Source organism: Pseudomonas sp. GM24 (assembly GCF_000282235.1).
GTDB lineage: Bacteria > Pseudomonadota > Gammaproteobacteria > Pseudomonadales > Pseudomonadaceae > Aquipseudomonas.
Window position 1 is genome coordinate 1 of sequence record NZ_AKJR01000392.1, and the last position, 80,957, is coordinate 80,957.

The 80,957-nt window shown below is 60.3% G+C and carries 62 protein-coding genes and 3 pseudogenes; 35 read left to right on the plus strand and 30 right to left on the minus strand.

All coding sequences use genetic code 11. The features are described 5' to 3' along the window. The 3 genes from PMI23_RS28565 to PMI23_RS28575 form a co-directional block, all read left to right on the plus strand. On the plus strand, positions 1 to 11,536 hold an 11,536-nt coding region (locus PMI23_RS28565; RefSeq protein WP_042705069.1), incomplete at its 5' end, for a non-ribosomal peptide synthetase. Positions 11,537 to 11,602: 66 nt separating this feature from the next. Beyond that, positions 11,603 to 12,751, plus strand: a complete 1,149-nt coding sequence (gene macA, locus PMI23_RS28570; RefSeq protein WP_007915987.1) for a macrolide transporter subunit MacA — start codon at positions 11,603 to 11,605, stop codon at positions 12,749 to 12,751. 2 nt (positions 12,752 to 12,753) lie between these two features. Next, the gene (locus PMI23_RS28575) at positions 12,754 to 14,712 is read left to right on the plus strand and encodes a MacB family efflux pump subunit (RefSeq protein WP_007915988.1); all 1,959 of its coding nucleotides are present in this window, start codon (positions 12,754 to 12,756) and stop codon (positions 14,710 to 14,712) included. A 190-nt stretch (positions 14,713 to 14,902) separates the two neighbouring features. Here the strand turns inward: PMI23_RS28575 and PMI23_RS28585 are convergent, their stop codons facing one another. Further along, a complete protein-coding gene (locus PMI23_RS28585) occupies positions 14,903 to 15,649 on the minus strand; it encodes a response regulator transcription factor (RefSeq protein WP_007915994.1) in 747 nt (248 codons plus the stop codon). A 320-nt stretch (positions 15,650 to 15,969) separates the two neighbouring features. On the opposite strand from PMI23_RS28585, the pseudogene ycaC (PMI23_RS28590) reads away from it, so the two are divergent. Further along, a pseudogene (gene ycaC / locus PMI23_RS28590) lies at positions 15,970 to 16,603 on the plus strand (isochorismate family cysteine hydrolase YcaC). An 87-nt stretch (positions 16,604 to 16,690) separates the two neighbouring features. On the opposite strand, the gene PMI23_RS28595 reads toward ycaC (PMI23_RS28590), so the two are convergent. Both PMI23_RS28595 and PMI23_RS28600 read right to left on the minus strand, forming a co-directional pair. Beyond that, complete coding sequence (locus PMI23_RS28595) at positions 16,691 to 17,713, minus strand: alpha/beta hydrolase (RefSeq protein WP_007915996.1); 1,023 nt, start codon at positions 17,711 to 17,713, stop codon at positions 16,691 to 16,693. A gap of 210 nt (positions 17,714 to 17,923) precedes the next feature. Then, positions 17,924 to 19,180: an MFS transporter gene (locus PMI23_RS28600; protein ID WP_007915997.1), complete on the minus strand. Its 1,257-nt coding sequence runs from the start codon at positions 19,178 to 19,180 to the stop codon at positions 17,924 to 17,926. A 265-nt stretch (positions 19,181 to 19,445) separates the two neighbouring features. On the opposite strand from PMI23_RS28600, the gene PMI23_RS28605 reads away from it, so the two are divergent. Further along, positions 19,446 to 20,993, plus strand: coding sequence for a sensor domain-containing diguanylate cyclase (locus PMI23_RS28605; RefSeq protein WP_007915998.1), 1,548 nt, complete (start codon positions 19,446 to 19,448; stop codon positions 20,991 to 20,993). Here PMI23_RS28605 and PMI23_RS28610 read toward each other — a convergent pair. The 4 genes from PMI23_RS28610 to PMI23_RS28625 form a co-directional block, all read right to left on the minus strand. After that, complete coding sequence (locus PMI23_RS28610; protein ID WP_007915999.1) at positions 20,955 to 23,417, minus strand: PAS domain-containing protein; 2,463 nt, start codon at positions 23,415 to 23,417, stop codon at positions 20,955 to 20,957. The two genes, PMI23_RS28605 and PMI23_RS28610, sit on opposite strands and share 39 nt — an antisense overlap. Before the next feature lie 128 nt (positions 23,418 to 23,545). Then, positions 23,546 to 25,084, minus strand: coding sequence for a cryptochrome/photolyase family protein (locus tag PMI23_RS28615; protein WP_007916000.1), 1,539 nt, complete (start codon positions 25,082 to 25,084; stop codon positions 23,546 to 23,548). A gap of 294 nt (positions 25,085 to 25,378) precedes the next feature. Continuing rightward, positions 25,379 to 26,503, minus strand: coding sequence for an alkene reductase (locus PMI23_RS28620; RefSeq protein WP_007916001.1), 1,125 nt, complete (start codon positions 26,501 to 26,503; stop codon positions 25,379 to 25,381). Positions 26,504 to 26,608: 105 nt separating this feature from the next. Next, complete coding sequence (locus PMI23_RS28625) at positions 26,609 to 27,286, minus strand: type 1 glutamine amidotransferase domain-containing protein (protein WP_007916002.1); 678 nt, start codon at positions 27,284 to 27,286, stop codon at positions 26,609 to 26,611. Between the two features lie 212 nt (positions 27,287 to 27,498). Here PMI23_RS28625 and PMI23_RS28630 point away from each other — a divergent pair, with 212 nt between their 5' ends. Further along, the gene (locus tag PMI23_RS28630; RefSeq protein ID WP_007916004.1) at positions 27,499 to 28,083 is read left to right on the plus strand and encodes a TetR/AcrR family transcriptional regulator; all 585 of its coding nucleotides are present in this window, start codon (positions 27,499 to 27,501) and stop codon (positions 28,081 to 28,083) included. Between the two features lie 167 nt (positions 28,084 to 28,250). Continuing rightward, positions 28,251 to 30,377 carry a TonB-dependent siderophore receptor gene (locus tag PMI23_RS28635; protein ID WP_007916006.1) on the plus strand — a complete coding sequence of 709 codons (2,127 nt, stop codon included), beginning with the start codon at positions 28,251 to 28,253 and terminating at the stop codon, positions 30,375 to 30,377. Between the two features lie 638 nt (positions 30,378 to 31,015). On the opposite strand, the gene PMI23_RS28640 is transcribed toward PMI23_RS28635, so the two are convergent. The 3 genes and pseudogenes from PMI23_RS28640 to PMI23_RS28645 all read right to left on the minus strand — a co-directional run bounded on the left by PMI23_RS28640 (position 31,016) and on the right by PMI23_RS28645 (position 32,998). Further along, positions 31,016 to 32,014 (minus strand): NADP-dependent oxidoreductase, encoded by a 999-nt coding sequence (locus PMI23_RS28640; protein WP_007916007.1) that lies wholly within the window; start codon positions 32,012 to 32,014, stop codon positions 31,016 to 31,018. 58 nt (positions 32,015 to 32,072) lie between these two features. Next, positions 32,073 to 32,210 (minus strand): annotated as a pseudogene (locus PMI23_RS29935) (alpha/beta fold hydrolase); the annotation flags it as partial. A gap of 5 nt (positions 32,211 to 32,215) precedes the next feature. Beyond that, a complete protein-coding gene (locus PMI23_RS28645; protein ID WP_007916009.1) occupies positions 32,216 to 32,998 on the minus strand; it encodes an SDR family NAD(P)-dependent oxidoreductase in 783 nt (260 codons plus the stop codon). A gap of 216 nt (positions 32,999 to 33,214) precedes the next feature. On the opposite strand from PMI23_RS28645, the gene PMI23_RS28650 reads away from it, so the two are divergent. Further along, positions 33,215 to 33,811: a TetR family transcriptional regulator gene (locus PMI23_RS28650; RefSeq protein WP_007916010.1), complete on the plus strand. Its 597-nt coding sequence runs from the start codon at positions 33,215 to 33,217 to the stop codon at positions 33,809 to 33,811. A gap of 128 nt (positions 33,812 to 33,939) precedes the next feature. Next, a complete protein-coding gene (gene ycaC, locus PMI23_RS28655; RefSeq protein ID WP_007916011.1) occupies positions 33,940 to 34,572 on the plus strand; it encodes an isochorismate family cysteine hydrolase YcaC in 633 nt (210 codons plus the stop codon). A gap of 82 nt (positions 34,573 to 34,654) precedes the next feature. Here ycaC (PMI23_RS28655) and PMI23_RS28660 read toward each other — a convergent pair whose 3' ends face one another. Genes PMI23_RS28660 through PMI23_RS28670 form a run of 3 tightly spaced genes read right to left on the minus strand, consistent with a single transcriptional unit; the run spans position 34,655 to position 38,198 of the window. After that, positions 34,655 to 35,893 carry a nucleoside permease gene (locus tag PMI23_RS28660; protein WP_007916013.1) on the minus strand — a complete coding sequence of 413 codons (1,239 nt, stop codon included), beginning with the start codon at positions 35,891 to 35,893 and terminating at the stop codon, positions 34,655 to 34,657. A 42-nt stretch (positions 35,894 to 35,935) separates the two neighbouring features. Beyond that, a complete protein-coding gene (locus PMI23_RS28665) occupies positions 35,936 to 37,018 on the minus strand; it encodes a sugar phosphate isomerase/epimerase family protein (RefSeq protein WP_007916014.1) in 1,083 nt (360 codons plus the stop codon). Beyond that, on the minus strand, positions 37,008 to 38,198 hold the full coding sequence (locus PMI23_RS28670; protein WP_007916017.1) for a Gfo/Idh/MocA family protein: 1,191 nt from the start codon (positions 38,196 to 38,198) through the stop codon (positions 37,008 to 37,010). The genes PMI23_RS28665 and PMI23_RS28670 overlap by 11 nt, the downstream gene beginning before the upstream one ends. 177 nt (positions 38,199 to 38,375) lie before the next feature. On the opposite strand from PMI23_RS28670, the gene PMI23_RS28675 reads away from it, so the two are divergent. Beyond that, positions 38,376 to 39,386, plus strand: coding sequence for a LacI family DNA-binding transcriptional regulator (locus tag PMI23_RS28675; protein ID WP_007916019.1), 1,011 nt, complete (start codon positions 38,376 to 38,378; stop codon positions 39,384 to 39,386). 189 nt (positions 39,387 to 39,575) lie between these two features. Further along, a pseudogene (gene ycaC, locus PMI23_RS28680) lies at positions 39,576 to 40,229 on the plus strand (isochorismate family cysteine hydrolase YcaC). A 102-nt stretch (positions 40,230 to 40,331) separates the two neighbouring features. Here the strand turns inward: ycaC (PMI23_RS28680) and PMI23_RS28685 are convergent. The 8 genes from PMI23_RS28685 to PMI23_RS28720 all read right to left on the minus strand — a co-directional run bounded on the left by PMI23_RS28685 (position 40,332) and on the right by PMI23_RS28720 (position 46,161). Then, positions 40,332 to 41,069: a Fic family protein gene (locus tag PMI23_RS28685; protein WP_007916020.1), complete on the minus strand. Its 738-nt coding sequence runs from the start codon at positions 41,067 to 41,069 to the stop codon at positions 40,332 to 40,334. Continuing rightward, entirely contained in the window at positions 41,066 to 41,329 is a 264-nt protein-coding gene (locus PMI23_RS28690) for a hypothetical protein (RefSeq protein WP_007916021.1), read from the minus strand. Before PMI23_RS28690 ends, PMI23_RS28685 begins: the two co-directional genes overlap by 4 nt. 136 nt (positions 41,330 to 41,465) lie before the next feature. Beyond that, complete coding sequence (locus tag PMI23_RS28695; protein ID WP_007916022.1) at positions 41,466 to 42,389, minus strand: LysR family transcriptional regulator; 924 nt, start codon at positions 42,387 to 42,389, stop codon at positions 41,466 to 41,468. A gap of 93 nt (positions 42,390 to 42,482) precedes the next feature. Then, positions 42,483 to 43,193, minus strand: a complete 711-nt coding sequence (locus PMI23_RS28700; RefSeq protein WP_007916024.1) for an SDR family NAD(P)-dependent oxidoreductase — start codon at positions 43,191 to 43,193, stop codon at positions 42,483 to 42,485. Between the two features lie 49 nt (positions 43,194 to 43,242). Next, a complete protein-coding gene (locus PMI23_RS28705) occupies positions 43,243 to 43,899 on the minus strand; it encodes a DsbA family oxidoreductase (protein ID WP_007916026.1) in 657 nt (218 codons plus the stop codon). Next, on the minus strand, positions 43,896 to 44,111 hold the full coding sequence (locus PMI23_RS28710) for a tautomerase family protein (RefSeq protein ID WP_007916028.1): 216 nt from the start codon (positions 44,109 to 44,111) through the stop codon (positions 43,896 to 43,898). The genes PMI23_RS28705 and PMI23_RS28710 overlap by 4 nt, the downstream gene beginning before the upstream one ends. Positions 44,112 to 44,292: 181 nt before the next feature. Continuing rightward, positions 44,293 to 44,988 (minus strand): tRNA (adenine(22)-N(1))-methyltransferase, encoded by a 696-nt coding sequence (locus PMI23_RS28715; RefSeq protein WP_338010059.1) that lies wholly within the window; start codon positions 44,986 to 44,988, stop codon positions 44,293 to 44,295. Positions 44,989 to 45,111: 123 nt separating this feature from the next. Then, entirely contained in the window at positions 45,112 to 46,161 is a 1,050-nt protein-coding gene (locus PMI23_RS28720) for an NAD(P)-dependent alcohol dehydrogenase (protein ID WP_007916032.1), read from the minus strand. 188 nt (positions 46,162 to 46,349) lie between these two features. On the opposite strand from PMI23_RS28720, the gene PMI23_RS28725 reads away from it, so the two are divergent. The 3 genes from PMI23_RS28725 (at position 46,350) to PMI23_RS28735 (ending at position 47,885) form a co-directional block, all read left to right on the plus strand. Beyond that, positions 46,350 to 47,276, plus strand: a complete 927-nt coding sequence (locus PMI23_RS28725; protein WP_007916034.1) for a Gfo/Idh/MocA family protein — start codon at positions 46,350 to 46,352, stop codon at positions 47,274 to 47,276. Between the two features lie 167 nt (positions 47,277 to 47,443). Continuing rightward, positions 47,444 to 47,644: a hypothetical protein gene (locus PMI23_RS28730; protein WP_007916036.1), complete on the plus strand. Its 201-nt coding sequence runs from the start codon at positions 47,444 to 47,446 to the stop codon at positions 47,642 to 47,644. A 28-nt stretch (positions 47,645 to 47,672) separates the two neighbouring features. Then, on the plus strand, positions 47,673 to 47,885 hold the full coding sequence (locus PMI23_RS28735; RefSeq protein ID WP_007916042.1) for a DUF2945 domain-containing protein: 213 nt from the start codon (positions 47,673 to 47,675) through the stop codon (positions 47,883 to 47,885). Between the two features lie 5 nt (positions 47,886 to 47,890). Here the strand turns inward: PMI23_RS28735 and PMI23_RS28740 are convergent, their stop codons facing one another. The 7 genes from PMI23_RS28740 to PMI23_RS28770 form a co-directional block, all read right to left on the minus strand. Next, a complete protein-coding gene (locus PMI23_RS28740; RefSeq protein WP_007916044.1) occupies positions 47,891 to 48,829 on the minus strand; it encodes an AraC family transcriptional regulator in 939 nt (312 codons plus the stop codon). An 11-nt stretch (positions 48,830 to 48,840) separates the two neighbouring features. Then, positions 48,841 to 49,674, minus strand: coding sequence for an oxidoreductase (locus PMI23_RS28745; protein ID WP_007916046.1), 834 nt, complete (start codon positions 49,672 to 49,674; stop codon positions 48,841 to 48,843). A 171-nt stretch (positions 49,675 to 49,845) separates the two neighbouring features. Further along, positions 49,846 to 51,108, minus strand: a complete 1,263-nt coding sequence (locus tag PMI23_RS28750; RefSeq protein WP_007916048.1) for an NAD(P)/FAD-dependent oxidoreductase — start codon at positions 51,106 to 51,108, stop codon at positions 49,846 to 49,848. Further along, positions 51,098 to 52,690 carry an aldehyde dehydrogenase (NADP(+)) gene (locus tag PMI23_RS28755; protein ID WP_007916050.1) on the minus strand — a complete coding sequence of 531 codons (1,593 nt, stop codon included), beginning with the start codon at positions 52,688 to 52,690 and terminating at the stop codon, positions 51,098 to 51,100. Before PMI23_RS28755 ends, PMI23_RS28750 begins: the two co-directional genes overlap by 11 nt. 70 nt (positions 52,691 to 52,760) lie before the next feature. Continuing rightward, entirely contained in the window at positions 52,761 to 53,708 is a 948-nt protein-coding gene (locus PMI23_RS28760) for a dihydrodipicolinate synthase family protein (RefSeq protein WP_007916052.1), read from the minus strand. 55 nt (positions 53,709 to 53,763) lie between these two features. Next, positions 53,764 to 54,690 carry a 4-hydroxyproline epimerase gene (locus PMI23_RS28765; RefSeq protein ID WP_007916054.1) on the minus strand — a complete coding sequence of 309 codons (927 nt, stop codon included), beginning with the start codon at positions 54,688 to 54,690 and terminating at the stop codon, positions 53,764 to 53,766. Between the two features lie 22 nt (positions 54,691 to 54,712). Beyond that, entirely contained in the window at positions 54,713 to 56,338 is a 1,626-nt protein-coding gene (locus PMI23_RS28770) for an APC family permease (RefSeq protein ID WP_007916055.1), read from the minus strand. A gap of 231 nt (positions 56,339 to 56,569) precedes the next feature. Between PMI23_RS28770 and PMI23_RS28775 the strand changes: the two genes are divergently transcribed. Beyond that, a complete protein-coding gene (locus PMI23_RS28775; protein WP_007916056.1) occupies positions 56,570 to 57,340 on the plus strand; it encodes an AraC family transcriptional regulator in 771 nt (256 codons plus the stop codon). A 112-nt stretch (positions 57,341 to 57,452) separates the two neighbouring features. On the opposite strand, the gene PMI23_RS28780 is transcribed toward PMI23_RS28775, so the two are convergent. After that, complete coding sequence (locus tag PMI23_RS28780) at positions 57,453 to 58,049, minus strand: LysE family translocator (protein ID WP_007916057.1); 597 nt, start codon at positions 58,047 to 58,049, stop codon at positions 57,453 to 57,455. A 54-nt stretch (positions 58,050 to 58,103) separates the two neighbouring features. Continuing rightward, entirely contained in the window at positions 58,104 to 58,940 is an 837-nt protein-coding gene (locus tag PMI23_RS28785; RefSeq protein ID WP_007916059.1) for an AraC family transcriptional regulator, read from the minus strand. 137 nt (positions 58,941 to 59,077) lie between these two features. On the opposite strand from PMI23_RS28785, the gene PMI23_RS28790 reads away from it, so the two are divergent. The 20 genes from PMI23_RS28790 (at position 59,078) to PMI23_RS28885 (ending at position 80,934) form a co-directional block, all read left to right on the plus strand. Continuing rightward, complete coding sequence (locus PMI23_RS28790) at positions 59,078 to 59,353, plus strand: hypothetical protein (protein WP_007916062.1); 276 nt, start codon at positions 59,078 to 59,080, stop codon at positions 59,351 to 59,353. 67 nt (positions 59,354 to 59,420) lie between these two features. Further along, positions 59,421 to 60,344, plus strand: a complete 924-nt coding sequence (locus tag PMI23_RS28795) for a bifunctional helix-turn-helix transcriptional regulator/GNAT family N-acetyltransferase (RefSeq protein ID WP_007916064.1) — start codon at positions 59,421 to 59,423, stop codon at positions 60,342 to 60,344. A gap of 882 nt (positions 60,345 to 61,226) precedes the next feature. Then, a complete protein-coding gene (locus tag PMI23_RS28800) occupies positions 61,227 to 62,183 on the plus strand; it encodes an AraC family transcriptional regulator (protein WP_007916065.1) in 957 nt (318 codons plus the stop codon). 151 nt (positions 62,184 to 62,334) lie between these two features. Beyond that, positions 62,335 to 63,690, plus strand: coding sequence for a benzoate 1,2-dioxygenase large subunit (benA, locus tag PMI23_RS28805; RefSeq protein ID WP_007916066.1), 1,356 nt, complete (start codon positions 62,335 to 62,337; stop codon positions 63,688 to 63,690). Next, on the plus strand, positions 63,690 to 64,178 hold the full coding sequence (gene benB, locus PMI23_RS28810; protein WP_007916068.1) for a benzoate 1,2-dioxygenase small subunit: 489 nt from the start codon (positions 63,690 to 63,692) through the stop codon (positions 64,176 to 64,178). The genes benA and benB overlap by 1 nt, the downstream gene beginning before the upstream one ends. 20 nt (positions 64,179 to 64,198) lie before the next feature. Next, positions 64,199 to 65,212: a benzoate 1,2-dioxygenase electron transfer component BenC gene (gene benC, locus PMI23_RS28815; RefSeq protein WP_007916070.1), complete on the plus strand. Its 1,014-nt coding sequence runs from the start codon at positions 64,199 to 64,201 to the stop codon at positions 65,210 to 65,212. Between the two features lie 20 nt (positions 65,213 to 65,232). Further along, on the plus strand, positions 65,233 to 65,994 hold the full coding sequence (locus PMI23_RS28820) for a 1,6-dihydroxycyclohexa-2,4-diene-1-carboxylate dehydrogenase (RefSeq protein WP_007916073.1): 762 nt from the start codon (positions 65,233 to 65,235) through the stop codon (positions 65,992 to 65,994). Between the two features lie 22 nt (positions 65,995 to 66,016). Then, positions 66,017 to 67,138 carry a muconate cycloisomerase family protein gene (locus PMI23_RS28825; protein ID WP_007916074.1) on the plus strand — a complete coding sequence of 374 codons (1,122 nt, stop codon included), beginning with the start codon at positions 66,017 to 66,019 and terminating at the stop codon, positions 67,136 to 67,138. A gap of 15 nt (positions 67,139 to 67,153) precedes the next feature. Continuing rightward, on the plus strand, positions 67,154 to 67,444 hold the full coding sequence (catC, locus tag PMI23_RS28830; protein ID WP_007916075.1) for a muconolactone Delta-isomerase: 291 nt from the start codon (positions 67,154 to 67,156) through the stop codon (positions 67,442 to 67,444). A gap of 182 nt (positions 67,445 to 67,626) precedes the next feature. Then, positions 67,627 to 68,544, plus strand: a complete 918-nt coding sequence (gene catA, locus PMI23_RS28835) for a catechol 1,2-dioxygenase (protein ID WP_007916076.1) — start codon at positions 67,627 to 67,629, stop codon at positions 68,542 to 68,544. Positions 68,545 to 68,903: 359 nt separating this feature from the next. Continuing rightward, positions 68,904 to 69,950: an isopenicillin N synthase family dioxygenase gene (locus PMI23_RS28840; protein WP_007916077.1), complete on the plus strand. Its 1,047-nt coding sequence runs from the start codon at positions 68,904 to 68,906 to the stop codon at positions 69,948 to 69,950. A 27-nt stretch (positions 69,951 to 69,977) separates the two neighbouring features. Continuing rightward, a complete protein-coding gene (locus PMI23_RS28845) occupies positions 69,978 to 70,787 on the plus strand; it encodes a MetQ/NlpA family ABC transporter substrate-binding protein (RefSeq protein ID WP_007916079.1) in 810 nt (269 codons plus the stop codon). Beyond that, the gene (locus PMI23_RS28850; RefSeq protein ID WP_007916081.1) at positions 70,784 to 71,584 is read left to right on the plus strand and encodes a methionine ABC transporter ATP-binding protein; all 801 of its coding nucleotides are present in this window, start codon (positions 70,784 to 70,786) and stop codon (positions 71,582 to 71,584) included. Before PMI23_RS28845 ends, PMI23_RS28850 begins: the two co-directional genes overlap by 4 nt. Then, positions 71,581 to 72,252: a methionine ABC transporter permease gene (locus tag PMI23_RS28855; RefSeq protein WP_007950374.1), complete on the plus strand. Its 672-nt coding sequence runs from the start codon at positions 71,581 to 71,583 to the stop codon at positions 72,250 to 72,252. Before PMI23_RS28850 ends, PMI23_RS28855 begins: the two co-directional genes overlap by 4 nt. Positions 72,253 to 72,260: 8 nt before the next feature. Further along, positions 72,261 to 73,817, plus strand: a complete 1,557-nt coding sequence (locus PMI23_RS28860) for a sugar ABC transporter ATP-binding protein (protein WP_007916087.1) — start codon at positions 72,261 to 72,263, stop codon at positions 73,815 to 73,817. Beyond that, positions 73,810 to 74,835, plus strand: a complete 1,026-nt coding sequence (locus PMI23_RS28865; protein WP_007916088.1) for an ABC transporter permease — start codon at positions 73,810 to 73,812, stop codon at positions 74,833 to 74,835. The genes PMI23_RS28860 and PMI23_RS28865 overlap by 8 nt, the downstream gene beginning before the upstream one ends. 23 nt (positions 74,836 to 74,858) lie before the next feature. Further along, a complete protein-coding gene (locus PMI23_RS28870) occupies positions 74,859 to 75,914 on the plus strand; it encodes a substrate-binding domain-containing protein (protein ID WP_007916089.1) in 1,056 nt (351 codons plus the stop codon). 148 nt (positions 75,915 to 76,062) lie between these two features. Next, on the plus strand, positions 76,063 to 76,728 hold the full coding sequence (locus tag PMI23_RS28875) for a sulfite oxidase-like oxidoreductase (RefSeq protein WP_007916090.1): 666 nt from the start codon (positions 76,063 to 76,065) through the stop codon (positions 76,726 to 76,728). A gap of 428 nt (positions 76,729 to 77,156) precedes the next feature. Next, positions 77,157 to 79,544 (plus strand): TonB-dependent receptor plug domain-containing protein, encoded by a 2,388-nt coding sequence (locus PMI23_RS28880; protein ID WP_007916091.1) that lies wholly within the window; start codon positions 77,157 to 77,159, stop codon positions 79,542 to 79,544. Then, positions 79,534 to 80,934 (plus strand): APC family permease, encoded by a 1,401-nt coding sequence (locus tag PMI23_RS28885; protein WP_007916092.1) that lies wholly within the window; start codon positions 79,534 to 79,536, stop codon positions 80,932 to 80,934. Before PMI23_RS28880 ends, PMI23_RS28885 begins: the two co-directional genes overlap by 11 nt. The last annotated feature ends 23 nt before the right edge of the window (positions 80,935 to 80,957 follow it).

Consider the following 80,957-nt stretch of genomic DNA (forward strand, 5'->3'; position numbering starts at 1 on the left):
GCTGCTGACCCGCGAGTACGAAGCCCCGGTCGGTGAAGTCGAAACCGTCATTGCCGGTATCTGGGCCGAGTTGCTGAAAGTCGAGCGAGTAGGGCGCTTTGATCACTTCTTCGAACTGGGCGGCCATTCATTGCTGGCGGTCAATCTGGTTGCGCGCATGCGCCGGGCCGGGCTGTCGGCGGACATTCGCGTGCTGTTCGGCCAACCGACGCTGGCCGCACTGGCGGCGGCAGTAGGCGGGGAACCCGCAGCAGCGGTGCCGGCAAATCTGATTCCAGCCGATTGCCCGCGCATCACGCCCGAACTGCTGCCACTGGTGACGCTGGATCAAGCAACGATCGACCGCATCGTCGCGAGTGTCCCCGGCGGTGCGCGCAATGTTCAAGACATCTACCCGCTGGCACCTTTGCAGACCGGCATTCTGTTCCATCATCTTTCGGCTGCGCAGGGTGATCCGTATGTGCTGCAGGCGCAGTTTGCCTTTGCTGACGAGCAGCGTTTACAGGTATTCACCGAGGCACTGCAACGGGTGATCGAGCGTCATGACATTCTGCGCACCTCGCTGTTCTGGGAGGGTCTGGAAGAGCCGGTGCAAGTGGTCTGGCGTGAGGCTTCGCTGAGCTGTGAGGCCTTGCAGCTGGACGCCGAAGCGGGCGATGCGCTGAGCCAGTTGCACAGACGCTTCACCATCGATAACTACCGCATGCCCGTCACCGAGGCGCCGCTGATGCGCGTGGTGTACAGCCGTGATGCCGTCAATCAACGGGTGGTGGCGTTGTTGTTGTTCCATCATTTGGTCATGGATCACGTGGCGCTCGAGGTGTTGCAGCACGAGATGCAGGCGTTTCTGCTGGGCAACGCCGGGCAACTGAGCGAGCCAGTGCCGTATCGCAACTACGTGGCGCACACCCGCGCCGGGCTGAGCGCGCAAGAGCACGAAAGCTTCTTCCGCGAAATGCTCGGCGCGATCGATGAGCCGACCTTGCCCTATGGTCAGAATCTGGCCCATGACGGTCCCGCGCAGGAAGCGCAGTTGACGCTGGAAAACACACTCAGCCACAGCGTAAGGCAACAGGCGCGGCGCTTGGGTGTCAGCGCCGCCAGCCTGATGCACCTCGCCTGGGCGCAGGTGCTGGGGCAATTGTCCGGGCGCGACGCCGTGGTTTTTGGCACGGTTTTGCTTGGCAGATTGCAGGGCGGCGAAGGAGCGGAGCGGGCGCTGGGTGTGTTCATCAACACCTTGCCGCTGTGCATCGAGCTCAATGCGCACAGCGTTAAAGGGGCGGCGCTGGCGACCCATCAACGCTTGAGTCAGTTGCTTGCTCACGAGCACGCGCAACTGGCGCAGGTGCAGCAGTGCAGCGCGATGCCGGCGGGTACGCCGCTGTTCAGCACGCTGCTCAACTATCGTCACAGCGCCCCGGTCGGGCCGATATCCGCCGAGGTGCAAGCGGCGTGGCACGGGATGCAATTGCTCGATGCCGAGGAACACACCAACTATCGCCTGACCCTCAGCGTTGACGATCTTGGCGAAGATTTCGGCTTGAAGGTATTGGCCGGGGCTGGGATTGATGCACAGCGAATCTGCGGGTACATGCAGGGTGCATTGATGACTTTGCTGAACGCGCTGGAGCACACGCCGCACGCGGGGTTTGATCGGTTGTCGGTAGTCAGCGCCGAAGAACGTCATCAGTTACTGGTCGAGTTCAACGCCACACAACGCGAGTATCCGCAGGCGCTAACAGTGCACGCGTTGTTTGAGGGGCAAGTGGCGGCGCAACCGCAAGCGGTGGCCGCGGTGCACGGTGAGCAATCGTTGAGTTACTTTGAACTCAATGCGCAGGCCAACCGTCTGGCCCATCAGTTGATCGCGCAAGGCGTCCAGCCGGGCGACCACGTGGCTATATTGTTGCCACGTTCGCTGACGCTGCTGGTCGCACAACTGGCAATCGCCAAGTGCGCGGCGGCCTATGTGCCGCTGGACATCCATGCGCCGAGCGAGCGGCAGTCGTTCATGGTCGATGACTGCCAGGCTGTGGCACTGTTGACCTTGAGCGGTGAAGTCATCGACTACGCCGTCCGGCGCATCGATCTGGATACGTTGTCGCTGGATGAGCAATCAACGCAAAACCCGAACCTTTCGCAAACCTCGGAATCGCTGGCGTACATCATGTACACCTCCGGTTCCACGGGCACACCGAAAGGCGTGATGGTGCCGCACCGAGGCATCGGCCGGTTGGTGATCAACAACGGTTATGCCGATTTCAACCCGCAGGATCGGGTGGTGTTTGCCTCCAATCCAGCGTTCGACGCCAGCACCATGGACATCTGGGGGCCATTGCTCAATGGCGGTCGCGTCGTGGTCATCGACCATCAGACGCTGCTCGACCCGAACGCTTTCGGCCGTGAATTGAGTGCTCGCGGGGCGACGATCCTGTTCGTCACCACCGCGCTGTTCAACCAGTACGTGCAACTGATTCCGCAGGCGCTCAAAGGCTTGCGTATGCTGTTGTGTGGCGGCGAGCGGGGCGATCCAGCGGCGTTCCGGCAGTTACTGGCAGAGGCGCCAGCGCTGCGTATCGTGCACTGCTACGGTCCGACCGAAACCACTACATACGCGACCACCTTCGAGGTGCGCGAAGTCTCGGAAAACGCCGAGAGCGTGCCGATTGGCGGGCCGATCGGCAACACGCAGGTTTACCTGTTGGATGCCCATCAACAACCGGTGCCGATGGGCGTGACCGGTGAGTTGTATATCGGCGGTGAGGGTGTGGCGCTGGGCTATCTGAACCGGCCGGATCTGACTGCCGAGAAATTCCTTCGCGATCCATTCAGCGATAAACCCGGCGCGCTTCTGTACCGTACGGGCGACCTCGCGCGTTGGCTGGCGCCGGGGCAACTCGATTGCATCGGACGGAACGACGATCAGGTGAAGATTCGCGGCTTCCGTATCGAGCTGGGCGAAATCGAAAACCACCTGCTCAGCTGTGCCGGGGTCAAGGAAGCGGTTGTGCTGGCTCGCCAGGACAGTCAACAAACTACGCGTCTGGTGGCGTATTACACCGCTCACGCTGAACAGCTGGACAGCGCCGGGCTACACAAGCAGTTGCAAGCACGACTGCCGGAATACATGGTGCCGTCAGCGTGGGTGCAACTGGATAGGTTGCCGCTGAACAACAATGGCAAGGTTGATCGCAAAGCCTTGCCCAAGCCTGACGACGCTACGTTACTCAGCCGCGAATACACAGCACCACAAGGTGAGCTGGAAACCGCACTGGCGCAGATCTGGGCCGAAGTGCTGCAAGTCGAGCAGGTCGGCCGTCACGATCATTTCTTCGAACTCGGCGGTCATTCGCTGTTGGCGATGCGCATGGTTTCGCTGATCCGTCAGCGCCTCGGCGTCGAACTGGCGCTGAGTGATCTGTTTGCCGATGCGCAATTGAGTGCGGTTGCTGAAGTATTGAGCCGCGCCGGGCGCAGCGCGCTAGCGGACATTGTGCCTGCACCGCGTGATCGACCGCTGCCGATGTCCTTTGCCCAGCAACGTCTGTGGTTCCTCGCGCAAATGGCCGGTGGCAACTCGGCGTACAACATTCCTCTCGGCCTGCGCCTGCGCGGTCACCTCGACGACGACGCCCTGCAAGCGGCGCTGGCACGGATTGTCGCTCGTCACGAAACCCTGCGCAGCCGTTTCATCCGCCTCGACGACACTGCGCAGGTATCGATTGCCCCGGTCGACAGCGGTTTGCTTTTGCGCGTGGACGACCTGCGCCAAGCCTTGCAAGCCGAGCTCACCTTGCAGGGATTGATGGCGCAGGAAGCCTCGACAGCGTTTGATCTGCAGAATGATTCGCTGATTCGTGGGCGACTGGTGCGCTTGGCCGACGATCATCATGTGCTGTTGCTGACCGTGCACCACATCGTCGCCGATGGCTGGTCGATGGGCGTGCTGACGGCTGAGTTGATGGCGTTGTATCAAGCGTTCAGCCAGGGTCAGCCTGATCCGCTGCCAGCGCTGACGCTGCAATATGGCGACTACGCCGTGTGGCAGCGCCGCTGGCTCAGCGAGGAGGTGCTGCGGCGGCAAAGCGAGTACTGGCAGCAAACCCTCGACGGTGCGCCGGCCGTGTTGACGCTGCCCACCGATCGCCCGCGTCCGGCACAACAGGATTACACCGGCGGCAACGTCGACGTGCTGCTGGACCCGCGCCTGAGCGCGGGGCTCAAGGCCTTGAGCCAACGTCACGGCGTGACCCTGTTCATGACCATGATGAGCGCCTGGGCGCTGCTGATGAGTCGTCTGTCCGGGCAAACCGATGTGGTGATCGGTACGCCGGTGGCCAATCGCACTCGCACAGAAGTCGAAGGCCTGATTGGCATGTTCGTCAATACGCTGGCCTTGCGCATCGACACCTCGGGCGCGGTGAACGTCGAAGCGCTACTGGCGCGGGTCAAGGCGCAGACACTGGCGGCGCAGGCGCATCAGGATCTGCCGTTCGAGCAAGTGGTGGAAATCGCCCGGCCGCTGCGCAGCCTGGCGCACAGCCCGCTGTTCCAGACCACGCTGAACTGGGACAGCAGCGTCGGCCCGCAACTGGCGTTGGCTGATCTGACGCTGGAGGGCGTGGCCGGGCCGGGCGATGTCGCCAAGTTTGACCTGACGCTGACACTGGGCGAGGTCAATGGAGCGATTCGCGGCACGCTGAACTACGCCACGGCGCTGTTCGATGCGCTGACGATCAAGCGTTATATCGGCTACTTCGAACGTCTGCTCGAAGCGATGATTGGCGGTGAGCAAACGGTACTGGAACAGGTACCGTTGCTGGCGGCGGATGAGCGCCAGCGTTTGCTGTACGACTTCAACGCCACGGTGCGTGACTACCCGCAAACACTGACCGTGCACGGGATTTTCCAGCAGCAGGCGGCGGCGCATCCCAAAGCGGTGGCGGCGGTGCATGGCGCGCATTCGCTGAGTTACTTTGAGCTGAATGCCCAAGCCAACCGCCTGGCCCATCATCTGATCGCCCACGGCGTGCAGCCGGGCGATCACGTGGCGATCCTGCTGCCACGTTCGCTGGAGTTGCTGGTCGCGCAACTGGCCATTGCCAAATGCGCGGCGGCCTACGTGCCGCTGGACATCAACGCACCGAGCGAGCGCCAGGCGTTCATGGTTGAGGATTGCCGAGCGGTGGCGCTGTTGACCCTCAGCAGCGAAGTCATCGACTACACCGCACCGCGCATCGATCTGGACACGCTGACCCTCAACGGCCAGCCGACGCACAACCCCAACCTGGTGCAGTCCTCCGAAATGCTGGCGTACATCATGTACACCTCCGGCTCGACCGGCACGCCGAAAGGGGTGATGGTGCCGCACCGGGGCATCGGCCGCTTGGTGCTCAACAACGGTTATGCCGATTTCAATGCGCAGGATCGTGTGGTCTTCGCCTCGAACCCGGCGTTCGATGCGAGCACCATGGACATCTGGGGGCCGCTGCTCAATGGCGGTCGCGTGGTGATCATCGACCATCAAACGCTGCTTGATCCGAATGCCTTCGGCCGTGAACTGAGTGCCAGTGGCGCGACGATCCTGTTCGTCACCACCGCGCTGTTCAACCAATACGTGCAACTGATCCCGCAGGCGCTCAAGGGCCTGCGGATGCTGCTGTGCGGCGGTGAGCGTGGCGATCCGGCGGCGTTCCGGCGACTGCTGGCCGAGGCCCCGGCATTGCGCATCGTGCATTGCTACGGCCCGACCGAAACCACCACGTACGCCACGACATTCGAAGTGCGTGAAGTGGCGGAAAACGCCGAGAGCGTGCCGATTGGCGGACCGATCGGCAACACGCAGGTGTACGTGCTCGACGCGTATCAGCAACCGGTGCCGATGGGCGTGACCGGCGAGCTGTACATCGGCGGGCAGGGCGTGGCGCTGGGTTACCTGAACCGGCCGGATCTGACCGCCGAGAAATTCCTCCGCGATCCGTTCAGCGAGACGCCGGGCGCGTTGCTTTATCGCACCGGTGACCTCGCGCGCTGGCTGGCGCCGGGACAACTCGATTGCATCGGCCGCAACGATGATCAGGTGAAGATTCGTGGTTTCCGCATCGAGCTGGGAGAAATCGAGAGTCGCCTGCTGAACTGCGCGGGGATCAGGGAAGCCGTGGTGCTGGCGCGCCGCGACGGCCAGGACGCCACGCGTCTGGTGGCGTATTACACGGCACACGATGGCGTCTTGGACAGCGCTGAACTGCACGCTCAGTTGCACGCACGCCTGCCGGAATACATGGTGCCCACCGCGTGGGTGCAACTCGATGTGTTACCACTGAATAACAACGGCAAGGTTGACCGCAAGGCACTGCCGGCACCGACCCAGGAGGCGCTGCTCAGTCGGGTCTACGAGGCGCCGGCCAATCCACTGGAAATCAGCCTCGCACAGGTCTGGGCCGAGGTGTTGCAGGTCGAACAGGTCGGCCGTCACGACAACTTCTTCGAACTCGGCACCTTCTTCGAACTCGGCGGCCATTCATTGCTGGCCATGCGCATGCTCTCCCAGGTGCGCCAGCAATTGGGCGTGGAGCTGGCGCTGGCTGATCTGTTTGCCAATCCGGAATTGGCGGCGGTCGCCAACGTATTGAGTCAGGCCGAACGCAGCAGCTTGCCGCCGATTCTGCCGGCGCCGCGCGATCAGGCGCTGCCGCTGTCGTTCGCCCAGCAACGCTTGTGGTTCCTCGCGCAGATGGGCGGCGGTAATACCGCTTACAACATTCCCTTGGGCCTGCATTTGCGTGGACGACTCGACGCAGAGGCGCTGCACCGGGCATTGGCGCGGATCGTCGCGCGTCACGAAAGCCTGCGCAGTCGATTCGCGCAATTGAACGACGAAGCACAGGTGCTGATTGCCCCGGTCGACAGTGGCCTGTCGCTGATTGAGGAGGATTGGCGACAACAGCCGCAGACCGACGAGGCCTTGCGTGCGCTGATCGAAACTGAAGCGCGCGGACCGTTCAATTTGCAGGACGGTCCGTTGATTCGCGGACGGTTGCTGCGTCTGGCCGATGAGCACCATGTGCTGTTGTTGACGATGCACCACATCATCTCCGACGGCTGGTCGATGGGCGTGCTGACCCGTGAATTGATGGCGCTGTATCAGGCGTTCAGTCACGGCGAGGACGATCCGCTGCCGCCGCTGGCCTTGCAATACGCCGACTACGCGGTGTGGCAGCGGCGCTGGCTCAGCGGCGAGGTGCTGCAGCGTCAAAGCGACTATTGGCAGCAGACCTTGGCCGGCGCTCCGGCGTTGCTGAGCCTGCCGACGGACCGTCCGCGTCCGGCGCAACAGGATCACCACGGCGGCAGTGTCGAGATCGTGCTGGACGAGCAGACCAGCGCCGGCCTGAAGGCGTTGTGTCAGCGTCATGCCGTGACACCGTACATGGTGCTCATGAGCGCCTGGGCAATGTTGCTCGCGCGCCTGTCCGGGCAGTCCGATGTGGTCATTGGCTCGCCGGTAGCCAACCGTACCCGCGCCGAGATCGAAGGGCTGATCGGCATGTTCGTCAACACCTTGGCGCTGCGCATCGATACCTCGGGCGATCTGACCGGTGCGGCGCTGCTGGCGCGGGTCAAGGTGCAGACTCTGGCCGCGCAGGCGCATCAGGATCTGCCGTTCGAACACGTGGTGGAAATCACCCGACCGCTGCGCAGCCTTTCCCACACACCGTTGTTCCAGACCCTGGTGTGCTGGGACAGCAGCGTGGCGCCCGCCCTGGCACTGGACGGTCTCACGCTGGAAGGCGTGGCCGGGGAAAATCACTTTGTGAAGTTCGACCTGTCGCTGAGCCTCGGTGAGAACCCGCAAGGCATCCGTGGCGCGCTGCGCTACGCCACGGCGTTGTTCGATGAGTCGACCGTGCGGCGTTTTGTCGGTTACTTGCAGCGCTTGCTGGCGGCGCTGGTCAGTGATGATCAGGCGCTGTTGGCGCAGGTCAACCTGCTTGCGCCGGAAGAGCAGCAGCGCTTGCTCGGCGATTTCAACGCAACGGCGGTTGATTGCCCGGTCGAGCAACCGATCCAGAGCCTGTTTGAAGCACAGGTACGTCGTCAGCCGGACGCCATCGCCGTGCAGTCGGGCGAACACAGCCTGACGTATCGCGAGCTGAACACGCGTGCCAACCGTCTTGCGCACCATTTGCGCGAGCAGGGCGTGGGGCCGGATGCGCGAGTGGCGCTGTGTGTAGAGCGTGGGCTTGATCTGGTGGTGGGGTTGCTCGGCATTCTCAAGGCCGGTGGTGCTTATGTGCCGCTGGATCCGGCTTATCCGGCGGAGCGCCTGGACTTTATGCTCAGGGACTGCGCGCCGGTGGCGGTGCTGGTGCAGACGGCCACCCGTGCGCTGTTTGCCGGGACCGACGTGGCCGTGATCGACTTTGACCAATGCAGCTGGCACGAGCAAGCGGAGAGCAATCCGCAGGTGCCCGGCCTGACCCCTGCGAATCTGGCGTACATGATCTACACCTCGGGTTCGACCGGCACACCGAAAGGCGTAATGCTCGAGCATCGCGGCCTGTGCAATCTGGTGCATTGGGGCTCGCAGATTTGCCCGCCGAGCACGGACGGCGCGCTGTTGCAAAAAGCGCCGTTCAGTTTCGATGGTTCGGTGTGGGAGTTCTTCTGGCCGCTGACCGCCGGTGTGCGTCTGGTGCTGGCACGGCCGGGCGGCCATCGGGAACCGGCGTATCTGGCGCAAGTGATTCGTCAGCAACGTGTGACGGTGGTCAAGTTTGTGCCGGCGCTGTTGCAGCAGTTTGTTGAACTGCAGGATGTCAGTGAATGCACCAGCCTCACCGATGTGTTCTGCGGTGGCGGCGAACTCACCGCGGCGCTGGCCGCTGCTGTGCGCCAGCACCTGCCGTGGGTGCGCCTGCATAACGTGTATGGCCCGACCGAAGCCACGGTTGACAGCACGGCGTGGACCCTGGAACCGCACATGCCGGTGCCAACGTCTGAATTGCCGATCGGCAAAGCCATCTGCAACACGCGTCTGTATGTACTCGATGCCCATGACCAACCGGTGCCGCTCGGCGTCATTGGCCAGTTGCACATCGGCGGCATCGGCGTGGCGCGCGGTTACATGGGGCTGCCGCAGATGCAGGCCGAGCGCTTTATCGACAGTCCGTTTGTGGCCGGTGATCGCCTGTACCGCACCGGCGATCTGGTGCGATACCGCGCTGACGGCAACCTCGAATTCCTCGGGCGCGACGACTTCCAGGTCAAGCTGCATGGCTTGCGTCTGGAACTCGGTGAAATCGAAGCGCGGTTGATCCAGCACCCGGATGTGCGCGAGGTGGTCGTGCTGATGCGCGACGAGCGTCTGGTCGCGTATTTCACGGTGCGCGAGGGCAGTGCAGCGCCCACGATCGACACGCTGCGCGCGTTCATCCTCGAACAATTACCCGAGTACATGGTGCCGGGCGCGTTTGTTGCGCTCGACGTTTTACCGTTGAGTCCCAACGGCAAGATCGACCGTCAGGCGCTGCCGGCACCGGGCATCGACGCGGTGCTCAGCCGCCACTACGAAGCGCCGCAAGGCGAGGTCGAAAGCTTGCTCGCGCAGGTCTGGGGTGAAGTGCTGAATGTCGAGCGGGTCGGACGTCACGACAACTTCTTTGAGTTGGGCGGGCATTCGCTGTTGGCGATTCGTCTGGTCAACCTGCTGCAACGTGCGGGGCAGCAGGTGACGCTGGCGCAGTTGTTCCAGCGGCCGAGTGTCGAGTCGCTGGCGGCGCTGCTCAGTCAGCACCATGCCGTGCCCGCACAGCCGGAAGGACTGGTCGTGGTGCGACCGGGCGAAGGCGGCAATGCGCTGTTCCTGATCCATGAATTCAGCGGTCGGGACGTGTATTTCCCGGCATTGGGCCTGCATATCGAGGGCGAGTTTCCGATTTACGGTTTGCCCGGTGTGCCGCTGGGGCAGCCGCAACTGCGTACCCTTGAATGCATGGCCGCGCGGATGGTCGGGATCATCCGCTCGGTGCAGCCGCATGGGCCGTATCGTCTGGCCGGGTGGTCGTTTGGCGGCTTGCTGGCGTATGAAATCGCCCAGCAATTGCTCGGTCTCGATGAGGCGGTAGCGTTTGTCGGCCTGCTCGATACCTACGCGCCACATCCGGCCAGTCAGGATAAAACCCGCTGGAGCGGCGCGCATCGCGACAAGCGTCAATTGCTTGAACACTGCCGCGCGCGTTCGCAGATGCGTGGAGAAGAAGGGCTGCCAGCGATGGCTGAGGTCGAGCGGCTGGAGGCTGAAGTCGAGCTCATCGCCTTCGATGAACTGTTCCAGCGCTGCTGCGAACAGCAATTGCCTGACCCGGAACTGGCCGCACTGAGCGCAGCGGATGCCTGGAGTTACTTTGATCGTGAGGCCGCTCATGGCCTGGCGCTGGCGCATTACCGGGTCAGCCCGGCCAGCCAGCCGGTGCACTTGTTCCGCGCTCAGGCACTGATGCCGGGGCAGGCACAGCCGAGTCCGAGCCGTGGCTGGGAGAACAAGGTCGGTACAGGTTTGCTGCGCTGCATCGATGTGCCAGGGGATCACCGCAGCATGATGAAAAACCCGGATGTCCAGGCACTCGGCCAGGCCTTGAGTCAGGCCATGGCCGCTGCGCAGGCCCCGCAACCACAGGCTTATCAACCCGTGTTGACGATCCAGAGCGGGCACGCCGGGCATGCGCCGATCTTTTGCGTGCCGGGGGCGGGCGACAGTGTCACCGGGTTCATTCACCTCACCGAAGCCTTAGGCCCGGAATGGCCGATCTTTGGTCTGCAACCGCGCGGGCTCGATGGCAGCGGCGTGCCGCACAGTCAGGTGGAAGCGGCGGCGAGGTGTTATCTGCAAGCCGTCGAGCAGTTGTATCCGCAAGGTCCGGTGCACTTGATCGGCCATTCGTTCGGCGGTTGGGTCGCGCATGCCATGGCCGCGCAGTTGCAGGCGACCGGGCGTGAGGTAGCGTCGTTGACCCTGATCGACAGCGAAGCCCCCGGTGGCAATGGCACGGCGGGCAAACCGTATACGACTACCGCCGCGCTGGAACGCTTGATCGAGACGCTGCAACTGTCCAGCGGCAAGTCGTTGGGCATCGATCCGCTGGCGTTCGCCGAGGCTGACGACACCACGCAAATGCGCCTGTTGCACGAGGGCATGGTGCGCGCCGGTGTGTTGTCTGCGCGTTCGTCAGCGCAGGCCATGCACGGCCCGGTGCGCACCTTCGCCACAGCCTTGCGCACGGTCTATCAACCGCAACTGGCCTACAGCGGGCCGGTGCGGCTGGCGCTGGTCGATGACCCGACGCTGGATGCGTGGGGCAATCAGCGCGAGCAAGCGGCGATGGTCGAAGGCTGGCAGCGTCAGGTGACGGATCTGGCGGTGTGGTACGGGCCGGGCAACCACTTCACGATTCTCAAGGCGCCCAACGTCTTCAGTCTCGCGGCGTGGTGGCATGACGGCCTGAAAGTGCCGGCCGGCCAAGTGGTTTCCTGATTGTTGTTTATCTACCAGAGCCCGGCCGCTGGCCGGGCTCACCCCTGAACGGACTTGTGGTCATTTATGGAAAAGTCGAAGTTGCGCAAAGTCGGTATGGGTCTGGCGCTAGTGGCAGTAGCGGGATTGGCGTTCTACGCGGTGCAAGCACCGGCCGAGGCGCCGCAATACCTGACCGCGCCTGTGGAGCGCGGTGATATTGAAAACGCGGTGCTGGCCACCGGGTTGCTCGAAGGCATCAAACAAGTGGACGTCGGTGCGCAGGTGTCCGGGCAATTGAAGTCGCTCAAGGTCAAGGTTGGCGACAAGGTAAAGAAGGGGCAGTGGCTGGCGGAAATCGATCCGCTGGTGCTGCAGAACACCCTGCGTCAGGCCCAGGTCGATGAGGAGAACCTGCAAGCGCAGAAACGCGCCACTCAGGCTCAACTGAGGCAGACCAAAGCGATTTACGAGCGCTACAAGAACCTGCAGGACGACGCGTCGATCTCGCGCCAGGATTTCGAAAATGCCGAGTCGAACTATCAGGTACAACAGGCCAACCTGATGTCGCTGGACGCGCAGATCAAAAGTGCGCACATCCAGATCGACACGGCCAAGGTCAATCTGGCGTATACGCGGATTGTCGCGCCGATCGATGGCGATGTGGTCGGCGTGGTCACTCAGGAAGGCCAGACGGTGATCGCCAGCCAACTGGCGCCGGTCCTGCTGAAACTGGCGGATCTGGACACCATGACGGTCAAGGCGCAGGTGTCCGAAGCCGATGTGATTCACATTGCCCCGGGGCAGGAGGTGTATTTCACCATTCTCGGTGAGGACAAACGCTACTACGCGAAACTGCGCGGCACCGACCCGGCGCCGCAGAACTTTCTTGAAACACCGCCCGCCGGCACGCCAAAGCAAAGCAGCGCGGTGTTCTACAACGCCTTGTTCGAGGTGCCGAACCCCGACCATCGTTTGCGCATATCGATGACCGCGCAGGTGCGCATTATCCTCGACACCGCCAAGGCTGTGCTGACCGTGCCGGTCGCGGCGCTTGGCCCGCGCAACGCCGATGGCAGTTTTCCGGTACGGGTGCTCGACGCCAAGGGCCACGCGCAATCGCGCAATGTGCAAACCGGGATCAACAACAACGTCAAAGTGCAGATCAATGCCGGGCTGGCGGAAGGCGATCGCGTAGTCATCGGTGATCCGCTGACGAATGTGGCGGGGGCCTGAGCATGACCGAGCCACTGCTACAGCTCACCGGTATCACCCGCAGTTTCACCGCCGGTGACCGCGAATTTCTCGCGCTGAACAACATCAATCTGACGATCAATGCCGGGGAAATGGTCGCGATCATTGGCGCCTCGGGCTCGGGCAAATCGACCCTGATGAACATCCTCGGTTGCCTCGATTACGCCACTGCCGGCAGCTACAAGATCAACGGCCAGGAAACCCGCGATCTGGACAACCAGGCCCTGGCCGAGCTGCGCCGCGACTACTTCGGTTTCATCTTCCAGCGCTACCACTTGCTGCCGCATTTGAGCGCGATGCACAACGTCGAGATGCCGGCGATTTACGCCGGGACGCCGCAGCTTCAGCGCCACGCCCGCGCCCGCGAGTTGTTGGCGCGACTGGGTCTGGAAGGGCATTTGACGCATCGGCCGAGCCAGCTCTCCGGCGGTCAGCAGCAGCGGGTGAGTATCGCCCGCGCCTTGATGAATGGCGGCGAGGTGATCCTCGCCGATGAGCCGACCGGCGCACTCGACACGGCCAGCGGCAAGGAGGTCATGCGCATCCTGCTGGAGCTGCACGCGGCGGGGCATACGGTGATTCTGGTGACCCACGACCCGAAAGTCGCCGCCAACGCCGAGCGCATCATCGAAGTCAGCGACGGCGAAATCCTCAGCGACCGCACCAACGAGCGCGACACCACGCACCTGCTCAGCGAAGAACCGGTGGCACCGAAAGCGGCTGCGTCACGGCGCCTGGTCGCCAGCCTCGGGCTGTTCAAAGAAGCGTTCGCCATGGCCTGGGTGGCGTTGATTTCCCATCGCATGCGCACCTTGCTGACCATGCTCGGCATCGTCATCGGCATTACTTCCGTGGTGTCGATCTCGGCGGTCGGCGAGGGCGCGAAGAACTACGTGCTCAAGGACATCGCCGCCATCGGCAGCAACACCATTGATGTCTATCCCGGCAGCAGTTACGGCGACAAACGTGCAGCGGCCATCGAAACCCTGACGCCGGCCGATGTCACCGCGCTGAATCAGCTGTATTACGTCGACAGCGCCACGCCAATGATCGGCCGCAGCCTATTGCTGCGCTATCGCAATATCGACCTCGACGCCCAAGTCAACGGCGTCAGCGATCAGTACTTCAAGGTGCGCGGGATCAAAATGGCTGCGGGCATCCCGTTCAGCGAAAGCGATGCGCGGCGCCAGGCGCAGGTGGTGGTCATCGATCACAACACCCGCCAGCGTTTGTTCGGGCAAGACGTGGATCCGTTGGGGCAGGTGATCCTGATCGGCAACCTGCCGTGCACGGTGATCGGCGTGGCCGCGCAGGATAAAAGCCTGTTCGCCTCGGGCAAGACCCTGAATGTCTGGGTGCCTTATGAAACGGCGGCCGGGCGGGTATTGGGCCAGCGTTATCTGGACAGCATCAGCGTGCGCATGAAGGACGGCCAGCCGAGCAAAGTCGTGGAAGAACACGTCACCCAACTGCTGCTGCAACGCCACGGTACCAAGGATTTCTTCACCAACAACCTCGACAGCGTCTTGCAGACCGTGCAGAAAACCAGCCGTTCGCTGGCATTGCTACTGTCGCTGATTGCAGTGATTTCCCTGGTGGTCGGCGGTATCGGGGTGATGAATATCATGCTGGTATCGGTGACCGAGCGGACTCGCGAGATTGGTATTCGCATGGCGGTGGGGGCGCGGCAGTCGGACATTCGTCAGCAGTTTCTGGTGGAGGCGGTGATGGTGTGTCTGTTGGGCGGGGCCATTGGGATTTCCCTGTCGTATGCGATCGGGCATCTGTTTTCGGTGTTTATCAAGGAATGGGAGATGGTGTTTTCGCTGGCGTCGGTGCTGACGGCGGTGGTGTGCTCGACGTTGATCGGGATTGTGTTCGGGTTTGTGCCGGCGCGGAATGCTTCGCGGCTTGATCCGATTGAGGCGTTGGCGCGGGATTAAAAGCGAACCCTCTCCCAGAGGGAGAGGGGACTGACCGCGGTGTTCTTTCGAGGTGCGCCGACCTGGAATATCGCGTCGAACTCAGGCTCGAAAACTACACAAATCTGCTCCCTTTCCCCCTCGCCCCCTTGGGGGAGAGGGCTGGGGTGAGGGGGTAGCGATCCAGAGCCGTGCACAAAACCCACGTTTATCACGCCGCACTCGATCCCAACGCCTCCAACGGCGAATACATCCAGCGCATCAACGAATGCCGCCCGCTGATGCCCAATTTGATCGCCGCGCGTTTCAGATAGCTCTCCACGGTGTTGACCTTCAACGCCAACTGCTCGGCCAGTTCCGGCGCCGTGCGGCCGGCGAGCAGGCCGACGCACACTTCGGTTTCGCGATTCGACAGGCTCAGCCCCAGTTGCTCCAGGCGCTCGTCAAAGCGCAGGCGCAAGGTTTCCAGGCCGCTGCCTTCGGCTGTTTCGGACGGGGTTTGCGGTTCAAGGGTGGCCGGTTGCAGGGCGTTGATGTGTTTTTCCACCATCGGCAGCAGTACCGGGGAGATGTCCTGCAACAGGCTGCGCTCATGCGCGGAAAAGCGCTGCGACTCGCCGTTGCGGTATACCGAAATCACGTAGCGGTAGCCATCCTTGCGCCGGGTCAGGTGCAGTTGCGAGGCGTCCGCGCTGGTCGCAGCCGGCGGATTCTGTAAGTGGTGGGCCGCCGCACTGTGTTCGGAAAACACCGTTTCGGCGAGCAGGGCCGGCTCTTTCAGTGGCTCCGGCTCACTGCGGCTCGACGCGCGGCTCACCGGTTCGACACGCATCTGCCGGATGTGCGTGGCGTCTACCGCCAGTTGCGTCAGGATCAGGTCATGCAGCATGCGCGGAAAGTGCCGGCTGCCGGTGCTGGCGATGACCTTGCCGATGTGGGGGAACAAGTGTGAATTCATATGCGTGTCATCCCTGAGAGGCGTTAATTCAAAAACGTCTGCAGCACTGTCGACGATCTCCTTGGTCGACGAAATACCGCAGACTTGGATCCTATCCTAGTACAACGTTTGAGCTTCTGTTTAATGAAGGTGTTATTAGCTAATAACCCTGATTTTGCTGGATTCAATGCGGGAGCGAAGAGAACACCGTCGCTGAATTGTCCTTTTCAGGTTGACGGTGAAACGCGTTTGAACCGATTTATCCCCTTTCGATGCGTCAGTAACCTGTACACAACTTGAACGCAACAACAACTTTCCAACATTGAAAAGGGACGCCCATCATGACCACTCCAACCTACAACCGCCTGAACAAAGACGACGCTATCGTGCTGCTGGTCGACCACCAGACCGGCCTGATTTCTCTGGTGCAGGACTTCTCGCCCAACGAATTCAAGAACAACGTGCTGGCCCTGGCCGATCTGGCCAAGTTCTTCGAACTGCCGACCATCCTCACCACCAGTTTCGAACAAGGCCCGAACGGCCCGCTGGTGCCGGGAATTGAAAGAGATGTTCCCGGATGCGCCGTACATCGCTCGCCCAGGTCAGATCAACGCCTGGGACAACGAAGACTTCGTCAAAGCGATCAAGGCCACCGGGCGCAAGCAGATCATCATTGCCGGTGTGGTCACGGATGTCTGCGTAGCGTTCCCGACCTTGTCGGCGCTGGCAGAAGGGTTTGAGGTGTTTGTGGTCACCGACGCTTCCGGCACCTTCAACACCACCGTGCAACAAGCGGCGTGGAGTCGCATGACCCAGGCCGGTGCACAGATGATGAACTGGTTCTCGGTGGCCTGTGAGCTGCACCGCGACTGGCGCAACGACATTGAAGGCTTGGGCAATCTGCTGTCGCAGCGCATCCCCAACTACCGCAACCTGATGAACAGCTACTCGGCGCTGACCGCACAGCAGAAGTAAGCCGACGTGCTGCAAACGAAAAGCCTGCCCTGAAAAGCAGGCTTTGTCGTGTCTGCACTTTAAAGCGCTGGCAGCGTTGCGATGGGGTTACTTCAGGTTATGGCTGAAGAACTCGGTCAATTTGGCGAAGGGAATCAGGTTGATCCGGTCGTACAAGTCGACATGGCCGGCCCCTGGAATGATCAGCAGCTCTTTGGGTTCGGCCGCGCGCTGGTACGCGTCTTCACTGAACTCGCGGGAGTGCGCCTGAGCACCGGCGATGAACAGCAGCGGGCGCGGGGAGATGCTCTCGATGTCATTGAACGGGTAGAAGTTCATGAACTTCACATTGCTGATCAGCGTCGGCATGGTGGTGGTCTGCGGCGAAGCATCGGCCGGGGTGACCTGGCCACGCGGGGTGCGGTAGAAATCGTAGAACTCGTCCCCCACGGCATTACCGGTGAGTTTGAGCGGTGTGCCGCCGGTGTAGCGGACCGGGCCGCCCCAGGACTGCGCGTCACGCTGCAGCGCCGCCTGTTCAATGATCGATTGGCGTTGCGCTGGCGTGAGCGAATGTTTGAGGCCGTTGCGGTTGGCAGCACCCATGTCGTACATGCTGACGGTGGCAATCGCCTTCAAACGTGGGTCGATCTTGGCGGCGCTGATGGCGAAACTGCCGCTGCCGCAAATACCGATAACACCTATACGTTCGCGATCGACCAGTGAGCGAGTGCCGAGAAAGTCCACCGCCGCGCTGAAGTCTTCGGCATAAATGTCCGGCGCAACCGACTGGCGTGGCAGGCCTTCGCTTTCGCCCCAGAAGGACAAGTCGAACGACAGCGTGACGAAACCCTGTTCCGCCATTTTGGTCGCGTAGAGATTGGCGCTTTGCTCTTTCACTGCGCCCATCGGGTGGCCGACGATGATCGCGGCATTTTTTGACTGTGGGTCAAGGTTCTTCAGGCTGAACAGATTGCCAGCGACCTTCATTCCGTACTGGTTCTTGAAGGTGACCTTTTCCACGGTCACTTTATCGCTGGTGTAGAAGTTGTCTGCGCCGTTCGACATATCGGCTCCCATGGCTGAAAAAGTACTGAAGAGCAGCCCGAAGGCCAAGCAAAAACCTTTCACTGGAATGTCCTTGCGATTGAGGGTTTATTCGTCTGAGCCTGTGCACGAACATTCTCTCGATCAGCGCCTCGGCGCCGAAGTGCATTCCTCTGGATTGCTTGCCTGATCCACTGAATCTGGATTTTTAACGCCACGCGCATCCGCCGCGGCCGTTTGGCGCGGCGCGCAGAGTAGATATGGCGGCGATGAGAGGGCGGGATGGGATATGGATTACGCAGAGGATTCAGTGCTGGCCTCGACCAATCCGCTTTCAGCCTGACGACCGCTGCGCTGGGTTTCCGGAACCCCGACCCCAAGCAACACAACTGCTACTGCCGCAATAGCGGCCAGGGTCAGAAACGCCGCGCTGTAACCAGCCTCCTGCACAACGAACCCGGCGAGGCCGTTGCTCAACGCCGCGCCCAGCCCGAAGACCGTGGTCAGTGCGCCAAGGCTAATGTTGAAGTGCCCGGTGCCCTGCGTGAGGTCTTTGACCATGATCGGAAACAAAGCGCCGAACAGACCCGCGCCGACGCCGTCGAGCATCTGCACAGCGACCAGCCAATAAGCATCGTCCGACAGCGTATAGAGCACACCGCGCAATGGCAGGATCAGAAAACCGGCTAGCAGCAGCGGTTTGCGTCCCCACAGGTCGGCTTTCGCCCCGACCAGTAATGCCGCCGGCACCATCACCAGTTGCGCCGCGACGATGCAGGCCGAGGTCAGCGGCGTGGCCATCTGCAGATTGGCTTGCGCGAGTTTTTGACTCACCAACGGCAACATCGCCGCATTGGCGAGATGGAACAGTGCACAGCAAATGGCGAACAGCAACAGCGGCCGGTTGCTCAGCAGCACCGACAAACCGGAAGGCTGACGATGCCCAGCGTCGGCCGGATCCAGTCCGCGGGCCAGATCATGGTCGATGGCTGCTGGCGAAACGCAGGCGATGGCAATGACACTGGCCAGGGCCATGGCCGCCATTAGATAAAACACCGCCACCGGGCCGAACAGATACGCGAACACCCCGGCCAGCAGGGCGGCGCAGGCATTGCCGGCATGATTGAAGGTTTCGTTGCGCCCGGTTCGCCGCGTGAACGCTCGTGGCCCGGTCATGCCCAGGGTAATTGCGCAAATGGCCGGGGCGAATATAGAAGCGGCCATCGCACTCAGGGTTTGCGTCAACGCCACCCACGTGAAGGACGTCACGAACGGCAGCAGCAGGCAACTGCCGGTCACCAGCAGCGCGGCGATCGCAATCAACGCACGTTTGCGCCGGCTGTTGTCGACCCAGGCGCCGGCCGGCGTCTGGGTGATCAGTGCAGCGACCCCAGCAATGGTCATCACCAGGCCAATGCTGGCCGGCTCCCAGTGATGCACCGCCAGTAAGTAAATGGCCAGATAGGGGCCGAGACCGTCGCGCACGTCGGCGAGGAAAAAATTCAGGCTGTCCAGTGACAGGTTGTTGCGGCGATCGAGGTCAGCGGCCACGGCGGTGTCTTCAATGTTAGAGGTTTGCGGATGGATTCAACCTCAGCAAGCCTAATGACCTGCGGCCGTGAATATAAGTTGCAAGCTGCTGCCGTGTCGTTGCGAAACAACGCCTAAGGCCTGAAAACGACGTTCCGTCATACGGTTGCTGCACGTTCGACGCGCTACTTGTATCCTTTCGCCGGTCGAGGACATACGACCGCTGTTATTGCCTTGAATCAGTAACGGCCGGAACCGGAAACCGGACTTTCCATTAGGTACTTTCGTGAAGCGTGATACCCACCTCGTCATTCTCTTGTTGCTGGTCATCGGCTGCTCCCTGGCGTCGCTGACCATCTGGAAAGTGCTGTCTTCGCGCGATCGCGCGCTGGAGGAAGTCAACGTGCACGGGTTGAACCTGACCCAGGCACTCGAGACCTATTCCGAAGGCATTGTCCGGCAAAGTTCGCTGCTGTTGCTCGGGCTGGTCGAGCGCCTGGAAACCGAGGGCAGTGGCCCCGCGCAGATCCAGCGCCTGAGTGCGCTGGTCAACCGCCAGCAACCGCTGATGCCACAGCTGAGCGGTATCACTATCTATGACCGCGATGGTCATTGGCTGATGTCGTCGAACCGACCGATTCCGGTGGGTGCCAGCAGCGTTGATCGAGCCTACTTCATTCATCATCGCGACGATCCGAGCCGCGAACCCTTTATCGGGCCTCCGATCCGCAGCCGTTCCAATCAGGAATGGGTGATCACCGTCAGCCGCCGTTTCAATGATGATCGCGGCGAGTTTGCCGGGGTCGTGGCCGTGACCCTTGGCGTGGAAAACTTTCTGCGTCTGTTCGGCAAACTCGACATCGGCCAGGACGGGGCCATCGGCCTGTCCTATACCGACGGTACGTTGCTGGTGCGCTATCCCTTCCGCGAGCAGGACATGGGCCGCAACTTTTCCAAGTCGCCGATCTACGCCAAATACCTGGTCGATCAATCGGTCGGCACCGCCTCTTATACCTCCAGCCTGGATGGCGTCGAACGCCTCTACGCCTTCCGCAAAAGTGAAAAATTGCCCCTGATCACCACGGTCGCCATCGGCAAGCGTGAAGCCCTCGCGGCCTGGCGAACCGAGGCTCTGCTGTCGGCGGTGGTGGTGGCGGGGCTGTTGGGGCTTACCGGTCTGATTGGCTGGTGCTTGATTCTCGATATCCGGCGCCGGACCCAGGTGGAAGGCGAACTGCGCATCGCTCAGCAGCAATTGCTCGGCTCGAACCGACAGTTGGAGTTGTTGGCCATGAAAGATGCGCTGACCGGTTTGGCGAATCGGCGTTGCTTTGATCAGACCCTGGCCACAGAGGCGCGGCGGGCACAGCGCGACGGCTCGTCGCTGGCCTTGTTGATGATCGATATCGACTATTTCAAGCGCTTCAATGATGCGCTCGGGCACGTTGCCGGCGACGCCTGTCTGCAAGCCGTCGCCAGGGTGCTGGATGAATGTGTGCGGCGACCGTCAGACCTGGTCGCGCGCTACGGCGGCGAGGAGTTCGCGGTCATCATGCCCGCCACCGACATCGACGGTGCCGCCGTGGTAGCGCAGTTGATCATTGAGCGTTTACAGCAAGCAAACATTGCTCACCCCTCCAGTCCCGTGGCCCGCGTGAGCCTGAGCATCGGCATCGCCGCCGCGCGCGCTTCACGCCTGGACCCTGCGCACGGTTTGATCGAGTCAGCCGATCAGGCGCTGTATCAAGCGAAAACCGCGGGGCGCAACCGGTTCATGGCATCCCGAGCGCAGCGCTTACTCGACGTCGATGGACAGCAGGCCACTGACGCGTGACACCAGCGTGTCGACGACAAAGGGTTTGGTCAGTACCTGCATGCCCGGGCCGAGTTGACCGTTGCCGATCACTGAGCTTTCCGCATATCCGGTGATAAACAACGTCTTCAGTTTCGGCCTGATCTGCCTGCCTGCATCGGCCATTTGTCGGCCGTTCATGCCGCCGGGCAAGCCGACATCGGTGATGAGCAAATCGATGTGCGCGCTGGAGCGCAATACTTCCAGGCCCTCAACGCTGTCGCACGCTTCGAGCAGGTTGTAGCCAAGGTCGTTCAGCACGTCTTTGAGCAGCGTGCGAACGGTGGGCTCGTCGTCGACAATCAGGATGGTCTCGCCGGCCTTGGTTTGAGGCGTTGCCAAGCTTTGCGCGTCATCGTGATTGCGCTGCGTTTCGCCGAGGTAGCGCGGCAGGTAAACGCACATGGTGGTGCCTTGACCCACGGTCGATTGCACCCGCACCTGTCCGCCAGATTGCTTGGTGAAACCGTAGATCATCGACAGCCCCAGCCCCGTGCCCTGGCCCAGCGGTTTGGTGGTGAAAAACGGGTCGAAGGCCTTGGCCATCACTTCTGCACTCATACCGGTTCCGGTGTCGGCGACAGACAGGCACAAGTATTGCCCTTCGGGCATTTCCCTTACGCGCGCCGCTTCAGCATCCAGGGTGCGATTGGCGGTTTCGACGGTGATGCTGCCGCCGTCGGGCATCGCGTCGCGAGCGTTGATGCACAGGTTGAGCAGGGCGTTTTCCAGTTGACTGGCATCGACCAGCGCCGGCCACAGGTCGGCGGCGACGACCGTCTTCAGGCGAATGCTCGGGCCAACGGTGCGCTGGATCAGTTCGGTCATGCCGGCAATCAGCGCGTTGACTTCCGTTGGCCGGGGATCGAGTGTCTGCCGCCTGGAGAAGGCCAGCAGGCGATGGGTCAGGGCCGTTGCGCGTTTGGCGGCGTCTTGTGCAATCAGCATGTATTTGTCGATGTCGCTCAGACGCCCTTGGGCGATGCGTTTGTCCATCAGCTCAAGGGATGCGCAGATACCCGCCAGCAGGTTGTTGAAGTCATGCGCCAGACCGCCGGTGAGTTGCCCGACCGCTTCCATTTTCTGCGATTGCCGCAGCTTCTCCTCGGCCTGCATCAGCTCTGCGGTGCGCGCCGAGACCCGTTGTTCCAGTGTGTCATTGAGGGCCTTTAACGCAGCGGTGACCCGGTCGCGCTCGGCTTCGACGTTGCGCCGGTCTTCGACATCGATGAGCACGCCGGGAAAGCGCAAAGGCGTGCCGTCTTCGGCGCACTCGACGCGGCCGTTGGCTTCAATCCAGGTGTATTTGCCATCCGCGCCGCGCACTCGGTACTGGTGCGAATAGGCCCCGCCGCGGGCTTTGACTTCGTTGATGGCGGTTATCAGTCCCTCCCGGTCGTCCGGGTGAACGGTCATCACTACTTGTTCCAGGCTCAGACCGTCGAGCCCCCAGGCGGGGTCGAGGTCGAACACCCGCGCGAAGGCTTCATCGACGCTGAAGCGATCGCTGGGCAGGTGCCAATGCCAGGTACCGATAATGGCGCCAGCGGCGAGGGCCAGTTGCACGCGTTCGACGTTCTCCCGAGCGACCGCCTCGCTGATGCGCAAACGCTCCTGCGCGTCGCGGCGCTCGGTGACATCGCTGAAGAAGATCGCGATCTGCCGATCGGCCGGGTCGCCGACGCGCACGGCACGCACATCGAACCAGCGTTCGAAGGTATTGGCGTAGTTCTCGAAGTTTGCCGGCTCGCCGGTCTTGGCCACATGGCCGTAGGTTTCGAACCAGAACTTCTCCAGGTTGGGCGCAAACTCGGTGACCCATTTGCCCCGCAGGTTGACCCCCGCCTGACGCTCGAACGCCGGGTTGGCCTCGACAAAGCAATAGTCGATCGGGTGGTCGTCGGCGTCGAATTTGACTTTGACGATGGCGAACGCGGCTTCGATGGTTTCCAGAATGGTGCTGAAACGTTCTTCGCTACGACGCAATGCCGTTTCGGCACTGCGCGAGCGGGTCAGGTCGAGCATCGCCCCGATCATGCGTTCGGCCTGGCCATCGGCATTGCGAATCAGGTGCCCGCGATCCAGCACTTCGGCGTACGAACCATCGTGGCAGAGGAAGCGGTACTCAGCGCTCCAGGTCGTCCCGGAGCCGTCAATCGCCGAGCGAATCGAGGTCGTCACGCGTGCGCGATCCTGCGTGTGAATCTGCGCAAACCGCCAGTCACACGTCGGCTCGATGGCTGCTGACGCGTAGCCATACGCCTGTTGCAGCGAGTCGTTCCAGATGACCTGATTGGTTTTCAGATCCCAGTCCCAGACGGCGTCGCAGGTCGCTTTGACGGCCAGGCGCAGGCGCGTGACTTCGGACTCAAGCTCCTCGCGAGTAAGCTGTTTCAGGGTATCCACTCCTCATGCCTTTATTGTTGCTCTGCGTTTAATTGGCGTGTTTCAAGCCATCGACTTTGCAAGCTTTGTGAGCCATTGACTCGGGGTGTCACGTTTAAGTTGCACGCGAGCCAAGGGGGCACGCGTTTTCATAGCGATTCGCCGCGATCCAGTCTGTCGAGCAAGCTCTGCCCGCGCTGCCACAAGGCCTGCTGCTTTTCCGGCGGCATGCGGTCGAGGTTTTTGTACATCATGCCCATGCGCTGATTGCCGCGCAGAAGGTCGCCGTGGCGCATCAGAAAATGCCAGTACAACGCGTTGAACGGGCACGCGTTGTCAGCCGTGGTTTCGCGCACCGAGTAGGCACAGTCGCGACAGTAGTCGGACATCCGGTTGATGTACTGGCCGCTGGCGCAATAAGGCTTGGAGCCGAGGTAACCGCCATCGGCGTGCATGACCATGCCGAGGGTGTTGGGCAGCTCGACCCAGTCGAACGCGTCCATGTAAATGGCCAGATACCATTCACAGATCTGGCTCGGCGCGATACCGGCGAGCAGGGCGAAATTGCCCGTCACCATCAGGCGCTGAATGTGATGGGCGTAGGCGTGTTTGAGGCTTTGGCCGATGGCCTGGCGCATGCAGTTCATCTGCGTTGCGCCGGTCCAGTAAAACTCTGGCAACCGCCGCGTATTACCGAAGGCATTGCCCTCGGCGTACTTCGGCATGTGCAGCCAGTAAACGCCACGGACGTATTCGCGCCAGCCGATCAGTTGGCGAATGAAACCTTCGGCGGAGTTCAGGGCAATGCTGCCGGACCAGTAGGCAGACTCCACATCACTGCAGAGTTGGCGCAGGTCCAGCAAGCCAATATTGAGCGCAGCGCTGATGCGGGCATGGAACAGAAACGGCTCGTTGCTGGCCATGGCGTCCTGATAATCGCCGAAGCCCGCCAGACCATAGTCGAGAAAGTAGGCCCACAATGCCTGGGCGTCGGCGTGCGTCACCGGATAGTTGAAATCGTCCAGGCTGCCGTAGTGACTGGCGAAGCGATCCTTGACCAGTGCGAGGACATCGAGGGTGATTGCATCGTTGGTAAAACCCGTCGGGTAGGGCGCCTTGACGGTTTTCGGCAGGGCTTTGCGATTGTCGGCATCAAAGTTCCACGCGCCGCCGACGGGCGTGCCATCGCCATTGAGCAACAGGCGACTTTTGCGGCGCATCTCGCGGTAGAAAAATTCCATGCGCAGTTGCTTTTTGTCTGCGGCCCACGCGCGGAATTCGTCGCGGCTGCACAGGAACCGGTTGTCCGCATGCCAGTGGATCGGCAAGCCACAATCCTTCAGTGATTGCTCCAGACGCCAGTCGCCGCATTCGGTCAGGTGCAATTCGTTGGCCTGCAGCAGTGTCTGCCAGCGCTTTAACTCGCCGGGCACCGAGCCGCTGTTTTGCGGGTCGTCGAGGGTCACGTAATGCACACGGATGCCCTGATCTTTCAGGGCTTTAGCGAAGTGACGCATGGCGCTGAAGATCAGCGCGATCTTCTGCGGATGATGGGCAACATGGGTGGCTTCCTCCATGACCTCGACCAGCAGCACACGATCCTGTTCGCGATCCAGACCTGCCAATGAAGCCAGATCAAACGATAACTGGTCACCCAGAACGAGGCACAGCCGATGGGTTTTGTTCATTTCACGGATTCAGCGTAGTGAGCAGCGAGCTGCCGAATGGACGTTTACATGTTAAGTCCAGATAGTTGTACAGATTGTAGTCTGTGTATAGGTTTTTGTGCGGTGAGTATTCACATCTCCTGTGGGAGCGAGCCTGCTCGCGAAGGCGTCGTCTCGCGAAGGCGTCGTCACATTCAACATTGTGAGTGACTGACCCGCCGCTTTCGCGAGCAGGCTCGCTCCCACTAGGGCTTGCACTCCGACTCGGATAAACGCTCCCGATATTTCGCGAGCGTTTACTGTGTCTTGAAAGGCTTAGGCGGGATAAACGGGGTAGTCGATATAGCCCTCGGCGTTGCCGCCATACACCGTTGCGGGGTTCAGTGCATTCAACGGCCAGTCATTGGCAATGCGCGCCGGCAGATCGGGGTTGGCCATGAACGGGCGGCCAAAAGCGACCAAGTCTGCCAGCCCGGAATCGAGCAGTTGCGCGCCGGATTCTGCGGTGTAGCGCCCGGCATAAATGATCGCGCCGCTGAAGGTGTCGCGCACGGCCTGACGAAACGTGAGGGGCATCGCCGGCGCGTTGTCCCAGTCGGCTTCGGCGATGGACAGATAGGCGATGCCCACGTCCTGCAGCACTTTGATCGCCTCGATGTAAGTGGTGTGCGGATCCTCTTCGACCATGCCCAAATAGGTCCGCGCTTCATCGGTGGTGGTGAACAGCGGCGCAAACCGCACGCCGACTTTTTCCTTGCCGATGCACTCGGCGACACCGGCGACCACTTCCTTGAGAAAGCGCAGACGATTGTGCAACGAACCACCGTACTGATCGTTGCGCAAATTGCTGTGGGCGGAGATGAACTGGTTCACCAGATACCCGTTGGCGCAGTGCAATTCGATGCCGTCGAAACCGGCGTCCATGGCGTTGCGCGCCGCCTGGATGTACAGCTGAACCAACTCCTGAACTTCATCGGTGCTCAGCGCACGAGGTGCCGACGGCGGAACCAGTTCACCGGCACCGGGCGCAGTTTCGATAAACACGCTGACCCGATCGGTAGCCACGGCAGAGGCAGAAACCGGCGCCGCGCCGTCGGGCTGCAGTGCGGTGTGGGAGACGCGGCCGACGTGCCACAACTGGGCGAAAATCACCCCGTCCACGGCATGCACCGCCTCGGTGACTTTGCGCCATCCGGCGATTTGCTCAGGCGTATGAATGCCCGGCGTCCACGCATAACCCTGGCCACGGGGTTCGATCTGCGTGCCTTCGGTGACCAGCAAACCGGCGCCGGCACGTTGTTGGTAATACTCGGCCATCAACTCATTGGCGATGTTGCCCGGTTGGGTGCTGCGCTGGCGGGTGAGAGGCGGCAGGACGATACGGTTTTTCAGGGTGTGGTTGCCGAGTTTGGCGGGTGTGAAGAACGTGCTGCTATTCATGGATTACCTTGTCTTGGTGTTTATTAGACCAGTCGACTATTGATTGGGTGAAAAAATAACGCCGAGCATGACGCACTCGGCGTTAGGAAGGTTGGAAGCGAAGTTTTAGCCCAGCATCTTCAGCAGTTTTTCAGCGACAGCGGCGGAGCTGGCTGGATTCTGGCCGGTGACCAGTTGCCCGTCGGCGACCACATGAACCTGCCAGTCAGCGACTTTCGAATAATGGCCGCCGAGGCGCTGGAACTCGTCCTCGATCAGGAACGGCACCACATCCGTCAGGCCAACGGCCGCTTCTTCGGCATTGGTGAAACCGGTGACCTGGCGGTGCTGCACCAGCGGTTTGCCGTCAGCGGTGAGGGCGTGACGCAACACACCCGGTGCATGGCAGACAAAACCGTGGGGTTTGTTGGCGCGGTCGAAGGCTTCGATCAATGCGATCGACTGCTTGTCTTCGGCCAGGTCCCACAGTGGGCCGTGACCGCCCGGATAAAACACGGCATCGAAATCATTGGCGCTGACGTCAGCCAGACGTCCGGTGTTTGCCAGTGCCTGTTGCGCGGCAGAGTCTTTGCGGAAGCGATCGGTCTCGGCCGTCTGGGCATCAGGCTCATCGCTTTTCGGGTCCAGCGGCGGCTGGCCACCGGCGGGCGAGACCAGAGTGACCTCGGCGCCGGCGTCCTTGAAGGCATAGTAGGGCGCGGCGAACTCTTCCAGCCAGAAACCGGTTTTCTTGCCGGTGTCGCCGAGTTGATCGTGGGAAGTCAAAACCATCAGGATTTTCATAGAGCACCTTGAGTCGATCAGGTGTCTTCGATTGAGCGAAGGATTCGCACATCGGCCACACCGGTCAGAAAACGTTTGTCGGGGCGCAGCATAGATTCCAATTAGACCAGTCGTCTAGTAATTTTTTATCCTGCGGTTTTTCATCGACAGGTGTGGCAAACTTCCGTTCCTCCCAATATACGACTGGTCTATTGCCTGGTAACTTGCGCCCCATGAAAGCGACCTACGACGACACCCGCCAACACTTGCTCGACACCGGCCACCGGATGATGGCCGAGAAGGGCTTCACCAGTGTCGGCCTCAACGAAATCCTGCAAACCGCCGGTGTGCCCAAGGGTTCGTTCTATCACTACTTCAAATCCAAAGAGTTGTACGGCCAGGCGTTGCTCGCGGATTATTTCGTCGGCTACCTCGCCGACATGGAACGCCGCCTGACGCTGCCGGGGCTGAGCGCCTATGAGCGGCTGATGGATTACTGGCAGGGCTGGCAGAACCGCTGCACCCTCGAAGGGCATGGCGATGAGTGTTTGGTAGTCAAGCTCAGCGCCGAAGTCGCCGATTTGTCGGAGTCGATGCGCCTGACCTTGCGCGATGGCGCCGAGCAAGTGGTGGCTCGCATTGCCCTGTGCATCGAGCAGGGCCAGGCTGAAAAATGCCTGCCCGCAGGCGACGCCCGGCATCTGGCGGAAACCCTTTATCAGCTGTGGTTGGGCGCCAGTCTGCTGAACAAATTGCAGCGTACCGGGCAGTCGCTGGAGACATCGATGGCGATGACGAAACAGCTTTTGCACGTTTGACCAAGGTTTTTTGTGCGATGCAATGCATGACACGCGTACTGGCACGCGGTCGGCTCAAACATACGAATGGGAATAAGTTTCAATAACGGAACGCTTGGTATACCATCCGCGGCGCTTTGCTGGCGGTTTTACCCCTCGTTCTGGCCTATTCGTAAGGTTTTCATTTCATGCGTCGTACTCTGCTTTCAATTTGCGTGCTGCAGGCGTTGTCTTCTTCCTCATGGGCCGAACAGGCCGATTCAACATCCTCAGCGCTAGAGCTGGAGGCGACCGATGTGGTCGGCACGGCGGATTACGAGCGGGCCGACGGCCCGGTGCAGGGTTACCGCGCCACACGTTCTGCCAGTGCCACCCGTACCGACACCTCGATCCATGAAACCCCGCAATCGATCAGCGTAGTGACCAAGGATGCGGTCGAAGACCTCGGCGCCACGCGTCTGCAAGATGCACTGGACTACGCCGGTGGCGTCGGCCGGGCGAACAATTTCGGCGGGCAGGGGCTGACCACATTCACCGTGCGCGGTTTCACCACCGGCGAGTTCTACCGCAACGGCTTCCCGATCAATCGCGGCTATCCGAACATGCCCGACGCCAACACCATCGAGCGTCTGGAAGTGCTGCGCGGGCCGGCGACGATGCTGTACGGCCGTGGCGATCCCGGCGGCACCTTCAACGTTGTTTCCAAGCAGCCGTTGGCTGAGCGCACGGTCACCTTGGGCAGTCAGTTGAATGATCAAGGCATGAAGCGCGGCACCCTGGACGCCTCCGGCCCACTGGACGAAGAAGGGCGCCTGGCCTATCGACTGAACGTCGTGGGTGAGGGCGGCGATACCTTTCGCGATCACGTCGAAACCGAGCGCTACGGCATCACGCCAGTGCTGACCTGGCAGGCCAGCGATGCCACCCGAGTGATCTTCGAGGGTGATTTCATGCGCAATAATCATCCACTGGATCGCGGCGTAACGCGTTACGCCAAACAGATCGGCACCGCCTCGCGCGACACGTTTTTCGGCGAGAAAGACGCCGGCAAATTGCACAACGACAACAACATGGCGCAGCTGCGATTCGAACATCTGCTCAATGATGACTGGACGCTGGGCGGTGGTTTTCAGTGGCTCGACGGCTCGCTTGAGGGCAATGCGATCGAAGCCAACGGCATTGCTGATGACGGTCGAACCCTGGGGCGCAATTTCAACTACCGCAAACTGGAGTGGACCGACAAGGACACCCAGCTCAATCTGACCGGGCATTTCAGTACCGGCGGCTTGCAGCACACCTTGCTGACCGGCATCGAATACGAAGATTACGACTACAAGTCGATCATTCAGCGCTCCAGCGGCGCGGTCGGCGCCTACCCGATCGACATCTTCGATCCGGTTTACGGTCAGCCGCGCCCGGCATTGACCCGCACCCCGACCCACGACAAGGAAAACCTCAAGACCTACGCCGCATTCGTCCAGGATCAGGTGGCGTTGACCGAGCGTCTGAAGGTGCTGGCCGGGGCGCGTTTTGAGCGTTTCGAACACGACTATGAAACCTACGTACCAGGCGGTAAAAACTGGCAGGCCAGCGACAACGCGGTGACCCCGCGCCTCGGCGTCACCTACGATCTGACTGAGACGCTGGCGGTCTATGCCGACACCGCGCGCTCGTTCAAGCCCAATACCGGCGCGAGCCGCGTGGGCGGAGGCTTTGCACCGGAGAAAGGCAAGTCCTACGAAATGGGCGTCAAGTGGGAAGCGCTGGATCATCAGTTGAGCGTCGACGCGGCGATCTATCAGATCGAAAAGCGCAACGTGCTGACTACCGACCCGGTGGACGCGACCTTCAGTGTGGCGGCCGGGGAAGTACGCAGCCGTGGTTTCGACCTGAATGTCGCCGGCAACCTGACTCCTGAATGGCGCGTCATCGGCGGCTACGCCTACGTGGATGCCGAAGTGACCAAAGACAATGTGATCCGTTCGGGCACGCGACTGATGAACATTCCGCAAACTAGCTTCAGCCTGCTCAACGTCTACGAATTTCAGGACGGCACGCTTAAAGGCCTGGGCCTGGGTACCGGACTCAAGTACGTCGACGAACGCGCCGGGCAAACCGCCAATACTGCGTTCTCGATGGACAGCTACACCGTTGTCGATTTGCTCGGCTTTTATAAGGTCAACGAGAAGGTGCGGCTCAATCTTGACGTGAAGAATCTGTTTGACCGGGATTATGAAGAGGGCGCGTTTGGTAATGTCTACGCCTATCCGGGCGCGCCGCGAACGGTGCAGGTTGGGATTTCCTACACCTTGTAAGCCGAGCTCGACGCTGCAACGGCTGCCCCTCATCCCAGCCCTCTCCCGGGGGAGAGGGAGCCGACCGAGGTGTCTTGCGCTATGCATCGACCTGACAGATCGCGTCGATTACGGGGCCATCCGCAATGCTTGGTGGTATTGGATTCACAGCCGTTATTGCACGTCGGCGCTCATCGCCAATATTCCCCAATCGGTTCCCTCTCCTTGGGGGAGAGGGAGCCTATGCATCGCGTCGATGATGGGTTCATCCGCAATGCTTGGCGATATTGGATTCACAGGCGCTATTGCACGTCGGCTTTCATCGCCAATATCCCCCAATCGGTTCCCTCTCCTGGGGGAGAGGGCTAGGGTGAGGGCAGCTGTTTCGGCCCTCGCCACTTAGCCAGTGACACTACCTTCCGGTGTTTTTCCAGCAAACTCATGCGCGTTGAACACTTAGGGCTCAAGCATCAAGGGCCGCCATACGATCGGAGCAACTCCAAGTATCGCGTTGTGCTGCTTGGGGTCGGGCGTCTCGTGGTTCGCAGATTCAGGTGAGTGTTTGTTCTCCGTGTCTTGCGGTTCGTCGGCGGGGGGCTTTTCGGTGTCGCAGGCAACGTTATCCATGGGTCTTTCGCCAGATGATTACAGGCAGGCAACTATTTGATCTGCACGATTACCTTGCCTTTCGCACGGCCCTGTTCGACGTAAGTCAGGGCTTGGCCCGCTGACTCGAAGGCGAAGGTGCGGTCAAGCACGGGCCTTATTTCACCGGCTTCAATCAGCGTGGTGATTTCCTGCAGTTGTGTACCGCTCGCCCGCATGAACAGGAAGCTGTAACGGGCATCCTGCTTGCGCGCCTTGCGCCGAATACTCAGGCTCAACAAGCGCATGACTTGCCGCAGCGGCCAGGCCAGGCCCTGCGCCTTGGCGAACTCGGCAGTTGGCGGGCCTGATATGGAAATCAGCTGACCACCCGGTTTGAGTACCTTGAGCGAGTTTTCCAGAACGTCGGAGCCGAGGCTGTTCAGCACCACGTCGTAGTCGCGCAATTCGCGCTCGAAGTGCTGCTGTTTGTAATCAATCACCACGTCTGCGCCCAACGCTTTAACCCATTTGACATTCGCGGTGCTGGTGGTGGTCGCGACAACAGCGCCGAGGTGCTTGGCCAGTTGAATGGCGATTGTTCCGACACCGCCGGAACCGGCGTGAATCAAGACCTTCTGACCCTTTTGCAAACGGGCGATGTCGACCAGCGCTTGCCAGGCTGTCAGAGCAACCAAAGGAATGCCGGCGGCTTGTTCCATGCTGAGGTTGGCGGGCTTTAACGCCACGGCGTTTTGGTCGACGGCGATTCGCTCGGCGAACGTGCCGATTCGCTGTTCGGGCACGCGCGCATACACCGCGTCGCCGGGCTTGAAACCCTTGACCGCTGCGCCAACCTCAATCACCACGCCGGCACAATCGTTGCCCAGCACCAAGGGCAATGAGTACGGCAGAATCAGTTTGAATTCGCCGCTGCGAATCTTTGAATCCAGCACATTGACGCTGGCCGCATGTACATCAATCAGCACGTCATGGGCGCCGGGTACAGGCTCGGAGACATCGCCCATACGCCCGTTCTGCTTGCCGTAGCGATCGATAAAATAAGCTTTCATGGTGGGGACGGCTCTCACTGTTTCGGGAAGGGCTGCATTGCCTGAGCGGATTGCCTCAGTGGTCGAGTACCGCGCCCCAATGATTGAGCAGGATCAGCGGCTCCGCCGATTTCGGCCCGAGGTCTCGATAGGCGAAGGCCGTGCCGCCAACCAAAATCGATTGGTTGGCGGCGTTGACGAAAAGCGTCTGCGCCATTGCACTCACGCCAGATAGCGCTGGGCGACCGCCGACTGGCGAATCTGCGCCAGCAGGCCCTGCCGCGCGGTTTGCAAGGCATCCCAGCGCTCACCTTCATGCAGCGGCGGAATGGTCACCGGCTCGCGACGATCGAAACCGACCAGCGCCGCATCGACCAGATCGGTGACCTCCATGATCTCGCTCAAGGTGTTGATGTCGATGCCCGCGCGATCCCAGATCTCGGTACGCGTCGCGGCCGGCAGCACGGCTTGCACGTAGACGCCCAGTGGCGACAGTTCCAGGCTCAGCCCCTGAGACAGGAACAGGACAAACGCCTTGGTCGCGCCGTAGACCGACATGCCGAACTCCGGGGCCAGACCGACCACCGAGCCGATGTTGATAATCGCGCCGTCACCGGCCTTCGCCAGACGGGGAGCGATGGCACTGGAGAGCCGCACCAGTGCCGTGGTGTTGAGGGCGACCAGATTGGCCACTTTGTCGGTGCTCTGCTCGATGAAGTTGCCGGACTGCGCGGCGCCCGCGTTATTGACGAGGATGCCAATGCGCGCATCGTCGCGCAGGCGCGTTTCGACGGTGTGCAGATCGCTGAGTTGGGTCAGGTCGGCCTGAAGCACATCCACGGCGACGCTGTGTTCGCTACGCAGCTTCGCGGCGAGTGTTTCCAGACGCACAAGGTCGCGGGCGACCAGCACCAGATCATGTCCGCGTTGAGCGAAACGTTCGGCGTAAACCGCGCCAATGCCGGTAGAGGCGCCAGTGATGAGAACAGCAGGGCGGGTAGTCATGGGATCATCTCTTTTTCAAAAAATCGATTAGGGTTGATGCAGGAGGCAGAAATTACGGCGGAGTTCAACCTACTGAGCAACAGCGCTTTGTGTCTGTGTGTGCAGCCGTAACCTCTGCATTTAGGATGATGATCGAAATCTAAACTGTCAACGATTTTGATTATGGCCGACATCTATGTATCATCGGCGCATGATTTTTCAGCGGAGGTATTGCACGTGAGAGTCACCAAAGCCCAGGCGCAGGCAAACCGCGAGCACATCGTCGAGACCGCTTCGGTGTTGTTTCGTGAGCGAGGTTTTGACGGTGTCGGCGTCGCGGATCTCATGGCGGCGGCCGGATTCACCCACGGCGGTTTCTACAAACACTTTGGCTCGAAGGCCGACCTGATGTCCGAAGCCTCGGCCAACAGCCTTGCGCGCTCGTTGGCCAGTGCCGAAATGGTCGATGTTCAAGGCTTCATCGACGCTTATGTGTCGAAAGACCATCGGGACGGGCGGGGCAGTGGCTGCACCATGGCGGCGCTGTGCGGCGACGCCGCGCGCCAGTCTGACGACGTGAAAAAGGCGTTTGCCGACGGCATCGAGCGCACGCTGCAGACGCTCGGTGACAAGTACCCGACAGGGCCAGACGCGGCGCCTGACGCGGGGCGAGTGAAAATGATCGACATGCTGGCGCGGGCGGTGGGCGCGATTGTTCTGTCGCGTGCCTGCCCGGATGACTCAGCGCTGGCCGATGAAATACTTGCGGTATGCCACGCTGAAATGACCGCGTCATTGCTGATATCTGCCGACAGTGCAGAAGTGGCTGGTTGATCGGTATTGTCCTTTTTGAGTTGACGGTGAAACGCTTTTCAGCCGATTTATCCCGTCCCTGTGCGTCAGTAATCTGTACCCAACTTGAACGCAACAACAACTTCAAAAACTCAAAAGGGACGCAGACCATGACCACTCCAACCTACAACCGCCTCAACAAAGACGACGCCATCGTGTTGCTGGTCGACCACCAGACCGGCCTGATTTCTCTGGTGCAGGACTTCTCGCCCAACGAATTCAAGAATAACGTGCTGGCCCTGGCCGATCTGGCCAAGTTCTTCGAACTGCCGACCATCCTCACCACCAGTTTCGAACAAGGCCCGAACGGCCCGCTGGTGCCGGAACTGAAAGAGATGTTCCCGGACGCGCCGTACATCGCTCGTCCAGGTCAGATCAACGCCTGGGACAACGAAGACTTCGTCAAAGCGATCAAAGCCACCGGGCGCAAGCAGATCATCATTGCCGGTGTAGTAACGGATGTCTGCGTAGCGTTCCCGACCTTATCGGCGCTGGCGGAAGGGTTTGATGTGTTTGTGGTGACTGATGCGTCCGGCACCTTCAACACCACCGTGCAACAAGCCGCGTGGAGCCGCATGACTCAAGCCGGTGCGCAGATGATGAACTGGTTCTCGGTGGCCTGTGAGCTGCACCGCGACTGGCGCAACGACATTGAAGGCTTGGGCAATCTGCTGTCGCAACGGATCCCGAACTATCGCAACCTGATGAACAGCTATTCAGCGCTGACGGCCCAACAGAAGTAAGCCGACGCGATTCAAACGAAAGCCTGCCCTGAAAAGCAGGCTTTTTGTGTTTTCTGCCGCTGCACCTATCAGAACGGCGTTTTTAGACGGTCGACGGCATCCCCTCCTTTTCGCCGACACGGCCTTTGAACGCCAGTGCGAAACACAGCAGAACCACCACCGAAAATCCTGCCGGAAACAGCCATATACTTCTCCAGTCGTGGCCGTTTTGCGCGGTGAAGTGGTCAGTGATCTGACCCGCCACCCAGAATCCGATCAGCATGCCCACACCGTAAGTGGCCAAGGTGATCAGGCCTTGAGCTGAGCTACGAAAGCGCTCGGGCGCTTTGGCATCGGTGTAGATCTGCCCACAGACGAAGAAAAAGTCATAACACACACCGTGCAGAGCAATACCGATCAGCAGCATAAACGTCTGGTCACCATTGTTGCCGTAGGCGAACAACACATAGCGCAAGGCCCAGGCAAGCATCCCGACCAGTAAGGCAATCTTGATGCCGAAACGCTGGATGAACAGCGGTAGCAGCAGCATGAACAACACTTCGGAGACCTGACCCAGAGCCATCTTCGCGGTGGGATTGGTGACACCGATTTCGGCCAGGAACGGATTGGCATTCTGGTAATAAAACGCCAGAGGAATGCAAATCAGGATGGACGCGAGAAAGAACACCAGATAGCTGCGATCCTTGAGCAAGCCCAATGCGTCCACCCCCAGCATCTGCTTGATGCCTGGCGAATCGCCCGTCGACTTCAGCGGCGCCGTGTTCGGCAGGCTGAAACAGTAGAGGCCCAACACCAGCGAGGCCACGGCAGACATCAGGAACGTGTTGCGCAAACCGCCCGCAGCAATCGCCTGTTGAGCGTCCCAGGCAAAGCCGAAACTGATCACGATGCCGGCGACGATCCAGCCAACGGTGCCCCATACGCGGATGCGGGAAAACTCCCGGGCCGGGTCTTTGATCTGTCGGAAGGCTACGGCGTTGACCAAGGCCAGCGTTGGCATGTAGACCAGCATGTACGCCAGTACGTAGGGATAAAACGCACTGAAATCAGGCGCGCGATAAAGCTGAAAGAGCAGCACCGCGCCCAGCAGGTGCAACACCGCCAAGATGCGTTCGGCATTGAAAAAACGATCAGCAATCAGACCAACGAAAAACGGCGCAATGATCGCGCCCCACGACTGCGTGGAAAAAGCCATACCCACCTGGCCGCCGCTTGCTGCCAGTGTCGTGGTGAGAAAGGTGCCGAGGGTGACAAACCAGCCACCCCAGATAAAAAACTGCAGAAACATCATGACGCTGAGTCGCGCATTCATTACGTTCATTTCAATCACCGTATTATTTTTATGTCGGTAACAGCGTGGTAATCAGCGTTCGCCAAGGCCCAGCAGACGCCGGTTGGATTGCTCGTCAGCGCTCACACTGGCGAAATCGTCGAATGCCTTGCGGGTTCGGGTGATCATGTGTCGTTCGATGAAGGCCGCCCCTTCGGCAGCGCCTTGTGCCGCGTCTTTCAAGCAGCATTCCCACTCCAGCACGGCCCAGCCGTTGAAGTCGTATTGAGTCAGTTTGCTGAAGATCGCCTTGAAGTCGATCTGGCCATCGCCCAGTGAACGAAACCGACCCGGACGATCAACCCAACCCTGATAGCCGCCGTATACACCGGACCGAGCGCTGGCGTGGAACTCCGCGTCCTTGACGTGGAACATGCGGATGCGCGCGTGGTAGCGATCGATGAAGCCCAGGTAGTCCATTTGCTGCAGCAACAGATGGCTCGGGTCATACAAAATTGCCGCGCGCGGATGATGATTCACCGCTTCGAGGAATCGCTCGAAAGAGGCGCCATCGTGCAGGTCTTCGCCGGGGTGGATCTCGTAACAGAGGTCCACCCCGGCCTCATCGAAGCACTCGAGGATCGGCAACCAGCGTTTCGCCAACTCGGCAAAGCCCTGTTCCACCAGACCGGCAGGACGTTGCGGCCACGGGTAGACGTACGGCCAGAGCAGGGCGCCGGAAAAGGTTGCGTGGGCGGTCAACCCCAAGCGCTGACTGGCGCGCGCCGCCAGTTTCAACTGGTTGATCGCCCATTCGGTGCGTGCTTGCGGATTGCCACGCAGTGCTGCCGGGGCGAAGTCATCGAAGAGTGAGTCGAACGCTGGATGCACCGCGACCAGTTGGCCCTGCAGGTGCGTCGACAGCTCGCTGATCACCACGCCAGCCTTGGCGCATATGGCGATGAGTTCGTCGCAGTAATCCTGACTCTCGGCGGCGCGTTCCAGGTCGATGAAGCGCGTGCCGAGGGTCGGCAATTGAATGGCTTTGTAGCCTTGAGACGCGGCCCATTGCGCGATGTTGGCCAAGGTATCGAAAGGCGCTTCGTCGGCGATGAATTGGGCGAGAAAGATGCCGGGGCCGCGCATCCCGATCGGGGGCTGTTGATCAACGCTCATCGGCGGGTGCTCCATTGGCAAGGTCGGGTATTTGAGTCCATTTGGCTTCTCCACGATGGTTGGCGATGGCAGTCTCGATAAAGGCCATACCGCGCAGCCCGGTGGCAATGCCTGGAACGCCGGGTGCGTCAGGGCCGCTCGCACCTTGGAAAATGGCCTGCGCGAGATCACCGTAGAGATTGGCCATGGCCTCGAGGTAGCCTTCCGGGTGTCCGGCGGGCAAGCGCATGCGCCGCGTGGCGTTTGCGCACAGCCAAGGTTGACCAAGGCCCGAGCGCAGCACGCGCATCGGCTCATTCAAGGGGCGATGGATCAGACTGGCGGGCTCTTCCTGACGCCATTCCAGCCCGCCCTTGTCGCCATACAGACGAATCTTCAGCGGGTTCTCTTCGCCGGCGCACACTTGGCTGGCGATCAATACGCCGCTGGCGCCGTCGGCCATTTTGAACAGCATCGAGGCGTCGTCATCCAGTTGGCGACTGCTCAAATGTGACCCGAGCATCGCGCTGATGAACTGGATGGGTTGACCGGCGACAAACTCCGCGAGGGAAAACGCGTGCGTGCCGATGTCACCGATGCAGCCACCGATGCCGGATTGTTCAGGATTGTCGCGCCAGCCCGCCTGTTTGTTGCCTTGTCCAGCCACATCGCTGCTGAGCCAGCCTTGCGGGTATTCGACGAGGACTTTGCGCAGACGCCCGATTTCACCGTTGGCGACCATCTCGCGTGCCTGCCAGACCATCGCATACCCCAGGTAGGTATGTGCCAAGGCGTAGATCCGCTGGCTGTTGTTGACCACGCGGGCCAAGTCCTGCACTTGCGCCAGATTGAGCGCTGCAGGCTTTTCACTGAACACATGGAAACCCGCACTCAGTGCTGCACTGGCGATAGGGGCGTGCAGGTGATTGGGCGTGACGATCACCAGCAGTTCCATGCGCTGATCGGCCGGCAGTGCATGTTCGGCGGCCAGCATGTCTTGCCAGGCGTCATAGCAGCGTTGTGCGGGAAGGCCCAAGGCCTCGCCACTGCGTCGATTGTTGTTGGCGTCGCGGCTGAACGCACCGCAGACCAGTTCGAAGCGTCCATCGAGGCCGGCAGCTTGCCGGTGTGCCTGGGCGATGAAGGCGCCTTCACCGCCACCGACGAAGCCCATTCTTATTTTGCGACCTGCAGCAATCATGGCAATTGTCTCAGTGGATACATGCGGAACTTTGATGATGTAACCGGTTACATCGTCGGCGAAATCTAGGCCTGAAATCAGCGAGTGTCAAACCGTGTCTGACGAATGCCAACGTTTCGGCCCGTGACGCTGTGCGGTAAGCTCGACGGCCGATTTGATTGAAAGAGCGAGGCAGTCTTGTCCAATATCCGCGAAGTGGCACGGCTGGCGGGTGTCTCGGTGGCAACGGTGTCGAGAACATTGAAGTCCCCCGAGCGGGTGCTGCCCGATACCCGCGAACGGGTCATGGCCGCCGTCCAGCAAACCGGCTATCGACCGAATTTGATGGCGGTACAGTTTCGCTCGCGCAGAACGGGAAACCTGGTGATTCTGGTCCCGACCATTGCCAACACCTTTTTCGCCAGAGTGATCAGCGGCGCACAAAAAGCCGCGCAGGCCGCCGGATACCGGTTGCTGTTGTGCGACACCCAGGGCCAGGAATCGCTTGAGCGACAGTTCGCCCATCTGGTGTACGCCCATCAAGCCGATGGCGTCATTCAGTTGCGTGCCTATGATCCATTCGATGAATCCGCCGCCGAGCCGTTACTGACCCCGATCGTCAATGCCTGCGAAGTCATCCGGCATGGGCGGCACCCGACCATCAGTCTGGATAACATTGCGGCGGCCAAAGCCATGACCGAGCACCTGATCGCGATGGGGCATCAGCGCATCGGACTGATCAAAGGACCCAAAGGCAGCCCGCTCACGCGTGATCGTCTGGCGGGGTATGAAGCGGCCCTGCGCGATGCCGGTCTCGCGCTCGATCACACGCTTATCTGTCACGGCGATTTCACGCTCGACGCGGGCTATTCGGGTGCCGGCAAACTACTCGCGCTCGACAGCCGACCGAGCGCGCTGTTTTGTGAAAATGACGAAATGGCCATCGGCGCGCTCAAGCGAATCAAAGAGCAGGGGCTGGGTGTGCCGGAGGATATTTCTCTCGCCGGATTCGACGATATTCCAATGGCCGCGTACTGCGATCCACCGCTGACGACCATTGCCCAGCCCGCCGAAATGTTCGGCGAGAAAGCCGTGGAAATGCTGATTGCGCTGATCGAGAAACAGCCGTTGCCGCAACGGCATGTGGTATTGCCGTTCGCGTTGACGCGGCGTGACAGCACGGCGCGGGGACCTGCAGCTGATAAATGACCTCGTGACTGCTCCGCGCAGGTTTGTCAGTGGTGTCAGTTTTTCAGACTCACCGGCAGCCGGAAAATTGTCCCTTTTGAGTTGACGGTGAAACGCTTTTCAGCCGATTTATCCCGTCCCTGTGCGTCAGTAATCTGTACCCAACTTGAACGCAACAACAAATTCAAAAACTCAAAAGGGAAGCAGACCATGACCACTCCAACCTACAACCGCCTGAACAAAGACGACGCCATCGTGCTGCTGGTTGATGCTGCTGGTTGATCACCAGACCACCAGACCGGCCTGATTTCTCTGGTGCAGGACTTCTCGCCGAACGAGTTCAAAAACAACGTGCTGGCCCTGGCCGATCTGGCCAAGTTCTTCGAACTGCCAACCATCCTCACCACCAGTTTCGAACAAGGCCCGAACGGCCCGTTGGTGCCAGAGTTGAAAGAGATGTTCCCGGATGCGCCGTACATCGCTCGTCCTGGTCAGATCAACGCGTGGGACAACGAAGATTTTGTGAAGGCGATCAAAGCTACCGGTCGCAAGCAAATCATCATTGCTGGTGTGGTCACTGACGTGTGTGTAGCGTTCCCGACCTTGTCGGCGCTGGCGGAAGGGTTTGAGGTGTTTGTGGTGACTGACGCCTCCGGCACCTTCAACACCACTGTGCAGCAGGCTGCATGGAGCCGCATGACTCAGGCCGGCGCGCAAATGATGAACTGGTTCTCGGTGGCGTGTGAGCTGCACCGCGACTGGCGCAACGATATTGAAGGGCTGGGTAACTTGCTGTCGCAGCGGATCCCTAACTACCGCAACCTGATGAACAGCTACTCGGCGCTGACGGCTCAGCAGAAGTAAGCCTGCGTGCTGCGGACGAAAAGCCTGCCCTGAAAAGCAGGCTTTTTGTTCATCGCGAAGTCAGACCCCGGAATTCAACAGCGACACCACGGGGAGCGCGGATCATTCAAGAGGCGTTGCTCGATACGCTTTATAAAGTCGCTGAACCTCGGGATCATCCAGGCTTTCATACGTAATCCCTTCCTTGTCCAGTCCATCCAGACCCTTTATTCCGCCAATCATTGCCGGCCATTCATCGCGACTGGAAATATCGATGACGAAGGGGACCAGATAACCATCCAGATGACCTGCGAAAGGCTCTCGAATTTCGTCGGCGAGTGCTCGCAGGTAGTCGTCTTTGTTGGTTTTTGACCAGTCAATGGCGAACCGGGTCCGATAGCACAACTCCATGTAGATGAGCAGGATTGTGCGGCCATTGCCATCCAGAAACGGGTGGGCGGACGCCAACTGGCCCATTACTTCGCCGGGGCGCTGACGAAAACGTTTTTTGTTTGCTGCGAGTTCGAAGGCGTATTCGACGGATCTTTTGATCAAGTCAGGACGTTCGAATATCGTGTGATGCGGATCATCTTTCGACCCTTTGAATACTGCGAGGTGGGGGACCAGTTCATTTCTGTCTTTTCCTGCCCACGGATAAAAACCGGAGAACAGGATTTCGTGGGTCTTGAGGACCGCTTTGTAGTCGATGGGTTTTTTCTTGGCGAGATAAGCAAGGGCATCTTCGATACTGGCTTCGAAGGAGAGGTGCTCAGACTCTTTGACTTCAAGAGGGTCTTTCAGTTTGAGCGAGTTTTGAAGATAGCCTTCAGTCTCGAAATCGCCGAAGGGGTCAAAATTCATGCGCTAAGCTGCCTCTTGCAACGCCTTTTCTCTTGGAGGTAGCGTCCTTGAAGGGCCATGATTTCTGCTTTGTTCAGAACACCTTTACGCTTGAGATTGACGAGCAATTGCTCAATGCCATCCAGCTCGACAGCATCACCTGCAAGGCGAGTAATGGTCGCGGCCATGCAGCTCATGCTGTCACGTTCAGCGGTAACCTTATGCTTTTGGGCGAGTTTGCGGACTTCGTTCGCAACGCCGCCAGTGGCTGGACTAGTCATTTGAAACCCTCGTTTTCTCCCTCAGAGCATAGCATGGCGCTGGCTCTGTAAATTTTCCAGCAGCTTCCGGCTGTCAGCACGAACATTTCGGGTTGACTGCGAAATGCCTTTCAACCGATTCATTCCTTGTTCAGCGTTACACCTGCGCCCACTCATCACGAAACTGCAACAGAAAGTCGACAAACGCCCTGACCCGTTGCGGCACATACCGCCCGTGCGGGTAGAGCAAGGTGTAAGGTCGCGAGCGCCCGGCGTACGGCTTAAGTACCTCGACCAAGCTGCCGTCCGCCAGCTCCTTTTCGACAATGAACTTGTACGTCTGGAAGACCCCGGCACCATGTCTGGCCAGGGTGACACCGCCGAGCACGTCATCGGAGCAGGAGTAACCGCCGTCGGAAATCACTTCGCGATCGTGGCCATTTTCCTGGAACAGCCAGGAGATCCGCCGCCCGCTGCTCGGCAGTTCGAACTGAATACATTCGTGTTGCACCAGATCCTCAAGCGTCTTCGGTGTGCCAGCCTTTTTCAGATAGTCGGGGGAGGCGACCACCACCAGTTTTGCATCCTCCAGCAGCCGCGCAACCATGGTCGAATCCGGTTGCGCGCGGACGCGGATCGCCAGGTCGTAGCCTTCGCCGACGAAGTCGATATTGCGGTTGCCCAAGTGGATGTCGACGGTGACGTCAGGGTAGAGCGCGCGGAATTTTGGCAGCAGCGGCAGAATGCGGTGGTGCCCGTAAGTGGTGGGCAGGCTGATGCGCAACAACCCTGAGGGTGACGTCTGTGCGCCCATGACTTCTTGTTGCGCTTCGACCAGTTGCGTCAGCGCCTGGCTGCACTGGACGAAAAAGTTTCTGCCCGCTTCGGTCAAGCGAATGCTGCGGGTAGTTCGGGCAAACAAGCGTGAACCCAATCTTTTTTCGAGGCGAAGAATCGACCGGCTCACCGCGGCCGGCGTCACACCCGCAAGCTGGGCGGCGGCGGTGAAGCTGCCGGCTTCAGCGGCGAGGCAAAAGAGTTCGATGCTGCCTAACTGCAAGTCTTCAAAGTGGCGCTTCATGGAATAAGCCTGAGGATCAACTGACGGTTCATTCTCAGGTTTATCTCATGAAGCGGCACCGCCGGTACACACCGGCAGTGCCGTGGGGAGGTGTCAATGGCCAGCGCTTTGACCACCGTCGACATGGAGGATTTCGCCGGTCACGAACTTCGCACTGTCCAGGTAAAGGATCGCTTGCACGATGTCGTCGATCTCACCCATATGCCCAACCGGGTGCAGGCTACCGAGGGCGGCGTGAGTCTCTTCGCCGTGCATCGGTGTCTTGATGATGCCGGGCGACACCGCGTTGACCCGAATGCCGCGCTTGGCGTACTCGATGGCCAGGGATTTGGTCGCCGCGTTGATGCCACCTTTGGTCAGCGACGCGAGCACCGACGGTACGCCGTCAATCGCGTGGTCGACCAAACTGGTGGTGACGCTGACGATGTGGCCGCTGGCGTTTTTCTCCATTTCGGCAATGGCCAATTGCGAGATGTGGAAGAAGCCGCTCATGTTGGTCGCCACCACTTGTGCGTAGTCTTCCTTGCTGTATTCGGTGAAAGGCTTGGCGACGAATATCCCGGCGTTATTGACCAGCGTGTCGATGCGCCCGAAACGAGCAACGGCTTCGCGAATCACACGTTCGGCGGTCAGCGGGTCGGCGATGTCACCGGCGACGGCGAGAACATCCGCGTCAGTGGACGGTTTGATCGAACGGGAGGTGGCGACAACCTGATAGCCGCGTTCACGGAAACCCTTGACCAGGCCTGCGCCAATGCCTTGCGAAGCGCCTGTGATCACTACAACTTTCTTGGACGTGTTCATGATGTTTCCTCATGCAATCTGGATGATTTGAATAAACGGATTTCGGAGGTCAGGCGTGAGCCGCAACCTGTGCTGCCTGACGTAACGCTTGCTCGTAATAAGCGACGGACTGGGAACCGGGGATGACCTGTTTGTCATCAAGGACCATGGCCGGAACCGAATCGATGCCGCGTTGCTGGTAAAACTGTTCAAGTTCGCGCACGACCTGGCTGAACTCAGCGTTGGCCAGAACCTCTTGCGCACGCTGACTGTCGAGCCCGACTGCGCCTGCCAGCATCACCAGCGTGGCGTGGTCATTCGGGTTCTTGCCGTCAGTGAAGTAGGCCTTGAGCAAGGCTTGCTTCAACTCACGCTGACGTCCTTGTGTGGCGGCCCAGAACAGCAGTCGATGGGCATCGAAGGTGTTGTGGAAATGGCTGCGTTTTTCCAGGTCGAAGTGAAAACCGATCTGCTCGCCGCGTTCGATGATCATCGCGTTGCGATCCGCCACTTGCTCAGCGCTGCGCCCGTATTTGCGCATCATGTGCTCGATGGCGTGTTCACCTTCGGCGGGCATGTAGGGGTTCAGTTCGAACGGTTTGTAGGTCAGCTCCACATCGACTTCGCCCGCCAGATTCCGGATCGCTTGCTCCAGAGCGGTGACGCCCAATGCGCACCAGGGGCAAACGACATCCGAGACGAAATCGATTTTCACTGCCCGGCTCATGACTGCGAGTCCGCCAACTGTTGGCGATATTCGGTGGTGGTGATGCCGGCATAACCCCAGTTATCGGTGTCGACTTCCTCGATCACGATGTGGGTGAGTTTCGGGTCCTTGTGCAGCACCCGCTCCATCGTTTCGGTGATCTCCTTGATGACCTGGGCTTTCTGTTCCCGGGTCACGCCGTCACGGGTGATGCGTACGCTGATGAAAGGCATTTGGGGTATCTCCAGTCGCTGGCCCGTCGGAGTGATGGGCGGCTGTTGGAGAGGACTTTAAGAGGAGGGCGGGAGTTGATAAATGGGGTTTGAGGTACATCATTTGTGATGTGGTGTATCAAATTAGGGCGCGCGAGCAGTCATCCTGTGCCCGCGCTGTCTCAGTGCGAAACGCTGGCGCTCAGGCCAGCAGCTCGGTAATCCAGCGTGTCTGTTGTTTGAGGTCTTGCAGCTTTTGTTCTGGCAGGCTTTGTTGCGCATGGGCGAGCTGGCTGAGCGTCTTCTGCTTATGGTGAAGTTTGTGCTGCCATTTGCGCAAAAACTCGGGGCTACGGGCCTGCATCTGCAAGGGGCCGAAGTACAGTTCCTGGTCGGTATAGGTCACCGGTTCAGCGCGTTCGGCCACGATGATTTCGTAGTCGAAGCGGTTTTCCCGCAGAAGCTCTTCGCTGAGGATGCGGTAGCCGTTTTCCATCAGCCACTGGCGCAGCGGTTCTTCGCCACCGTTGGGTTGCAGGATCAGACGTTCCTGGCCATTGAGGTGGGCCTTGCCGCTGTCGAGGATGTCGCGGATGGTTTCACCGCCCATGCCGCAGATCGTGATGGCGGTGATGCCGTCGTCAGGTTTAATTGCTGCCAGACCATCGGCCCTGCGCACACAGATGTGCTGCTGCAAATCGTTTTCGCGCACAGTGCGTTCGGCCGCGTGGAACGGCGTCGCCGCAACCTCGCCAGCCACCGCCGCAGTGATCAAGCCTCGGCGCATCAGCGCCACCGGCAGATAGCCGTGATCCGAGCCGATATCGGCCAGCCGCGCCCCGGCCGGCACGTGGGCAGCCACGCGCTCAAGGCGCATGGACAATGTCTGTTCGTTCAACGGCAACCCCTTGATGGCAGGCAAAGGGGTGCGACTCTGGCGAGCAACGCCGGGCCTGTCAAATCCCGGCGACGGAATTCAATGGCCCACTGGCCGCGCTGAACGGCCAATGGACGCTGAGGCTTAGCCCGCCAACGTCGCGTTGTCGATCACGAAACGATACTTCACGTCACCCTTGAGCATGCGCTCGTAGGCGTCGTTGATCTGGTCGGCGCGGATCAGTTCGATGTCGGAGACGATGCCGTGCTCGGCGCAGAAATCCAGCATTTCCTGGGTTTCAGGGATGCCGCCGATCATCGAGCCGGCAATCGTGCGGCGTTTCATGATCAGGTTGAACACGTTCGGCGACGGGTGCGAAGTGGCTGGCGCACCGACCAGCGTCAACGCACCATCACGCTTGAGCAGCACGAGGAATGCATCGAGATCGTGCGGCGCGGCGACGGTGTTGAGGATCAGGTCGAAACTCTTGGCGTGGGCGGCCATTTCTTCGGCATTGCGCGACACCACCACTTCATCGGCGCCCAGCGCTTTCGCCGCTTCGCGTTTGGATTCAGAGGTGGTGAACGCCACCACGTGGGCGCCCAAGGCGTGGGCCAGTTTGATGCCCATGTGGCCGAGGCCACCAATGCCAACTACACCGACTTTTTTGCCGGGACCGGCGTTCCAGTGGCGCAGCGGCGAGTAAGTGGTGATGCCGGCACACAGCAGCGGCGCGACGGCAGCCAGTTGCGCTTCGGGATGGCGAATACGCAGGACGTAGCGTTCATGCACGACGATGTTTTGCGAATAACCGCCCAGCGTCCAGCCCGGTGCGTCCGGGGTCGGGAAGTTGTAGGTGCCGATCATGCCGTCGCAATAGTTTTCCAGCCCGGTTTCGCAGTCATCGCAATGTTTGCAGCTGTCGACGATGCAACCGACGCCGACCAGATCACCGACCTTGTAGTCCGCGACATGCGCGCCGACGGCCGAAACGCGACCGACGATTTCGTGCCCCGGTACGCACGGGAATTGCGTGCCGGCCCATTCCGCGCGCACCTGGTGCAGATCCGAATGGCAGATGCCACAAAAGGCGATATCGATCTGCACATCATGGGCGGCCGGCGCGCGGCGGTTGATCTGCATTGGCTCAAGGGGTTTGTCGCCCGCGTGGGCACCGTAGGCTTGTACAAGCATGGGAACATCCTCGATCGGTTTGTCGTAAGGCATTGTTTCTGTTCCCGCGCTGCGGGCACTAGCGCATTCCTGTGCAATCCTTGCCTGATCCTGTGCGTTGTTGTGACATTGCGCGGACAGACGCTCGTGGCGTTTGCAGGTAATCTCCCGGTTCACTGACGACAACAAAATCAAAACAGGAGTCATTGATGCAACCAATCCGTCTCGGTCTGGTGGGCTACGGCAAGATTGCCCAGGATCAACACGTCCCGGCAATCCTCGCCAATCCCGCCTTCCACTTGGTCTCCGTCGCTACCCAAGGCAAGCCTTGCGCAGGCGTGGAAAACTTCCAATCCTTAAGTGAATTGCTGGAAAACGGCCCGTCGGTGGATGCGATTGCCTTTTGCACACCGCCGCAAGGGCGTTTCGCCCTGGTGCAGCAAGCACTGGCCGCCGGCAAACACGTACTGGTGGAAAAGCCGCCGTGTGCCACCTTGGGCGAAGCGCTGGCCTTGGTCGATCAGGCTGCCGAGCAGGGCGTCAGTGCTTTGTTTGCCTGGCATTCACGCTACGCACCCGGCATCGAAGCCGCCCGCGACTGGCTCGCTTCGCGCACCCTGCAAAGCGTGCAGATCGACTGGAAAGAAGACGTGCGCAAATGGCACCCCGGTCAGGCCTGGATCTGGCAACCCGGCGGCCTCGGCGTGTTCGACCCGGGCATCAATGCCTTATCGATCGTCACCCATCTGCTGAAGCTGCCGCTGTTTGTCGAATCCGCTGAACTGCGTGTACCGAACAACTGCCAGTCGCCGATTGCCGCGTCGATCCAAATGTCTGACGCCCGCCGCCTCGATGTGCGTGCGGAGTTTGATTTTGACCATGGGCACGATGAGCTGTGGAGTATTGAGGTTCGCTGCGCCGAAGGTGTGTTGCGCCTGGATAACGGCGGCGCGTTGTTGAGCATTGACGGTGTGCGCCAGGCTGTGTCGGAGGAGGGTGAGTACGCGGCGGTTTATCGGCATTTTCAGCAGTTGATTGGCGACAAGGCCAGTGACCTGGATGTGCAGCCGTTGCGGTTGGTGGCGGACAGTTTTTTTGTCGGCAGTCGGGTGTTGGTTGAGGCGTTTTACGATTAGCCTTCGGCTGGCCCGGCACGGTTATTTTAATCGCCAAGCGAGAGCCTGCCCTGAACGGCAGGCTTTTACGTTAGAGCACCGTTCGTCCAGTGCCCGGCACTTGCGCTGTGCCGTTGCATCTCACGTTTAAGCGCGGATATCCCGCGTACAAGAACGGAGAAACAAGCATGGACATCGATGAAAATGCACCGGGCAACCGGTCACAGCAAGACGTGACACGCACGACGGACAATGAGACGGGGCATGATCCGAAACGCAACCCGGCCGAGGTTCCGTTGCCCGCCGATGAAGAGTCGCCGGTCGATGAAGACATGACGGATGTGGCGGCCAACAACTCGGTGTCGAGCGAGCATCCTGGGTCGCAATGACCGGATTGAATCAGTGTGGGGACAGACCATGAGCACGCCATTCAAGGTCGGCGACGCGGTTCACTGGAACAGCGAGGCCGGGGAGATTCGCGGCAAGGTTGTCAAGGTGCACACCCGGGATGTCGAGTTCATGGGCCGCCATCGGCCTGCTTCAAAGGACGAGCCGCAGTACCAAGTCAAAAGTGACAAGACCGGGCATCTGGCGATGCACCACGGCGCGGCACTTCATCCCGCGAAGTGACCGGTCTAGTGCGACGAAACAAACTCGGAAGGCGTTGTCGGCGGCGGCAATGAGTACGTCGCCTTCATCCATTCAACCTCCGCTTGGGGTGTCCGGCCGAAAAACCGTTTGAACTCGCGACTGAATTGCGAGGCGCTTTCATAACCCACGTCAAACGCTGCTGCCGATGCGCTCATGGCTTGGCGCAGCATCAGCAGCCGCGCCTGATGCAGGCGTGTCGACTTCAGGTATTGCATCGGCGAGGTATCGGTCACGCTGCGAAAGTGCAGGTGAAAACTCGCTACGCTCATGCTCGCTTCGCGGGCCAATTGCTCGACGTCGAGGCGCTGCTGATAACAGCTGTGAATCTTGCGGATCGCCCGGCTCACCTTGCCGAAATGCCCGCGACGATGCAGCGCGGCACGCATTGATCCACCTTGCTCGCCCGTGAGAATGCGGTAATAGATCTCACGCACCAGCGCCGGCCCGAGAATTTTCGCTTCACTGGCGACGCTCATCGCCTCGAGAAAACGCAAGGTCGTGGTGCGCAGCGCGTCGTCCATCGGCGAGGCATACATGCCCTTCGGCTCAGCATCGCTGACGCCATGTACCTCATCGACTTGCAACATCAACTCGCTGGCCAACTGAAAGTCCAGTTGCATGTAAATCGCGAGCATCGGCTCGGCTGCCGTGGCGTCGGTCTCCATGGTGAAGGGGATGGGCACGGACACCACCAGATAATGCTGCGCGTCATAGACGTAGGTGTCCTCACCCAGATAACCGCGCTTGCGACCTTGGCAGAGGATGACAATGCCGGGGTCGTACAACACTGGTGTGCGGGTCAGTGGGCGATTCGAGCGCAGGAAGCGTACATCATCGAGCACGCTGAGGTTGTAGCCCTCGACCGGTGCGAGGACTTCCATCAGTTGCACCATGCGCGCGGTGCTGCCATCGGCCGGCGTCATTGTTTTCTCTCTCAGTGATCGGTGGAGCAACTCAGCGCTTGCCATTGATCAATCTCGTCGAGCGCCTGTTGCAGGCGGTCACGCACCAGCCCCAACGCATCACTGCCGAGTAACAAATGGGCGGGAGGCTCGGGGCAATCGATGATCTGCAGCATCGCTTGCGCAGCCTTTTGCGGGTCGCCGAGCTGCTTGCCGCTTTTTGCTTCCCGGGCTTGGCGGATCGGGTCGAAACTGGCGTCGTAGTCGGCAATGCTGCGCGCGGTGCGTTGCATCGAACGGCCGGCCCAGTCAGTGCGAAACGAGCCAGGCGCCACCGCCGTGACGAAGACATTGAAGGGCCGCAGCTCTTTGCTCAGGGTATCGGAGATCCCTTCAAGCGCAAATTTGCTGCCGCAGTAATAGGCGATGCCGGGCATCGTGATGGTGCCGCCCATGGAAGTGATGTTGAGGATGCGGCCGGCGCGACGCTGGCGGAAGTAGGGCAGGAAGGCCTTGGTCACGGCGACCGCGCCGAACACATTGACGTCGAACTGACGGCGCATGTCCTCCAGCGGAGATTCTTCAAAAATACCTTCGTGACCGTAACCGGCGTTGTTGATCAGCACGTCGACGGGACCGTGAGTGGCTTCCACTTGCGCAACGACGCTGTCGATCCGCTCAAAATCAGTGACGTCCAGCAGCACCCCGTAAGCGTTGTCCGGGGACAGCGCCTGGAAGTTTTTCAGGTCGGATTCATTGCGCACAGTGCCGATCACGCGGTGGCCGTTGGCAATGGCTTCCTTGGCCAGTGCATGGCCGAAACCGCTGCTGACGCCGGTGATGAACAGGGTTTTGCTTGGTTTCATGACGGTCTCCAATGACTCGGGTGTGACGTCATGGTAGCCATCACCCAAGCGCTCACCTATGCCGGTTTGTCTTGGAGCCTTGCCTATTCCTATCAGGCGCTCGTGATGTTCAGAAAAAACGGTGGCTGCCGGCTAAGCACGCTCACCGTCGATCTTGCTGTTCTGTGGCCGTCAGAAACGTGCCAGTCGATAGGGCGTGCCACTTGGCAAAGCCGTTGCCGGGATTGCATCTGCGCGCGTCATCCTCACCACCATCTCCGCCGTCACCGCCGCCTGTGTCAGCCCCAGATGCTGGTGCCCAAACGCAAGCAACACCTTGCCCCCACAGACCTGATCAATCACCGGCAACGAATCCGGCAACGATGGCCTAAAGCCCATCCACGGCGTCGCTGCTTCAGCACTCAGATCCTGGCGAAACAAGCCCTGACTCAACCGATGCAACTGCCATGCGCGTTCCATGCTCGGTGGCTTCTCCAGACCGGCGAACTCGACGGTGCCGGCCAAGCGCAAGCCTTCGGACATCGGCGTCATGATGAACTTGCGTTCCAGCGAGGTGACGGGGAAGGGCAGTCGATCATGTTCCTGCGGCAGCATCAGGTGGTAACCGCGCTCGGTGTCCAGCGGTACTTTTTTGCCGGTGAGGGCGGCGGTGAGTTTCGCCGAATGTGCGCCGCAGGCAATCAGCACGCGGCTTGCAGTCAGAGCGCCATTGCCGGTGATCAGCGCAACACCATGCTCTTGTACATGGCCGCCCTGAACCTGTTGCTGGACAAAATTCACACCACTGGCCTTGGCCGCCTCGACCAGTTCGCACACCACGCGGTAGGGGTCGATGAAATGCCCGGTGCGCGGGAAGAACAAACCGCCCTGAATCTGTTCGCTGAGTTGCGGCGCGGTTTCGCGTATGGCGCCGGCCTGCCAGTAGTCGACCGGCACTTGCTGCTGGAGCAATCGGCTCTGCAATGCCTGGATTGCCTGACGCGATTCGGGACGTTCGAACACCAGTAACGAGCCATCGATCTTCAACAGGTCGGGCCGCTGAATGTCGGCGAGCAGGCGCTGCCAGGCCTCAAGACTGCTTTCATTGAGCGCGCGCAAGCCTGCTACGGTGTTCTGAAAAGGCGCCGGCCGCAGATTCAGCAGCAACCGGGTGAACCATGGCAGGGCGCGTGGCAGGTATTTCCAGTCCAGCCGCAACGGCCCCATCGGGTCCATCAGCATGGCTGGCAGGCGCTTGAGGATGGACGCGTCGGCAATCGGAAACACCTGCTCGGTCGCCAGATGCCCGGCGTTGCCGAATGAGGCGCCGTGGCCGGGTTGCTGCTGATCGATGACCACCACGCGCAAACCCTGGCGAGCCAGACGCAGCGCGCAGGCGACGCCGATGATGCCGGCGCCGACCACGGCGATGTCGTGGGAGACGTTATTCACCATGGCGCTGCACTTCCCTGTGGCCATCAAGCAGACGCCGTAATTGCAGCGGATTGCCTTGTTTCAATGCGTCAGGCAGCAAGCTGTCCGGGAAGTCCTGATAGCAGACCGGGCGCAGGAAACGCAGGATCGCCGCGGTACCGACGGATGTTGTGCGCGAGTCGGATGTGGCCGGGAACGGCCCGCCGTGAACCATAGCGTCACACACCTCGACCCCGGTGGGCCAGCCGTTGACCAGCAAGCGACCGGCCTTGCGCTCCAGCGTCGGCAGCAATGCACGCGCCTGTTCCAGGTCTTGGTCATCCAGGTGCAACGTGGCGGTCAACTGGCCTTCCAGAAGCTCGGTGACCTGACGGATTTCAGCTTCACTTTCGCATTGTACGATCAGCGCCGCCGCACCGAACGCTTCGGCTTGCAGGCGGTGATCGGCGAGAAAGTCGGCGGCCTCGGTCACGAATACATGGGCCTGACACTGGTTTGGGCCGCTGCCGGGCTGGCCAACGCCGGCGATGCGCGTATCGGCACTTTCGGCAAGCGCATTCACGCCAGCCTCGTAGGCGCTGAAGATGCCCGGTGTCAGCATCGTCTGCGCCGGGCTGCGCTGAATGGTCTCGGCGGTGGCGGCGATAAATTTGTCCAGCGCCGGTCCTTTCAACGCGATCACTAATCCCGGATTGGTGCAGAACTGGCCCGCGCCCAATGTCAGCGAAGCCACGAATCCTTCAGCCAAAGCTTGCGTGCGATTGTCCAGCGCCGCTGGAAACAACAGCACCGGATTGATCGAACTCATTTCCGCGTACACCGGAATCGGTTCTGGTCTGGCCTGCGCTGCTTGAATCAACGCCAGACCGCCGCTGCGCGAACCGGTGAAACCCACCGCTTTGATCCGTGGATCTGTGACCAGCGCAATGCCCACTTCGCGGCCGGAGCCGTACAACAAGGAAAACACGCCGTTCGGCAAGCCACAGGCTTTTACCGCCCGGGCCACCGCGCGGCCGACCAGTTCGCTGGTGCCGGGATGCGCACTGTGCGCCTTGACGATCACCGGACAACCGGCGGCCAGTGCCGATGCGGTATCACCGCCCGCCACTGAGAACGCCAGCGGAAAGTTGCTTGCGCCAAACACCGCGACCGGTCCCAGCGCAATCTGCCGTTGACGCAGATCGGCGCGCGGCAGCGGTTGACGTTGCGGCAGCGCGCTATCGACACGCACATCCAGCCATTCACCGGCTCGCACCGTGCGGGCGAACATTCTTAATTGCTGGCAAGTACGCCCGCGTTCGCCCAGCAGTCGCGCGTGCGGCAGGCCGGTTTCCGCGTGGGCACGGTCGATCAGCTCATCGCCCAGGGCTTCGATTTCCCCGGCAATGCCTTCAAGGAATTCGGCGCGGACATTCAGGGTTGTCTCGCGATAAACATCGAATGCGGCCCAAGCCAACGCGCAGGCCTGTTCGACATGCCCGGCCGAGCCACCGGCATACGCTGGTTGCAGCGCTTCATCGGTGGCCGGATTGATCCCGCAAATGGCGCTGCGATTGCCGGCAATCGTGTGCTGCCCGATCAGCATGTGGCCCGTCAAAGTCATGGTGTCTTCCTGATAAAAGGGAAATGCCTGCCGCGTAGCAAAACGCATCGCGGCAGGTGAGGCTGAGGTGTCAGGCGAAGTTCTGTTCCGCCGACCAGTTCTCGTACCAGTGACGGAACAGCGAATACTGCTTCTCGGCATACCGCCGCTGCGAATCGCTCAACGCATCGGTTTCGTTGAAGTGCAGGGTGTATTCCTTGTCGCCGTTGAGCACCATCAGGTGTTTGTAATACAGCACCAGGTCGCAGCCTTCATCGAACGACGACAGTACCGCCAGCGCCGATTCCAGTTCCCGGGCCTGACGACGGGCCTTGGCGTCGCCCTTGGCCGCTTGCTTGCTCAGCGCCACCAGTTGCAGCACTTCGCGGGGCAGGGCGTTGCCGATGCCGGTGATGGCGCCGGTGGCGTTGCAGTTGACGAAACCGTGCACCACTTGCGTGTCGACGCCGACCATCAAGGTCACGTCATCGTCCTTGGATGTGATGTTTTCAGCGGCGTAACGCAGGTCGGCGCCACCGCCGAATTCTTTGAAACCGATCAGGTTCGGGTACTCGCGGCGCAATTCGAAGAACAGGTCGGCGCGGGTGGCGAAGCCGTAGTAAGGGCTGTTGTAGATCACCGCCGGCAGATTCGGCGCGGCTTGCAGGATGGCGGCGAAATGGGCCTTTTGCGCCGTGACCGAAGCACCACGGGACAGCACACGCGGAATCACCATCAAACCCTGCGCGCCGACTTTCGCCGCGTGCGCCGCATGGGAGACCGCTTCACGGGAATTCACCGCGCCGGTGCCCACGATCGTCGGGATGCCCGCCGCGACCAGACGCGCCACGCCTTCTTGACGCTCGGCCTCGGTGAGCAGCGGCCAGTCGCCCATGGAACCGCAATAGACCACGGCGCTCATGCCGATATCGATCAGCTCGCGTCCTTTGGCCACCAAGGCGTCGAAGTCCGGTTTGCGCTGGGCGGTGCACGGGGTCATCAGGGCCGGCATGCAACCGGTGAAGATGTTGTCGCTCATTGTTTTAACTCCTTGGCACATCGTTCAAATTGAGGTGAAAAGTCTGCGCGGTGGCTCAGATGCCCCACGCGAACGGGTCTGCTTCGTCGATCAGCAAGGTGCTGTCGGCGGTCATGTAAGCGCGGCCGGTGATGAACGGGCGCACTCGCTCGCCGTCCCATTCGAAGCGGCCTTCGAACTGGCTGCCGGTGATACTTGCCTGCACCCAGGTGGCGCCGGGTTGCAGTTTGTCGTCGGCCGCGAGGCAGGCGAGTTTGGCGCTAGTGCCGGTGCCGCACGGAGAGCGGTCGTAGGCTTTGCCAGGGCACATGACGAAGTTGCGGCTGTCGGCAACGGCGTCGTCTGCAAACAGTTCGATGTGATCGATGACGGCGCCGTCTTCGCCGTAAATGCCCTGATCTTCGAGGGCCTTGAGCATTGCCCAGGTGTACGCCGTGAGGTGTTCGACGTTGTCCATCGTCAATGTCTGGCCGTGCTCGGAGACGAGGAAAAACCAGTTGCCGCCATAGGCGATGTCGCCCAATACCTGACCGAATCCCGGCACGTCCACCGGCACCTGTTTGCGATGGCGGTAGGCGGGCACGTTGCCCAATGTCACCGAGCCGTCCTCATGCAACGTGGCGCTGACCGGGCCGACTGGCGTGTCGATTTTGTGGATGCCCGATTGGATTTTTCCCAAGTACTGCAACGAATTGATCAGGCCGATGGTGCCGTGGCCGCACATGCCCAGATAACCGGCGTTGTTGAAGAAAATCACCCCGCACGTGGCGTCCGGCGAGACCGGCTCGCAATACAGCGCGCCGACCAGCACATCGTTGCCGCGAGGCTCCAGCAGGCAGGCGCGGCGCCATTGGTCATGCTGAGTGCGCAGCGCATCGCGTTTTTCCACCATGCTGTTGCCGGGCAGGTCGGGGAAGCCTGTCATCACCAGACGCGTGGGCTCACCGCCGGTGTGGGAATCAATGACGTGTACTCGTTTCATGAATAGATTCCTTTAGGTGATTTCAGTAGGCGCCGGCAGGGCGCGCAGCCACGGTCGAGTCGGGGGCGGCGATTTCGCTTTCCTCATCATCGTCTTCCAGACGCAGCAGATGCGCCGGCACACCGGTCGCGGCGCCCCAGTAATAAATGCCGGTGGCGCATGCGGCGACGACGATCGTGTCGAACGGATGAGCGAGGATGCCGAGGCCACCAAAGGTGCCGAGTTTCGACAGCACGATGGTCACCGCGTAGAAGGCGATCAGCCACGCTGAACTACGCACCTGGCGGGCCAGATTGAGGTGGGCGGTCGGCACGAAACGGCCGCACAGGAGATAGACGACGAACATCAGAATCTGCAGGCCAAGCAGCCACGACACGGTGTTCCAGCCCGACCAGTAGACAATCAGCGCGGCGATGATGAACGACACCGGCCCGAGCACGCCCATGCACTTGACCCGGAACGGCCGTGGCATGTCTGGCGCATTGCGGCGCAGCGCGGCCACGGACACGGGGGCCACGGCGTAGCTCAACACCAGCGCAGCGGAGACCACGTTGATCAGCGCCTCCCACGACGGAAACGGCAGGGTCCAGAACACCGAAAGGGCGAAGGTCAGCCACAGCGCCGGACGTGGGATGCCGGATTTTTCGTCGATGTGGGTGAAGACCTTGAAGAAGGTGCCGGTCTGCGCCCAGCCGTAGATCACTCGCGGGGTGGCGTTCATGTAGATGTTGCCGCAGCCGCTTGGCGAGATCACCGCATCGGCGACCACCAGATAAGCCAGCCAACCCACACCCAGTGCCAGTGCAATGTCGCGGTACGGCAGGGAAAACTCTTTGCTGATCCCGGCCCAGCCATTGGCGAGCATTTCGGTCGGGATGCTGCCAAGAAAGGCCATTTGCAGCAGCACATAAATCAACGTCGACAGCAGCACCGAGAGGATCAGCGCGATGGGAATAGTGCGCTGCGGATTCTTCACTTCACTGGCCACGGAGATGATTGGCGTCAGCCCCAGGTAAGCGAAAATCACGCCACCCGCCGACACCGCCATTTCGATACCGGACAAGCCGAACGGGGCGAAACCCTGCACGTGGAAGTTGGCCGGTTTGAAGAAGGTGAACAGCACACCGATCACCAGCAACGGCACGATGAATTTGAATACGCTGACCAGATTATTGGCCTTGGCGAAGGTCTTCACGCTGCGGTAGTTGAGCAGGAAGAAAATGCAGAGCAGACCAAACTGCACCATCCACCCGAGGATCGTCGGATCGCCGCTGCCAGCCTTGGTCAGCTCGGGAAACCATGCCGCCGCGTATTGGCGCGAAGCAACCACTTCGATCGCCACCAGACTGGAAAACGCAATCAGGGTGATAAAACCCATCAAGTAGCCGAGCAACGGCCCGTGGGAGTACACCGGATAACGCACCACGCCACCGGCACGCGGCAGTGCAGCGCCGAGTTCACAGTAGACGATGCCCAGCAACAACACGGCGAAGCCGCCCAGCAGCCAGGAAAAAATCCCCGCCGGCCCGGCAATCGCGGACACATGACTGGCCGCGAACAACCAGCCGGAACCGAAGATCGCCCCCAGCCCGATAAATGTGAGGTCGATCAGTGAAAGCTGTTTTTTGAACTTGCCTTGGCCTGACATGGCATCGCCTTCTTGTGAGTTATTGGATAGGCAGTTGTGTCACTCGGACGGCCAGACTTTGAACTCATCAGCGGTGTGGCGATTGATGTTTTGCCGCGGGTTCGATGACGAAATCAGCACAATGGCGCCGATGAAACACGGTCCTCGACACGCCTTGAATGATGCTGCAATCTGCACGCGAACGCCGCATGGCGGGGACTTGGTCGATCCACGTTACGAGGGGAATCTCTGATGCAGCAGGCGTTTTCGATCCTGGCCCAAGGCATGAATGGCCAGCGTCCGCAGACACTGGAGGAACTCTTGGCCGGCGCCGCGCTGTTGTTGCCGATGCTTGATGTGATCCCCAATGCGGCGATTTTCATCAAGGATGTGCAGGCCCGTTACGTGCTCGCCAACCGCACGCTGGTGCAACGCTGTGGCTTGAAGGATTTGCGCCCGTTGCTCGGCAAAACCAGTGCGCAGGTGTTCCCGGCACAACTCGGACCGGGTTACACCGAGCAGGATCGCAAAGTGCTGGAGGAGGGCTTTGTGCTGGAGGATCAACTGGAACTGCATCTGTACGGCAGTCGCGAACCGGGCTGGTGCCTGACGCACAAGCAGCCGCTGTACAACCGTGACGGCGTGATTATTGGTCTGGCGGGAATCTCGGTGGATCTGCAATCGGCCAGTGAAACGCACCCGGCATTCGAGCGGCTGGCGGCGGTCGATGAGCATATTCGCGCGAATTTCAATCGCCGCGTCACCCTCGGTGAACTGACGCGCATCTCCGGTATTTCAGTCGCGCAACTGGAGCGTTACTGCAAACGGGTGTTCCACCTGACGCCACGGCAGATGATCCAGAAAGTACGCCTTGAACACGCGCACCGGTTGTTGCATACCGACCTGCCGATTACCGATGTGGCGCTGCAATGCGGCTACACCGATCACAGCGCCTTCACCCGCCAGTTCAAGGCGTCTACCGGGTTTACTCCGCGCGAGTATCGGCAGGCCACCTCACCCTGATGAAATGGCACTGAGAAGCAATGTAGGAGCTGCCGAAGGCTGCGATCTTTTGATTCTGTTTTTTTAGATCAAGATCAACAGATCGCAGCCTTCGGCAGCTCCTACAGTGGAGTTATTTCAGGACGGTCAGCCAAGCCGAGAGCAGTAACAATAACGCGAGTACTGCGTTCATCCGCTTGAATGCCTTTGGCGATCCCATCAATCGCGCACTGCCCACACCCAGCAACGCCCACAACGTCATGCACGGCAATGACACCAGCAAAAACGCCAGCGACAGCACCAACAATCGCAGCGTCTTGTCACCACCGCCGACAAATACGCTGACCACCGCCACAGCCATCATCCACACCTTGGGATTGACCAGTTGCAGCATGGCGGCGCCCAGCACGCTGAAACTTTCGGCCTGCGTCTCAGCCGGGTCCAGCGATGGCGGCGCGCTGCGAAAGATCTGCCACGCCAGCCAGCTCAACCAGAGCACACCGCCCCAGGCCATGGCTTGCTGCACGCGCGGGTAGCGCAGCAACGTTTCGCCGGCACCGAGGCCGACCACCAATACAATCAGTGCCGCCGCCGCGCAGGCGCCAAAAATGATCGGCAACGTGGCGAGCAGGCCTTGGCGCGAACTGTGGCTCAACACCAGAATATTGGTCGGCCCCGGCGTAATCGAGGCAACGAAAGCGAATAGCAGGAAGGGCAATAATGACGCCATGGGCGGATTCCTTGGAAGTAAACACAGGAAGCCATGATCGCCAGTCGGTGTACGTCAGTCTGGAAGGATTGAGCAGCGCTTGCGGTAGTCGGCGGGGGTGAGTTGGTAGGCGCGACGGAACCAGCGACCGAGATGACTCTGGTCGGCAAAACCGAGCACGCTGGCGACCTGCGCCGGCGTTTCCCCCCGAGCCAGCAACTGACGCGCCTTGGCCAGACGCAGCTGGATCAGGTACGCGTGCGGCGCCAGGCCAAAAGCCGACTTGAAGGCGCGGCTAAGACGAAAACGGTCGACCCCGCAGACCCGCGCGAGATCATCGAGACCGATATCTTCATAGGTGTGCGCGTGCAGATAATCCCGCGCCAGTTGCGCCACCAACGGCAGGCGAGGATCGAAATCCTGGCGTTTGCGCCACGCGAGATGGCGCGTGAGCGAGCCGAGCAAGCCATCGATGGCGGTCTGGCGGACAATGCGCAGATCGCCGTCATGCAACGCATGAAAAGCGTGACTGATCGCTGTGGCCAGACGCGGGTCCTGACTCAGCGTATCGGCAAAACCGGGCTGGCTGTCGGACGGTGCATCTTCGAACAGCGCGTGCATTTCACGCTCAAGCCAATGCGGATCGAGGTAGAGCATCGAATAGGTAAAACCCTCCTCGGTAGGCGCTTGCCCATCGTGGATTTCCCCCGGCTCCAGCAAGAACACGTTGCCTGGCGTACTGCGATGGCGCATGCGGCGGCAATTGAACTGCTGCACACCTTGCTCGGTGACGCCGACGAGGAAACTGTCATGCCAGTGCGGATCGTAGGCATGGCCCTCGAAGTGAGCGCGAATCGATTCAATCCCGGTGTCGACATCCTGGGACAGCTCGATCCAGTTGCGTTTATCCACGGAGGCTCCAGAGTTCGCCATTGAAAGGTGCGGCCCCATAAAATACCGCGCAATGATCATCGACGTTTAGAAGATTTGTGCAGGTGAGGGGACTAGACTCTGCAGGTCACGACCCCTTTGCCGGCAGGTGGAATGCGATGATTAACCGATGCTCGCTCTGGGGCATGCTCACCCTGATCGGGCTTAGCCTGACGCTTGGCGCAGGCTGCTCCAGCCGAAAACACTATCCACCGTCAGGTGTTGGCGATGCCTGCTACGCCAAAGCCTTGCCGTCGGTCGGCGAGGGCGGTCTGGCCTGGGGCTCCAGTCTGAACATGGCCCGGCAGAAATCGATGAACAACTGCATCCGTTATGCCGGGCGCTCCGGGGGCACGCCGGACACCTGTCAGGTGGTGTTGGCCAAATGCCGATAGCTTTCTGTTGACATGGTTGCTTTTGGCAAATATATAGTTGCTTTAAGCAATTATCTGAGTGTTTGCCATGTCCAGCAGCCATCTCCTCGAGCAAGCCGATGTTGTGCGCGGCTTCAATCGTTTTTACACCCATCAGATCGGCGTATTGCAGGAGCATTTGCTGCAAAGCGACTACTCGCTGACTGAGCTGCGCATTTTGTATGAGCTGGCCTCGCGTGGCGACCTGACCAGCGCCGATCTACGCCAGATGCTTGGGCTGGACGCCGGCTACATGAGTCGCATCATCAGTGGTTTCGAGAAGCGTGGCCTGATCCAGAAAGTCCCGTCGCCGACCGACGCCCGCGCCGCGCAATTGCACCTTACCGAGCTGGGCCGTGAAATTCTGATCCCGTTGGAAAAGGCTTCCCGTGAACAGATCGTCACCATGCTCGAGCGATTACCTGAACCGCAGCAGAAACGTCTGGTCGGCGCAATGACGCTGATCCAGACACTGCTGCAAGGCAACAAGGATTCGAACTACGTGTTACGCGATCCGCAGCCCGGTGACATGGGCACGGTGATGCAACAGCAAGCCGCGCTGTATAGCCGCGAATACGGCTGGAATTCGGAGTTCGAAACACTGGTGGCCGAGGTGGTCGCCAAGTACCTGCGTGATTACGACCCGACAAGCGAGCGCTGCTGGATTGCGGAAAAGGACGGCAAGGTTATTGGCTCTGTGTTTATCGTCCGCCAGGATGAAACGACCGCCAAACTGCGCATGCTCTACGTCGACGCCAGCGCGCGGGGCTTGGGCATTGGCAGTCGTCTGGTCGAGGAGTGCCTGCGCTTTGCCCGACAGATTGGCTACCAGAAAATGACCTTGTGGACGACCAGCAACCTGACGGCTGCGCGCAAGATTTATCAGCAGGCGGGGTTTGAACTGGTGGAGGAAGAAGCGGTTCACAGCTTTGGCAAGGATCTGGTGAGTCAGACGTGGGCGCGGGCGCTGTGATCTGATTTTCATCGGCGGGTGCAGTGAAAAGGCAGACGAAAAAAAACCGCCTTTGCGGGGCGGTTCTTTTGTAAACCTTGGTTTGCGACCGAGGTTTTTTGCTTCACTAGCTGCTTTAACGTTCGCTCATGGTAGGAGTCTTTGTGCCCCCTTGCAAGGTTAAAGTTCGTAAGAAACTGGTTGTTTGCGCTATTTCATTTTCATAAAAAGCTGGCAGAAATAATGGTTAACAAAACAGAAAATTACTTTTCCTGAAAGCCTCTGAATGAAGGTTATGATGCGGGCGCTCACTTGTTCGAGCAGCGGTGAGGCCAGGCTGGTGACCAAACGGTTTCATGCCCTTTGACACGGTTTTGCACCCGTGCCGGAATGATGTTTCGGAGGGATTTCAACCGGCCGCCTCACTAGCTGCTTTAACGTGCAGGCTGAAGGCAAGTATGATCCGGTAAGTTTGCTGGAGGTTTGGCCCCCAGCCCTGGAGGCCAAAACGTATGAAGCTTTTGCTGCGTACGCTGAGCCTTGTATGGAGATTGTTTAAAGCCTTTCGCTTTTACGAGTTCCTGCGAGACCACTTTGACGACCTGAAGTAAGGGTCGTTGAGGTGGGAGAAGCCCGTTTCAGTTTCGACTGGAACGGGCTTTTTTTGTTTTTTTAAAACTGTCATAAGTAGGATTTTTCTGTGTCGGATTTTTTTTGCGTGTAGGGCATTTCTTTGGCAAGTGTAGGCCTAGTTCAAACCACCCCGTAATCCACAAAAAAACGTTCGATTATCGAGCACCCAAACCTTCGTCCAATTGCCCACCTCGACACTCCGGCGTACTGTGAGTCGCGATGCCTGAAACCCCGTAATCCCAAAATAACGACAACAACGAGCAATGCCCCATGGACAGTCATCTGCTGAGCGATCGCAGCAGCGTGTTCCGTCACGCTGACCCTTATGCCGTCTCCGACTACGTCAACCAGCACGTCGGCCAGCACTTCATCGGCCTGTCCAGAACCGCCCACCCGCAAGCCTGCCTCAACCATCGCAAACTCGCCGACCTCGATCTGGCCCGCATCAGCTATGGCGGCAGCGTGCGCGTGACGTCCGTGGCACTGGAGACCGTTTACCACTTACAAGTTTTGCTGCGCGGCAATTGCCTGTGGCGCGGGCACAAACACGAGCAGCATCTGGTGCCGGGCGAGTTGCTGTTGATCAATCCGGATGATCCGGTCGATCTGACGTACTCGGATGATTGCGAAAAATTCATCCTCAAGGTGCCGGTCAGCGTGCTCGAATCGGTGTGCGACGAGCAGCGTTGGCAGCACCCCTCCAGCGGTATCCGTTTCCTGCGCAATCACTATCGGCTGGAGGAGTTGGAAGGCTTCACCAACCTGCTGGCGATGATCTGTCAGGAAGCCGAGGCCAGCGATCCGTTACTGCGGGTGCAGGAGCATTACGCGCAGATCATCGCCAGCAAACTGATTTCGCTGATGAACACCAATGTCAGCCGTGAGTGCCTGAGCACGCCGAACGTCAGCTTCGAGCGCATCATCGATTACATCGAGCGCAATCTGAAACAGGACCTGCCCGCCGAACATCTGGCCGCGCAGGCGAGCATGAGCCCGCGCTCGCTGTATGCTTTGTTCGAACGCCAACTCGGCGTCACACCGATGCAATACATCCGCCAGCGCAAGCTGGCACGCATTCACGCCTGCCTCAGCGACCCAAGCTGCCCGGTGCGCAATCTCACTGAACTGGCGCTGGATTATGGCTTTCTGCACCTGGGCCGCTTCTCCGAAAGCTATCGCCAGCAATTCGGCGAACTGCCGTCGCAGACCTTCAAACGCCGCCACTGACACTCCGCACTAAACCCTCGCGAAACATGCTGAATCATCTGCCGCGTCATCCTGCACAAAACGGATAGCGATCTGCAGGATTCGGCTATTGCCCCGTGCATCGCCTCCCTAATCTGACCTGGCCTGAACAATAACAATGGAGGCCCCGGCCATGTCCCTGGGAATCGACTACCTCAATGCCATGCTTGAAGAAGACAAGGAGAAGGGCGCCTACCGCTGCAAGCGGGAGATGTTCACCGATCCGCGTCTGTTTGAACTGGAGATGGCGCACATCTTCGAAGGTAACTGGATTTACCTCGCCCATGAAAGCCAGATCCCCAACAACAACGATTTTCTCACCACCACCATGGGGCGCCAGCCGATCTTTATCGCGCGCAACAAGGACGGTGTACTCAATGCGTTCCTCAATGCCTGCAGCCATCGCGGCGCCATGTTGTGCCGGCACAAGTCCGGCAACCGCTCCAGCTACACTTGCCCGTTTCACGGCTGGACGTTCAATAACAGCGGCAAACTGCTCAAGGTCAAAGACCCGAGCGAGGCCGGTTACCCGCAAGGCTTCAACTGCGAAGGCTCCCATGACCTGACCAAGGTTGCGCGTTTCGAGTCCTATCGCGGCTTTCTGTTCGGCAGCCTGAATGCCGATGTGAAACCCCTCGCTGAGCATCTGGGCGAATCGGCAAAAATCATCGATATGATCGTCGATCAGTCGCCTGAAGGCTTGGAAGTGCTGCGCGGTTCAAGTTCCTATATCTACGAAGGCAACTGGAAACTCACCGCTGAAAATGGCGCCGATGGCTACCACGTCAGCTCGGTGCACTGGAACTACGCCGCCACCCAGAACCAGCGTCAACAGCGCGAAGCGGGTGAAGCGATCAAAACCATGAGCGCCGGCAGTTGGGCGAAGAAGGGCGGCGGTTTCTACTCCTTCGACCACGGTCATCTGCTGCTCTGGACCCGCTGGGCCAACCCTGAAGACCGCCCGGCCTACGAGCGCCGCGATGAACTCGCCCGTGATTTCGGCCAGGCCCGCGCCGACTGGATGATCGAAAACTCGCGTAACCTGTGCCTGTACCCCAACGTGTACCTGATGGATCAGTTCAGCTCACAGATCCGCATTGCCCGGCCAATCTCAGTCGACAAGACTGAAATCACCATCTACTGCATCGCCCCCAAAGGCGAGAGCGCCGAGGCGCGCGCCAAACGTATTCGTCAGTACGAAGACTTCTTCAACGTCAGCGGCATGGCCACGCCGGATGACCTGGAAGAGTTCCGCTCGTGCCAGGCCGGCTATGGCGCGGGTCGCGGCTGGAACGACATGTCCCGTGGCGCCACCCATTGGGTCGAAGGCGCCGACGCCGCCGCCGAAGAAATCGACCTTAAACCATTGCTCTCCGGCATGCGTACCGAAGACGAAGGCCTGTTTGTGCTGCAACACAAGTACTGGCAAGAAACCATGCTCAAGGCCGCTGCCGCCGAACCTCAACTGATTCCTGTGGAGGCCGTGTGATGAGCAACCTCTACGAAACCGTGCGCGATTTTCTCTTCCGCGAAGCGCGCTATCTCGATGACGGTCAGTGGGATCAATGGCTGGAACTGTACGCCGCCGATGCGACCTTCTGGATGCCGGCCTGGGACGACAAAGACACCCTCACCGAAGACCCGCAAAGCGAGATCTCGCTGATCTGGTACGGCAACCGTGGCGGCCTCGAAGACCGCATCTTCCGGATCAAGACCGAGCGCTCCAGCGCGACCCTCCCCGACACCCGCACCTCGCACAACCTGAGCAACATCGAAATCGTCGGGCAGAGCGAAGGGCTGTGCCAGGTGCGTTTCAACTGGCACACCCTGAGCTTTCGCTATCAGGTCACCGACAGCTACTTCGGCAGCAGTTTCTACACCCTCGATCTGCGTGGTGAACAGCCGCTGATCAAGGCCAAGAAAGTCGTGCTGAAAAACGATTACGTCCGTCAGGTCATCGACATTTATCACATCTAGTCGACACGGCGAGGTGCACCATGAATTTCCAGATTGCGCTAAATTTTGAAGACGGCGTCACTCGTTTCATCGAGGCGGGTGGCCATGAAACTGTCGCCGATGCGGCGTATCGCCAAGGCATCAACATCCCGCTGGACTGCCGCGACGGTGCCTGCGGCACCTGCAAGTGTTTCGCCGAAGTCGGGCGGTACGACATGGGCGACAACTTCATTGAAGACGCCTTGAGCGCCGATGAACTCGCGCAAGGTTATGTGCTGACCTGCCAGATGCGCGCCGCCAGCGATTGCGTCGTCCGCGTACCGGCCGGCTCGCAGGTGTGCAAGACCGAACAGGCGAACTTCCAGGCGTCGATCAGCGCTGTCCGGCAATTGTCCGAGAGCACCATCGCGCTGTCGATCAAGGGCGAGGCGCTAAGCAAACTGGCGTTTTTGCCGGGCCAGTACGTCAATCTGCAAGTGCCCGGCAGCGAGCAGACCCGCGCCTATTCCTTCAGCTCGTTGCAGAAGGACGGCGAAGTCAGCTTCCTGATCCGTAACGTGCCTGGCGGTTTGATGAGCAGCTTTCTCACCGGGTTGGCCAAGGCCGGCGACAGCATGAACCTGGCCGGGCCGTTGGGCAGTTTCTACCTGCGCGAGATCAAGCGGCCGCTGCTGTTGTTGGCGGGCGGCACCGGCCTGGCACCGTTCACCGCGATGCTGGAAAAGCTCGCCGAGCAGGGCAGCGATCATCCCGTGCATTTGATCTATGGCGTGACCAATGACTTCGATCTGGTGGAACTCGATCGCCTCGAAGCCTTCACCGCCCGCATCCCGAACTTCAGTTTCGGCGCCTGCGTGGCCAATCCGCAGAGTGCGCATCCGCTCAAGGGCTACGTCACCCAGCACATCGAGCCGCGCCATCTCAATGAAGGTGACGTCGATGTGTACCTGTGCGGCCCGCCGCCGATGGTTGAAGCGGTCAGCCAATACATTCGTGAACAGGGCATCACCCCCGCGAATTTCTACTACGAAAAATTTGCCGCTGCGGCTGCCTGAAATCCTTTCTCGAGGTTGTCATGAACAACAGATTCTCCAACAAGGTCGCGCTGGTCACCGGCGCGGCTCAGGGTATCGGCCGCCGCGTCTGCGAGCGCCTGCTGGACGAAGGCGCGCAAGTGATCGCCGTCGACCTTTCCGAACTGGTGCACGAACTGCAAGGCGAGGGCGTTCTCGCGCTGACTGCCGACCTTGAGCAATACGCCGATTGTGCAAGGGTCATGGCCGAAGCGATCAACACCTTCGGCCGTCTCGACATCCTGATCAATAACGTCGGTGGCACGATCTGGGCCAAACCGTTCGAGCACTACGAAGTCGAGCAGATTGAAGCCGAAGTGCGCCGCTCGCTGTTCCCGACGCTGTGGTGTTGCCACGCCGCGCTGCCGTACATGCTCAAGCAAGGGCGCGGCGCCATCGTCAACGTCTCGTCGATTGCTACCCGCAGCATCAATCGCGTGCCGTACGGCGCGGCCAAGGGCGGCATCAATGCCCTGACTGCGTGCTTGGCGTTCGAGAACGCCGAGCGCGGAATTCGTGTCAACGCCACCGCGCCGGGCGGCACCGAAGCTCCGCCGCGACGCATCCCGCGCAACACCAGCGAACAGTCGGCGCAGGAGCAGGCCTGGTACCAGGAAATCGTCGCGCAAACCCTCGACAGCAGCCTGATGAAACGCTACGGCAGCCTCGACGAACAGGTCGGCGCGATCCTCTTTCTCGCCTCTGACGACGCCTCGTACATCACCGGCGTGACCTTGCCGGTCGGTGGCGGCGACCTCGGTTGAGCACTATTCAAGGGACACAGACATGCAGCAAATTCTGATTGAAAGCCTGACGACGATTATCGTCGACCTGCCGACCATCCGCCCGCACAAACTGGCGATGCATACGATGCAAAAGCAGACTCTGGTGATCCTGCGCCTGCGTTGCAGCGACGGTATCGAAGGCATCGGTGAAGCCACCACCATCGGCGGCCTCGCCTACGGTTATGAAAGCCCGGAAAGCATCAAAGCCAATATCGACGCGCATTTGGCTCCGGCCTTGGTCGGTATGGAAGCCAATAACATCAACGCGGCGATGCAGTGTCTCGACAAGATCGCCAAGGGCAACACCTTCGCCAAGTCCGGCATCGAAAGTGCACTGCTCGATGCCCAAGGCAAGCGCCTCGGTCTGCCGGTCAGCGAACTGCTCGGCGGCCGCGTACGGGACAGCCTCGAAGTGGCCTGGACCCTGGCCAGCGGCGACACCGCCCGCGACATCGCCGAAGCCGAGCAGATGCTCGAAGCGCGTCGCCATCGCATCTTCAAATTGAAGATAGGTGCCAACCCGCTGGAGCAGGATCTCAAACACGTGGTGGCGATCAAAAAAGCCTTGGGCGAACGCGCCAGTGTGCGGGTCGACGTTAACCAGTACTGGGATGAATCCCAGGCGATTCGCGGCTGTCAGGTACTGGGTGACAACGGCATCGACCTGATTGAACAACCGATCTCGCGGGTCAACCGTTCCGGGCAGATTCGCCTGAATCAGCGCAGCCCGGCGCCGATCATGGCCGACGAATCGATCGAAAGCGTTGAGGATGCCTTCAGCCTCGCCGCTGACGGTGCCGCCAGTGTGTTCGCCCTGAAAATTGCCAAGAACGGTGGCCCGCGAGCCGTGCTCAGAACCGCGCAGATCGCCGAGGCCGCCGGCATCGCGCTGTACGGCGGCACCATGCTCGAAGGCTCCATCGGCACGCTGGCCTCGGCGCACGCCTTCCTCACGCTCAAGCAGCTGACCTGGGACACCGAACTGTTCGGCCCGTTGCTGCTGACCGAAGACATCGTCAGCGAAGCGCCGCAGTACCGCGATTTCCACCTGCATATCCCGCGAACTCCAGGCCTGGGCCTGACGCTGGATGAAGAGCGTCTGGCGCGCTTTCGCCGCCACTGAATCAGGAGAACCAGCATGTTGTTCCACGTAAAAATGACCGTGAAATTGCCCGTCGATATGGACCCGTCATTGGCCACCCGGCTCAAGGCGGACGAAAAGGAACTGGCGCAACGGCTGCAACGCGACGGCGTATGGCGACACCTGTGGCGCATCGCCGGGCATTACGCCAATTACAGCGTGTTTGATGTGCCGAGCGTCGAGGCCCTGCACGACACGCTGATGCGCTTGCCGCTGTTTCCCTACATGGACATTGAGGTCGATGGCCTCTGCCGGCATCCGTCGTCGATCCATACGGACGATCGCTGATCCAGGATTTCGAATCCATCCCTGAACACTGTGGGAGCTGGCTTGCCAGCGATAGCAATACACCAGCCGCCATCAATGCTGGATGACACACCGCAATCGCTGGCAAGCCAGCTCCCACAGGGGAAGGTGGTCTGTCCTGAAGATTCGCGTAAACCACAAAACAACAAGATGAGGTAACCACTATGACCGTGAAAATTGCCCACACCGCCGAGCTGCAGAAATTCTTCAAGGAAGCCGCCGGTTTTGCCAACGACGACGGTAAATCCCGGCTGAAAACCATCGTCCTGCGCATCTTGCAGGACAGCGCCAAGATCATCGAAGACCTGGAAATCACTGATGGTGAGTTCTGGAAAGCGGTCGACTATCTCAACCGATTGGGTGCTCGTTCGGAGGCGGGATTACTGGTCGCAGGCCTTGGCATCGAGCATTTCCTCGACCTGTTGCAGGACGCCAAGGACGCACAGATTGGCTTGACCGGCGGCACACCGCGCACCATCGAAGGCCCGCTGTACGTGGCCGGCGCGCCGTTGTGTGAAGGCGAGTGCCGCATGGATGACGGCAGCGAAGAGGGCGTCGCCACCGTTATGCACCTCGAAGGCCGGGTGTTCGATCTGCACGGCCAGCCCTTGGCCGGTGCCACCGTTGACCTGTGGCACGCCAACACCAAGGGCACCTACTCGTTTTTCGACCCGAGCCAGTCCGAATACAACTTGCGCCGCCGCATCATTACCGACGCCGAAGGCCGTTACCGCGCTCGCAGTATCATGCCCTCCGGTTATGGCTGCGACCCACAAGGGCCGACCCAGGAATGCCTGAACAAGCTCGGCCGCCATGGCCAGCGTCCGGCCCATGTGCATTTCTTTATCAGCGCACCGGGGCATCGGCACCTGACGACGCAAATCAATCTGTCGGGTGATCAATACCTGTGGGATGACTTCGCCTATGCGACCCGTGAAGGCTTGGTCGGGGAGGTGATGTTCCGCGAGGACGCGGTGTCGGGGCGTTATGCCGAGCTGAAGTTCGACTTCCAGTTGCAACCGGCGCCGGATGCCAGTGCTGAACAACGCAGTCAGCGGCCGCGTGCGTTGCAGGAGGCTTGATACCGAGTCGTCTGTGCCCCTCACCCTAACCCTCTCCCGGAGGGAGAGGGGACTGACCGAGATGATCTTGAGCGCTACGCCGACCTGAACGTTTTTTACCGAATCCAACCCGGTTTTTCAGGTCGATGTATAACGCAAGACAACCCGGTCGGCGCCTCTCCCTCCGGGAGAGGGCTGGGGTGAGGGGAAATCGGGCCTAAGGTAATGCGAAAAAGATATTGGCTCTGCATTTTTAAGATCGTTTAGTTTTGTCGCAACGACGAATCAAAACGCATCAAACCGATAGACCCCGATTGCCATGACGGCACACGCTGAATCGATCACAGGTTTTTCAGGTTTGATTCACACGGGAGTGAATCATGCCGCATACCCTCGATATCACCGCATTACCGACGCTGGACCTGTCGCTGTTCGAAGGCACGGCGCAACAGCGTTACGAATTTCTTGAAGACCTGCGCCACGCCGCCCGCGACGTCGGGTTCTTCTACCTGACCGGTCACGGCATCGACAGCGCTTTGCTCAAGCAGGTACAGGCCCACGCCCGCCAGTTTTTCGCTTTGCCCGACAGCGAGAAAAACGCCGTCGGCATGATCAATTCACCGCACTTTCGCGGTTACAACCGGGCCGCCTCGGAGATCACCCGTGGCCAGCCCGATCTGCGTGAACAGTTCGATCTGGGCGCCGAGCGCGAGGCGTTGCCATTAACGGCGGATAGCCCGTTCTGGGCGCGGCTGCAAGGCCCCAACCAATGGCCGGCGTCACTGCCGGAGCTAAAACCTCTGTTACTCGAATGGCAAGAGGCGATGACGCGGATGTCGTTGCGCCTGCTGCGTGCGTTCGCTCAGGCGTTGTCGCTGCGCGCCGATGCGTTTGATCAGCTCTACGGCGACAAACCCAACGAACACATCAAACTGATGCGCTATCCCGGCCAATCCAGCGAGTCGAGTCACCAGGGCGTCGGCGCACACAAGGATTCCGGTTTCCTCAGCTTCCTCCTGCAAGACCAGCAGGCCGGTCTGCAGGTCGAGATCGAAGAGGGGCGCTGGATCGATGCGTTGCCGCGTGAGAACACCCTGGTGGTGAACATCGGCGAACTGCTCGAGCTGGCCAGCAACGGTTATCTGCGGGCCACGGTGCATCGCGTGGTTTCGCCACCGGCGGGAAGTGAACGCCTGTCTGTCGCATTCTTCCTCGGTGCGCAACTGGATGCCGTGGTGCCACTGTATCCGCTGCCCACCGCACTGTTGCGCGAGGCGCGCGGGCCGGCCAGTGATCCGTTGAACCCACTATTTCGCGACGTCGGCTGGAACTACCTCAAAGGTCGTTTGCGCTCGCATCCCGATGTCGCGCAACGCTTCTACGCCGATGCGCTGCTGCCGCCACCGCCTGTTCGTCAATCCGCCTGACTCAACCACCGCTCAAGGACTTTGCACATGATCAAGAAAGCAGGTTTGACCCTGGCCGTGCTCGGCGCGCTGGTGACGTCGTTCGGTGCGCAGGCATTGGAGCCGCTGCGTGTGGCTGCCGACCCGGTGCCCCACGCGCAGATTCTGGCGTACATCCAGAAGATCGATCCGCAACTGAACCTCAAAGTCATCGAGATCCCCAACGGCGTGAACTCCAATGAGCTGCTGGTACACGGCGATGTCGACGCCAACTACTTCCAGCACCTGCCGTACCTGAAATCCCAGGAAAAGGCCCTCGGCGAGAAACTCGCAGTGGCGGCCACGGTGCATATCGAACCCTTGGGCATCTATTCGCACCGGCACAAAAGCTTCGCCGACGTGCCGGTAAAAGGCACGGTCGCCGTGCCCAACAACGTCACCAACCTGAGCCGAGCGCTGTACCTGTTGCAGGACAATGGCCTGATCAAACTCAAACCCGGCTTCAACGACCCGGCGGCCGATCAGGCAACACCCAAGGACATCGCCGAGAACCCGAAACAGCTGAAGATTCTCGAAATCGAATCGCCGCAGATTCCACGCTCGCTGGACGACGTTGATCTGGCCGTGATCAACGGCAACTACGCGCTTGATGCAGGCCTGGTGCCGGCCAAGGATGCCTTGGGCCTGGAGAAAGCCGAGCACAATCCTTACGCCAATATTCTGGTGACCACGCCCAAGCTCGAACACGACCCGCGTATCGCGCAACTGGCCAAGGACCTGACGTCGCCCGAGGTCGCCAAATACATCACCGACAACTTCGCCGGCTCGGTGATTCCGGTGGCGGGCGGCAAGCAATGATCGCCGTCGAGCAGTTGAGCAAGACTTATCCTTCGGCCGCGCAACCGGCACTCGATCAGGTCTCGCTGAGCATTCCCGACGGTGCGGTCTACGGGATTCTCGGGCGTAGCGGGGCGGGCAAGTCGACGCTGCTGCGTTGCCTCAACCTGCTCGAACGTCCGGACAGCGGGCGCATTTTGCTCGATGGCATCGATCTGACGACGCTTTCGGTCAGCGAACTGCGCCAGCAGCGCCAGCGCATCGGCATGATCTTCCAGGGCTTCAACTTGCTGCATTCACGCACGGTGTTCGACAACATCGCGGTGCCGCTGGAGATCGCCAAGGTGGGCAAGCCGTGGCGCCACGTACGGGTCCGCGAACTGCTGGAGCTGGTTGGCTTGAGTGACAAGGCGCAGGCCTTTCCCTCGCAGTTGTCCGGCGGGCAGAAACAGCGCGTCGGCATTGCCCGCGCCCTCGCCGCTGAGCCGGCCTATCTGTTATCGGACGAGGCCACCAGCGCGCTCGACCCGGAAACCACCGCGTCGATCCTCGAACTGCTGCGCGACATCAATCGGCAACTTGGCGTAACCATCGTGCTAATCACCCATGAACTGGAGGTGGTCAAGTCGATCTGCGATCACGCCGCGTTCATGGCCAACGGACGTTTGGTCGAGGCCGGGCCGGTGCCACGGCTGCTGGCCGATGCGCAATCACAACTCGGCGCTTCGCTGCGCCCGACCTGCGGCTTGCCCCTGGGCCACGCTGAGCCGGGCCTGAGTTTTCTCAAGCAATACGGCGTAAGGGCGGCGCACTCATGAACCGCACGGTCAATTGGGATGAAATCCTGCAACTGGTGTTCAACGCCACCGGTGAAACCCTGTACATGGTCCTGCTCGCAGGGCTGTTCACGCTGCTGATCGGTTTGCCGCTGGGCGTGTTGCTGTTTATCAGTCGACGCGATGGACTGCTGCCGATGCCACGCCTCAATGCGGTGCTGGGTGGCGTGGTCAATCTCGGCCGTTCACTGCCATTCGTGGTGATGCTGATCGCCCTGATCCCGCTGACGCGGCTGGTGGTCGGCACAACGCTGGGCAGCACCGCCGCTGTGGTGCCGATCACCATCGGCGCGTTTCCGTTTTTCGCACGCATCGTCGAAAACGCTTTGGATGAAGTCGACAAGGGTCGCATTGAAGCGATCCTCGCCATGGGCGGCGACATCGGTCATGTGATTTTCAAGGTGTTGCTGCCCGAAGCGCTGCCGGCGTTGCTGGCCGGGATCACCTTGACGCTGGTGATGCTGATCGGTTTTTCCTCGATGGCTGGGGTGATCGGTGGCGGTGGGCTTGGTGATCTGGCGATCCGTTACGGCTATCAGCGTTTCAACAATGAAGTGATGGTCGCCACGGTGGTGGTGTTGGTGATCCTCGTTCAGGGCGTGCAAAGCCTGGGCGATCGGTTGGTTCGTTCGCTGGCGCATCGCCGCTAAGGAATTGTATGAGTGTGCCGGTCGCTGTGGCCCGTGAGCCGCTGATTCGTGTACGAGAGTTGAGCAAAATATTTGGCGCGAGCCGGGCGCTGGATGCGGTCAGCCTGGACATCTATCCCGCCGAAGTGGTGGCGCTGCTCGGTGCCAATGGCGCGGGCAAGTCGACCTTGGTGAAGATTCTCGCGGGCAGCCAGACCGCCGACGCGGGCGAGATCTGGCTGGAAGGCGCGCCACGGCATTTCAGTTCACCGCTGTCGGCGCGGCGCTTCGGCATTGTCGCGGTGCATCAGCAGATCAATGAAGGCATTGCGCCGGGGTTGAGCGTCGCGGAGAACCTCCTGCTCGATGAACTGTGCAAGCCGGACGCGGACTTCTGGCTCAATCGCAAACGCCTGCTGGAACGCGCCGCGAGCATCGCCGCCGGGCTGGGTTTGACCTTGCCGCTGGAGCAGCCGATCGAACATCTCGGTCAGGCCGAACGGCAATTGGTGGTGCTCGCTCGCGCGTTGGCGTTGCAACCGCGCCTGCTGATTCTGGATGAGCCGACGGCGGCGCTTGCCGATGCCGAGGCGCAGCGCTTGTTTGGTTTGATCGACACCTTGCGCAGTCGTGGAGTGGCGATTCTGTACATCTCCCATCGACTCTCCGATCTGCAACGCGTAGCGGATCGCGCCATTGTGCTGCGTGATGGCCAGTTCGCGGGCGAGTTCACGGCGCGGCAATTATCCGAAGCGGTGAGTGCCATGCTGGGACAGGCGCTGGCCGAACATGTTTACCAGCCGCGCTTGGCCGGGCGCGAGGTGATGAAGCTCAGCGCCATGCAAATCCTGTCGCGCTCCGCCGCGTTCGATCTGAGCCTGCACGAGAATGAAGTCGTGGTGCTGACCGGCCTGTTGGGCGCCGGTAAAAGTGAAATCGCCGAGGTGTTGTTCGGCCTGCGTAAAGCGGCCTCGGGCAGGGTGCAACTGGATGGCGCGGACTGGCGTGCGGACTCACCGCGCCAAGCCATTCAAAGCGGGGTGTTCTTCGCGGCCGAAGATCGCGCCAGTCAGTCGCTGGTAGCTGATTTCTCTTTGCGTCGCACCCTGACTTTGCCGTTTCTTGAACGCTTCACCCGCGGCGGTTTCATCCGCAACCGCGCTGAAGCAGCAGCGGTCAACGCGCAAGTAGCAACGCTGGGGATCAAGACTGCCGGCATCGATGTGCCGATGAGCGCACTGTCGGGTGGCAATCAACAGAAAGTCGTACTCGGCCGCTGGCTGCTCGGCGAAGGGCGGGTGTTGATCCTCGATGAACCCTTTCAAGGCGTCGACGTGCGCGCCCGCCGCGACATCGGCCAACTGCTGCGCGACAGCGCCAAGGGCCGGGCGACGCTGGTGATTTGCGCCGATGTCGATGAAGCCCTGGAAATTGCCGACCGCATCCTCCTGGTACGCGATCACGCCGTGGTCGCCGAGTACCCGCGCGCCGGCCTCAATCGTGCTGATCTGGTCGCGGCACTGGCCGGCAGCGACGTCACCGAACATTCCCCTCAAGCCACGCCAAGGAGCAGAGCGAGTGCCTGATTCAAGTTCACTGTTATCGACCGAGCCGGCCCGCGCCGAACGTCTGCTGCATGTGCTGATCCGCTACGGCCTGTTGTGGCTGCTGGCGCTGATCGTGGTGTTTTTCAGTGTTGCCGAGCCGGCATTCCTGCGCGTCGGCAACCTGTTCAGCATCCTGCAATCGGTGTCGATTGTCGCACTGCTGGCGTTGGGCGTGACGCTGACCATGGCCGTCGGCGGCCTCGATCTGTCGATTGGCGCCGTGGCGGCGATGAGCCTGATGATCGCCAGTTACGTGATGGTCGTGCTCGGCTGGGGTGCGGTGCCGGCGGTGTTGATCAGTCTGGCGGGTGGCGCGCTGGTCGGGCTGCTCAACGGCTGGCTGATCGTCAAACTGCGGGTGCCGGACATTCTCGCGACGCTGGGCAGCATGTTCCTAGTGATCGGCGTGCAGTTGATTCCCACGGGCGGACGCTCGATTGCAGTGGGCATGACCTTGCCCAGTGGCGAGGAAACCGAAGGTACGTTCAGTGCCGCGTTTCTTGCGCTGGGGCGCGGGCGGTTGTGGGAGGTGGTGCCGATTCCGGTGCTGATTACCGCTGTGGTCGCTTTAGCCGTGTGGCTGTTTCTCGAACGCACGCGCATTGGTCGTTTGTTCTATGCCATTGGCGGCAACGAGCAAGCGGCGCGACTGGCCGGTGCGCCGGTGCAGCGCTTCAAGTTGTTGGCTTACGTGCTCTCGGCGCTACTTGCATCGCTGGGGGGATTGTTGCTGGCCGCGCGGCTGGGTCGCGGCGACGTCAGTTCGGGCAATGGCCTGGTGCTGGATGCTCTCGGCGCGGCGCTGATCGGTTTTGCCGTACTCGGCGCGAAGAAGCCCAATGCCTTTGGCACTCTGATCGGTGCGCTGCTGGTGGCGGCGCTGCTCAATGGTCTGACCATGCTTAACGCGCCTTACTACGCGCAGGATTTCGTCAAGGGACTGGTGTTGGTGCTGGCCCTGATGTTCACGTTCGGCCTCGCGCATCGGGCGCGTTGAGCCGCTTCGTTCAAGGAAGTTGTATGCACGGTTCAATCAAACAATTTGCCCGTCATTGCCTCGCCGGCGCGTTGCTCTCGGCCTTGGCGCTGAGCGCTCAGGCCAAAGCCTTGCCCGGCGCGCCGGCGCCGTTCGACAAAGGTCAGGTGCAGATTGCATTGGTCGGTTATTTGTTCTCTGGGGACTTCCCCGAGGCGTACTTGCGTGGCGTGGAAAAACAGACCGAAGCGCTGGGTGCCAACCTGCGCGTATTCGATGCCCGGCAGCAGGCGGCGAGTCAAGGCGAGATGATCGATCAGGCGATTGATCTGGGCGTCGACGGCATCATCGTTCAGCTCGGCCTGGCCGAAACACTGAAAGCGCCGATTGACCGGGCTATCGCCAAAGGCATCAAAGTCGTCGCTTTCGATGTCGATCTGAACACCCCGCAAGTAACCCAGGTCGAGCAGGATCACCATGCGCTGGCGCGTCTGGCGCTGGATCAAGCCGTCAAGGACAACGGCACAAAGTTCGATGCCGGCTACGTGTACATCAGTGGATTTACGCCGATGGAGCGCCGCGACGAGATCTGGAGTCAGGTCAAGAAAGCCAATCCGGGGATCGTCGAGAAGGCGCGCTTTGGCACGCTGAATCCACCGATTGCCAACTCGGTGGCGGATCAGGCCAGCGCCGTGCTTCGCGCCAACCCGGGCATCAGCGTGATTTTTGCGCCGTTCGATGAGTTTGCCAAAGGCGCGAAAATCGCTGTCGACGAGGCTGGGCTGACGAGCAAGGTGAAGATCTACAGCGCCGATATTTCCACTGCCGATATTCAAATCATGAAAGAGCCGGACAGCGCCTGGGCGGCGACGGCAGCGGTCAATCCGCAAGTGGCCGGGGCAATAAGTGTGCGCAGTCTGGCGATGTTGATTGCCGGGGAAAATCCGGGGCATCAGGTGCTGGTGCCGCCGACGCTGATTACCCGTCAGCAGTTGCTGGATCTGGATGTGAAAAACGTGCGTGATCTGGCGCAGAAGCTACCGAGTTTTGGTGATACCGCGAATGTTGCACGGGCGTCGTGGATTCCGGTGGCCAACTAGATCTTCCTACCGACAACGATCCCCTGTAGGCCTTCGCCTGCTCGCGATAGCGGATTTGAATCCAACATTGTTGCCGGCTGATCCACCGCTATCGCGAGCAGGCGAAGGCCTACAGGAGATTGGGGGCACCCTTGAAATTGGAGCGACTATGCACAACAAAGCTGCACGCATACGCAAAAGCCGTTCACCGACGACGGATCCGGCGTACGGCAATCGACTACCCCCAGGCCAAGTGCTGACGGAGCGATTCCCAATTCTCCACGAAGGCGAAGTACCGGAATATGACCTTGCCAACTGGTCGCTGCGGGTGTTCGGCACGCTCGCACAACCGATCGAATTACGTTACGCCGACCTGCAGGCACTGCCGCAACGGCAACTTCGCTGCGACATCCATTGCGTGACACGCTGGTCGAACTTCGACACTGAGTGGAGTGGGGTGCATCTGCAGGATTTGTTGCAGGCGTTCGATCTCCAGCCGACATCGGCGTTCGTCATGGCCCATGCCGATCACGATTACCAGACCAACTTGCGACTGGATGATCTGTTGCACTCCGACAGTCTGCTGGCCACCCATTACGCTGGCCAGCCGCTGACCGCGCAACATGGCTGGCCGCTACGGTTGGTGGTGGCGGGGCGGTATTTCTGGAAGAGCGCAAAGTGGCTGCGCGGGCTGGAATTTGTTGAACAGGAACAGCCGGGGTTCTGGGAGCAGAACGGCTTTCACCTGCACGCCGATCCGTTTGCCGAACAGCGATTCAGTGGTGATGAACTGGATATTGCAGAGGATGCCTGGCTGGAGAAAGCCTTCGACTAAGTAGCGTCTGATGCAGATCAAAACTGTAGGAGTGAGCCTGCTCGCGATAGCGGTGTGTCAGTTGACAACTTTCTTATTGATATACCGCTATCGCGAGCAGGCTCACTCCTACAGGGAACCGTATTTCAGTCTAAAAATTGTTTTTAGTTGGTTGAAGTGTTGGCTCAGCAACACTTCTGCTGAACTAAGAACAATCCTTTAGAGCGATCTAACCTAAGCGTTATTGGTTCTTTTACGAGTTGCGGCAGCTCGTCTAGCATCGGCTTTCAAGGGGAAACGTCTCACGCTGGGGAAACTGCAACTCACCGTAAACAAGCCTTCACTGCCTTCCAGAAATCCAAAACTACAGCAGACATTGCCGCGCATTGCTTGCCGAACTTTATTGTCGGTAACGGCCGGGTATTAACTGCGATTCAAGGAGCTGTTATATGCATCACCGTTCCCGTTCATTATTGGCGGCTGCTGTCGTGTCCGCCATCTGGCAACTTCCGGCCAACGCAGAAGAAACTTCCGCCAGCGCCGACAGCGAATCGCGACTCGGCACCGTGTTGGTCACCGGCACCCGGGGTACTTCGCGCACCGTGCTCGACTCTCCGGTGCCGGTCGACGTGCTCACCGCCGAAGACCTGAAATCCGCCGGCGCCGCTGATGGTGAACTGGGCGCGGCGTTGCAGACGTTATTGCCATCCTTCAGCCTGCCGCGCCAATCCAACTCCGGTGGCGCCGACCACGTGCGCGCGGCGCAACTGCGTGGCATGAGCCCGGATCAGGTGCTGGTACTGGTCAACGGCAAGCGTCGCCATACGTCAGCGGTGGTCAACGACTCGTCGAAGATCGGGCGCGGTACCGCACCCGTGGATTTCAACTCGATCCCGCTCAGCGCGATCAAACGCATCGAAGTGCTGCGCGACGGCGCCGGTGCGCAGTACGGCTCCGACGCGATTGCCGGGGTAATCAATATCATCCTGGATGACGCGCCGGAAGGCGGCGAGGTGTCTACCAGTTATGGCGCCTATCACACCCATCAGGACGCCATCGACAAGACCACCACCGACGGCCAGAACAGCGTGACCACGGCGAAGATCGGCACGCGCCTGGGCGAAGAGGGCGGGTTTATCCGCGGCGGCACCGAATACAAAGATCGCAATCCGACCAACCGCTCCGGTTTCGACGGTTTTGCCGACAGCCCCGGTCAGCGCAACTATGTGATGGGCGACGGCGTTGCGCGTGACGTCAACCTCTGGTTCAACAGTGAACTGCCGCTGGCCGGCGGCAAAGCCTACAGCTTCGGCACCTATAACCAGCGCCATACCACCGGCGCTGAGTTCTATCGTTATCCGTATGAACAGCCGCAGTTCTACCCCAACGGCTACTTGCCGCAATCGCTCGGTGACAACAAAGACGTCTCCGCCACCGCCGGGTTCAAAGGCCTGCTCGGTGACGAGTGGGACTTCGACAGCAGCGTTACCCACGGCCGCAACCGCTTCGATGGCTCGACCCGGCGCACGCTTAACGTCAGTCTCGGCGAAGACTCGCCGACGAAGTTCGACACCGGCGATTACGAGCTGCGCCAGACCACCACCAACCTCGACTTCAGCCGCGAACTGCGCCTCGGCGAGCGCTCCTTTGTATTGGCGGTGGGCGGTGAATACCGCTACGAAAATTACCTGACCTACGCCGGTGACGAGGCCTCGTATATCGGCTCCGGAGCGGACGGCGCCAATGGCCTGCGCCCGAGCGAAGAGTCGGATCTGGATCGCAACGTGTTCGGTACTTACGTCGAGTTGTCCGGCGATCTCACCGAGCGCTTCTTCGTCGACGCCGCCACCCGCTGGGAGCATTACGACGATGCCGGCAGCAAACTGACCGGCAAGCTCAGTGGTCGCTACAAACTCACCGAGCAATGGGCCCTGCGCGGTGCGGTGTCGAACAACTTCCGCGCGCCGTCGCTGGCCCAAAGCGGCTTCCAGAACACCACCAGCAACTTCGGCGATGGCGGCACGCTGACCGACATCCGCGTGCTCTCGGTCAACGACCCGATCGCCCGCGCACTCGGCGCCGAGAAGCTCGATCCGGAAACCTCGAAGAACTTCAGCCTCGGCCTGACCTTTCAGTTGAATGAACGCTTCGATGCATCCCTGGACGTGTTCCGCATCGACGTCAAAGACCGCATCACCCTGTCGCAACGCATTGGCAGCGATGCCCTGGAAAACTACATCAACGACAACTTCGGCGTTGCTGGCGTGCACGACGTCAACTTCTTCACCAACGCCGCCGACACCAGCACCCACGGCGCCGAACTGGTGCTCAACTACCATCAGCCGTTCTACGAAGGGCAATTGGGCCTGACCACCGCGTACACCTACAACCACACCAAAGTCACCAGCACCAAAGGCACGCCGTCGCAATTGACGGCGTTGGGCATCGGCAACGACGCCCTCGTTGGCGTTGAAGAAACCAACACCCTGACTGATGCTGCGCCGAAGGATCGCTTCATCTTTTCCGCCAACTGGGCCAGTGAACACTGGGGCTTGCTCGGTCGCTTGACGCGCCAGGGCGAGACCACCCGGGTGTTCGATTTCGGCGACTCGCAGCCCGAGCAAACCTATGGCGCGGTGTGGCAACTGGACGCCGAAGTGGCTTACAAATTTACGCCGAAATTCAACATTGCCGTAGGCGGCAATAACCTCACCGACAACTACCCGGAACGTTCCGGTTCGGCGATCAACTACGGCGGCAACCTGCCGTACGACGTGCTCTCGCCAATCGGCACCAACGGCGCCTACTACTACGCCCGCGCTACCTATGGTTTCTGACGCGGGGCCGGGGCGGCATCTGCCGGTGTTTCAGGCGTTGCTGATCACACTGGGCATGGTGATCACTACCGATATTCTGAAAACCGCGCCGACTGTAGCCCTCAACGTCGGGCCAGAACATTTCTATCTGGTGTGGGTGCTGGGCGGTGTCGCGTCGATGATTGGCGCGCTGTGTTTTGCCGAGATGGCCACGGCGTTTCCGCACCCGGGCGGCGATTATCACTTTCTGCGCACGGCGTATGGCGAGCGTATGGGATTCTTGTTCGCCTGGTCGCGGTTTTCGGTGATGCACACCGGGTGGATCGCCTTGTCTGCGTTCATGTTTGCTGATTACGTCGATGCGGTGGTGCCGTTGGGGCAGTACGGCTCGGGGTTGTTTGCCGCAGTGGTGATTGCGGCATTGGTGCTGCTTAATCTCACCGGCAAGCACATTGGCTTTCTCACCCAGACCTTATTGGTGGGACTGTTGGCATTGGGTTTTTTGAGCATTACCAGTGCCGGCGTTTTTTTGGCCTGGCAAGGTATCGAAGCGACTGCGCCGAGTCTTGCGCCCGTCGCGGAAAACACCGGTATGGCCGGGTTTTCGGCGGCGATGATTTTCGTCTTTCTGGCGTTCGGCGGCTGGAGCGATGCGGCGACATTATCGGCAGAGGTTCGCGATGGGCGACGAGGGATTTTCATTGCCATGCTCGGTGCGCTGAGCGTGTTGATGGCGATCTATCTGGCGCTCAATTGGGCGTTCGTTCAGGGCTTGGGATTCGCTGGACTGGCCGCCAGCAATGCACCGGCGGTTGAGTTGTTGAACCGTGCTTTCGGTGCACCGGGTGTCATGCTGATTTTGCTGATGGTCGGCATCGCGGCGATTGCGACCATCAACTCGACGCTGCTGGTCGGCGCTCGCACCACTTACGCTGCTGCGCGCGATGTGCCACAACTGCGCAGCTTCGGTGCTTGGGACGATCGGCATGGTGTGCCGCGCAAAGCGTTGCTGGCGGAAGGTGCGGTGGCGTTGCTGCTGGTGCTGTTTGGCAGTTTTACCCAGAGCGGTTTCAACACCATGGTTGAATACCTGACCCCGGTTTATTGGTTGTTTTTGAGTTTGAGCAGCGTGGCGCTGATTATTCTGCGGGGGCGTTTTCCCGAGGTGGCGAGGCCGGTCAAGGTGCCGTTGTATCCGCTGTTGCCGTTGCTGTTCTTCGGGTTGTGCCTGTACATGCTGTATTCCAGCGTGACGGTGGTGGGGGTTGGGGCGTTTTTTGGGATTGGAGTGTTGCTGGTTGGTGCCGTGCTATTGGCCGGGTTGAGCCGTTTAAAAGCGATCCCTCACCCCAGCCCTCTCCCGGAGGGAGAGGGGGCCGACCGAGGTGTCTTGCGTGATACATCGACCTGACAGACTGAGTCGATTATGGATTC

What these genes read in the sequence shown, in the direction of transcription:
- macA (WP_007915987.1), top strand. Translation starts at nt 11,603, where the DNA reads ATGGAAAAGTCGAAGTTGCGCAAAGTCGGTATGGGTCTGGCGCTAGTG.
- PMI23_RS28575 (WP_007915988.1), top strand. Translation starts at nt 12,754, where the DNA reads ATGACCGAGCCACTGCTACAGCTCACCGGTATCACCCGCAGTTTCACC.
- PMI23_RS28585 (WP_007915994.1), bottom strand. Translation starts at nt 15,649, where the DNA reads ATGAATTCACACTTGTTCCCCCACATCGGCAAGGTCATCGCCAGCACC.
- PMI23_RS28615 (WP_007916000.1), bottom strand. Translation starts at nt 25,084, where the DNA reads ATGAACAAAACCCATCGGCTGTGCCTCGTTCTGGGTGACCAGTTATCG.
- PMI23_RS28620 (WP_007916001.1), bottom strand. Translation starts at nt 26,503, where the DNA reads ATGAATAGCAGCACGTTCTTCACACCCGCCAAACTCGGCAACCACACC.
- PMI23_RS28625 (WP_007916002.1), bottom strand. Translation starts at nt 27,286, where the DNA reads ATGAAAATCCTGATGGTTTTGACTTCCCACGATCAACTCGGCGACACC.
- PMI23_RS28630 (WP_007916004.1), top strand. Translation starts at nt 27,499, where the DNA reads ATGAAAGCGACCTACGACGACACCCGCCAACACTTGCTCGACACCGGC.
- PMI23_RS28635 (WP_007916006.1), top strand. Translation starts at nt 28,251, where the DNA reads ATGCGTCGTACTCTGCTTTCAATTTGCGTGCTGCAGGCGTTGTCTTCT.
- PMI23_RS28640 (WP_007916007.1), bottom strand. Translation starts at nt 32,014, where the DNA reads ATGAAAGCTTATTTTATCGATCGCTACGGCAAGCAGAACGGGCGTATG.
- PMI23_RS28645 (WP_007916009.1), bottom strand. Translation starts at nt 32,998, where the DNA reads ATGACTACCCGCCCTGCTGTTCTCATCACTGGCGCCTCTACCGGCATT.
- ycaC (WP_007916011.1), top strand. Translation starts at nt 33,940, where the DNA reads ATGACCACTCCAACCTACAACCGCCTCAACAAAGACGACGCCATCGTG.
- PMI23_RS28660 (WP_007916013.1), bottom strand. Translation starts at nt 35,893, where the DNA reads ATGAACGTAATGAATGCGCGACTCAGCGTCATGATGTTTCTGCAGTTT.
- PMI23_RS28665 (WP_007916014.1), bottom strand. Translation starts at nt 37,018, where the DNA reads ATGAGCGTTGATCAACAGCCCCCGATCGGGATGCGCGGCCCCGGCATC.
- PMI23_RS28670 (WP_007916017.1), bottom strand. Translation starts at nt 38,198, where the DNA reads ATGATTGCTGCAGGTCGCAAAATAAGAATGGGCTTCGTCGGTGGCGGT.
- PMI23_RS28685 (WP_007916020.1), bottom strand. Translation starts at nt 41,069, where the DNA reads ATGAATTTTGACCCCTTCGGCGATTTCGAGACTGAAGGCTATCTTCAA.
- PMI23_RS28690 (WP_007916021.1), bottom strand. Translation starts at nt 41,329, where the DNA reads ATGACTAGTCCAGCCACTGGCGGCGTTGCGAACGAAGTCCGCAAACTC.
- PMI23_RS28695 (WP_007916022.1), bottom strand. Translation starts at nt 42,389, where the DNA reads ATGAAGCGCCACTTTGAAGACTTGCAGTTAGGCAGCATCGAACTCTTT.
- PMI23_RS28700 (WP_007916024.1), bottom strand. Translation starts at nt 43,193, where the DNA reads ATGAACACGTCCAAGAAAGTTGTAGTGATCACAGGCGCTTCGCAAGGC.
- PMI23_RS28705 (WP_007916026.1), bottom strand. Translation starts at nt 43,899, where the DNA reads ATGAGCCGGGCAGTGAAAATCGATTTCGTCTCGGATGTCGTTTGCCCC.
- PMI23_RS28710 (WP_007916028.1), bottom strand. Translation starts at nt 44,111, where the DNA reads ATGCCTTTCATCAGCGTACGCATCACCCGTGACGGCGTGACCCGGGAA.
- PMI23_RS28720 (WP_007916032.1), bottom strand. Translation starts at nt 46,161, where the DNA reads ATGCTTGTACAAGCCTACGGTGCCCACGCGGGCGACAAACCCCTTGAG.
- PMI23_RS28725 (WP_007916034.1), top strand. Translation starts at nt 46,350, where the DNA reads ATGCAACCAATCCGTCTCGGTCTGGTGGGCTACGGCAAGATTGCCCAG.
- PMI23_RS28730 (WP_007916036.1), top strand. Translation starts at nt 47,444, where the DNA reads ATGGACATCGATGAAAATGCACCGGGCAACCGGTCACAGCAAGACGTG.
- PMI23_RS28735 (WP_007916042.1), top strand. Translation starts at nt 47,673, where the DNA reads ATGAGCACGCCATTCAAGGTCGGCGACGCGGTTCACTGGAACAGCGAG.
- PMI23_RS28740 (WP_007916044.1), bottom strand. Translation starts at nt 48,829, where the DNA reads ATGACGCCGGCCGATGGCAGCACCGCGCGCATGGTGCAACTGATGGAA.
- PMI23_RS28745 (WP_007916046.1), bottom strand. Translation starts at nt 49,674, where the DNA reads ATGAAACCAAGCAAAACCCTGTTCATCACCGGCGTCAGCAGCGGTTTC.
- PMI23_RS28750 (WP_007916048.1), bottom strand. Translation starts at nt 51,108, where the DNA reads ATGGTGAATAACGTCTCCCACGACATCGCCGTGGTCGGCGCCGGCATC.
- PMI23_RS28755 (WP_007916050.1), bottom strand. Translation starts at nt 52,690, where the DNA reads ATGACTTTGACGGGCCACATGCTGATCGGGCAGCACACGATTGCCGGC.
- PMI23_RS28760 (WP_007916052.1), bottom strand. Translation starts at nt 53,708, where the DNA reads ATGAGCGACAACATCTTCACCGGTTGCATGCCGGCCCTGATGACCCCG.
- PMI23_RS28765 (WP_007916054.1), bottom strand. Translation starts at nt 54,690, where the DNA reads ATGAAACGAGTACACGTCATTGATTCCCACACCGGCGGTGAGCCCACG.
- PMI23_RS28770 (WP_007916055.1), bottom strand. Translation starts at nt 56,338, where the DNA reads ATGTCAGGCCAAGGCAAGTTCAAAAAACAGCTTTCACTGATCGACCTC.
- PMI23_RS28775 (WP_007916056.1), top strand. Translation starts at nt 56,570, where the DNA reads ATGCAGCAGGCGTTTTCGATCCTGGCCCAAGGCATGAATGGCCAGCGT.
- PMI23_RS28780 (WP_007916057.1), bottom strand. Translation starts at nt 58,049, where the DNA reads ATGGCGTCATTATTGCCCTTCCTGCTATTCGCTTTCGTTGCCTCGATT.
- PMI23_RS28790 (WP_007916062.1), top strand. Translation starts at nt 59,078, where the DNA reads ATGATTAACCGATGCTCGCTCTGGGGCATGCTCACCCTGATCGGGCTT.
- PMI23_RS28795 (WP_007916064.1), top strand. Translation starts at nt 59,421, where the DNA reads ATGTCCAGCAGCCATCTCCTCGAGCAAGCCGATGTTGTGCGCGGCTTC.
- PMI23_RS28800 (WP_007916065.1), top strand. Translation starts at nt 61,227, where the DNA reads ATGGACAGTCATCTGCTGAGCGATCGCAGCAGCGTGTTCCGTCACGCT.
- benA (WP_007916066.1), top strand. Translation starts at nt 62,335, where the DNA reads ATGTCCCTGGGAATCGACTACCTCAATGCCATGCTTGAAGAAGACAAG.
- benB (WP_007916068.1), top strand. Translation starts at nt 63,690, where the DNA reads ATGAGCAACCTCTACGAAACCGTGCGCGATTTTCTCTTCCGCGAAGCG.
- benC (WP_007916070.1), top strand. Translation starts at nt 64,199, where the DNA reads ATGAATTTCCAGATTGCGCTAAATTTTGAAGACGGCGTCACTCGTTTC.
- PMI23_RS28820 (WP_007916073.1), top strand. Translation starts at nt 65,233, where the DNA reads ATGAACAACAGATTCTCCAACAAGGTCGCGCTGGTCACCGGCGCGGCT.
- PMI23_RS28825 (WP_007916074.1), top strand. Translation starts at nt 66,017, where the DNA reads ATGCAGCAAATTCTGATTGAAAGCCTGACGACGATTATCGTCGACCTG.
- catC (WP_007916075.1), top strand. Translation starts at nt 67,154, where the DNA reads ATGTTGTTCCACGTAAAAATGACCGTGAAATTGCCCGTCGATATGGAC.
- catA (WP_007916076.1), top strand. Translation starts at nt 67,627, where the DNA reads ATGACCGTGAAAATTGCCCACACCGCCGAGCTGCAGAAATTCTTCAAG.
- PMI23_RS28840 (WP_007916077.1), top strand. Translation starts at nt 68,904, where the DNA reads ATGCCGCATACCCTCGATATCACCGCATTACCGACGCTGGACCTGTCG.
- PMI23_RS28845 (WP_007916079.1), top strand. Translation starts at nt 69,978, where the DNA reads ATGATCAAGAAAGCAGGTTTGACCCTGGCCGTGCTCGGCGCGCTGGTG.
- PMI23_RS28850 (WP_007916081.1), top strand. Translation starts at nt 70,784, where the DNA reads ATGATCGCCGTCGAGCAGTTGAGCAAGACTTATCCTTCGGCCGCGCAA.
- PMI23_RS28855 (WP_007950374.1), top strand. Translation starts at nt 71,581, where the DNA reads ATGAACCGCACGGTCAATTGGGATGAAATCCTGCAACTGGTGTTCAAC.
- PMI23_RS28860 (WP_007916087.1), top strand. Translation starts at nt 72,261, where the DNA reads ATGAGTGTGCCGGTCGCTGTGGCCCGTGAGCCGCTGATTCGTGTACGA.
- PMI23_RS28870 (WP_007916089.1), top strand. Translation starts at nt 74,859, where the DNA reads ATGCACGGTTCAATCAAACAATTTGCCCGTCATTGCCTCGCCGGCGCG.
- PMI23_RS28875 (WP_007916090.1), top strand. Translation starts at nt 76,063, where the DNA reads ATGCACAACAAAGCTGCACGCATACGCAAAAGCCGTTCACCGACGACG.
- PMI23_RS28880 (WP_007916091.1), top strand. Translation starts at nt 77,157, where the DNA reads ATGCATCACCGTTCCCGTTCATTATTGGCGGCTGCTGTCGTGTCCGCC.
- PMI23_RS28885 (WP_007916092.1), top strand. Translation starts at nt 79,534, where the DNA reads ATGGTTTCTGACGCGGGGCCGGGGCGGCATCTGCCGGTGTTTCAGGCG.